92 protein-coding genes and 1 pseudogene (1 of these 93 running past the window's edge) are annotated in these 105821 nt (G+C 66.3%); 56 read left to right on the forward strand and 37 right to left on the reverse strand.

The window, feature by feature from the left end:
• Positions 1 to 284 carry the final stretch of an acyloxyacyl hydrolase gene (locus tag ACM14_RS00755; protein ID WP_065344977.1) on the forward strand. 388 nt of this gene lie to the left of the window's left edge, so the window shows 284 of its 672 coding nt (coding positions 389-672); the start codon falls outside the window, past its left edge; it ends in the stop codon at positions 282 to 284.
• 1559 nt (positions 285 to 1843) lie between these two features.
• Here ACM14_RS00755 and dinG read toward each other — a convergent pair.
• The gene (dinG, locus tag ACM14_RS00760) at positions 1844 to 4018 is read right to left on the reverse strand and encodes an ATP-dependent DNA helicase DinG (protein WP_084027225.1); all 2175 of its coding nucleotides are present in this window, start codon (positions 4016 to 4018) and stop codon (positions 1844 to 1846) included.
• Positions 4019 to 4108: 90 nt separating this feature from the next.
• Between dinG and ACM14_RS31055 the strand changes: the two genes are divergently transcribed.
• The 6 genes from ACM14_RS31055 (at position 4109) to ACM14_RS00785 (ending at position 12871) form a co-directional block, all read left to right on the forward strand.
• Entirely contained in the window at positions 4109 to 4405 is a 297-nt protein-coding gene (locus ACM14_RS31055) for a hypothetical protein (protein WP_139093283.1), read from the forward strand.
• 406 nt (positions 4406 to 4811) lie between these two features.
• Complete coding sequence (locus ACM14_RS00765) at positions 4812 to 5960, forward strand: efflux RND transporter periplasmic adaptor subunit (protein WP_013799937.1); 1149 nt, start codon at positions 4812 to 4814, stop codon at positions 5958 to 5960.
• Positions 5961 to 5981: 21 nt separating this feature from the next.
• Positions 5982 to 9095, forward strand: coding sequence for an efflux RND transporter permease subunit (locus ACM14_RS00770; RefSeq protein ID WP_065344979.1), 3114 nt, complete (start codon positions 5982 to 5984; stop codon positions 9093 to 9095).
• A 298-nt stretch (positions 9096 to 9393) separates the two neighbouring features.
• Complete coding sequence (locus tag ACM14_RS00775; RefSeq protein ID WP_231890602.1) at positions 9394 to 10530, forward strand: TolC family protein; 1137 nt, start codon at positions 9394 to 9396, stop codon at positions 10528 to 10530.
• Positions 10531 to 10761: 231 nt separating this feature from the next.
• Entirely contained in the window at positions 10762 to 11466 is a 705-nt protein-coding gene (locus ACM14_RS00780) for a response regulator transcription factor (RefSeq protein ID WP_017407046.1), read from the forward strand.
• Between the two features lie 4 nt (positions 11467 to 11470).
• Complete coding sequence (locus tag ACM14_RS00785; protein ID WP_065344981.1) at positions 11471 to 12871, forward strand: HAMP domain-containing sensor histidine kinase; 1401 nt, start codon at positions 11471 to 11473, stop codon at positions 12869 to 12871.
• Between the two features lie 7 nt (positions 12872 to 12878).
• Here the strand turns inward: ACM14_RS00785 and ACM14_RS00790 are convergent, their stop codons facing one another.
• The 3 genes from ACM14_RS00790 to ACM14_RS00800 all read right to left on the reverse strand — a co-directional run bounded on the left by ACM14_RS00790 (position 12879) and on the right by ACM14_RS00800 (position 14854).
• Positions 12879 to 13277 carry a YkgJ family cysteine cluster protein gene (locus tag ACM14_RS00790; RefSeq protein ID WP_013799932.1) on the reverse strand — a complete coding sequence of 133 codons (399 nt, stop codon included), beginning with the start codon at positions 13275 to 13277 and terminating at the stop codon, positions 12879 to 12881.
• Positions 13278 to 13406: 129 nt separating this feature from the next.
• A complete protein-coding gene (locus tag ACM14_RS00795; RefSeq protein ID WP_012201953.1) occupies positions 13407 to 13871 on the reverse strand; it encodes a MaoC family dehydratase in 465 nt (154 codons plus the stop codon).
• Positions 13872 to 13882: 11 nt separating this feature from the next.
• Positions 13883 to 14854, reverse strand: coding sequence for a tripartite tricarboxylate transporter substrate binding protein (locus ACM14_RS00800; RefSeq protein ID WP_012201952.1), 972 nt, complete (start codon positions 14852 to 14854; stop codon positions 13883 to 13885).
• Positions 14855 to 14980: 126 nt separating this feature from the next.
• On the opposite strand from ACM14_RS00800, the gene ACM14_RS00805 reads away from it, so the two are divergent.
• Positions 14981 to 15901, forward strand: a complete 921-nt coding sequence (locus ACM14_RS00805) for a LysR family transcriptional regulator (protein ID WP_065345027.1) — start codon at positions 14981 to 14983, stop codon at positions 15899 to 15901.
• Between the two features lie 133 nt (positions 15902 to 16034).
• Complete coding sequence (locus ACM14_RS00810) at positions 16035 to 17159, forward strand: CaiB/BaiF CoA-transferase family protein (RefSeq protein WP_065345028.1); 1125 nt, start codon at positions 16035 to 16037, stop codon at positions 17157 to 17159.
• 119 nt (positions 17160 to 17278) lie between these two features.
• Here ACM14_RS00810 and ACM14_RS00815 read toward each other — a convergent pair whose 3' ends face one another.
• The 5 genes from ACM14_RS00815 to ACM14_RS00835 are packed head-to-tail and all read right to left on the reverse strand — an operon-like array spanning position 17279 to position 21653.
• Positions 17279 to 18256 (reverse strand): biotin-dependent carboxyltransferase family protein, encoded by a 978-nt coding sequence (locus ACM14_RS00815; RefSeq protein WP_065344982.1) that lies wholly within the window; start codon positions 18254 to 18256, stop codon positions 17279 to 17281.
• A complete protein-coding gene (locus tag ACM14_RS00820; RefSeq protein ID WP_065344983.1) occupies positions 18246 to 19157 on the reverse strand; it encodes an allophanate hydrolase subunit 1 in 912 nt (303 codons plus the stop codon). Before ACM14_RS00820 ends, ACM14_RS00815 begins: the two co-directional genes overlap by 11 nt.
• Positions 19154 to 20551 carry an acetyl-CoA carboxylase biotin carboxylase subunit gene (locus ACM14_RS00825; RefSeq protein ID WP_065344984.1) on the reverse strand — a complete coding sequence of 466 codons (1398 nt, stop codon included), beginning with the start codon at positions 20549 to 20551 and terminating at the stop codon, positions 19154 to 19156. Before ACM14_RS00825 ends, ACM14_RS00820 begins: the two co-directional genes overlap by 4 nt.
• A gap of 11 nt (positions 20552 to 20562) precedes the next feature.
• Complete coding sequence (locus ACM14_RS00830) at positions 20563 to 20811, reverse strand: acetyl-CoA carboxylase (RefSeq protein WP_065344985.1); 249 nt, start codon at positions 20809 to 20811, stop codon at positions 20563 to 20565.
• 53 nt (positions 20812 to 20864) lie between these two features.
• Entirely contained in the window at positions 20865 to 21653 is a 789-nt protein-coding gene (locus tag ACM14_RS00835) for a 5-oxoprolinase subunit PxpA (RefSeq protein WP_065344986.1), read from the reverse strand.
• Between the two features lie 240 nt (positions 21654 to 21893).
• On the opposite strand from ACM14_RS00835, the gene ACM14_RS00840 reads away from it, so the two are divergent.
• A complete protein-coding gene (locus tag ACM14_RS00840; protein WP_012201944.1) occupies positions 21894 to 22823 on the forward strand; it encodes a LysR family transcriptional regulator in 930 nt (309 codons plus the stop codon).
• A gap of 621 nt (positions 22824 to 23444) precedes the next feature.
• Here the strand turns inward: ACM14_RS00840 and ACM14_RS32220 are convergent.
• Positions 23445 to 23675 carry a hypothetical protein gene (locus ACM14_RS32220; RefSeq protein ID WP_065344987.1) on the reverse strand — a complete coding sequence of 77 codons (231 nt, stop codon included), beginning with the start codon at positions 23673 to 23675 and terminating at the stop codon, positions 23445 to 23447.
• A 28-nt stretch (positions 23676 to 23703) separates the two neighbouring features.
• On the opposite strand from ACM14_RS32220, the pseudogene ACM14_RS00855 reads away from it, so the two are divergent.
• From ACM14_RS00855 to ACM14_RS30340, 4 genes and pseudogenes are all read left to right on the forward strand, one after another.
• Positions 23704 to 24774: pseudogene (locus tag ACM14_RS00855) on the forward strand (IS3 family transposase); the annotation flags it as partial.
• Positions 24775 to 25008: 234 nt separating this feature from the next.
• Positions 25009 to 25599 carry a hypothetical protein gene (locus tag ACM14_RS00860; RefSeq protein WP_139093284.1) on the forward strand — a complete coding sequence of 197 codons (591 nt, stop codon included), beginning with the start codon at positions 25009 to 25011 and terminating at the stop codon, positions 25597 to 25599.
• A gap of 2 nt (positions 25600 to 25601) precedes the next feature.
• The gene (locus ACM14_RS00865) at positions 25602 to 26582 is read left to right on the forward strand and encodes a hypothetical protein (RefSeq protein ID WP_217491948.1); all 981 of its coding nucleotides are present in this window, start codon (positions 25602 to 25604) and stop codon (positions 26580 to 26582) included.
• Positions 26579 to 27058, forward strand: a complete 480-nt coding sequence (locus ACM14_RS30340; protein WP_084027229.1) for a DUF1643 domain-containing protein — start codon at positions 26579 to 26581, stop codon at positions 27056 to 27058. The genes ACM14_RS00865 and ACM14_RS30340 overlap by 4 nt, the downstream gene beginning before the upstream one ends.
• A 338-nt stretch (positions 27059 to 27396) precedes the next feature.
• Here ACM14_RS30340 and gyrB read toward each other — a convergent pair whose 3' ends face one another.
• The 3 genes from gyrB to dnaA all read right to left on the reverse strand — a co-directional run bounded on the left by gyrB (position 27397) and on the right by dnaA (position 32824).
• Positions 27397 to 29976, reverse strand: a complete 2580-nt coding sequence (gyrB, locus tag ACM14_RS00870; protein WP_065344991.1) for a DNA topoisomerase (ATP-hydrolyzing) subunit B — start codon at positions 29974 to 29976, stop codon at positions 27397 to 27399.
• 202 nt (positions 29977 to 30178) lie between these two features.
• Positions 30179 to 31297 carry a DNA polymerase III subunit beta gene (gene dnaN, locus ACM14_RS00875; RefSeq protein WP_012201942.1) on the reverse strand — a complete coding sequence of 373 codons (1119 nt, stop codon included), beginning with the start codon at positions 31295 to 31297 and terminating at the stop codon, positions 30179 to 30181.
• Between the two features lie 120 nt (positions 31298 to 31417).
• Entirely contained in the window at positions 31418 to 32824 is a 1407-nt protein-coding gene (gene dnaA, locus ACM14_RS00880) for a chromosomal replication initiator protein DnaA (RefSeq protein ID WP_012201941.1), read from the reverse strand.
• 414 nt (positions 32825 to 33238) lie between these two features.
• Here dnaA and rpmH point away from each other — a divergent pair, with 414 nt between their 5' ends.
• The 7 genes from rpmH (at position 33239) to ACM14_RS00910 (ending at position 39084) form a co-directional block, all read left to right on the forward strand.
• Positions 33239 to 33373, forward strand: a complete 135-nt coding sequence (gene rpmH / locus ACM14_RS00885) for a 50S ribosomal protein L34 (RefSeq protein WP_012207856.1) — start codon at positions 33239 to 33241, stop codon at positions 33371 to 33373.
• 58 nt (positions 33374 to 33431) lie between these two features.
• Complete coding sequence (locus ACM14_RS00890; protein WP_065344992.1) at positions 33432 to 33941, forward strand: ribonuclease P protein component; 510 nt, start codon at positions 33432 to 33434, stop codon at positions 33939 to 33941.
• On the forward strand, positions 33938 to 34228 hold the full coding sequence (gene yidD / locus ACM14_RS30345) for a membrane protein insertion efficiency factor YidD (protein WP_012207854.1): 291 nt from the start codon (positions 33938 to 33940) through the stop codon (positions 34226 to 34228). Before ACM14_RS00890 ends, yidD begins: the two co-directional genes overlap by 4 nt.
• Positions 34225 to 35937, forward strand: coding sequence for a membrane protein insertase YidC (yidC, locus tag ACM14_RS00895; protein ID WP_065344993.1), 1713 nt, complete (start codon positions 34225 to 34227; stop codon positions 35935 to 35937). The genes yidD and yidC overlap by 4 nt, the downstream gene beginning before the upstream one ends.
• A gap of 98 nt (positions 35938 to 36035) precedes the next feature.
• A complete protein-coding gene (gene mnmE / locus ACM14_RS00900) occupies positions 36036 to 37457 on the forward strand; it encodes a tRNA uridine-5-carboxymethylaminomethyl(34) synthesis GTPase MnmE (protein WP_065344994.1) in 1422 nt (473 codons plus the stop codon).
• A 218-nt stretch (positions 37458 to 37675) separates the two neighbouring features.
• The gene (locus ACM14_RS00905; protein ID WP_013804809.1) at positions 37676 to 38155 is read left to right on the forward strand and encodes a Crp/Fnr family transcriptional regulator; all 480 of its coding nucleotides are present in this window, start codon (positions 37676 to 37678) and stop codon (positions 38153 to 38155) included.
• A 176-nt stretch (positions 38156 to 38331) separates the two neighbouring features.
• Positions 38332 to 39084, forward strand: a complete 753-nt coding sequence (locus ACM14_RS00910; protein ID WP_065344995.1) for a hypothetical protein — start codon at positions 38332 to 38334, stop codon at positions 39082 to 39084.
• A 17-nt stretch (positions 39085 to 39101) separates the two neighbouring features.
• Here the strand turns inward: ACM14_RS00910 and ACM14_RS00915 are convergent, their stop codons facing one another.
• Positions 39102 to 39659, reverse strand: coding sequence for an adenine phosphoribosyltransferase (locus tag ACM14_RS00915; protein ID WP_012207849.1), 558 nt, complete (start codon positions 39657 to 39659; stop codon positions 39102 to 39104).
• A 97-nt stretch (positions 39660 to 39756) separates the two neighbouring features.
• Here ACM14_RS00915 and ACM14_RS00920 point away from each other — a divergent pair, with 97 nt between their 5' ends.
• The 4 genes from ACM14_RS00920 to ACM14_RS00935 are packed head-to-tail and all read left to right on the forward strand — an operon-like array spanning position 39757 to position 42774.
• On the forward strand, positions 39757 to 40758 hold the full coding sequence (locus ACM14_RS00920; RefSeq protein WP_013804807.1) for an SIS domain-containing protein: 1002 nt from the start codon (positions 39757 to 39759) through the stop codon (positions 40756 to 40758).
• Entirely contained in the window at positions 40758 to 41318 is a 561-nt protein-coding gene (locus ACM14_RS00925) for an HAD family hydrolase (RefSeq protein ID WP_065344996.1), read from the forward strand. The genes ACM14_RS00920 and ACM14_RS00925 overlap by 1 nt, the downstream gene beginning before the upstream one ends.
• Positions 41315 to 41932: an LPS export ABC transporter periplasmic protein LptC gene (gene lptC, locus ACM14_RS00930; RefSeq protein WP_013804806.1), complete on the forward strand. Its 618-nt coding sequence runs from the start codon at positions 41315 to 41317 to the stop codon at positions 41930 to 41932. The genes ACM14_RS00925 and lptC overlap by 4 nt, the downstream gene beginning before the upstream one ends.
• Before the next feature lie 41 nt (positions 41933 to 41973).
• Complete coding sequence (locus ACM14_RS00935; RefSeq protein WP_065344997.1) at positions 41974 to 42774, forward strand: SDR family oxidoreductase; 801 nt, start codon at positions 41974 to 41976, stop codon at positions 42772 to 42774.
• Positions 42775 to 42878: 104 nt separating this feature from the next.
• Here the strand turns inward: ACM14_RS00935 and ACM14_RS00940 are convergent, their stop codons facing one another.
• Positions 42879 to 43415 carry an RNA-binding protein gene (locus tag ACM14_RS00940; protein ID WP_065344998.1) on the reverse strand — a complete coding sequence of 179 codons (537 nt, stop codon included), beginning with the start codon at positions 43413 to 43415 and terminating at the stop codon, positions 42879 to 42881.
• Between the two features lie 255 nt (positions 43416 to 43670).
• Positions 43671 to 44045, reverse strand: coding sequence for an RNA-binding protein (locus tag ACM14_RS00945; protein ID WP_012207843.1), 375 nt, complete (start codon positions 44043 to 44045; stop codon positions 43671 to 43673).
• A gap of 493 nt (positions 44046 to 44538) precedes the next feature.
• On the opposite strand from ACM14_RS00945, the gene ACM14_RS00950 reads away from it, so the two are divergent.
• The 4 genes from ACM14_RS00950 (at position 44539) to ACM14_RS00965 (ending at position 48189) form a co-directional block, all read left to right on the forward strand.
• Entirely contained in the window at positions 44539 to 45117 is a 579-nt protein-coding gene (locus ACM14_RS00950) for a TMEM165/GDT1 family protein (protein ID WP_034397481.1), read from the forward strand.
• A gap of 106 nt (positions 45118 to 45223) precedes the next feature.
• The gene (locus ACM14_RS00955) at positions 45224 to 46372 is read left to right on the forward strand and encodes a homoserine O-acetyltransferase (RefSeq protein ID WP_065345029.1); all 1149 of its coding nucleotides are present in this window, start codon (positions 45224 to 45226) and stop codon (positions 46370 to 46372) included.
• Positions 46369 to 46953 carry a methionine biosynthesis protein MetW gene (metW, locus tag ACM14_RS00960; protein WP_012207840.1) on the forward strand — a complete coding sequence of 195 codons (585 nt, stop codon included), beginning with the start codon at positions 46369 to 46371 and terminating at the stop codon, positions 46951 to 46953. The genes ACM14_RS00955 and metW overlap by 4 nt, the downstream gene beginning before the upstream one ends.
• Positions 46954 to 47025: 72 nt before the next feature.
• The gene (locus ACM14_RS00965; RefSeq protein WP_065344999.1) at positions 47026 to 48189 is read left to right on the forward strand and encodes a glycerophosphodiester phosphodiesterase; all 1164 of its coding nucleotides are present in this window, start codon (positions 47026 to 47028) and stop codon (positions 48187 to 48189) included.
• Here ACM14_RS00965 and ACM14_RS00970 read toward each other — a convergent pair.
• Together ACM14_RS00970 and ACM14_RS00975 are read right to left on the reverse strand one after the other, a co-directional pair.
• Positions 48173 to 48823: an NAD(P)H-dependent oxidoreductase gene (locus ACM14_RS00970; RefSeq protein WP_065345000.1), complete on the reverse strand. Its 651-nt coding sequence runs from the start codon at positions 48821 to 48823 to the stop codon at positions 48173 to 48175. The two genes, ACM14_RS00965 and ACM14_RS00970, sit on opposite strands and share 17 nt — an antisense overlap.
• Before the next feature lie 50 nt (positions 48824 to 48873).
• Entirely contained in the window at positions 48874 to 49371 is a 498-nt protein-coding gene (locus ACM14_RS00975; protein ID WP_254661979.1) for a MerR family transcriptional regulator, read from the reverse strand.
• Positions 49372 to 49382: 11 nt separating this feature from the next.
• On the opposite strand from ACM14_RS00975, the gene ACM14_RS00980 reads away from it, so the two are divergent.
• On the forward strand, positions 49383 to 50891 hold the full coding sequence (locus ACM14_RS00980; protein WP_065345001.1) for a M20 family metallopeptidase: 1509 nt from the start codon (positions 49383 to 49385) through the stop codon (positions 50889 to 50891).
• Positions 50891 to 51775 carry an alpha/beta hydrolase gene (locus ACM14_RS00985; RefSeq protein WP_065345002.1) on the forward strand — a complete coding sequence of 295 codons (885 nt, stop codon included), beginning with the start codon at positions 50891 to 50893 and terminating at the stop codon, positions 51773 to 51775. Before ACM14_RS00980 ends, ACM14_RS00985 begins: the two co-directional genes overlap by 1 nt.
• Here the strand turns inward: ACM14_RS00985 and ACM14_RS00990 are convergent.
• A complete protein-coding gene (locus ACM14_RS00990; protein WP_013804797.1) occupies positions 51762 to 52514 on the reverse strand; it encodes a 16S rRNA (uracil(1498)-N(3))-methyltransferase in 753 nt (250 codons plus the stop codon). The two genes, ACM14_RS00985 and ACM14_RS00990, sit on opposite strands and share 14 nt — an antisense overlap.
• A gap of 13 nt (positions 52515 to 52527) precedes the next feature.
• A complete protein-coding gene (locus ACM14_RS00995; RefSeq protein WP_065345003.1) occupies positions 52528 to 53625 on the reverse strand; it encodes an aminoglycoside phosphotransferase family protein in 1098 nt (365 codons plus the stop codon).
• A gap of 92 nt (positions 53626 to 53717) precedes the next feature.
• Here ACM14_RS00995 and ACM14_RS01000 point away from each other — a divergent pair, with 92 nt between their 5' ends.
• The 3 genes from ACM14_RS01000 to rsmA all read left to right on the forward strand — a co-directional run bounded on the left by ACM14_RS01000 (position 53718) and on the right by rsmA (position 58466).
• Complete coding sequence (locus ACM14_RS01000) at positions 53718 to 56153, forward strand: LPS-assembly protein LptD (RefSeq protein ID WP_099735025.1); 2436 nt, start codon at positions 53718 to 53720, stop codon at positions 56151 to 56153.
• A 41-nt stretch (positions 56154 to 56194) separates the two neighbouring features.
• Positions 56195 to 57622 (forward strand): peptidylprolyl isomerase, encoded by a 1428-nt coding sequence (locus ACM14_RS01005; protein WP_013804794.1) that lies wholly within the window; start codon positions 56195 to 56197, stop codon positions 57620 to 57622.
• A 76-nt stretch (positions 57623 to 57698) separates the two neighbouring features.
• A complete protein-coding gene (gene rsmA / locus ACM14_RS01010; protein WP_043783066.1) occupies positions 57699 to 58466 on the forward strand; it encodes a 16S rRNA (adenine(1518)-N(6)/adenine(1519)-N(6))-dimethyltransferase RsmA in 768 nt (255 codons plus the stop codon).
• Between the two features lie 80 nt (positions 58467 to 58546).
• Here rsmA and ACM14_RS01015 read toward each other — a convergent pair whose 3' ends face one another.
• From ACM14_RS01015 to ACM14_RS01060, 10 genes are all read right to left on the reverse strand, one after another.
• On the reverse strand, positions 58547 to 58972 hold the full coding sequence (locus tag ACM14_RS01015; RefSeq protein WP_013804792.1) for a barstar family protein: 426 nt from the start codon (positions 58970 to 58972) through the stop codon (positions 58547 to 58549).
• A gap of 149 nt (positions 58973 to 59121) precedes the next feature.
• Complete coding sequence (locus tag ACM14_RS01020; RefSeq protein ID WP_065345005.1) at positions 59122 to 59541, reverse strand: ribonuclease domain-containing protein; 420 nt, start codon at positions 59539 to 59541, stop codon at positions 59122 to 59124.
• A 309-nt stretch (positions 59542 to 59850) separates the two neighbouring features.
• Positions 59851 to 62160: an NADP-dependent malic enzyme gene (locus ACM14_RS01025; RefSeq protein ID WP_012207827.1), complete on the reverse strand. Its 2310-nt coding sequence runs from the start codon at positions 62158 to 62160 to the stop codon at positions 59851 to 59853.
• A gap of 194 nt (positions 62161 to 62354) precedes the next feature.
• The gene (locus ACM14_RS01030; RefSeq protein WP_065345006.1) at positions 62355 to 63821 is read right to left on the reverse strand and encodes a M81 family metallopeptidase; all 1467 of its coding nucleotides are present in this window, start codon (positions 63819 to 63821) and stop codon (positions 62355 to 62357) included.
• On the reverse strand, positions 63818 to 65113 hold the full coding sequence (locus ACM14_RS01035; protein ID WP_012207825.1) for a Zn-dependent hydrolase: 1296 nt from the start codon (positions 65111 to 65113) through the stop codon (positions 63818 to 63820). The genes ACM14_RS01030 and ACM14_RS01035 overlap by 4 nt, the downstream gene beginning before the upstream one ends.
• Positions 65114 to 65145: 32 nt before the next feature.
• Positions 65146 to 65856, reverse strand: coding sequence for an ABC transporter ATP-binding protein (locus ACM14_RS01040; RefSeq protein ID WP_013804788.1), 711 nt, complete (start codon positions 65854 to 65856; stop codon positions 65146 to 65148).
• Positions 65853 to 66632: an ABC transporter ATP-binding protein gene (locus ACM14_RS01045; protein WP_012207823.1), complete on the reverse strand. Its 780-nt coding sequence runs from the start codon at positions 66630 to 66632 to the stop codon at positions 65853 to 65855. Before ACM14_RS01045 ends, ACM14_RS01040 begins: the two co-directional genes overlap by 4 nt.
• Positions 66629 to 67621: a branched-chain amino acid ABC transporter permease gene (locus ACM14_RS01050; protein ID WP_170962116.1), complete on the reverse strand. Its 993-nt coding sequence runs from the start codon at positions 67619 to 67621 to the stop codon at positions 66629 to 66631. Before ACM14_RS01050 ends, ACM14_RS01045 begins: the two co-directional genes overlap by 4 nt.
• Before the next feature lie 5 nt (positions 67622 to 67626).
• On the reverse strand, positions 67627 to 68487 hold the full coding sequence (locus ACM14_RS01055; protein WP_012207821.1) for a branched-chain amino acid ABC transporter permease: 861 nt from the start codon (positions 68485 to 68487) through the stop codon (positions 67627 to 67629).
• Positions 68488 to 68686: 199 nt separating this feature from the next.
• Entirely contained in the window at positions 68687 to 69892 is a 1206-nt protein-coding gene (locus tag ACM14_RS01060; RefSeq protein ID WP_065345007.1) for an ABC transporter substrate-binding protein, read from the reverse strand.
• Positions 69893 to 70136: 244 nt separating this feature from the next.
• Between ACM14_RS01060 and ACM14_RS01065 the strand changes: the two genes are divergently transcribed.
• On the forward strand, positions 70137 to 71153 hold the full coding sequence (locus ACM14_RS01065; protein WP_065345008.1) for a FadR/GntR family transcriptional regulator: 1017 nt from the start codon (positions 70137 to 70139) through the stop codon (positions 71151 to 71153).
• 113 nt (positions 71154 to 71266) lie between these two features.
• On the forward strand, positions 71267 to 72283 hold the full coding sequence (locus tag ACM14_RS01070) for a tripartite tricarboxylate transporter substrate binding protein (protein WP_013804784.1): 1017 nt from the start codon (positions 71267 to 71269) through the stop codon (positions 72281 to 72283).
• A 79-nt stretch (positions 72284 to 72362) separates the two neighbouring features.
• Here ACM14_RS01070 and ACM14_RS01075 read toward each other — a convergent pair whose 3' ends face one another.
• Complete coding sequence (locus ACM14_RS01075) at positions 72363 to 73721, reverse strand: aspartate aminotransferase family protein (RefSeq protein ID WP_065345009.1); 1359 nt, start codon at positions 73719 to 73721, stop codon at positions 72363 to 72365.
• A 245-nt stretch (positions 73722 to 73966) separates the two neighbouring features.
• On the opposite strand from ACM14_RS01075, the gene ACM14_RS01080 reads away from it, so the two are divergent.
• Positions 73967 to 74935 carry a LysR family transcriptional regulator gene (locus ACM14_RS01080; RefSeq protein ID WP_065345010.1) on the forward strand — a complete coding sequence of 323 codons (969 nt, stop codon included), beginning with the start codon at positions 73967 to 73969 and terminating at the stop codon, positions 74933 to 74935.
• A gap of 427 nt (positions 74936 to 75362) precedes the next feature.
• On the opposite strand, the gene ACM14_RS01085 is transcribed toward ACM14_RS01080, so the two are convergent.
• Positions 75363 to 75620, reverse strand: coding sequence for a DUF2061 domain-containing protein (locus tag ACM14_RS01085; RefSeq protein WP_043783055.1), 258 nt, complete (start codon positions 75618 to 75620; stop codon positions 75363 to 75365).
• Positions 75621 to 75770: 150 nt separating this feature from the next.
• Here ACM14_RS01085 and ACM14_RS01090 point away from each other — a divergent pair, with 150 nt between their 5' ends.
• The 5 genes from ACM14_RS01090 to sigJ all read left to right on the forward strand — a co-directional run bounded on the left by ACM14_RS01090 (position 75771) and on the right by sigJ (position 82768).
• Complete coding sequence (locus ACM14_RS01090) at positions 75771 to 79541, forward strand: PAS domain S-box protein (RefSeq protein WP_065345011.1); 3771 nt, start codon at positions 75771 to 75773, stop codon at positions 79539 to 79541.
• Positions 79538 to 80539: an HD-GYP domain-containing protein gene (locus tag ACM14_RS01095; protein WP_012207812.1), complete on the forward strand. Its 1002-nt coding sequence runs from the start codon at positions 79538 to 79540 to the stop codon at positions 80537 to 80539. The genes ACM14_RS01090 and ACM14_RS01095 overlap by 4 nt, the downstream gene beginning before the upstream one ends.
• A 94-nt stretch (positions 80540 to 80633) precedes the next feature.
• Positions 80634 to 81158, forward strand: a complete 525-nt coding sequence (locus ACM14_RS01100; RefSeq protein ID WP_013804779.1) for a GNAT family N-acetyltransferase — start codon at positions 80634 to 80636, stop codon at positions 81156 to 81158.
• An 88-nt stretch (positions 81159 to 81246) separates the two neighbouring features.
• Positions 81247 to 81747 (forward strand): NUDIX hydrolase, encoded by a 501-nt coding sequence (locus ACM14_RS01105; RefSeq protein WP_012207810.1) that lies wholly within the window; start codon positions 81247 to 81249, stop codon positions 81745 to 81747.
• A 70-nt stretch (positions 81748 to 81817) separates the two neighbouring features.
• A complete protein-coding gene (gene sigJ, locus ACM14_RS01110; RefSeq protein ID WP_065345012.1) occupies positions 81818 to 82768 on the forward strand; it encodes an RNA polymerase sigma factor SigJ in 951 nt (316 codons plus the stop codon).
• A gap of 8 nt (positions 82769 to 82776) precedes the next feature.
• On the opposite strand, the gene ACM14_RS01115 is transcribed toward sigJ, so the two are convergent.
• The 3 genes from ACM14_RS01115 to fur form a co-directional block, all read right to left on the reverse strand.
• Positions 82777 to 83991 carry a DUF1501 domain-containing protein gene (locus tag ACM14_RS01115; protein WP_065345013.1) on the reverse strand — a complete coding sequence of 405 codons (1215 nt, stop codon included), beginning with the start codon at positions 83989 to 83991 and terminating at the stop codon, positions 82777 to 82779.
• 17 nt (positions 83992 to 84008) lie between these two features.
• Complete coding sequence (locus ACM14_RS01120; protein WP_065345014.1) at positions 84009 to 85586, reverse strand: DUF1800 domain-containing protein; 1578 nt, start codon at positions 85584 to 85586, stop codon at positions 84009 to 84011.
• Between the two features lie 143 nt (positions 85587 to 85729).
• Positions 85730 to 86155, reverse strand: a complete 426-nt coding sequence (gene fur, locus ACM14_RS01125; protein WP_034397437.1) for a ferric iron uptake transcriptional regulator — start codon at positions 86153 to 86155, stop codon at positions 85730 to 85732.
• A 156-nt stretch (positions 86156 to 86311) separates the two neighbouring features.
• Between fur and ACM14_RS01130 the strand changes: the two genes are divergently transcribed.
• The 4 genes from ACM14_RS01130 to ACM14_RS01145 all read left to right on the forward strand — a co-directional run bounded on the left by ACM14_RS01130 (position 86312) and on the right by ACM14_RS01145 (position 89124).
• Entirely contained in the window at positions 86312 to 86860 is a 549-nt protein-coding gene (locus ACM14_RS01130; RefSeq protein WP_065345015.1) for an outer membrane protein assembly factor BamE, read from the forward strand.
• 124 nt (positions 86861 to 86984) lie between these two features.
• On the forward strand, positions 86985 to 87821 hold the full coding sequence (gene dapB, locus ACM14_RS01135; RefSeq protein ID WP_065345016.1) for a 4-hydroxy-tetrahydrodipicolinate reductase: 837 nt from the start codon (positions 86985 to 86987) through the stop codon (positions 87819 to 87821).
• A 64-nt stretch (positions 87822 to 87885) separates the two neighbouring features.
• Entirely contained in the window at positions 87886 to 88620 is a 735-nt protein-coding gene (locus ACM14_RS01140) for a MotA/TolQ/ExbB proton channel family protein (protein WP_065345017.1), read from the forward strand.
• 24 nt (positions 88621 to 88644) lie between these two features.
• The gene (locus ACM14_RS01145) at positions 88645 to 89124 is read left to right on the forward strand and encodes a biopolymer transporter ExbD (protein WP_012207802.1); all 480 of its coding nucleotides are present in this window, start codon (positions 88645 to 88647) and stop codon (positions 89122 to 89124) included.
• 27 nt (positions 89125 to 89151) lie between these two features.
• Here ACM14_RS01145 and ACM14_RS01150 read toward each other — a convergent pair whose 3' ends face one another.
• Positions 89152 to 90366, reverse strand: coding sequence for a mechanosensitive ion channel family protein (locus ACM14_RS01150; protein ID WP_043783749.1), 1215 nt, complete (start codon positions 90364 to 90366; stop codon positions 89152 to 89154).
• A 362-nt stretch (positions 90367 to 90728) separates the two neighbouring features.
• On the opposite strand from ACM14_RS01150, the gene leuS reads away from it, so the two are divergent.
• From leuS to holA, 3 genes are read left to right on the forward strand one after another with little or no spacing between them, the layout of a single operon-like run.
• Positions 90729 to 93464 (forward strand): leucine--tRNA ligase, encoded by a 2736-nt coding sequence (leuS, locus tag ACM14_RS01155; protein ID WP_063328564.1) that lies wholly within the window; start codon positions 90729 to 90731, stop codon positions 93462 to 93464.
• A gap of 43 nt (positions 93465 to 93507) precedes the next feature.
• Positions 93508 to 94014, forward strand: coding sequence for an LPS assembly lipoprotein LptE (gene lptE, locus ACM14_RS01160; RefSeq protein WP_012207799.1), 507 nt, complete (start codon positions 93508 to 93510; stop codon positions 94012 to 94014).
• Positions 94015 to 94019: 5 nt separating this feature from the next.
• Positions 94020 to 95072: a DNA polymerase III subunit delta gene (holA, locus tag ACM14_RS01165; RefSeq protein WP_012207798.1), complete on the forward strand. Its 1053-nt coding sequence runs from the start codon at positions 94020 to 94022 to the stop codon at positions 95070 to 95072.
• Positions 95073 to 95082: 10 nt separating this feature from the next.
• On the opposite strand, the gene ACM14_RS01170 is transcribed toward holA, so the two are convergent.
• Positions 95083 to 95385 carry a hypothetical protein gene (locus tag ACM14_RS01170; protein ID WP_065345018.1) on the reverse strand — a complete coding sequence of 101 codons (303 nt, stop codon included), beginning with the start codon at positions 95383 to 95385 and terminating at the stop codon, positions 95083 to 95085.
• Between the two features lie 189 nt (positions 95386 to 95574).
• Here ACM14_RS01170 and ACM14_RS01175 point away from each other — a divergent pair, with 189 nt between their 5' ends.
• The 7 genes from ACM14_RS01175 (at position 95575) to gshB (ending at position 105485) form a co-directional block, all read left to right on the forward strand.
• The gene (locus tag ACM14_RS01175) at positions 95575 to 96855 is read left to right on the forward strand and encodes a glutamate-5-semialdehyde dehydrogenase (protein ID WP_012207797.1); all 1281 of its coding nucleotides are present in this window, start codon (positions 95575 to 95577) and stop codon (positions 96853 to 96855) included.
• Between the two features lie 89 nt (positions 96856 to 96944).
• Positions 96945 to 98402 carry a Trk system potassium transporter TrkA gene (trkA, locus tag ACM14_RS01180; RefSeq protein ID WP_012207796.1) on the forward strand — a complete coding sequence of 486 codons (1458 nt, stop codon included), beginning with the start codon at positions 96945 to 96947 and terminating at the stop codon, positions 98400 to 98402.
• Between the two features lie 10 nt (positions 98403 to 98412).
• On the forward strand, positions 98413 to 99879 hold the full coding sequence (locus tag ACM14_RS01185) for a TrkH family potassium uptake protein (RefSeq protein ID WP_013804766.1): 1467 nt from the start codon (positions 98413 to 98415) through the stop codon (positions 99877 to 99879).
• Positions 99880 to 99960: 81 nt separating this feature from the next.
• Positions 99961 to 101256 carry a glutamate--cysteine ligase gene (gshA, locus tag ACM14_RS01190; protein ID WP_012207794.1) on the forward strand — a complete coding sequence of 432 codons (1296 nt, stop codon included), beginning with the start codon at positions 99961 to 99963 and terminating at the stop codon, positions 101254 to 101256.
• Between the two features lie 97 nt (positions 101257 to 101353).
• The gene (locus tag ACM14_RS01195; RefSeq protein WP_034397428.1) at positions 101354 to 103222 is read left to right on the forward strand and encodes a potassium transporter Kup; all 1869 of its coding nucleotides are present in this window, start codon (positions 101354 to 101356) and stop codon (positions 103220 to 103222) included.
• Positions 103223 to 103272: 50 nt separating this feature from the next.
• The gene (locus tag ACM14_RS01200; RefSeq protein ID WP_013804763.1) at positions 103273 to 104454 is read left to right on the forward strand and encodes a benzoate/H(+) symporter BenE family transporter; all 1182 of its coding nucleotides are present in this window, start codon (positions 103273 to 103275) and stop codon (positions 104452 to 104454) included.
• An 80-nt stretch (positions 104455 to 104534) separates the two neighbouring features.
• On the forward strand, positions 104535 to 105485 hold the full coding sequence (gene gshB / locus ACM14_RS01205) for a glutathione synthase (protein WP_065345019.1): 951 nt from the start codon (positions 104535 to 104537) through the stop codon (positions 105483 to 105485).
• Positions 105486 to 105821 lie beyond the last annotated feature (336 nt).

The raw sequence follows: 105821 nt of genomic DNA on the forward strand, positions 1-105821 counted from the left end.
GCGTGAATCCCACCGTGCGCTGGCGTCCCAGCAACGGGCAGTCGCCCTGGTTTGCAGAAACCGGCGTGGGCCTGAGCTGGGCGCTGAACCGTCGCTACGTCACGGACGAGAAGGAATTCCCCACGCGCTACAACTTCGCCACCCATATCGGCGTGGGCTACCTGTTTGGCAGCCAGGGCCAGCATGAGCTGGTGTTGCGGCTGGAGCACCATTCCAACGCAGGCATCAAGAAACCCAACCCCGGCGAAAACTTCCTGCAGCTGCGCTACGCCCACCATTTCTGATCACGGTTGCGGATCCCGGCGAGACCACCTTCGAGGTGGTCTTTTTTTGCCCGCAGCTGCCCTGTGGAAAAACCTGGGCATAAAAAACTCGTAAATCCCTGCTTATCCACAAGGAGGATGCGCCATGGAAAGTTGTGCCCAAAACGGGTGCAGCAGCGAAGCAGCATCCACCACAGGGTTTGAAGTGTCTTAAGTTGTTGATTTTTATAAGACAAATTCAGTTATCAACAATTAAGCACTTCACTTACTACTACTACTAATTAAAAAATAAGAGAGATAGGAATAACAGCCAAGGGTGGTTTTTCACAGTGGCAAGACCGTTCTGGATAAAAAAAGGCAGCCGGTCCGTCAGGAAAAACGGCCTGTCAACAGGTCACAGCACTGCCAGACCATGTGCTCATCCATGTCTGGCAAGCCTTCTTTTCATCTGGGTAAACCAAAAAATCCTTATAGATCAACAACTTGAATTGCAATAAAGGAAAAAATACACATCGCACAAAACTGTGGATAGATGAAGACCAACTCAACAGTTATCCACAGAAAAAATCGAAACAGGCAAACTATCCCCGTTCGGGAGACACCGGGAACAGGGCTTTGATCACATGTTTTTCAATCGGGCAAGGCATTGTTTTTTTTGAGGAATAGTGAGTTATCCACAGAGATGTCATGCCTCTACTACTACGACTACTCTTTATAAGAAGATCAAAGAACAACCGAAGGCGAAGTCACGCGGGAAGCGAAGGCCGAACGGTTTTTCAAAAAAACAGACGTGCCAGGTTGTCTGGAGCCTGGGCATGTCCAGACGAGGGACTGCTCCAGCGAAATTGGCGCGCCTGTGTTCAAAAAATTTCGGATCGGTTCGCGCGCCATGGCCGTATGCACGAAGACGCACGAAGACAAGACTTCCTCGCGGCCTCGCAGGAACGCTGTGGAACGGGCGCTTTTCCACAACGGGCTGTGCACTGGACGTGGAAGACTTCAGGAAAACGCGGTTTGCCAGGTGGACGCAAGCGGATGCGCCAGAGGCAGTGTTCGGCCATTCAAAAAAATTCAACCCCTTGTTGCCGGCCTGCAAGAGGACTGCGCATCCAGATCAGGAGCAGCAGATCCAGTCCAGGCAAGGGCAATCACGAAAAGTGATGGCTGCTGGCGCACCAGGGCAAGAGGACGTGAATCAGCCCGAGCGCTTCAGCGGCCTGCAGAGGACCGTGGAGGCTTGGCAGCTGTCAGGCCCTGGGTTGCCCGCGCAAGCGCGTCCTGGGCGTTCCACAGGCCTGTTGGAGGGATCTGTTGGCGGGTATGGCGGGGCCGGGGAGCAGGCACGGTCTGCGAGATCCAGCGGTATCCAGCGGGATCCGGGACCGTGCTGCAGAGGGCATGTAGGGAGATGCGGGAGCCGGGAAATACGGTTGCCCACAGGCTGTGTGCAAGTGGCCTGTGGGCAATCGGCAAGCTCGCTGATTGAAAAAATCAGCCGTGATCAATGACTTGCATATGCAAGGGAATGCAGTGGCGACAGGGCGCGGCCTGTTTTTCGCATGCTTTCCACAGGGTCCGGCTCAGCGTGCCGGGCGGCGCTGCAGGGCAAAGGGCGGCAGGCCCTTGAGCAGCTGCTGGCCATAGCTGGTGTTCACCAGTCGCCGGTCATAGCAATACACATGGGCCTGGTCTTCCTCGGTGCGTATGGCGCGGCCCACCCACTGGGCCAGGCGGATCGCCGTGGCCGGCACCACCAGCTCATTGAAGGGGTTGCGGCCGCTGCTGCGCAGCCATTCGGCCCGGGCCTCGCCCACGGGGTCATCGGGCGGGGCAAAGGGCAGCTTGGTGATGAACAGGGACTCGCACAGCGCGCCGGGCAGGTCCAGGCCCTCGCCGAAGGACTGCATGCCGAAGATGATGGACGGCTCGCCCATCTCCACGGCATCGCGGTGGCGGGCCAGCAGCAGGGCGCGGGGCATGGCCGTCTGCACCAGCACCTGCGAGCGCATGGCCGTGGACAGCGCATCCACCGCCAGGCGCATCTGCTCGCGCGAGGTGAACAGCACCAGGGCGCCGGCCTGCACGTGGGACAGGTCGCCCAGCAGCGCGTCCACCATCTGCTGGGTGAAGCGGGCGGCCTCCTTGGGGTCGGCCACGGTTTCGCGCGCCACCAGGGTGCCCTGGCGCGCGTAGTCGAAGGGGCTGGGCACTTCCAGCGTGGTCACGGCCGCATCGTCGTGCAGGCCTGCCTCGCGCAAAAAGAAGTCGAATTGTCCACAGCTGGTCAGGGTGGCCGATGTGAGCACGGCACCGCGCACCTGGGACCACAGATGGTGGCGCAGCGTGGCACCGGGCAGGATGGGGCTGGCATGGGCCTTGACCACGATGTACTCGCCATCTGTCTCCAACGTGAACCATTTGGCATTGGGAACGCGGCTACTGTCGTCATCCTGCGCTGGCTGTTGCATCAGCAGCTGGGCCGTGTCATAGACGGATTCCAGGCGGGGAGCCAGTGCGCCAACCTGTGCATAAGCTGTAGACAGCCTGCGTGCTTCCTCTGGATTGTCCTTGATGGCGGCGCGCAGTGCCTTGGAGATGGCGCGCAGCGCATCCAGAAAGCTGTTGGCATGGTGGGCGGCCTTGCCCAGAGGCTCCAGCAGGGGCTCGGGCAGCATGCCGCGCGGTGCGCGCACCCGCGCCGGCCCCCAGCTGTCCTTTTGTGACTTGAGCGTATCGCCGTACAGCTCCATCACCAGGCGCGCCAGTTCCTGCAGCTGCTGGCGCAGCTGGCTGGCATGGGCTGGAAGGTCTGCCAGTTCTTCGACCTCGACCATAGTGTTCACGCGCAGGGCGCGGCTGGTCAGCTTGTCTATCCAGCCCAGGCGGCTCAGGTCCATCTCGCCGGCGAATTGGCCCAGCGCCGTGGCGGGCAGATGGTGGGCTTCGTCCAGCACCAGCAGGCAGTTGTCCAGTTCGGGCAGCAGCCGCGCACCCAGGGAGGACAGCAGCAGATCGTGGTTGGCCACGATGACCTGGGCGGCCACCAGGTCCTTGCGGCGCTCGTAGTAGACGCAGTTGCTGAAGGCCGGGCAGTGCTTGCCGGTGCAGGACGAGGATTCGGCCGCCACGGGGCTCCAGGCCTCGGCCTCGGGCGGGGTTTCCAGAGAGTCGCGGTCGCCGTCCCAGGCCTGGGACGCCAGCGCGTTGGCCATGCTTTTGTAGAACTGCATGCGCGCCTCCAGCTCCTGGGCCGGGCGTGCCACGCGGCTTTGGGCCTGCGCCTTTTCTTCGGCGAACAGATCGTCCAGATCCTCGTCCTGGGCCTCGCCGGTGCTGGCCAGCCGCTCCAGCTTGAGCTTGCAGACAAAGCGGCCCCGCCCCTTGGCCAGCGCGAATTTGAAGGGCTGCTCCAGCTGCTGGGCCAGCGCGGGCAGGTCCTTGTTCACCAGCTGTTCCTGCAGGGCGACGGTGGCCGTGGAAATCAGCACCCGGGTGCCGCGCGCCAGCGCCATCGAAATGGCGGGAATGCTGTACGCCAGCGATTTGCCCACCCCCGTTCCGGCCTGCACCACGGCAATGGACCGGGTGGGCTCCGGTGCGCCCTCATCGATTTTTCCCAGCTGGGCCTGGCTGAAGGTCTGCGCGATCTGGGCCGCCATTTTTCGCTGCCCCTCACGATTTCGGAACCCTGGGATGGCCCCGACCACGTCATCAAAGGATTTCAGGGCCTGATCAGCCCATTTTTTTTCATGCATTTCGGCGTGTTTTGACCAAATGGATCATCTTGGTCCATCTGTTTATAAAGATTCGTACAGTGATATGTATTAAATAAGATGCGAAATCTTATGAAATACAGCGCACAAAGCGCGTTTTTCGTATGCCGTACAGCCTACAAGCTGCCCGTCATATGGATCACTGAACCCGCCAATCGCATGTGTGCACAGGTGGGTATCGGTCACCGGGATGGACATCTGTCCACCGGCTGTTCCTGGATTGTTCCCATGGCCGTTGATGACCATGCGCGTGGCTGCATCCACAGTCTTGCCCACAGCGGCCAGGGCGTTCGGCCTGTGATCAATCCTGTGTACATGTTGTTGGCATGCTTGTGGATTGATTGGGTGATTGTCACCATTCACCATTGATTTGCAACGGATTTTTCATGGGTTCAGGTTCCCCGCGATTTCCAGAAGACGGTGGAAGTTGTCACCACTGTGGAAAACAGGGCCTGTGCAGATCTTTGGCTTTGCATAGCACGTTTTTCCCCGGGATATCCACAGGTCTGCGGCCGCTGCGGCTGGGGCCCTGGTGCACCGCAGGCGGCAGGTCCGCGGCGGCGCAGCGGATCGCGCTGGTTCTCGAAAAAGCCCAGGCGATCCCTGCCGGGGAGCAGCCCCGGGCGCCGGCCCAGGTACGCGAATGTCTTACCAAACGGTAATGAAGGCTTCACGCACGCAGGAAGATGCGTTTTCTAGCATCTGTTTCATCTCAGGAGACAAGGGTCGGCTCGCTGCAGTCCCTGCGCTCCAGGCATGGATTGAAGGGGCAAGAATGATCAAGACATTTGCGGGCCTGCCCAAGGCAGCCCGGTTTCCGGCGGCATCGGCATGCGCTGTCATCGCCGTGGCCTGCCTTGTGGCGGGCTGCGATGCATCCAAGGCATCGGCACAGAACGAACCTGCCGTGCAGGCGCCCGCGCCGGCCGGCGTGGTGCGGGTCAAGCCCGAGTCGCTGAAGATGCTGGACATCGCCGTGGTGGCCGATCCGCAGGGCACGCAAATGGCCTGGGCGCCCGCGCGTGTGGCCTTTGCCGAGGACCGCGTGGCCACTGTCTCGGTGCCGCTGGCCGCGCGCGTGGTGTCGGTTCGTGCCCACGTGGGTGACATCGTCAAGGCCGGCGACGAGCTGGCCACCCTGGTCAGCCCCGAGGCACTGCGCGTGCGCTACGAGGTGGAAGCTGCCCGCAGCGCGCATGACGTGGCAACCGTGGAAGTGCGGCGCCAGCAGACCATGGTGGACAAGGGCGTGGGCGTGGAAGTGGATCTGCGTGCGGCCCAGGCCAAGCTGCGCGAGTCGGCCCAGGAGCTGGCACGTGCCCAGGGCACGTCGGCGCTGCTGGGGCAAGGCGGTGGCGACCGGCTGGTGCTGCGTGCGCCGCGCGCCGGCGTGGTGGCCGAGCGCAAGGCCGTGGTCGGCGCCTCGGTCGAGCCCAGCGGCGAGCTGTTCCTGATCGGCGATCCCGCCGCCATGAACGTGGTGGCCGATGTCTTTGAAAGCGATCTGCCCGGCATCCGCCTGGGCAGTGCCGTGCAGGTCGATGTGCCGCAGTTGCCCAAGCCCCTGACCGGCACGGTGCGCCACCTGGGCGCCACGCTGGACAAGGAGTCGCGCCGTGCCTCCGTCATCGTGCAGCTCGATGCGCAGAACCCCGTGCTGCGTTCCGGCATGCAGGCGCGCGTGGGCCTGCAGGTCTCCAACGAGCACGAGATGCTGATCCCCGTGACGGCCGTGCTCATCAAGGATGAAAGCCGCAGCATCGTCTTCGTGCAGACCGGCGAGCAGCAGTTCGAGGCCCGCACCGTGGTGCTGGGTCGGCCCTCGCGCGGCATGGTGCCCGTGGTGTCGGGCCTGAAGTCGGGTGAAAAGATCGTCGTGCGCGGTGGCCTGCTGCTCGACGGCGCAGCCAGCCAGCTGCTCTGATCGCGGCCAGGAGACTCATCAATGCTGCGTTCCCTGATAGCGTTTGTGGTGCACCGGCGGCTCGTCGCCCTGTGTGCCACCCTGATCATCGCCATCTATGGCGTGTACTCATACCTGCACACGGCCATCGAGGCCTATCCCGATGTGACCAATGTGCAGGTCGGCGTGATTGCCCAGGCGCCGGGCCTGGCCCCCGAGGAGGTGGAGCGCCAGATCACCCAGCCGCTGGAGCGCGAGCTCAACGGCACGCCGGGCCTGGTGTCGCTGCGCTCGGAGAGCTACTTCGGCCTGGCCATGATCAACCTCGTCTTCAATGACGATGCCGACAGCTTCCATGCGCGCGCCGAGGTGTCGCAGCGCCTGCCCCAGGCCAATCTGCCCGACGGCGTCACGCCCGAGATGGCGCCCGACTACACGCCGCTGGGCAAGATCTTCTACTATCGCCTGAAGAGCGACCGCCACACGCTGGCACAGCTGCGCACCGAGCAGGAATGGCGCGTGGTGCGCACCCTCAAGCAGGTGCAGGGCGTGGCCGACGTGGTCAGCATCGGCGGCTTCGTCAAGGAGTACCACGTCGAGGTGGATCCCGAGAAGCTGTATGCGCTGGGCCTGTCGCTGGAAGACGTGAGCGATGCCCTGTCCAAGTCCAACCGCAACGTGGGCGGCGGCTTGATGCGCCGGGGCGAGCAGTCGCTGATCATCCGCGGCATCGGCCTGCTGCGCACGCCGCAGGAGATCCAGGGCGTGGTCGTGGCCATGCGCGGCAGCGCGCCCGTGACCATTGGCGACGTGGCGCGCGTGGTGCAGTCGCACACGCCGCGCCAGGGCTCGGTGGGCATGGACGATGCCGACGACGTGGTCCAGGGCATCGTGCTGCTCAAGCGCGGCGAGAACCCCTCTGTGGTGCTGGACCAGATCCATGCCAAGGTGGCCGCGCTCAATGACGGCGGCCTGCCCGAGGGCATGCACATGGAGACCAACTACGACCGCTCCGACCTGGTCGGCCACACGCTGGGCACGGTGCAGCACAACCTGCTGTTCGGCGCCACGCTGATCGTGGGCGTGCTGTGGCTGTTCCTGCGCAGCCTGCGCGGCTCGCTGATCGTGGCCACGGTGATTCCGCTGTCGCTGCTGGTGGCCTTCATCGGCCTGCACCTGCTGGGCATGCCGGCCAACCTGATCTCCATGGGCGCCATCGACTTCGGCATCATGGTGGACGGCGCCGTGGTGCTGGCCGAAAACATCATCCGCAACGCCCGCCTGCGCAAGCCGCAGACGCAGGCGGACATGCGCCACATCATCATCGACTCGGCCGTGGCCGTGGCCAAGCCCACGCTGTTCGCCATGGCCATCGTGATCGCGGCGCTGATCCCCGTGTTCTCGCTGGAAAGCATCGAGGGCCGCATCTTCCGTCCGCTGGCCATGACCTACAGCTTCGCGCTGCTGGGCGCCCTGGTCTTCGCCATGGGCCTGGTGCCGGCGCTGTGCGCGCTGTTCCTCAAGCCCCAGCACGTGATGGTGGAAGAGCCCAAGATCTTCGATCGCGCGCACCACGGCTACCAGCACTGGATCGGCACCCTGCTGGGTGCCGGGCGCCGCCGCGTCATCGTCATCGTCGGCTCGCTCGCCATCCTGGTGGCGGCCGGCCTGTCGGCGGCCTGGCTGGGCACGGAATTCCTGCCCGAGCTCGATGAAGGCGATGCCTATGTGCTGGTGCAGATGCCCGCATCGATCTCGCTGGAAAAGGGCCAGGAAGTGCTGCGCGACGTGCGCCTGCGCCTGAAGACCTTCCCCGAGGTGATCACCGTCACCACCGAGCAGGGCCGGCCCGAGTCCGGCACCGACAACGAGACGCTTAACCTGGCCAAGGTGCTGGTGCGCCTGAAGGGCCACGGCGAATGGCGCAAGGGCCTGACCAAGCCCCAGCTCATCGAGCAGATGCGCGCCACGCTGAGCGAGATTCCGGGCGTGTCGTTCAACTTCGCCCAGCCCATCCGCGACAGCGTGGAGGAATCGACGTCCGGCGCGCGCGGCCAGGTGGTGCTCAAGGTCTTCGGTCCCGACATTCCGCAGCTGCGCGCCATCCTGCAGCAGACCGTGGACCTGGTGAAGGACATCGACGGCGTGGTCGATCTGGGCCTGTACCGCGATGCGCCTGCACCCCAGGTCCACGTGGAGTTCGACCGCCAGTCGCTGGCGCGCCAGGGCATTGCCATGGAGACCGCGCAAAAGACGCTGGAGGCGGCGCTGGCCGGCAACATCTCCACCACGCTGTGGGAGGGCGAGTACCCCGTGCCCGTGCGCGTGCGCCTGCCCTATGTGGACCGCATGGATGAGGAGCGCATCCGCAACATCGCCATCCCCCTGCCCAATGGCGCTGCGGGCGGCTCGGTGCCGCTGCATTCGGTGGGCCAGGTCGCCATCAAGATCGGCAACTCCTCCATCTTCCGCGAAGGCAATGCGCGCTACATGGCGCTCAAGTTCAACGTGGAAGGCCGCGACATCGGCTCCGTGGTCAAGGACACGCTGGCCACGTTCAAGAAGAACGTGAAGATCCCCGAGGGCTACCAGGCCGTCTGGGGCGGCGAGTGGGAGAACCAGCAACGCGCGGCCGCACGCCTGAAGATCGTGGTGCCGCTGTCGCTGATCATCGTCTACGCCCTGCTGTTCGGCGCGCTGGGCCAGGCGCGCAGCGCCGGCATCATCTTGCTGTGCGCGCCCTTCACCATGGTGGGCGGCATCGCGGCCCTGCACTTTGCGGGCATCGAGCTGTCCATCAGCGCGGCCATCGGCTTCATCGCGCTGCTGGGACAGGTGGCGCTGGCCGGCCTGCTGGTGATCTCGGCCGTGGAGGAATTGCGACGGCAGGGCATGCCCATGATGCAGGCCCTGGTCGAGGGCGCTGCCGAACGCATGCGCTCCATCGTGCTCGTGGCGCTGCTGGCGCTGCTGGGCCTGCTGCCCATGGCGCTGTCCACGGGCGTGGGCAGCGAGACGCAAAAGCCCTTCGCCTCCGTGATCGTGGGCGGCATGGTGGTGCTGCCCCTGGTGGCCCTGGTGCTGCTGCCCGTGCTCTATGCGCTGCTGGGCCCCAAGAACATGTTGACGCAGGAAGAACTCGATGAAAAAGAGTGATAGCCCCCTGAGCGGCTTCGCCGCTTCCCCCTCTCGCTTCGCGGGGGGGACGACGCCCTCGCCGCGAGGCGGCTCTTGCTCGGCGTCCCTGGCTTTTGGTCGCGCCGGTTTTGCAGGCAGCGCCCGTTATCGGGCCCTGTTTGTGGCTGTGGCGCTGTGCTGGGGGGCGGGTTCTGCGCTTGCGCAGCAGGCTGTGCCCGCTGTGCCCGCTGTACCGGGCGGGGCGGCTGTGCCGGCCATCACTGCGGCGCCTGCCTCCGAGGTGGCTCCGGCGGCTGCGCCGCAGCAGCCGGTGGGGATGCAGGAGTATCTGCAGATGGTGGTGCGCAACCAGCCCCAGCTGGCGGCGCAGCGGCTGCAGATCGGGATTGCGCAGGCGGACAGCCGCACGGCGGCGGCGTTTCCCAATCCCACGGCGTCGTACAGCAGCAAGCCGGGCGAGAAGCAGTGGGGCATAGAGCAGCCGTTGCCCATCTTCGGCCAGCGGCGTTTGCGCATGGAGAACGCGCGCAAGGGCGAGACGGCGGCGCGTGCCAATGTCGAGGTGGCCGTGGCCACCACGCTCAACGATGCAGCCACGGCCTTCATCGACCTGCTGATGACGCAGCAGCGCCTGAAGGTCTGGGAAGAGGCGCAGGAGTCGCTGAATGGCGCAGGCAATATCGTGCGCGGCCAGATCGAGGCCGGCGCGCGCAGCCGCTATGACGGCGCGCGCCTGAGCCTGCAGCAGGCCCAGATGGCCATGCAGGTCAGCCAGGCCCAGTCGGACTGGCAGGACGCCGCCTCGCACGCCGCCGCCCTGGCCGCCCTGCCCCAATGGGCGCCGCGCGCCACGGGCAGCCTGCAGGCCGTGCCCGTGGGCCAGCTGCTGCACGAGCAGGAGCTTTGGGAGGCCGCGCGCCAGCGCCTGCCGGCCCTGGTGGCCGCCCAGGCCGAGCTGGACCAGTTGCGCCACAAGGTCGAGCTGGAACGCCGCGAAGCCCTGCCCACGCCCAGCGTGAGCGTGGCGCGCGTGCGCAACCGCCTTGACGGCAACTACAACCAGATCGGCGTGTCGGTGGAGCTGCCGCTGTTCGATCGCCGCGAAGGCCCTATCGCGCGTGCCCAGGTCGAGGCCGAACAGGCCCAGCTGCGCTACGACGCCGCGCTGATCGAGGCGCGTACCGAGCTGCAGCGCGCCATCAAGCAGCTGAAGCTGCGCCGCGATGCCGTGCGCGCCTATGAAAAGCAGGGCCTGGCGCAGATCGCGCCGCTCAACCAGATGGCCCAGGACGCCTACAAGCTGGGTCAGGGCTCCATCCTGGAGCTGATCGATTCGCTGGGATCGATCAACGAGCACCGCCTGGAGCACCTGGACCTGGTCAAGGAAATGATGCTGGCCGAGTGGCAGGTGCGCGTGGCCAGCGGCGATCTGCCGATGTGGGCAGCGCCCTGAGGCGCTTGACGCCCTTCCCCTCCTGCTGTGCGGGAGGGGCGGTCGGACCCTGGGTGGCACCCCGCGGTGTGCCTGGTCCGGATCACGCCAGTTTCATGCGGTGCGATGCCGCGCAGCGCAGCCCAAGGCTGAAAAGAGGTGGTAAACATGCCGGCACCCCCACCGATCTCGGCGGAGTCTGGCGCGCCGTATAGTGTCTGCCTCAGTTTCGAGTCAGGCCCTGCCGCCCGCATGTACCGCTATCTCATCATCGAAGACGACGCGCTGAACGCGCGCTACATCGCCGAAGGCCTGCGCCAGCAGGGCGCGCAGGTGGCGGTGTGCAGCGATGGTGTGCAGGGCATCGCCATGGCCGTGGGCGAGAGCTGGGATGTGATCATCCTCGACCGCATGCTGCCCAACGGCTTCGACGGCCTGCAGATCCTGCAGACGTTGCGCTCCATGGGCAAGCAGACGCCGGTGCTGGTGCTCAGCGCCCTGTCGGCCACGGACGAGCGCGTGCGCGGCCTCAAGGCCGGCTGCGACGACTACCTGACCAAGCCCTTTGCCTTCTCCGAACTCTCGGCGCGCCTGGAGGCCCTGGTGCGCCGCGCCCAGATCCCGGCCCCGGCGCGCGAGATGCGCCTGGCCGACCTGCGGCTGAACCTGCTCACGCGCAGCGCCGAGCGCGCAGGCCAGCCGCTGGCCCTGCAGCCGCGCGAGTTCCGCCTGCTGGCCTTTCTGATGCAGCACGCGCACCAGATCGTCACGCGCACCATGCTGCTGGAGTCGGTGTGGGACTACCGGTTCGACCCGCAGACCAATGTCATCGACGTGCACATCAGCCGCCTGCGCGGCAAGGTGGACAAGGGCTTCGAGCCTGCGCTGATCCACACCGTGCGCGGCGTGGGCTACAGCCTGTCGGACCGGCCTCAGGACCTGCCGCAGGTGGCCTGATCCCATGTCGCTGGCCAAGCCCTGGAGCTCCACGGCCTTCCGGCTGGCGCTGACCTACGGCGTGCTGCTGGTGCTGACCATGTCCATCGTGCTGTCGGTGTTCTACGTGCAGACCGTGGGCGTGCTGCGCATGCGCATGGACCGGCAGGCCGAGAACCACATGCGCCGCCTGGTCGAGCACCGCGACAAGTACGGCGAGCCCGCGCTGGAGGCCGAGATCCAGCAGACCCTGCTGGACGGCGTCAACACCGATACCGAAATCCTCATCCTCATGGATGGCGACGGCAATCCCATCATCGGCAACGCCGACGTGGTGCCCGCACGCCGCCTGACGGAGATGGGCGTGCGCGATCTCAAGGTGCGGCGCAACGGCCGCATCATCGCGGGCCGCGTGGCCGTGGCCCAGTTGTCCGACGGCAAGCTGCTGGCCGTCGGCAGCGACATGCAGGTGCAAAGCGATGTGGAGGAGCTGTTCGGCCGCGCCAGCCTGCTGGCCGGCCTGGTGGCCCTGGGCATGGCCGTGCTGGGCGCCGGGGCCTTCCGGCGCGTGGTGGAAGAGCGTGCCGCCGACATCCGCAGCACCATGGCGCGCGTGGCCACGGGCGACCTGCGCCAGCGCATCCCGGTCACGCGCCGCGACGATGAGTTCACGCTGCTCAACCGCGACATCAACACCATGCTGGACCGGCTGGAACTGCTGATGGACGGCATACGCCATGTCTCCAACACCATCGCCCACAACCTGCGCACGCCGCTGACGCGCATCCTGCTGCGCCTGCGCAATGCCCAGCAGGCCACGCCCGAGGAAAATAACGAGACGCTGGCGCTGGTGGCCCAGGAAGTGGCCGAGCTGGGCGTGGTCTTCGACAAGCTGCTGCAGATCGCCGAAGTGGAAAGCGGCGCCAGCCGCAAGAACTTCGCGCCCGTTGACCTGCGTGCCCTGCTGGTCGACGTGGTGGAGTTCTACGAACCGCTGGTCGAGGACGCAGGCGGCGTGCTGCGCCTGGAGGTCGAGGGCACGCCCATGGCGCTGGGCGACGGCGACCTGCTGGCCAGCGCCGTGGCCAACCTCGTGGACAACGCCATCAAGTACGGATCACTGCCCGACAGCGACCACGGCGCCGACATGCTGCTGCGCGCGGGCGTGGCCCACGAGCACGGCATGGACGGCGGCGCCTGGGGCGTGGAAATCATCGTCCAGGATCGGGGGCCGGGCGTGGACGCGCAGACGCGCGAGAAGATGAGCACCCGCTTTTACCGCGCCGAATCGGACCGCGAAGGCTATGGCCTGGGCCTGGCCAGCGTGCTGGCCATCGTGCAGCTGCATGGCGGCAAGCTGGGCTTCGAGAACATGCATCCGGGGCTGCAGGCAAGGATCTGGCTGCCCGGGTTGCCCACGGCCTGAAGCCGTTTCAGCGGTCCTTGTGACCGTAGGCGCAAAAGCCGGGCTTGGGGCCCTTCTTGGGGTGCAAGCGACAGGTTTCGGGTCGCTTGTCGTAGACCGTGCAGCGCCGCGACTTGGCATCCAGGAAATTGCAGTCCCCGCTGGCGCGCCGCGCCATGGTGAAGATGTTGTGCTTGGGGTTGTAGTGGTCGATCAGCCGCATCTTCATCAGCCGCTTGGCGATGAGCTTGGGCTCCACGTTGTCCACCTCGAACGGATCCACCAGTTCCAGCCGCACCAGATCGGGCAGCTGCACCTCCAGCGGCATGGTGCAGCAGTTGGCCGCACAGCTGTCGCACATGCCGGGCTTGTATTTGCTCCAGGAGTCGAGGCGGTCGACGTCGACGATGCTGATGGGGGATCTCATGGTGGGGGATGGGCGTGTGCAGGGCCGCTATTTTTCGCCAGAAAGCCCGGCGGCGGTTGCCGCGCCGGCGTAGCCAAGCGAGGGGGCGGGTCTTTGGGGGACGCTGCCCCTGCATCCATCCCCTGGCCTTCAGGCCGGCCGCTTCCTCAACAGGTATTTCTGAAACCCGTCGGACACCCGCTCGTCGCGCTGGTTCAGCACCTCGGTGGCCAGGGTCAGCACGCCCGTGGTATTGCCGGGCTTGAGCTCGGACACCGTCAGCGTGCAGTACAGCGTGTCGCCCACATAGACAGGGGCCAGGAAGCGGCTGCCCTGCTCCAGGAAGCCCTTGAGCGATTCCTCGACCATGTGCGGGAACAGGCCGGCGCCCGCCGCCGTCTGTATGGCCACCTGGTAGCCGTGGGCCAGCATGTGGGGCATGCCGCGCGCACGGCAGTACTCCACGTCGTAGTGCACGGGATGGTTGTCGCCGCTGGCCAGCTGGAAGGCGGCGAACAGGGCATCGGTCATGGTGCGCGAGGGCAGGGCGAAGACCTCGCCCAGCGCGAAGTCTTCAAAGTAGCGCTGGGCGCACAGGGATGGGTGGCGTGGCATGGCGACTCTCCTCAGTTCGCGCTCATGTGGGCGGCGCGGGCGACCTTGCCCCATTTGTCCAGCTCCTGCTTGAGGAAGGCGGCCAGCGCCTGGGGGCGCGGCTGCTTTTCCAGCACCAGGCCCATGTCGTAGGCCTTTTTCTGCAGCCCGGCATCGTCCACCGTGGCCTGCAGGCTGGACTGCAGGCGGGCAATCAGCGCTGGCGGCGTGCCTGCGGGGGCGAACACGGCGTTCCAGGTATAGGCCTCGTAGCCGGGCACCTGCTCGGCAATGGCAGGCGTGTCGGGTGTCTGCGGCAGGCGCTGGGCCATGGTAGTGGCCAGCAGGCGCACCGTGCCCGCCTTGACCTGGGCCAGGCCCGTGGGAGCGCTGTCCAGCATGAAGGCCAGGTGCCCGCCGATGAGGTCCTGTATGGCCGGCGCACTGCCCCGGTAGGGCACATGCTGGGCCCGGGTTCCCGCCATCAGGTTCAGCAGCTCCGCACCCAGATGCGGAGCGCTGCCCACGCCCGCCGATGCATAGCTGACCTGGCCGGGCCGCGCCCGCAGATAGGCCAGGAAATCCGGCAGGCTCTGCACGGGCAGCCGCTTGTCCACCACCAGCACCAGCGGCGCCCTGGCGAGCAATCCCACGGGCGCGAAGTCTTCCTCCGTGCGGTAGCCCAGCTTGTCGTGGATGTAGGGATTGACGGCATGCGCCACCGTGGTCAGCAGCAGGGTGTAGCCGTCAGGGGCTGCCTTGGCAACCGCCTCCGTGCCCACCAGGGTGCCGGCACCCGTGCGGTTCTCGATCACCACGGGCGTGCCCAGCTTCTGGCTCCAGACATCGGCCATGGCGCGGCCGAAGGTGTCGGTGGGGCCGCCTGCCGCGTAGGGAATCACCAGCTTGATGGGGCGCGCAGGATAGTCCTGCGATGCGGCCGCGCCGGCGGCCAGAAGCAGGGCGGTGAGAAGGGTTTGGCGTCTTGCCGTCTTGAAGTCCATAATTTTCTCCGTTGTCTCCTGGCGCCGACTATAGAAATGCGCGGCCAATGCAGCCAGTCGAATCATTGATAGGGCGGTTAGAAACCGTCTAACACCAAGGAAATGCTCCCGGCGGGCATGCAGCGGATGCGATATGAATTGACGGATCTCAGGGTTTTCCTTGCCATTGCCCAGGCCAAAAGCCTCAGCGCAGGCGCGGCTGAAATGCATTTGACGGCGCCATCGGCCAGCTACCGGCTCAAGAATCTGGAGCAGGCCATGGGTGCATCGCTGTTTGAAAGAACGTCCAAAGGCATGGTGCTGACCCCGGCGGGAATGACGGTCAAGAAATACGCCGATTCCATTTTCGGCAGCGTGGACCGCTTGCACGGAGAAATGCAAAGACACATCAACGGAATATCGGGACATATCCGCGTCTTTGCCAACAGCAGCACGCTGACGGGAATCGCGCCTGTGCTCAGCCGCTATCTGGCCCATTATCCGAACGTCAATGTGGACCTGGAGGAGCGCCTGAGCGAAGACACGGTGCGCGCCGTGCTCGACGGCAGTGCCGATGTGGGCCTGGTGGCCGGCCAGATCGATCTGCATGGCCTGCATGCCATCACCTATGGCCATGATGAACTGGTGTTTGTGGTGCCCGCTGGCCACCCCTTGGCCGCCAGCAGCAGGGTGCCGCTGGAAACCGCGCTGACCTACGACCTGGTCTCGATCGGCCGCAAGACCAGCAACTTCCTCTACCTCCAAGGCATGGCTTCCAGGCTGGGAATGAATCCCAGGGTACGTGTGCACGCACCAACATTCGAGGCCGTGCTGCAGTGCGTGCAGGAAGGCGTGGGCATTGCGCTGGTGCCACGCTCCATTGCCCGGCCGGCGCTGCAGGCGCGCAGGCTGGCCGCCGTGGGCCTGGACGAGGCCTGGGCGCAGCGCGAGCAGAAGGTGGTCACGCGCGAACCCGAAACCCTGCCCGCCTATGCCCGCGATTTCGTGGCCTATGTGGCGGCCCAGCTTTTGCCCGAGGAAGGCGCCGTGCAGGAAACCCTGCCTTAGAAGATTTGAAATTCCGCTTAGAAAATGCCGACTGGCTGGGTGATGGTCGCACTTCTAGAATGCGGCGAATCGAATATTCGCCTCGTTCAAGAAAATGCAGACACGCCCATTGGATGGTTTGACGGTATTGGCCATGGAACACGCCGTGGCAGGGCCTTTTGCCAGCCGGCAGCTGGCGGACCTGGGTGCCAGGGTCATCAAGCTGGAGCGATTGCCCGATGGGGATTTTGCACGGGGCTATGACGACAAGGTCCATGGTGAATCATCCTTTTTTGTATGGGCCAATCGGGGAAAGCAAAGCCTGGCCGCAGATATCAAGACCGCCGAAGGGCAGCATATCGTCGGGAAAATACTGAAAAACGCCGATATCCTGATCCAGAACCTGGCCCCGGGTGCCATGCAGAGAATGGGCATGGATTTCGACAGCCTGCATGAGAAATATCCGCGTCTCATCGTCTGCGATATATCGGGCTATGGCGAGGGCGGCCCGCTCAGCGACAGGAAGGCCTACGACCTGCTGATCCAGGCGGCAGCCGGCCTGATCTCGGTCACGGGCACGCCTGATCAGCCCGCACGCGTGGGCATTTCCATCGCCGACATCGCGGCCGGCATGTATGCCTACTCGGGCATCCTGTCTGCGCTGCTGCAGCGCGCCCGCACCGGCCGGGGCCTGCGCGTGGAGGTGTCCATGCTGGAGGCGCTGGCCGAGTGGATGTCCTACCCGCTGAACTTCGCCCATTACGGCGGCACGGCGCCTGCGCGCAGCGGGCTGACCCATCCTTCCATCGCGCCCTATGGCCAGTACACGGCCGGTGACGGCCAGAGCCTGATCTTCGGCCTGCAGAACGACCGCGAATGGCACAGCTTCTGCACCCATGTGCTGCAGCAGCCCGCGCTGGCGCAGGACGCGCGCTTTGCCACCAACCTGCAGCGCGTGGCGCACCGTGCGGAACTCGATACGGTGATCGCATCCGTGCTGGCCCACCTGAGCCGCGAACAGGCCATGCAGCGCCTGGATGCAGGCGGCATCGCCAACGCGCCGCTCAACGACATGCACGCGGTCTGGAACCATCCGCAATTGCAGGCGCGCGAACGCTGGCGCGAGGTGGCCACGCCCGCCGGCAGCATCCAGGCCCTGCTGCCCCCGGCCACGCTGTCGGATGCCGAAGCCGCCATGGGCGCCGTGCCCGCGCTGGGCGAGCATACGCAGGCGCTGTGGGAGGAGTTTGGCGGGCAGGCTCGAGGCCGGCAAGAGTGATGCCCGATGGGTCCAGGCGGGCGATGGTGGTTGAACGACGCAACCCATTCGAGCGTGGCGAACTCGACCGCTTTCTTGGTTGTCATCGGCTCTCTTGAGAGGGACGAAGAGGGTCGCGCTCAGGCCGAGAGCGCTGCGCGCAAGCGCTCGATGCTTCGCCGCCGCTCGGCGCGTGCTTCGAGCGCCTGCGCCATATCGACTTCGACAAAGCGTGCCTTGTGGTTTGGCTGCATCTGGGCGATGAGATCCATGTCGGCGCTGATGACGGTGCCGACCATCGCGTAGCCGCCGCCCGAGACCGCATCGCGGTGCAGGATGATCGGTTCGCGTCCGCCCGGCACCTGGATGGAACCGTATGGGTAGCCCGCATCGACGATGTTCGACGGGTCGTCGCCCGCGCCGAATGGCGGCGTGCGCTCGTGGAACTTCAGCGGCGTGCCGTTCTTGTAGCGGTAGCCGATGCGGTCGGCCTCGGAACCGACGGTCCAGGTGTCGGCGAAGAAGCTTTGCACCGACACCTCCTGCAGTCGGTGAAAGTAGATGCCCGGCAGCACACGCAGGACCACTTCCTTGTCAAGCACCGGCAGCAATGCGGCCTCCACCGTGCGACCCGCGCGGGCGGTGGCGGACGGTACTCCCACGGGCAGTCTGTCGCCGGCCAGCAGCTTGCGTCCGTTGAAGCCGCCGAATGCGCCCAGGCCATAGGTCGAGCGGCTGCCCAGCACCACCGGCACGTCGATGCCGCCGGCCACGGCGATGCACATGCGCGCGCCGAGCTTCATGAAGTCGAAGCCGAGCCTGTCGCCGGCCTGCACCGCGAATGCGGTATTGCGTGGCACCTCATTGCCGTTGAGCTTGATCTTCGCGTCGGCGCCGGTCACGGCCACCAGCGCGGGCGCGTCGAACTGCAGCTCGGGCCCGAGCAGCGTGCTTTCGATGACGGCCGCACCTTCGTCGTTGCCGACCAGCAGGTTTGCGAGCACCAGGCTTTGCTGGTCGAGCGCACCCGACAGCGGAATGCCCAGGTGGTAGTAGCCGGGGCGGCCGGCGTCCTGCACGCTGGTCGCGAGGCCGGGCTTGAGCACTTCAATCGCCATGGAGCACTTTCAGGAGCTGTTGGTTGTAGCCGCCCGGGTCGGCCAGGAAATCGTTGAGCGAGAACGACACTGGCGCGATGCGCAGCGCGTAGGTGCCGGCCTCGACCCGCGCGATCTGGCGGTCGTACTCGGCGCGGTCAATGGGCTTGTACTTGACGATGTCGCCGGGCTGGAAGAACACCATCAGCTCCTTCAGGTAGGACAGCCGTTGCGCCGGGTCGAAGATGGGCGCGGGCGTGACACCGAACATCTGGTAGCCGCCCGCACCACGCACCGAGTAGATGCAGCTGAAGCAACCGCCGTGGCCCAGCGTGAGCCTGGGCGTGTCGGTGCGCGGGCTCAGGTACTTGGGCACCTGGATCTGGCGCTGGCGCTCGACCATCTGGAACAGAAAGGGCAGGCCGGCCACGAAGCCGACCATCGACACGAACCAGGGCGCCGACGAGTGCGCCTCGATGAAGGCCTCGACCGAGGCGTGGCCGTTGATGCGCGCCGCGTACTCGATGTCGGTGCCCGACGGGTCCTGGTGCCGCTTGCGAAAGCGCATCAGCGTCTCGTGCGTCCACGGGTCGTTGTAGAGCACGGGAATCTCGACGATGCGCGTCTGCATCTGCAGGTCGGCATCGCCCAGGCCCGCTTCGATGTCTTTGAGCGTGGCGAGCAGTGCGTCGGGCGCGATCGCATCGGGATCGAAGCGCACGAGGTAGGCGGCGTTGGCGGGACAGATCTCGGTCACGCCCGTGATCTCGCCCGCCTGTGCGCGGCGGCGCAGCTCATTGCAGATGGCCATGCCCTTGAAGAAGGCGGGCAGCGACATCTCTTCGCTGATCTCGACGAACAGGTGCTCGTCGCCGCCGAAGCTGTAGCGGGCCTGGGTGGGGAGGGTGCTGGCAGCGGTCATGCGGTCACCTCCGCAAGTGGGGCGGGTGCGTCGGCCAGCGGATTCACCGCCAGCCAGGTTTCGAGAAAGCCCGTGTGGAATGCGGCCTGCGCCACGCCCGTGTCCTCGCACAGTGCGCGGTGCAGCGGGATCGTGGTGTGGATGCCTTCGACCTGCAGCTCGTCGAGCGCGCGCCGCATGCGGGCCAGCGCGCCGGCGCGATCGGTGTCGTGCACGATCAGCTTGCCCAGCAGCGAGTCGTAGTACGCCGGCACGGTGCAGCCGGGGAACAGCATGGTGTCGAAGCGCACGCCGGGGCCGCCCGGCACCACGAGCTGCGACACAAGGCCCGGGCTTGGCATGAAGTTCTTCGCGGCGTTCTCGGCGTTGATGCGCACCTCGATGGCCGCGCCGGTCAGCCGGATGTCTTCCTGCTGCAGGCGCAGCGGCTGGCCCAGCGCGATGCGCAGCATCTCCTTCACGAGGTCGATGCCGGTGATCATCTCGGTGACGGGGTGCTCGACCTGGATGCGCGTGTTCATCTCGATGAAGAAGAACTCGCGCGTGTCGTCGTCGTACAGGTATTCGAGCGTGCCCGCGCCGCGGTAGGCCACGGCATGGGCCAGCCGCAGCGCCGATTCGCACAGCGCCGCGCGCGTGGCCTCGCTGATGGCGGCCGAGGGTGCTTCTTCCCACACTTTCTGGCGGCGTCGCTGCAGCGAGCATTCGCGCTCGAAGCAGTGAACCACGCGCTGGCCGTCGCCCAGGATCTGCACCTCGATGTGGCGCGCCTGGCGGATGAAGCGTTCGAGGTACACCTCGCCGTTGCCGAAAGCGGCCTGCGCCTCCGCCGTGGCGGTGGCGAACTGCTGGCGCAGCTCGGCTTCGTCGTGCGCCACGCGAATGCCGCGCCCGCCCCCGCCGGCCGAGGCCTTGATCATGATGGGGTAGCCGATGCCCTTTGCCAGCGCGACGGCGGTGTCGGCGTCTGTCACCACGCCCGCGCTGCCGGGCACGGTGGGCACGCCGGCCTTCATGGCCGCGGCGCGCGCGGCGGCCTTGTCGCCCATGGTGCGGATCGCGTGCGGCGTCGGGCCGACGAACACCAGGCCCGCGGCCTCGATGCGCTCGGCGAACGCGGCGTTCTCCGACAGGAAACCGTAGCCCGGATGCACGGCGCCGGCGCCGCTGTCGGCTGCCGCTTCAAGAATGGCGTCTACGCTCAGATAGCTCTTGGTGGCATGCGCCGGGCCAATGCGCACGGCTTCGTCGGCCATGCGCACCGCGAGGCTTTGCGCGTCAGCGTCGCTGTAGACGGCGACGGTCTTGAGGCCCAGTTCCTTCGCGGCGCGGATGATGCGCACCGCGATCTCGCCACGGTTGGCGATGAGCAGTTTGTCGAATGCGGCGGTCATGGTACGGGGCCTCACGCCGCTTCGATGACGGCCAGCGCTTGGCCAGGATCGACGGGTTCGCCGTTCTCCACGGCAAAGCCCCGCAGCCGTCCGGCCACGTCGGCCGTGACTTCGCTGAACTGCTTCATCACCTCGACCAGGCCGATCACATCGCCCACGGCCACGGTGTCGCCTTCGGCCTTGAATGGCGGCGCGTCAGGCGCCGAACGGCGGTAGAAGGTGCCCGGCAGCGGGCTCAGGACTTCATGGGTAGCGGGCATCGATGCACTCCTGGAAAGCGGGAACAGGAACGAAAGCGGGAAGAACGGAAAACTCAAGGCTGCGCCGGCGCAGCCGCACCGGCAAAACCTGCAACTTCGATGCCGTGCTCGGCCAGTGCGCGGCGCGTGGCCTGCACGAGCGCCAGCGCGCCGGGCGTGTCGCTGTGGATGCACACCGAGTCGAAGCCGATCGCCAGGTCCTGGCCTTCGACCGTGCGCACCACGCCTTCGGTGCAGGCGCGCAGCACCTTGGCGGCCACGGCCTCGGGGTCGAGCGCGCCGACGCGGCGGGTGAAGACGATGGAGCCGCTCAGGTCGTAGTCGCGGTCGGCATAGAACTCGCGCGCCACGGGCTGGCCCAATTCGCACGCCACCTGGAAGGTGACGGACGATTCCATGCAGAACAGGCGCAGCGTCGGTTCGATCTGCTGCAGGGCCGTGACGAGTGCGCGCGACAGCGCCTCGTCGCGCGCCGCATGCATGTAGAGCGCGCCGTGCGGCTTGATGTGCTGCAGCGTCATGCCGGCCAGCCGCGCGAATTCGCGCAGCGCGCCGAGCTGGTAGACCATGTCGTTCACCAGCTCGTCGGCCGGTGCATTGATATGGCGGCGCCCGAAGCCCACGAGGTCGCGAAAGCCCGGGTGCGCGCCGATGCCCACGCCGTTTTCCCGGGCCAACAACACCGTCTTGCGCATGATGTTCGGATCACCCGCATGAAAGCCTGTGGCGATATTGGCCGAGCTGATCAACGGCATCAATTCCTGGTCCACACCATCGCCGATGGCCCATGGACCGAAGCTTTCGCCCATGTCGGAGTTCAGATCAATCAGCGTCTTCTTCACGTTTCACCTTGTGTTGTTGGCGCACGGCCAGATGGCAGCAATGCGGGACAAGGTGAAGATTAGTCAGCTGAAAATCGGCTGAAAAGCATTATTTACAGGCGATGCGATATCTGAAAAACAGATACGCCGACTGCCTGCAATGAACGTTATCCTGCAGATCAGCGAATCCTCGGTATCGGATTTGCGCGCGCTGGCATGTAATTTTTGAGAGATAAGTAAATACCCCAGGAAGACCGCACCATGTCTCTGACCCTTCGCCAGCTCAAATACTTCACGGCGGTGGCCGAAGTGGGTCGCATCTCACATGCGGCACTGCAACTCAACATCTCGCAATCGGCGGTGACCACGGCAGTCCGGGAGCTGGAGGAAATGCTGGGGCAGCAGCTGTTTGAGCGACAGCCTCATGGCGTGGAACTGACCCGGGCCGGACGGCGGTTTCTGAGCCATGCCTATGCCGTGCTCTCTGCTGCCGACGAGGCGATCCGCATGCCGCATGAGGGAGTGAATGTCGAGGGGACGCTGACCATTGCCGCCACCTATACGGTGCTCGGCTACTTCTTGCCCCACCACCTTCAGCGTTTCGAGCAATTGCATCCGCAGATCAAGGTCAAGGTGCACGAGGTAGTGCGTGAAGCCATTGAGGAGGGGCTGATCACGCAGCAATACGACATGGGAGTACTGCTCACCTCCAATGTGGTGCTGCGCGAGCTGTCGCTCGAGACATTCTTTGGCTCGCAACGCCGACTGTGGGTGCCGGCCAAGCATGCGCTGCTCGAAAAAGCGGAAGTCACGCTGGCCGATGTGGCGGCCGAGCCCTACATCCTGCTCACCGTGGACGAGGCTGCGGGCACTGCAATGAAATATTGGAGCAAGACGCCGTACCAGCCTCAGATCAGGCTGCGCACGAGCTCTGTAGAAGCAGTGCGCAGCACCGTGGCGAATGGCCTAGGTGTGACCGTTCTCTCGGATATGGTTTATCGACCTTGGTCGCTGGAGGGAAAGCGCATTGAAACCATCAGTCTGCGCGACGCCGTGCCAACGATGAACATCGGGCTTGGGTGGAAGCAAGGCATCGAATTTTCCCCAGCGATGACGGCGTTTCGCGACTACTTTCGGCAGTTGTTTCTCGAGCCGGTCGTACATCAAGGCAGAAGAAGGCCCGGCGGTTGATGTCGTTGGTTGGACATGCCCATTTCTGCATTCAGAAAAACGGCTTCCAACGAATTTATCGCACATGCGAATGCATCAATTGAGGCATCACTCCATGGCCCGGGTGAAGAATGCCGGCGATTCTCGGATCGATCGATATTCTCTTTCAGCCGTTGTTTTGCACGCTTGATCTGGCGATGCGCTGGTGCCCGGGTATCAGTGGCATGCTGATCCCGGGCTGGCCATTGCTCTTGGCGCCATGCCGTGCACAGGCTTCATGACGCGCAAGGTGTTTGAACGCGCACATTCCCGGGTGGGCATCTGCTGGCCGCACGTGCGGGCAAGCCTCGGCTGGCACAGCAGATCTTGCAGACGGGCGCCACGAAGTATGAGCAGGTGCTTGGCAGCTACCGGGCGCTGATGAATCAGCTGCACCGAGAAGTGGTTGCTGGCGCTTGGGCTCCAGCAGGGAGAGGGCGTTCATGGAAAACAAGCTCAAGCTGTTGGATCTGATGCAGTCACCCGTGAATCAGTTGTTGCTGTTCAGGCAGCCCGCCAGTATTGCCATAGAGTAAATGGCTGCCTGAGTTGCGGGCGTTTTGACCCATCGTGTGTGCGCAAGCGAGGAACGGTCACATGCCACTAGCGCTCTCGCGTCGCCACAATCGGATGCTCTTCATCCGTTTTCATCCGTTTTTGCCCGCGCTCTCCCATCCGATAGAACGCTCCACGCCCTGCACCTTCCAGCCGCAGCAACTCCGATCCCTGCATCCGTTTCAGCAAGTCCTTGGCCTGCCCTTCACTCAGGTGGCACAAGCCCATGATCTCTGCTCGGCGGATTTGCCCATGCTGCTGCACGTAACTCAGCACCATTTGCTCATGCTGTATCGGGGCGAAACCAGCTTGGGCGGCTAAAGACTTGGACGTTCACGAGAACGTGCTGCGCAAGTGGGTGCGTGAGCTGCGGCAGGAGCCTCAGGAGGCGTTCCCTGGCAACGGCAAGCAAAAGGCGCAGGATGCTGAGATAGCACGGCTGCACAAGGAAGTGGCCAAGCTCAAGATGGAGCGCGACATATTGAAAAAAGCTGCGGCCTACTTCGCGAAGGAGTCGATGTGAAGTTCGGCTTCGTGGCGAAACACCGAGGGGCCTGGCCGGTCAATCTGATGTGCGAGGCGCTCGGTGTCTCGCGAGGCGGCTTCTACGCCTGGCTCACACGACCCAGGAGCCGGCGTAGCCTCAGCGACGAGGTGCTCGGTGCGCAAGTGCATCAGAGCTTTGTACGCAGCGACCGCACCTACGGCGCACGCCGTGTGTGGCACGACGTACTGGAGCAAGGCCAGACCTGTGGGCTGCATCGTATTGAGCGGCTCATGCGGGAGCAGGCGCTGCGTGCGAGACCGCGAAGGCGTGGACACTACCCAAGGACCGTGGCGCGCGTGGTGCCGTGGCTGACAACGTGCTGGACCGTCAGTTCCAGGCAGATGGTCCGAGCCAGAAATGGGTGGCCGACTTCACCTACATCTGGACGGCAGAAGGCTGGCTTTACGTAGCTGCGGTCTGGACCTGTACTCCCGTCGAATCGTGGGCTGGTCGATGCAGGAGAGCATGACCTCGCAGCTCGTGGTGGACGCGCTGATGATGGCTGTGTGGCGCCTGGGCAGGCCAGTGGCACTGCTGCACCAATCGGACCAGGGTAGCCAATACACAAGCGAACACTTCCAGAGGCTGCTGGACGAACAGGGCATCACTTGCAGCATGAGCCGGGCTGACGAGGTCTGGGACAACTCGGCCATGGAGAGCTTCTTCAGTTCTCTGAAGACCGAGCGCACGGCCCGTAAGCTGTACAGGACACGAGGCCAGGCCCGCTCAGATGTGTTCGATTACATCGAGTGCTTCTACAACCCGACGCATCGGCATCCGACGCTCGGATATCTCAGTCCCGTACAGTTCGAGCAAGCTCAAGAAGCTTAGGTTGGTGTCAACGAGACCGGCAGCAGCCCAGAGGGGGCTTTCGACGGGCAGCTCGCTTTTGCGCCTGTCGTCGATTTCGCTTCAACGGGAGATCGCGGCGGCCTGCTTGGCATTGCCACCCGAGCTCGCAAGGGCGTCGGGGGCCAAAGCTGCTTAAAATAGTAAAATCTCAGGTTACGCTAAAGGATTTGGGACGTTTTTGTTCTGACTGACATAGGGACTCCGAGGACTGCTATGAAGCATAGTTCAGCAGAGAATATCTTGCTGCCGTTGCAGAAGCTGCAGCAGGCACATGATGAAGTGGCCCACCGGGACATCTTGAGCTTCGACCTCTACAAGCGTTTGAAGCACATGGTTCTGCACTTCTACAAGTACGCAGGTCGAATCGAGACGTCTCGAAGCACAAGTGACTCGCAGCAATTGCGGCGAACACTGATCGATACATTAATCATTTGCATGGCTTCAGCGAATGCCATGAACCTTTCGCTCGGCGAGTCGATCACCGAAGTGGCTGAGGCGAATGATCTTGACTCGTTGGCCTACGAGCTGGGAAAGAAGATCCAAAGCACAGATCTATCTGCTGAGGCTGTGCGAACACTCGTGGTTCTTGGTGGACAGATGGCAAAAGCTATTGAGTCCGCAGATCATATGGAACGAGGTGATCCTCGTGCGACGATGGAAGGGCTTGTTATCCAACTCACTGCTGCGGTCCTGGGTATCCTCGGTCATTTGAACGGTAAGCTAGAGAGTGATGTACGAGCACGGCTGAGTGGAGTCGAGTTGAAGTCGATTTTTCTGCGACCGTTCCCTGCGTCGGAGCGTTAAGAGTGGCGTTCTGGAGTGGAGAAGAGCTCGCTTTGCGCCTTCCCGGGCTGATTGGTGGCTTTAACGTAAAGAATTTGGACTGTGCATCCTATCGCCTATCCGTTGGTGATCAGGTTTTTGCAACCTCTGACAAATTCGCATCTAGTGCCCCCTCGGCTGCACTAGTCAGTGTTCTAAAAGATCCGCCTGACAATCTGCTTCGAATTCGCCCTGGTCAGTTTGCTTTCTTGATGACGCTTGAAAGCGTGCGAGTCCCTAAAGATGCGCTCGCTTTAATTTCCATTAGAGCAGGGTACAAATTCAAAGGTTTGATAAACGTCTCAGGCTTCCATGTCGACCCGGGTTGGGATGGAAAGCTGCTGTTCAGCGTATACAACGCTGGACCGGCTGACGTTGTTGTTGAACGTGGCGAGCCGATGTTCCTTATCGTCTATGCCGACCTTGATAGAGTTTCTGCCAAAACTTACAATGGTGCGTCGCAGGGGCAGGTCGACATAAAGGCGTCGCTGCTTGCAAACATGACTGAACAAGTGTTCTCGCCTCTCATGTTGCAGCGCCACTTGGCTGACCTTGAAAAACGAACCAGTGATTTCGGCACCAGGTTTGACGGGGCGATGTCCACGTTAAAAGCCGCTACAGGAGCTCTGGTCACCGTTGTTACCCTGATCATTGCTGTGTTGGCGTTATTGGCTACCGTAGCGCCTGGATGGTTCGGAGTTACGCTCGCAAAGACGCTCGAATCAGCCGGCTACGAAATAAGGCAGAAGGCGCCAGATTCGAGCTGCGAAGATGCGGCAAAGAAAAAAGGGACTGTTGAGGGGTTGAAGAATGCTGGCTCCGCTCAAATACCAATGGATACCTCAACGAAGGAGGTAGAGCAGCGGAAACTTGCCTTCAAACCTGCAGGCGAGAAGAAGCCAGCTGAGCCAACCCCTGCAAAGGGCAAGAGTCTTCCCGAAGACAGCGGTCATAAGAGTCAATGAATTTTTATCCCCACATACCTGCAGCCGTAATTTCTGACTGCGGCCAATACCGCTATTTGTTGTCACGTCAGATCGGGCTTTCGGATCGGGTTGTCACCTTCATTGGTTTAAATCCTTCGACGGCTGATGCGACCATCGATGATCCAACGATCAGGCGGTGCATTGGATTTGCGAAGCGCCGTGACGCGGGGTTGCTGGTGATGGTCAATCTGTTTGCACTCCGATCGACAGATCCCCGGGCCTTGCAGGCGCATACCGCGCCAGTTGGGCCGGACAATGACTCCTGGATCGACCGCGCAGTGTCGATGGCTGATATTGCAATCGCGGCATGGGGAAACGGTGGGACGCTCATGGGGCGTTCTGACGCTGTCCGAGGGCGCTTTCAGCAGCGATTGGAAGCTCTAGCCATCACGAACACCGGTATGCCGAAACATCCCTTGTACGTTAGAGCAGACGCAGAGACAGTTCCTTACTAGGGTATTAAGTCAACAGTCGGCAGTGACTACTGGAGTGGAGGCAGTCCAACCCTGTGTGTTCGATGAAAGCTCAATGCCACTACGGTGTGAGAAAGCATCATCGAACATGTCCTCGGTACGCTCAAACATTGGATGGACTGGATGCACTTCGTAGCTGAGGTATCCAGAATGTGGCAACTGAAGTAAGCCCGAACGTGTTGGCGTTCAACTTCAAACGTGTCCTCAGCCTCCTGAGTTTCAAGATAACCAGAAAAAAGAGCCCGAAGCAATCCGGGCTCTTTTTCATCACCTTTGTCAAAGTTTTCACCAATGGCGGCATTCGACAATATGCCTAGGCCTTACACGTCAATATTCCCCGCCCGCAGCGCATTCGTCTCGATGAATTCCCGGCGTGGCTCCACTTCATCGCCCATGAGCATGGTGAACACGCGGTCCGCCTCGATGGCGTCGCCGATCTGCACCTGCAGCAGGCTGCGGACGGTGGGGTCCATGGTGGTTTCCCACAGCTGCTCGGGGTTCATTTCGCCCAGGCCCTTGTAGCGCTGGCGGGCCGTGGTGCGTTCGGCTTCGTGCAGCAGCCATTGCATGGCCTGGCGGAAGTCGCCGGCCTTGTCGCTCTTGGCCTTTTCGCCCTCGCCACGCGTGACCTTGGCGCCTTCGCCCAGCAGGCCGTTGAAGTTCTGGGCTTCGTCGGCCAGCGCGGCGTAGTCGTGGCTGCGCACGAACTCCTGGGTGAGGATGGAGCTCTTGATGTTGCCGTGGTGGTGGCGGCTGATGCGCAGCACGGGCTTTTCGGAGACCGGGTCGATTTCGGCCGTGACCTCTGCGGGCACGCCCGTGGTGGTCAACTCGCGCAGCTTGGCTTCCAGGATGGGGGCGCAGGCCTGGGCCGCCTCGATGCTGTCCAGCGTGATCTGCACGCCGTCGGCGATGGCGCGCAGGGCCTCGGCATCCATGAAGTTGGACAGGCGGTCGATGACGGTCTCGGCGGCCAGGTGCATGTTGGCCAGCTTGGCCAGTTCCTCGCCGTCCAGCGTGCGCGGGTTGGCACCGCCGGTGCTGACGCTGGCGTTCATCAGCGCGATGCGCAGCAGGTACTGGTTGAGCGCGGGGCCGTCCTTGATGTACAGCTCTTCCTTGCCGTTCTTGACCTTGTACAGCGGCGGCTGGGCGATGTAGATGTGGCCGCGCTCGACCAGGTCCGGCATCTGGCGGTAGAAGAAGGTCAGCAGCAGGGTGCGGATGTGGGCGCCGTCCACGTCCGCGTCGGTCATGATGATGATGCGGTGGTAGCGCAGCTTGTTGGGGTCGAAGTCGTCGCTGCCGCTCTTGCCCGATTCGGCCGTGGCCTTGCCGATGCCGGTGCCCAGGGCCGTTATCAGGGTGACGATTTCGTTGCTGGTCAGCAGCTTTTCGTAGCGGGCCTTTTCCACGTTCAGGATCTTGCCGCGCAGCGGCAGGATGGCCTGGAACTTGCGGTCGCGACCTTGCTTGGCGGAGCCGCCGGCGGAGTCACCCTCGACGATGTAGATCTCGCACAGCGCCGGGTCCTTTTCCTGGCAGTCGGCCAGCTTGCCGGGCAGGCCCATGCCGTCGAGCACGCCCTTGCGGCGCGTCATCTCGCGGGCCTTGCGCGCGGCCTCGCGGGCACGCGCGGCATCGACGATCTTGCTGCACAGGATCTTGGCGTCGTTGGGCTTTTCTTCCAGGTAGTCGGTCAGCGCCTTGGCGACGATGTCCTCCACGGGCGCGCGCACTTCGCTGGAGACCAGCTTGTCCTTGGTCTGGCTGCTGAACTTGGGTTCGGGCACCTTCACGGACAGCACGCAGCACAGGCCTTCGCGCATGTCGTCGCCGCTGACCTCGACCTTGGCCTTCTTGGCCAGTTCGTTCTGCTCGATGTACTTGCCGATCACGCGCGTCATGGCGGCGCGCAGGCCCGTCAGGTGGGTGCCGCCGTCGCGTTGCGGGATGTTGTTGGTGAAGCACAGCACCTGCTCGGCATAGCTGTCGTTCCACTGCATGGCGACTTCGACGCCGATCTCGGTGCCGGGGATGCCGCCGTAGCTTTCCGCAGGACGCGTGCCGTTGGCGTGGAAGGCCGTGGGATGCAGCACCTTCTTGTTGGCGTTGATGAACTGCACGAAGCCCATGACGCCGCCGGCGCCGGAGAAGTCGTCTTCGCGGCCGTCGCGCTCGTCCTTGAGGCGGATGCGCACGCCGTTGTTCAGGAAGGACAGTTCGCGCAGGCGCTTGGCCAGGATCTCGTAGCGGAACTCATGGTTCTGCGTGAAGATTTCCGTGTCGGGCAGGAAGTGGACCTTGGTGCCGCGCTTGTCGCTCTTGCCGACCACGCGCATGGGCGAGACCTCGACGCCGTCCACGATCTCGATCGGGCGGTTCTGCACTTGGCCGCGCGAGAAGTCGATTTCGTAGACCTCGCCATCGCGGCGCACGTTGAGCTTGAGCCAGATGGACAGCGCGTTCACGCAGGACACGCCCACGCCGTGCAGGCCGCCCGAGACCTTGTAGCTGTTCTGGTTGAACTTGCCGCCCGCGTGCAGTTCGGTGAGGGCGATCTCGGCCGCCGAGCGCTTGGGCTCGTGCTTGTCGTCCATCTTCACGCGCGTGGGGATGCCGCGGCCGTTGTCGATGACGGACAGGGAGCCATCGGCATGGATGGTGACCAGGATGTCGTCGCAGTAGCCGGCCAGGGCTTCGTCGATGGAGTTGTCCACCACTTCGAAGACCAGGTGGTGCAGGCCCGTGCCATCGGAGGTATCGCCGATGTACATGCCGGGGCGCTTGCGCACGGCCTCCAGGCCTTCGAGGATCTGGATCGCACCTTCGCCATAGCCGCTGGAGTCTGAGCCTTCGGGGGCAATGGTCTGGTTTTCTGGCTTGTTCTCGTCGGTCATGGAAGGCCCTGGGGTAGTTCCGTCGGAAGCTGTCGCTTCGCTTGAAAATGTTCGATTCGGCCGCTGGCGCGGTGCGTAGGGACGCGCGCTGCGGGCTACGAGTCGGGTAGGGTGGTTGCGCGCCTTGCACCGGCTTGTGCCACCGGGCGGCGGGTGCAGGGGCTGCGCAATGTGTCAGGCATCGGTGTCGTGTGGCGCGCGGTCAGATGCGCATGGGCATCACGACGTACTTGAAGCTGTCGTTCTCGGGGATGGTCAGCAGGGCCGAGCTGTTGCCGTCCTGCAGGTCGATCCTGATCATGTCCTGGCTCATGTTGGACAGGGCGTCGATCAGGTAGGTGACGTTGAAGCCGATCTCGATGGTGTCGCCACCGTAGTCGATGTCCAGCTCGTCCATGGCCTCTTCCTGCTCGGCGTTGTTGGACGCCACGCGCAAGGTGCCGGGCTCCACCGTCAGGCGCACGCCCTTGAACTTGTCGCTGGTCATGATGGCCGTGCGCTGCAGGCTGGCCAGCAGCGGGGCGCGGCCCAGGGTCACGCTGTTGGTGTGGTTGCGCGGGATGACACGGTTGTAGTCGGGGAACTTGCCCTCGACCAGCTTGGTCACGAACTCCATGCCGCCAAAGGTGAACTTGGCCTGGTTGTTGGCGAACTGCATCTCGATGTGGGGCTGGTTCTCGCCACCGGCATCCGACAGCAGGCGCTGCAGCTCCAGCACGGTCTTGCGCGGCAGGATCACTTCCTGCTTGGGCACTTCCACGTCCAGCTGGCTGCTTGCGAAGGCCAGGCGGTGGCCGTCGGTGGCCACCAGGGACAGCTGCTTGCCCTCGGCCACGAACAGGATGCCGTTGAGGTAGTAGCGGATGTCCTGCACGGCCATGGCGAAGGAGACCTGGCCCAGCAGGTCCTTGAGCACCTTCTGCGGCACGCTGAAGGAAGGGCCGAAGGCCGCAGCCTCCTGCACCAGCGGGAAGTCCTCGGCCGGCAGGGTCTGCAGCGTGAAGCGGCTCTTGCCGCCCTTGAGCACCATCTTGGCCTGCTGTGTCTCCAGGCTCACGGTCTGGTCGCCGGGCATGGTCTTGAGGATGTCGATCAGCTTGCGCGCGCCCACGGTGGTGGTGAAGTCGCCGGTGTCGCCGCCGAGCTCGGCGGTGGTGCGGATCTGGATTTCCAGGTCGCTGGTGGTCAGCTGCAATGCGTTGCCGGTCTTCTTGATCAGCACGTTGGCCAGGATGGGCAACGTGTGGCGGCGTTCGACGATGCCGGACACCGATTGCAGGACCGCGAGAACTTTGTCTTGTGTGGCTTTCAGGACGATCATGTCAACCTCTGATTTAAGGATGCGGGTCTCGGTAGGAGCGGCGGCTCACAAATGAGCCCCTCTTGCCGCTCGAATCCCCCATTTTGCCGCGTACATACGACCAGAACGGGGGAGTTTTCATCAACCTTTGAGAGTTTGCTCCAGCACGTGCAGCTGCTGGTTCAGCTCGGTCAGTTGCTGGCGTTCGCCGGCGATCTTGCGCACCGCATGCAGCACGGTGGTGTGGTCGCGCCCGCCGAACAGCTCGCCGATCTCGGGCAGGCTCTTCTGGGTCAATTCCTTGGCCAGGTACATGGCAATCTGGCGCGGCCGGGCGATGCTGGCCGGGCGCTTCTTGCTGTACATGTCGGCCACCTTGATCTTGTAGTAATCGGCCACCGTCTTCTGGATGTTCTCCACACTGATCTGGCGGTTCTGGATGGACAGCAGATCACGCAGGGCCTCGCGGGCCAGCTGGATGGAGACTTCCTTCTGGTTGAAGCGCGAATAGGCCAGGATCTTGCGCAGCGCGCCTTCGAGCTCGCGCACGTTGGAGCGCACGTTCTTGGCCACGAAGAAGGCGACTTCCTCGGGCATCTCGGCGTTCTCGGCGCGGGCCTTGTTGATCAGGATGGCCACGCGCATCTCCAGCTCGGGCGGCTCGATGGCCACCGTCAGCCCGGAGTCGAAGCGCGATACCAGCCGCTCGTGGATGTTCGCCAGACCCTTGGGATAGGTGTCCGAGGTCATCACGATGTGGCTCTTCTTGGCCAGCAGCGCCTCGAAGGCGTTGAAGAACTCCTCCTGCGTGCGGTCCTTGTTGGCGAAGAACTGCACGTCGTCGATCAGCAGCAGATCCAGCGAGTGGTAACGCTCCTTGAATTCGTCAAAAGTGCGGCGCTGGTAGGCCTTGACCACATCCGAGACGAACTGCTCGGCGTGGATGTAGAGAACTTTGGCGTCGGGCTTGTCGGCCAGCAGCTTGTTGCCCACGGCATGCACCAGGTGGGTCTTGCCCAGGCCCACGCCGCCGTAGATGAACAGCGGGTTGTACAGGTGTCCGGGCGAGCCCGCCACATGCATGGCGGCCGAGCGTGCCATGCGGTTGGCTGTACCTTCCACCAGGGTCTCGAAGGTCAGCGCGGCGTTCAGGCGCGTGCGAAAGACGGGCGCTGCCGCGTCTTCGCTGGTGACCGTGGGCACCGAGGTGACAATGGTTTCCGGCGGGGCCGAGCGCTCGCTGGAGGAGGGGCGGACGTAAGTCCGCACAACGCTTTCCCGCTGAGCGAGTGCCAACTCAAGCGTCACCGGCTGGCCATAGAGCGACTCCAGCATGGCCGAGATGCGGCCTGCATATTGGGCGCGGATCCAGTCGAGCTTGAAGCGGTTGGCCACGTAGACGGTGACTTTGGAGAAGTCTTCGGCGACGTGCGCGGTCAGGGGCTTGATCCAGGTGTTGAACTGCTGTTCGGGCATTTCCTGCCCCAGTTGCTCAACGCAGACTTGCCACAGGCCCTGGCCTGCATCGTTCGTAGGTTCCTCTGTCATTGTCGAAGTCTAGTTGTGGATAGGAGGAACTGTTGCGAGGCTGCCATTGTAGCTTTTGCGGAAGTTATCCACAAAATATCAGGAGCTTGTCCTCCGCCTTGTCGCAAAATGGGCAGGCATCCTTCGGGTTCGAAGGGCATTGCATCAAGTGGACAACGCTGTGATAATCGCGGGTTTCCCTGAATGTGTTCAGGGTGATATGTCCCGCCCGTCTGCATCGGGTCTGCATGCTGCCGCTGGCGGCCTTGGGCGAAACCTCTCGGGGTTGCTCCTTGGGCTGCACATGGCAAGTGCATCGTGCAGATTTTTGGCAGGTGGCCTGGCGGTTTGCCTTTGTGGCGGCTGCTGGCTGCACTGCGTGTAGCGTGCCGGATACGGGACCGGTGCAAAACTGAACCTTCTCTAGGAACCAACATGAAACGTACTTACCAACCCTCCAAGACCCGTCGCGCCCGCACCCACGGCTTTCTGGTCCGCATGAAGACCAAGGGCGGCCGCGCCGTGATCAACGCTCGCCGCGCCAAGGGCCGCAAGCGTCTGGCCGTCTAAGGCCAGCCATTGCTGGGCGGTTTGCTCGCTGCACTGAACCCCTGAACGGGGTGCTGGCATGCAACGGCTGAAAACACGTCCGCAGTTTCAGGCCGCCATGGCTGCCGGTACGGTATCGCGTACCGCGCATTTCGCCCTGCACCGTCTCGTTCTGACGGAGCAGGGCGGCGCTATGGCGCCACCGACAGGGCCCGGGTCGCAAGACCCGCAGGCCCTGTTCGGCGTTGGCGCCGTGCGCCGGGATGCCTGGCTGGGCGCCATGGTGCCCAAGCGCTGGGCGCGCCGCTCGGTGACGCGACACACCATCAAGCGGCAGATCTATGCCGTGGGCAGCGAGCATGAGACCCTGATGCTCCAAGGCGCCCATGTAGTGCGGCTGCGCTCGGGCTTTGACCGGCGCCAGTTCGTGAGCGCCACTTCTGATGTGCTCCGGCAGGCCGTGCGCGCCGAGCTGCAGCAGTTGTTCGCCTATGCGGCGAAACGCCTGTCGCAGCCGGCGCCCGAGCTGCCGCAGCCCGCACAGGAACGCGCCGCAGCCGCTGGCGAGAGCATCGGGATTGCGCCATGATGCAGCGGCTGCTGATGGCGCTGGTGCGCGGCTATCGGCTGATGCTCAGTCCCTGGCTGGGCTCGGCCTGCCGCTTCACGCCCACCTGCTCGGCCTATTCCCTTGAAGCGTTGGAGCAACACGGCGCTGCGGTAGGCTCCTACCTGACGCTGCGCCGCCTGGCGCGCTGTCATCCGTGGTGTGACGGGGGGCATGACCCTGTGCCAGAGCAAAAGCCCAGGCTGTTCACCAGCCTGACGGCTGCGCCCGAAAACACCCAACCTTCCTCACCTAAGAAGTCTTCATGAACGATATTCGCCGCACCATCCTGTGGGTGATATTTGGCTTTTCGCTGGTCTTGCTATGGGACAAATGGCAAGTGCACAGCGGCAAGAAGGCCACTTTCTTCCCCGCGCCTGCCGTCGCCACGGCCCCGGCACCTGAAACGGGCAAGGCGCCCGGCGATGCCAGCGTGCCCTCGGCGGCTGCTGCGGCAACGGCCGGTGCCGGCGAAGTGCCTGGCGGCGCTGCCGCCGCGCCCGAGGCAGCCCCGCGCCAGAACGTCACCATCAGCACCGACGTGCTGCGCCTGACCTTCGACAGCCAGGGCGGCACGCTGCGCCATGCCGAACTGCTCAAGTACGCGGATTCCGTGCACAAGGACAAGCCCGTGGTGCTGTTCGACGAGAGCGTGCACCGCGTGTACCTGGGCCAGTCGGGCCTGATCGGCGGCGGTTTCCCCACGCACAAGACGACCATGACCGCGCTGCCCGGCGCGCGCGAGCTCAAGGACGGCGAGGACCAGATGGAACTGCGCTTCGAGTCGCCCGACATGGGTGGCGTGAAGCTGGTCAAGATCTGGACGCTCAAGCGCGGCGCCTATGACATCGGCGTGCGCCATGAAGTGGTGAACACCGGCACGGCGGCCGTGAGCCCGCAGCTGTACCTGCAACTGGTGCGCGACGGCAACAAGCCCGAAGGCGAACAGTCCACCATGTACTCCACCTTCACGGGCCCGGCCGTCTACACCGACGAGAAGAAGTACCAGAAGGTCGAGTTCAAGGACATCGAGAGCGGCAAGGCCAGCGTCGAGAAGTCGTCCTCGGGCGGCTACGTGGCCATGGTCCAGCATTACTTCGCCAGCGCCTGGCTGCTGGCCGAAGGCATCCAGCGCGACAACTTCCTGCGCAAGGTGGACAACAACCTCTACGCCGTCGGCATGATCACGCCGGTGGGCACCATCGAGCCTGGCCAGAGCAAGAGCGTGGAAGCGCGCCTGTTCGCCGGTCCCCAGATCGAAAAGCGCCTGGAATCGCTGGCGCCCGGGCTGGAGCTGGTCAAGGACTATGGCTGGCTGACCATCCTGGCCAAGCCGCTGTACTGGCTGCTGGACAAGCTGCACGGCTTCCTGGGCAACTGGGGCTGGTCCATCGTGGCCCTGGTGCTGCTGCTGAAGATCGCCTTCTACTGGCTCAATGCCAAGGCCTACTCCTCGATGGCCAAGATGAAGGCCATCAACCCGCGCATCATGGAAATGCGTGAGCGTCTCAAGGACAAGCCCCAGCAGATGCAGCAGGAGATGATGCGCATCTACCGCGAGGAAAAGGTCAACCCCATGGGCGGCTGCCTGCCCATCATCATCCAGATCCCGGTATTCATCGCGCTGTACTGGGTGCTGCTGTCCAGCGTGGAAATCCGCAACGCGCCGTGGATCGGCTGGATCACCGACCTGTCGGCCAAGGATCCTCTGTTCATCCTGCCCGTGCTGATGACCCTGTCCTCGCTGCTGCAGACCGCGCTGAACCCCGCTCCGCCGGATCCGATGCAGGCCAAGATGATGTGGATCATGCCCCTGGTCTTCAGCGTGATGTTCTTCTTCTTCCCGGCCGGCCTGGTGCTGTACTGGCTGACGAACAACATCCTGTCCATCGCCCAGCAGTGGATCATCAACACCCGTATGGGCGTGCCGCCGCAGTTCAACCTGCCCAAATTCGGCAAGTCCACGCCGACCAAGTAAGCCTGCGAAGGCCCTGGCTCCAAAGCCCGCTTCGGCGGGCTTTTTCATGGGCGGCCTATCATCGGCGGCCTGAAATCCCTCCCAAGAAAGCTCCATCCATGCTGCCCCGCCACAACGACCCCATCGCCGCCATCGCCACCGCCCCGGGGCGGGGTGCCGTGGGCATCGTGCGTGTGTCCGGCAAGGGCGTGGCGCCGCTGGTGCGGGCGCTGTGCGGGCGCGACCTCAAGCCGCGCGAGGCCACCTATCTGCCGTTTCGCGATGCCCAGGGCGGCCCCATCGACCACGGCCTGGCCCTGTTCTTCCCGGCGCCGCACAGCTATACCGGCGAGGATGTGCTGGAGTTGCAGGCCCACGGCGGCCCCGTCGTTCTGCAACTGCTGCTGGCGCGCTGCCTGGAGGCTGCACAAGCCTCTGGCGAAGACCATCGCAGCGTGCTGCCGGGCCTGCGCCTGGCCCAGCCCGGTGAATTCACCGAGCGCGCCTTTCTCAACGACAAGATCGACCTGGCCCAGGCCGAGGCCATTGCCGACCTGATCGACGCCAGCACCGAGGCCGCCGCGCGCAGTGCGAGCCGCTCGCTGTCGGGCGCTTTTTCCGAGGAAATCCATGGCCTGCGCGACGCGCTGGTGCACCTGCGCATGCTGGTCGAGGCCACGCTGGATTTTCCCGAGGAAGAGATCGACTTCCTGCAAAAGGCCGATGCCAGCGGCCAGCTCGCGCGGCTGCGTGGCAAGCTGGACCAGGTGCTGTCGCGCGCCCACCAGGGTGCGCTGTTGCGCGAAGGCATCAAGGTCGTGATCGCGGGCCAGCCCAACGCGGGCAAGAGCTCGCTGCTCAACGCGCTGGCCGGTGCGGAGCTGGCCATCGTCACCCCGATTGCCGGCACCACGCGCGACAAGGTGCAGCAGACCATCCAGATCGAGGGCGTGCCCCTGCATGTGATCGACACGGCAGGCCTGCGCGAGAGCAGCGACGAGGTCGAGCGCATCGGCATCGCGCGCGCCTGGGACGAGATCGCCGCGGCCGATGCCGTGCTCTTCCTGCACGACCTCACACGCATGGGCGAGCACGACTACCTCGCGGCCGATGCCGCCATTGCCGAAACCCTGGCCCAGAAGCTGCCGCGCCAGGTGCCCGTCATCGACGTCTGGAACAAGACCGATCGCGCGGAACCCGCCCGGATGCAGGAGCATGGCGGCCGTGAAGGCAGCGTGGCACTGTCGGCACGCACGGGCGACGGCCTGGATGCACTGCGCCGGCGCCTGCTGGACGTGGCCGGCTGGCAGTCGGCCCCAGAAGGCCTGTACCTGGCGCGCGCGCGCCATGTGGAGGCACTGCAGGCCGTGGCCGCCCACCTGCAGGAGGCCGAGCTGCAGCTGGCGGCCCAGGCCGCCCACCTGGACTTGCTGGCCGAGGAACTGCGCCTGGCCCAGGTCTCGCTGAACTCCATCACCGGGGAATTCAGCTCCGACGATCTGCTGGGCGTGATCTTTTCCAGCTTCTGCATCGGCAAGTGACCGGGCTGCCGGATGGCCCCGACCCATTCGCACAGCCGGCAGAGTTGCTGCAATACTTATCTTTTGCTACAAAATTTGCCGACGAAAACCCGCTTGTCGGCATTGGCGTGCCCGCTGCCGTCGCTTAGCATGCGGCGTGCCGCAGCGGCCCTCGTCGCTGCCTGCCGCCGGGCGCAGCCCTGGCGCGGGTGCGCGGCCCACTTCGAACCGGATCCGCCATGTCTTCTTCCTCCCACAATGATTTGCGGCCACTGGCCCAGGCCATGTCGTCGGCCGTGGCTGTCGATGGTGTGCAGAACGCGCTGACCTTGGAGCAATGGGATCTGCTGGCGCCCTACCTGGTGCCGGTCATGCTGGCGGCGGGCGAGCTGCTGTTTGCCGAAGGTTCGCTGGACCGCAATCTGTACTTCGTGGAGTCCGGCAGCCTCAGCGTGCACTACCAGGATGCGAAGGAGCGCATCCGCCTGGCCATCGTCGGCCCGGGCTCCATCCTGGGCGAGGGCGCCTTCTTCGCCCACCGTGCGCGCCATGCCACCGTGCAGGCGGCTGCGCCGGGACGGCTTTGGTGCCTGACGGCCATGCGCTTCGCCGAACTCAGCAATCGCCAGCCCGGTGTGGCGCTGGCCCTGGTCATGGCGGCCGGCCAGGTGCTTGCCCGCCGTGCGGTGGACAGCCGCCGCCGGGTGGCCAGTACCTGAAAGGCTCCCGGGCAGCACCTGGGGCGGGGCGCTCTGCGGGCGCGGGGCGGTGACAGGCCGGCCTTTGCGCTGCGACAAATTGATACAGCGGTTTTGCTGCGCCCGTGCTCGAAATGTCGCAAAGTTGCAGGCACAATGCCGCGAGTTTGTGACTATTCGTGACAATGAGAGCCCCCATGTCTGTGTTCAACTGGTTTTCCCGCAAGCCTGTGCCGGAGCAGGGCCGTGGTTCGCCCGGAGACGATGGCCAGGCCAGTGCCGTGGCGCGTCGTGATGCAGGGCCCGGCGGGCGCCGCAGCGAGCGTTCCGAGCGCCGTGAGCAGCTCTACGGTGTGGTGCGCGATGTCATGGTGCGTGCCGGTGTGTTGTCGGCCAGCTACAAGTTCAAGGTGCTCTCGCTGGACAACGTGGGTCAGCGCTTCGTGGTGATGATGGACCTGGCGCGGGCCTATGCCAGCGAAACCGCGCGGCTCAGCGAGATCGAGGCCATGCTGGCCCAGGCGGCCAAGGCCCGTATGGGTGCGGTCGTGACGGCCGTGTACTGGCGGGTCAGCGACCAGAACGCTGCAGCCCAGGCCCAAGCCCAGGTGCATTCCGCTGCGACGCGCGCCCCGCGTCCCGCTCCGCCCATGGCCGTCCCGTTGGCGGCCGCGATGGAGGCGGCAGCGCCCCAGCGCCGCAGGCAGGACATGGCGCCCTTCGAACCCATAGACGATCAGGAAATGGCGGCCTTCAAGCTCGCCGTGGCAGCCATGCCCGCAGCCGGGCGGGGAGCGGGTTCTGCAGGCTCTGCTGCAGCGGCTCCCGCTGGTGTGCGCCGCTCGGGCCCCTTGCTCGGGCCGGGCGCAGGCGATCGCGGTGCGGACTTTCCCCACAGCACGCTGGACCACCTGGACCTGGGCGTCACCCAGTACGGCGAACTGCGCTGACCGGGCTGCGGCCTGGCTCAGTGGCCGGCGAAATCCACCAGCGTGAACAGCGGCAGTCCACTATCGCGCAGCAAGGTGGAGCCGCCCAGCTCGGGCAGGTCCACGATGGCCGCGCCCTCGATCACGGTGGCGCCGAGTTTTTCCAGCAGCCGCTTGCCGGCCATCATGGTGCCGCCGGTGGCGATCAGATCGTCGATCAGCAGCACGCGGTCGCCCGCCTTGACGGCGTCGGTGTGCAGCTCCACGGTGGCACTGCCGTATTCGAGTTCATAGGTTTCCTCCACCGTGGTGAAGGGCAGCTTGCCCTTTTTGCGGATGGGTACAAATCCCACGCCCAATTCGTGGGCCACCACGGCGCCCAGGATGAAGCCGCGCGCATCGAGCCCGGCCACCACATCGGGGCGCATGCCGCGCTGCATGTAGCGGTGCACGAAGGCGTCGGTCATCACGCGAAAGACCTGCGGGTCCTGCAGCAGCGGCGTGATGTCGCGGAACTGCACGCCGGGCGCCGGCCAGTCGGGAACGGTGCGTATGTGCGTGCGCAGGTAGTCGTTGACGCTGGGGGTGGTATGCATGGCGCTGGATCGGGGGCTGGAGAAGACGGGCCAGTGTACCCAGGCGCCCGATGGCGACCGCCGCCGCCGGATGGCCAGACCGCCTAAAATCATCCAGATGAATTCTGATGCTGCCACCCTGGATGCGCTGGACACGCCCCGTGCCCTGCGCCTGGCCCGCGACACCCTGGGCATCGAGGCCGATGCCCTTCAAGCCATGTCGCAGCGCCTTGATGGCGTGTTCGGCGAAGTGGTGCAGCGCATCCTGCGGCTGTCCGGCCGCGTCGTCGTGATGGGCATGGGCAAGAGCGGCCATGTCGGGCGCAAGGTGGCCGCCACCCTGGCTTCCACGGGCACGCCTGCGTTCTTCGTGCATCCGGCCGAGGCCAGCCATGGCGATCTGGGCATGGTGACCGGCATCGACCTGGTGCTGGCGCTGTCCAACAGCGGCGAGGCCGATGAGCTCGCTGCGCTGCTGCCGGCCATCAAGCGCCAGGGCATTGCGCTGGTGGCCATGACCGGCGGCGCGCAATCCACGCTGGCCCGCCATGCCGACTGGGTGCTGGACACACGTGTCGAGCGCGAGGCCTGCCCCCTGAACCTGGCGCCCACGGCCAGCACCACGGCGCAGATGGCCATGGGCGACGCCCTGGCCGTGGCCCTGCTCGATGCGCGCGGCTTTGGCGCCGAGGACTTTGCGCGCTCCCATCCGGGCGGTGCGCTGGGCCGCAAGCTGCTGACCCATGTGCGTGATGTCATGCGCAGCGGCAATGAGCTGCCGAAGGTCGGGGCCGATGCCAGCTTTGTCGAACTGATGCGCGAGATGAGCGCCAAGGGCCTGGGCTGTTCGGCCATCGTCGATGCGGCAGGCGTGCTGCAGGGCATCTTCACCGACGGAGACCTGCGCCGCCGCGTGGAGGCCGGCACCGACCTGCGCGCGCTGCAGGCCGGCGATGTCATGCACAAGGGGCCCCGCACCATCGCCGAAGACGCGCTGGCCGTGGACGCCGCCAGCATGATGGAGGAGCACGGCATCACCGCGGTGCTGGTGGCCGATGCGCAGCGCCAGCTGCGCGGCGTGGTCCATATCCGCGACCTGATGCGCGCCAAGGTGATCTGATGGCACGCGCTCCTTTGACGCCCGTGCAGAACTGGGACGCACAACTGCTGCTGCTGGCACAGGATGTGCGGGTGGCCTTCTTCGATGTCGATGGCGTGCTCACCGATGGCGGCCTGCTGTTCTCTGGCGAAGGCGAGGTGCTCAAGCGCTTCAACACGCTGGACGGCCATGGCCTGAAACTGCTGCAAAAGGCCGGCATCACGCCCGCCGTGGTGACGGGCCGCGATTCGCCGGCCCTGCGCCTGCGGCTGGGCAACCTGGGCGTCACGCATGCGCGCTTTGGCACGGAAGACAAGGTGCCTGCCGCCGAGGCCATTCTGGGCGAGCTGGGCCTGCAGTGGCACCAGGCGGCAGCCATGGGCGACGACTGGCCGGACCTGCCCGTGATGCGGCGCTCCGCCTTTGCCTGCGCGCCGGCCAACGCCCATGATGAGGTGCTGGCCGTGGCCGACTGGATCACGCCGCGCAGCGGTGGCGAAGGGGCGGTGCGCCAGCTGTGCGACCTGCTGCTGGCCGCGCGTGGCGCCTATGCCGGGCTGCTGGCGGAATACGCATCATGATCCAGGCTTGGCGCCGCGTCGGTGACCGGCTTTCCCTGTACCTGCCCGTGCTGCTGATGGGCCTGCTGGCGCTGGGCACTTGGTGGCTGGTGCGCAATGCACCGCAGCCCGTGGCCAGCGGCACCGAAAAGGCCGTGGCGCATGAGCCCGACTACTTCATGAAGGATTTCTCGATCAAGAGCTTCGACGCCACGGGGCGGCTCAAGAGCCAGATCGAGGGCAGCATGGGCCGCCACTATCCGGATACCGACACCCTCGAAATCGACAACGTGCGCATGTTCGCGGTCTCGCCTGAAGGCCGCATCACGCGCGGCAGCGCCAAGCGGGCGCTGAGCAATGCCGATGGTTCCGAGGTGCAGATGTTTGGCAATGCCGTCGTCACGCGCGAGCCATTTGTGACAGCAGGTAAACAACCGCAGCCGCAGTTGCAATTCCAGGGCGAATTCCTGCACGCCTGGCCCAACGAGGAGCGCGTGAGTTCCAACCAGCCCGTGGTGCTGACCCGTGACAAGGACCGTTTCACGGCCGACAGCATGCAGTACAGCAACCTGGATCTGGTGATGAAGCTGCAGGGCCGCGTGCGCGGCACCCTGCAGCCGTCCAGGACCAAGTAGGGCGCCAGCGCAAGCGCAGGCCTGCCGATGGAGAACAAGCCATGACGACATCCTCGCGCAGCCCGGCACCCCTGGCCTTCATCACCGGCGCATCCAGCGGCATAGGCCAGGCCCTGGCCTGGCATGCCTACCAGCAAGGCTGGTCGCTGGCACTGGTTGCGCGGCGTGGCGACGTGATGGCGCAATGGGCTGCGCAGCAGGGCCTGGAGGCGTCGCGCTTCGCCATCTACGAGGCCGATGTGGCCGTGCCCGACAGCATCATCGCTGCCGCCCGGCGCTGTGAGCAGCAGCAGGGCCTGCCCGATGTCGTGATTGCCAATGCCGGCGTCAGCTGGGGTGTGGACACCTCGATGCGCGAGGATATCGACACCATGCAGCAGGTGCTGGCCGTCAACACCATGGGCGTGGCGGCCAGTTTCCATCCCTTTATCGCGCCCATGGTGCGGCGTGGCAGCGGGCAGTTGGTCGGTATCGCCAGCGTGGCCGGGCTGCGCGGCCTGCCGGGACATGGTGCTTATTGCGCCAGCAAGGCTGCAGTCATTGCCTATTGCGAAAGCCTTCGCGGTGAATTGCGCAGTAGTGGCGTAAAAGTCACTACATTGCTTCCTGGTTATGTAGATACACCCCTCACACGCGGTAACCGCTATGGCATGCCATTCCTATTGCAGCCCCATGAGTTTGCTGCAAGGGCCTGGCGTTCCATTGATGCCGGGCGCAGCCTGGCCATCATCCCCTCGCAAATGGCGTGGGTTGGCCGTTTGATGAAAATTCTGCCAAACCCCTTGTTTGATCGGCTGCTTGTAGGACGAAAGCGCAAACATCGTCATTCGAAAAATCCCTGAAGTTCGTCGTGCTCAGGGAATATGTTCATGCATAAACTTGCACCCGCAAAAAAGGCTCCCTGAAGGAGCCTTTTCTTGTTTGGGAGAACATGGAGACCGGGGTCTCATTCTCCGTTGTTATTGTTGTTTCCCCAGCCGCCGCCACGGCCGCCATTGCGGGGGCCGGAGCCATAGGGGCTGCGGAAACCACCATCGCCACGGCCGCCGTAGCCGCCGCCACCACCGCCGTCACCACGGCCATAGCCACCACCGCCGCCGCCATCGCTGCGTCCGTAGCCACCGCCATCACCGCGGCCACCGCCACCGTAGCCACCGCCGCCGCCATCACCACGGCCATAGCCGCCACCACCGCCGCCGCCGCCACCAAAGCCGCCCGAGCGCGGGGGACGGGGCTCCATGGGGCGCGCTTCGTTCACCACGAGGCTGCGTCCGCCCAATGGCTGGCCATTCATGCCTTGAACGGCTGCCTGTGCCTCGGCATCGCTGCCCATTTCGACAAACCCGAATCCCTTGGAGCGGCCTGTGTCGCGTTCCATCATGACCCGGGCGCTGGTGACAGCGCCGAACTGGCTGAATGCCTGCTCCAAGTCGTTGTCACGCACACCATAGGGAAGGTTGCCGACGTAAAGCTTATTGCCCATCAAAAACTCCTCAACTCCTCAATGCTCACTGGTTTGCGCTCGGCTTCAGGACGCACAGACATCAGGTTCTTTGTATACAAGAGCCTGTCCAACCTTCCTAAACACATAGCGTTCGAACGGGTCTGCCCGAAACCAAATTATGAAGCACAAAAATCAAAAAGATAAATGCTCGAAAACACAAGCTGATAACGTTTGGCAACAAAAAAGGGGCCCGAAGGCCCCATTTTTTTGCTAACGCAAGCTCTAAGCGAGTGCTTAGTAGCTGTTGCGACGGCCGCCGCCACCGCCGTAGCCGCCGTCACGGTTGCCGCCGCCGAAGCCGCCGCCACCGCCGCCACCACCAAAGCCGCCGCCGAAGCCGCCGCTACGGGGAGCGCGGGGCTCCATCGGACGGGCTTCGTTGACCACCAGGTCACGGCCGCCGCGGTTTTGGCCGTGCAGGCCTTGGATAGCAGCTTGTGCTTCGGCATCGCTGCCCATTTCGACGAAGCCGAAACCCTTGGAACGGCCGGTGTCGCGCTCCATCATCACTTTGGCGCTGTTGACGGCGCCGAATTCGCTGAAGGCTTGCTCCAGATCGCTGTCACGGAAGGTGTACGGCAGGTTGCCGACGTAAAGCTTGTTGCCCATGGAGGACTCCTGAAAAAACTGGAAAACGCGATGGAGCCCTAGGGAGTCAACACGGGATGACAACGTTAGAGACGCAAACGCACTCGCCCTCATTGAGCCGAAGCCCGAACGAAAGCCTGCCCATTATGTGGCAGAAGTTTTCGCACGTTATTACTGTTTCGCAAAAATTCGTCGTGCCCGCCACAGAATGCCCCTGGGAGTAACCCTGAAATTGCGGCAGCGCATAAGCAAGTGCCGTGGCGGCAGTGGTGGTCGGCATGCGGATCGGGGGGCTGCTATGATCGCCGCCTCAGTCTTTGGGGAGTAGATCGTTCGGCTCAGTAGCCGGATGCATGCGTCAACAAACTTGGGCCTTCGCTGGCCTATGGCGTATGCGGCGCGCAGTGCAATGCTGCGTGTGACCGATCGAGACCATTGACCGCGCACCGATCCAAAGGCCGGAGTCGGAGCGTGGTCAATGCGTGCTCTATCCGGCCGGATAAATCCCCACACCATGGAAGCCTTCCTGATTTCAACCTCCGTCGTCGCACTTGCCGAGATGGGGGACAAGACCCAGCTGCTGTCGCTGGTGCTCGCCGCGCGTTTTCGCAAACCCTGGCCCATCGTTGCGGGCATTTTCGTGGCCACGCTGGTCAACCATGCGCTGGCCGGTGCCGTGGGTGCCTGGATCACCAGCTACCTGGGCGAAAACGCCATGCGCTGGATCCTGGGCCTGTCCTTCATCGCCATGGCGATCTGGATGCTGATCCCCGACAAGCTCGACGAGGACGAGGTCTCCGGGCATTCGCGCTGGGGCGTCTTCGGCACCACGCTGGTGGCTTTCTTCCTGGCCGAGATGGGCGACAAGACGCAGATTGCCACCGTGATGCTGGCGGCCAAGTACAACGCCTACCTGTGGGTGGTGGCCGGCACCACGCTGGGCATGATGCTGGCCAACGCGCCTGTGGTGTGGCTGGGCGACAAGCTGGTCAAGCGCGTGCCCATACGCCTGGTGCATGTGGTGTCGGCCGTGATCTTCCTGGTGCTGGGCGTGCTGGCTCTGTTCCTTCCGGGGACGGGTGTTTTGGCATAATGAGCCTTCATGCGCCGATTTGCTTCTGCTTGCGGGCGCTTTATAAATCCTGCTAAAGACGACACCAGAGAACCCGGCCTCGTTTTTAGCGATGCCGGGTTTTTTCATGTCCTTCATCGCCACACCACAAACCATGCACTTCGACGAGCCCCTGCCGCTGCAGGGCGGCGGCTCGATCCGGGACTACGACCTCGCCTACGAGACCTACGGACAGCTCAATGCCGATCGCAGCAACGCGGTGCTGGTCTGCCATGCGCTCAATGCCTCCCACCATGTGGCAGGCGTCTACGAGGGCCAGGCCAAGAGCGAGGGCTGGTGGGACAACATGATCGGCCCGGGCAAGCCCGTGGATACGAACCGGTTCTTCGTGATCGGCGTGAACAACCTGGGCTCGTGCTTCGGCTCGACCGGCCCCATGCACGCGCATCCCGACACCGGCAAGATCTATGGCGCCGACTTCCCCGTGGTCACGGTGGAGGACTGGGTGGACGCCCAGGCCCGGCTGCTGGACCGGCTGGGCATTGGCCAGCTGGCCGCCGTGCTGGGCGGCAGCCTGGGCGGCATGCAGGCGCTGTCGTGGTCGCTGCGCCATCCTGACCGCATGCGCCACGCCGTGGTCGTGGCCAGCGCGCCCAACCTCAATGCCGAGAACATCGCCTTCAACGAGGTGGCGCGCCGCGCCATCGTCACCGACCCGGATTTCCACGGCGGGCATTTCTACGAGCACGGCGTGGTGCCGGCGCGGGGCCTGCGCATCGCCCGCATGATCGGCCACATCACCTACCTCAGCGACGATGTGATGAACCAGAAGTTCGGCCGCCAGCTGAGGGAGGGGCTGGACCTGAAGTACAGCACGCAGGACGTGGAGTTCCAGATCGAGAGCTACCTGCGCTACCAGGGCGAGAAGTTCAGCAGCTACTTCGACGCCAACACCTACCTGCTGATCACGCGTGCGCTCGATTATTTCGACCCGGCGCGCGAGCATGGCGGCGACCTGACCCGGGCGCTGTCCGTGGCCAAGGCCGGCTTCCTGCTGGTGAGCTTCACCACCGACTGGCGCTTTGCCCCCGCGCGCAGCCGCGAGCTGGTCAAGTCGCTGCTGGAGAACAACCGCGACGTCAGCTACGCCGAGATCGACGCGCCCCACGGCCATGACGCCTTCCTGCTCGACGACCCCCGTTACATGAAGGTGATGCGCTCCTACTTTGACAACATCGCCCAGGAAACCACGACAGCCGCCAAGGAGGCCGCATGACCGAGCTGAACACCATGCAGGCGATTGCGCGCCTGATCCCCAAGGGCTCGCGCGTGCTCGACCTGGGCTGCGGCGACGGCGCCCTGCTGTCGCACCTGCAGCGCGAGCGCGGCTGCACCGGCTACGGCGTGGAGCTGGACGACGCCAATGTGCTGGCCTGCGTGCGCCGGGGCGTGAACGTGCTGCAGCTGAACCTGGAGGACGGCCTGGCCATCTTCCAGGACAACAGCTTCGACGTGGTGCTGCAGATCGACACGCTGCAGCACCTGCGCAATGCCGAGACCATGCTGCAGGAGACGGCGCGCATAGGGCGCGCGGGCATCGTCGCCTTCCCCAACTTCGCGCACTGGCCCAACCGCCTGTCCGTGCTGCGCGGGCGCATGCCGGTGACGCGACGCCTGCCCTACCAGTGGTATGACACGCCCAATATCCGCGTGGGCACCTACAAGGACTTCGAGGTGCTGGCCACCCGGAACCGGCTGCGCATCCTGGACTCCTTCGGCCTGCAGGATGGCCGCAGCGTGCGCACCCTGCCCAATCTCATGGCGGGCACGGCCGTCTTCCATTTCGAGCACGCCTGAGCGGCGGTCCGGTCCATGCCCGTGTCATGGGTGGCGCGCACAATCGACGGATTGCGAACCCGAAAGGCAGACATGAACCGCTTCCCACGCCGCCGCGCGCTGGCCCTGGCCGGCGCAGCCGCCGGCCTGCTGCTGGCAGGCTGCGCCACGCCGCAGGCCGCCAATTCCCCATCGCAGGCCGCGGACTGGCCTCCCCGGCCCGCGCTGATCGCGCACCGCGGCGCATCGGCACTGCGGCCAGAGCACACGCTGGAGGCCTACCGGGAGGCCATACGCGCGGGCGCCGACTTCATCGAGCCCGACCTGGTCATCACGCGCGATGGCGTGCTGGTGGCGCGGCATGAGAACGCCATCGCCATCCTCGCGGCCGACGGCAGCCTCAAGGAGGCCACCACCAATGTGGCCGACCGCCCCGAGTTCGCGGCGCGCAAGACCACCAAAACCATCGACGGGCAGGCGATCACGGGCTGGTTCGTGGAGGATTTCACGCTGGCCGAGCTGAAGACGCTGCGTGCGCGTGAACGCATCCCGGCGATCCGCCCGGCGAATGTGCAGTTCAACGACCGTTTCGAGGTGCCCACGCTGCAGGAGGTCATCGACCTGGCAAAGGCGGAGAGCGCGCGCACGAACCGCACCATAGGCATCTATCCCGAGACCAAGCACCCGAGCTACTTCCAGTCCATCGGCCTGCCGCTGGAGCCCGTGCTGCTGAAGCTGCTTGCGGACAACGGCTGGAACCATGCGCAGGCGCCGGTGTTCGTGCAGTCCTTCGAGGTCGAGAACCTGCGCTGGATCCGTGCGCGCAGCAGCCTGCGCCTGGTGCAATTGCTGGCGCCCAAGGGCAAGCCCTATGACAGCGTGGCACGCGGCACGGGCCCTGGCTATGCCGACATGGTCACGCCCGCAGGCCTGGCCGAGATTGCGCGCTATGCCAACGGCATCGGGCCGAGCAAGAGCATGGTGATCCCCGTGGTGCAGGGCGCCAATGCGGCGCCCACGGCACTGGTGGCCGATGCCCACCGTGCGGGGCTGCTGGTCCATCCCTGGACGCTGCGGCCCGAGAACGCCTTCCTGCCCCTGAGCCTGAAATCGCCGCCCGCACAGGACGGCACCCGGCGCGGCAATGCGCGCGCCGACATGGACGATTTTCTGCGCACGGGCATCGATGGCATCTTCACCGACGATCCGTCGGTGGGGCGCGCGGCCATCGATGACCTGCTCAAACCGAAGCCTTGAGACGGCGCGCCGCCGCGCGCCGGCCTGCTGCCTGCGCCTGCTCCAGCCACTGCTGCACACGGGCGGCCTCGGCGCCGAGCACGGGGCCGAAGCTGTGTATGCGCACGGGCCGGATGCCGCTGAATTCCAGGATGGCGCGGCGCATCTGGTGGTGGCCCGGCATGTGCGCCACCCAGCGGTAGTACCAGGGCGGTGAATCCATGCTCACCAGCAGGTCGGCCGTGCGGCCGGCCAGCAGCCGGTCCCACAGCATCGAGCCCTTGCGGTACTTGAAGGCGAAGCCCGGCAGAAAGATGCGGTCGATGAAGCCCTTGAGCAAGGCCGGCAGGCCGCCCCACCAGGTGGGATAGGCCCATGCCAGGTGGCTGGCCCACAGGATGTCGGCCTGGGCCCGCTGCAGGTCAGGCTCCAGGGGCTGGTCCTGGCGGTAGCCGGCATGCAGCAGCGGGTCGAAGTCCAGTTCGCCCAGGCGCAGCAGGCGTATCTCGGCGCCGCTGTCGCGTGCGCCCTGTGCGTAGGCGTCGGCCAGGCCTGCGCACAGGCTGCTGGCCGACGGGTGGCCGAGGATGATCAGGATGCGCTGGGGATGCGTATCGGCAGGGGGGTGGGAGGTGCTTGGAGACATGGCGCCCATGTTCGCCTTGCCCCTTGGGGCAGGGTCAAGCCCCGTGCTCAGGCCCGGGCTCAGGCCAATGCGGGTTCGCAGGCGCCGTGGGCACCTGCCGTCTCCAGGCTGCATTCGAGCAGTTCGCGCTCCAGCGCCGCCAACTGGGACTGCTGTGCCTGAAGGCGCCGGATTTCTGCCTGAACCTGGGTGCTGCGCTCGCGCAGCAGCCGGGCCAGGGCTTCCCAGCTTGTGGCCTCATGGATGCGGTGCAGGCCGTGCAGCTCGTCCAGCCGAAAGCCCAGTCCCAGCGCCTGGCGTATGCGCTGCACAAGCACCAGGTCCTGCTCGCCATAGATGCGGTAGCTGCCTGCCCGTGCCACGGCGCCGAGCAGGCCCCGTGATTCATACAGCCGGACGGCCTTGGGCGAGCAGCCGGCGCGTCGGGCGAGTTCTCCGATATACATGGCGCGATCGTAGTCGTTGGCGGCGGGGTGTCCGGGGTCCGTGCCGCCTTGGCGCACAATGACCGGATCGCGGCGCTGGCTTCGCTCGAACGGTGCGCCGACCCATGACACGAGGACCCGCCATGAACGCACGCACCCCTTCGCAGCTGCTGCAGCCCGCAGCCGCGCTTGACCAGATCAGCCGCTCCTGGGACGAGCGCATCGTCCCGGCGCTGACCGAGTACATCGCCATTCCCGCCAAGTCGCCCATGTTCGCGCCCGACTGGGAGCAGCAGGGCCACCTGGAGACCGTGCTGCGCAATGCGGCCGACTGGGTGCTGGCGCAGAAGGTGGCCGGCCTGACGCTGGAGATCGTGCGCCAGCCCGGCCGCACGCCGGTGCTGTTCTTCGAGGTGGAAGGCACGCAGGACAAGGCGGCCTCCAGCCCCACGGTGCTGATGTACGGCCATCTGGACAAGCAGCCAGAGTTCGACGGCTGGCGCAGCGACCTGGGCCCGTGGACGCCCAAGTACGAGAACGGCAAGCTCTATGGCCGTGGCGGCGCCGACGACGGCTATGCGGTCTACGCCAGCATCGCGGCCGTGCAGGAGCTCAAGCGCCAGGGCGTGCCGCACCCGCGCATCCTGGGCCTGATCGAGACCTGCGAGGAAAGCGGCTCGCGCGACCTGTTGCCCTATGTCGATGCCCTGCGTCCGCGCCTGGGCGATGTGGGCCTGGTGATCTGCCTGGACAGCGGCGCCGGCAACTACGACCAGCTGTGGCTGACCACCAGCCTGCGCGGCATGGCCAGCGGCACGCTGAAGGTGGAAATCCTCACCGAGGGCGTGCACTCGGGCGATGCCTCGGGCGTCGTGCCGTCGTCCTTCCGCATCCTGCGCCAGGTGCTGGACCGGCTGGAGGACAGCAAGACCGGGCGCCTGCTGCCTGCCAGCTTCCACTGCGAGGTGCCGGCCGAGCGCATGGCGCAGATGCGCGACACGGCGGCCATCCTGGGCGAGGAGACCTATGCCCGCTTCCCCTGGGCGCACTACGACTGCGGCGGCTCCACGCTGTTCGCCCTGCCCACCACCACCGACCCGGTCCAGGCCCTGGTCAAGCGCACCTGGGAGCCCACGTTGAGCGTGACCGGCGCCGAGGGCCTGCCCGCGCTGCAGGACGCCGGCAACGTGCTGCGCCCCTATACCGCCTTCAAGCTCAGCCTGCGCCTGCCGCCCCTGGTCGATGCCGCTGCCTGCGTGCAGGAAATGAAGGCGCTGCTGGAGGACAACGCGCCCTACCAGGCCCGTGTGACCTGGCAGGGCCTGTCGGGCGCCAGCGGCTGGAATGCGCCGGCCATGGACGGCTGGTTCGAGGACGCGCTCAACGCGGCAAGCCAGGCGCATTTCGGCGCCTCCTGCGGCTATATCGGCCAGGGCGGCACGATTCCGCTGATGAACATGCTCAGCCAGGGCTTTCCCAAGGCCCAGATGATGGTCTGCGGCGTGCTCGGTCCCAAGAGCAATGCCCACGGTCCCAATGAATTCCTGCACGTGCCCTATGCCAAGAAGCTCACGGCCGCCGTGGCCCAGGTGATCGCCGCCATGGCCGGGGCGCAGGCAGCCGCCAAGGCGGGCGCTGCTGGCGTGGCGTGATGGCAGCGCCGGCCCCCGCACCCGTTCCCGCACCTGCCTCGCAAGGCCAGGTCACGCGCCTTGCGTCCAGCGACGGCGCCGAGCTGTCACTGTGCGACTGGCCCGTGGACGGGGGCCAGGCGCGCGCCACCGTGCTGCTGGTGCACGGCCTGGGCGAGCACATCGGCCGCTATGAGGCGCTGGCCCGGCGCCTCAATGCCTGGGGCTATGCGGTGCGCGGCTACGACCAATACGGCCATGGGCGCTCGGCAGGGCCGCGCGGCGGCTTGACGGCCGATGGCCGGCTGCTGGATGACCTTGCGGCCGTGGTCGATGCCACGCGTGCCCAGCAGCCCGCTGGCCAGCCGCTGGTGCTGCTGGGCCACAGCCTGGGCGGCCTGGTGGCTGCGCTGTTCGTGGCGCGTGCCATCCGGCCTGTCGATGCGCTGGTGCTGTCTTCGCCGGCCCTCGACGTGGGTTTGTCGCCCATCCAGAAGCTGCTCGTGGGCACGCTGCCGCGCCTGGTGCCCGACCTGCGCGTGTCCAACGGCCTGCAGATTCCCTATCTCTCGCATGACGCGGCGGTCTGCGATGCCTACCGCGCCGATCCGTTGTGCCATGACCGCATCAGCGCACGGCTGGCGCGGTTTCTGGCGCAGGGCGGTCCGCAGGTGCTGGCCCGCGCGGGGCAGTGGAGCGTTCCCAGCCTGCTGATGTGGGCGGGGGACGACAGGCTGGTGGCGCCGGCCGGCAGCCAGGCCTTTGCCGACCGCGCGCCGCCAGCCGTGGTACAGGCGCAGCGCTTTGACGGCGCCTACCACGAGCTGTTCAACGAGCGCGATGACTTCGCCGCGCCCGTGTTCGCGCGGCTGCGCGACTGGCTGGGCCGCTTCAGGCCAGCGTGAGCGCCGCCAGCGCGGCCAGGGGCGCGGTTTCCGCGCGCAGCACGCGTGGCCCCAGCGTGACGGGCACAAAGCCCTGGGCGCGGGCCAGGGCCTCCTCGGCAGGCGACAGGCCGCCCTCGGGGCCGGAGAGAAAGACCACGGGTGCATCCTCGGCCGTTGCATCCAGGATCTCACCCAGCGGCCGCGTGCCCTCGCCCAGCGACAGCAGCAGGCGCAGCGTGCCGGGCGGCAGCTGTTTCGCACCGCCCTCCAGCCAGTCCTCCAGGTCTGCCGGGGTGTGCAGCGGGGGAACGCGGTTGCGCGTGCACTGCTCGCAGGCCGATACGGCCACGGCCTGCCAGTGGGCGAGTTTTTTCTCGGCGCGCTCGCCCTTGAGCTTGAGCACGCTGCGCTCGGCCACCAGCGGGGTGATGCTGGCGGCGCCCAGCTCGGCGGCCTTCTCCACCAGCCAGTCCATGCGTTCGTTGGCCGTGATGCCGGCCAGCAGGTGCACGGGGCGCAGGGGCTCGCGTTCCACGGCGTGGTGCGCGCCTATGCGCACGGCCACGTCGCTGCGGCCCATGCGCAGCACGGTGGCCTCGAACTCGCCGCCGCTGAAGCCTTCGCCGGCGCGGCCTTCGAAGAGGGTGATGCCGTCGCCGGGCTGCAGGCGCAGCACCTGTACATGGCGCGCCGCGCCGGGCGGCAGGTCGATGTCGGCGCCGCTGCGCAGCGCAATGGGGCAGTGAAAGCGTGGCATGGCGTATCCGTTCTCAGACGCGCCCGTAGGCCCAGCCGACCTGGGGCTGGATGTTTTCGATCTGGTCCACCAGGCGCAGCAGCGGCGTCAGCTCGCGGTAGCGGCTGCAGGTGGAGCGGATGTAGTGGATGAAGCGCGGCGCGTCGGCCAGGTAGCGGGGCTTGCCGTCGCGCAGCGTCAGCCGCGCGAAGATGCCGGCCACCTTGAGGTGGCGCTGCAGGCCCATCCACTCCACGCCCCGGTAGAACTCGCCGAAATCGTCGCCCCAGCCGCTTTGGCTGCGCGCGCCGATCAATCCCGACTTGCGCGCCTTCTCCCAGTAACGCACGGTAATGTCGATGACAAAGTCCTCTTCCCAGCTGATGAAGGCATCGCGCAGCAGGCTGGCGATGTCATAGGTCACCGGGCCATAGACCGCATCCTGAAAGTCCAGCACGCCCAGCGGGCCGCTGGCGGTCACGGGCTGCATGAGATTGCGCGTCATGAAGTCGCGGTGCACGAAGACGCTGGGTGCCGCCAGGTTGTGGGCCACGATCTGGTCGAAGGCCTTGGCCAGCGTGGCCTGCTGCCTGTCGTCGAGCACGGTCTCGCGGTGGCGCGCGATGTACCAGTCGGGGAACAGTTGCAGCTCGCGGCGCAGCAGGGCGTCGTCATAGGCGGGCAGTACGTCGGGGCGCGAGGCGGTTTGCCAGGCCAGCAGCACCTCCAGCGCCGAGCGGTACCAGGCTTCCGCGTCCTGGGGCTTTTCCGGGTCCAGCGCCTCGATGACGGTGTGGCCGCCCAGGTCGGACAGCAGCATGAAGCCGTGCGCCGCATCCCAGTCCAGGATCTGCGGCACGGCCAGCCCGGCCGAGGCCATCAGCGCCTGCACCTTGGCGAAGGGCGCGCAATCTTCCTTGTCCGGCGGGGCATCCATGACGATGAGGCTGGCGCCCGCGCTGGTGTTCAGGCGCAGATAGCGGCGAAAGCTGGCATCGGCCGAGGCAGGGCGCAGGGTTTCGGGGCGCAGCGCGTGGCGGGCGGACAGCGGGGCCAGCCAGGCGTCGAAGGCGGCGTGGCGGGCGGGGTCGGCCCAGACAACGCCGGCCGTGGGGGTGTTTGGATGGCTCATGGATAATCGCGATTCTACAAACCGCCACCCCGGCGAATGCCCGGCGGTGATGCTAGGCTTGCGCCTTTGTCCACCCGCCGCTGTTGACCACCGTGTACCTCCGACCGCCGCTCCCCGATCCGCTGGCTGCCCGCGCGCCCGCGCGCCCCGCTGTACGCCCGCTGGCCTGGCTTGTGGCTCTCGCATGGGCCGGTGGCTCCACCATGGCCCAGGCCCAGCCCGCTGCAGCCGACGAAGGCCGGCTGCAGCAAGTCCGCCCGCTGCGCCCCAGCACGCTGATGCAGGAAACCTATCCCGAGGCGGTGCGCTCCCAGCAGCCCGTCTATGTGCGCGGTGACGCGCTCAGCGGCCAGCCGGACATCAACTCGGTGGTCGAGGGCAATGCCGAACTGCGCCGTGGCGACACCATGATCCGCGCCGACCGGCTCGAATACCAGGTGCCCGACGACCGCGTCAATGCCTCGGGCGCGGTGCACATCAACCAGGCCGGCAATGTCTACGAGGGCTCGCAGCTGGACCTGGAGGTCGATGCCTTCAAGGGCTTTTTCGACAACGCCGGATATCGCTTCCTGGCCAATGGCGCCTACGGCAAATCCTCGCGCGTGGACTTCATCGACCGCGACCATGCCGTGGTCCACGACGCCACCTACACCACCTGCCAGCGCGACGACGAGGCCAGCTGGGAGCCGGCCTGGATGCTGCGCGCCCGGACCCTGCACATCGATATGGCCGAGGAAGTGGGCGTGGCCGAGGGCGCGGCCCTGCAGTTCAAGGGCGTGACCGTGCTGCCCGTGCCGCGCATGAGCTTTCCGCTGTCGGACAAGCGCAAGTCGGGCCTGCTGCCTCCCACCATGGGCCTGGACAAGCTCAGCGGCATCGAATACACGCAGCCCTACTACTGGAACCTTGCGCCCAACCGCGACATGACCCTGTATCCCTCGGTCATGAGCAAGCGCGGCGTCAACCTGGGCGCCCAGTTCCGCTACCTGGAGCCGACCTATTCGGGCGAGGCCTATGCGGCCTACATGCCCGGCGACCGCCAGCGTGACCGGGACCGCTGGGCCTACTCGCTGCAGCACCGGGGCGTCATCGACTCGCCCATCGGTGGCCTGGGGTTGAACATGAACCTCAACCGCGTCAGCGACGACAACTACTGGCGCGACTTCCCGCTGGCCGCCAAAACGCTGCGCGAGCGCCTGCTGCCCAACGATGTGAACCTGTCCTGGGCGCGTGGCGACAATGTGCTGACCCTGCGCACCCTGTACTGGCAGACCATGCAGGATGCATCGGCGCCCATTGCCCCGCCCTACGGCATGAAGCCGCAGCTGCAATGGCGCTACACGCCGCTGGACCTGCCGCACGGCCTGGACTTCAGCTTTGTGGCCGACACCACGCGCTTCGAGATCGACAAGCCCCTGGCCGGCATGACCTACAACAACGGCCAGCGCAGCTACATGCTGGCCCAGGTGAGCCGCCCCTTCCTGTCGCCGGGCGCCTTCATCACGCCCAGGATCCAGTTGCACACCAGCAACTACCAGGTGGACAGCCTGATGAGCAACGGCAGCCGCAATGCCTCGCGCACGCTGCCCACGGTCAGCGTGGACAGCGGCCTGGTGTTCGAGCGCGACACCACGCTGTTCGGCCGCCAGCTGCTGCAGACCTTCGAGCCGCGCGCCTTCTACACCTACACGCCCTACCGCGACCAGAGCTTTCTGCCGCTGTATGACACGGCGCGCAACGACTTCAACTTCGCGAGCATCTACTCCGAGAACGACTACAACGGCCAGGACCGCATTGCCGACAACCACCTGCTGACCCTGGGCGCGACCACGCGCCTGATCGACGGGGCCACGGGTGCGGAAAAGGCGCGCTTCGGCATTGCGCAGCGCGTGCGTTTCTCCGACCAGAAGGTCATCCTGCCCGGCGAGGTGCCGGCCACCAGCCGCCTGTCCGACGTGCTGCTGGGTGCGGCCATCAACTGGACCGATGCCTGGTCCACCGAAGGCACGACCCAGTACAACCGCGACCTCAACCGCTCGGTGCGTACCACCTTTGGCGCGCGCTACAGCCCCAGTTCCTACCGCACGGTGAACGTGGCCTACCGTACCCAGTACGACACCGTGGCGCGTACCGACGCCAGCAAGCTGGTCGACGTGGGCTGGCAATGGCCCATCAACGACCTGTGGGGCGACAAGGGGCGCGACCTGGGTGCCGGCCGTGGCCAGGGCGGCGGGCGCTGGTACACGGTGGGCCGGCTGAACTACAGCCTGAAGGACCGCAAGCTCGTCGATACCGTGGTCGGGCTGGAGTACGACGGCTGCTGCTGGATTGGCCGCGTGGTGCTGGAGCGCCTGCAAAGCTCCATCACCCAGTCCAACACCCGGCTGCTGTTCCAGATTGAGTTCGTCGGCTTCTCGCGGCTGAGCCTGGGTGCAGACCCGCAGCGCAGCCTCAAGCAGAATGTGCCGCGCTACCAGTACCTGCGCGAGTCCGTGACGCCTCCCAGCCGCTTCACCAACTACGATTAGAGCCAACGCTCCAAACACGCTTTTTGCAAGGCATCTCTCCCATGCGTTTTCTTTCCCAGACCCATTGCTGCGCAGCTGCCGCTGTGGCGCTGGCCTTGCTGGCCACCACAGCCCAGGCGCAAGGCCTGCGTGTTCCGGGCCAGTCCAGGGCGCCCCAGGCCGGCGATGCCTCCGTCTCGCGTGCGCTGGACGCCACCAACCTGCCCTCGTCGCGCGATCGCGGCGCCAAGGCAGGCGTGCGCTCGGCCGATTACATCGTCGCCGTGGTCAACTCCGAGCCGGTGACCAACAACGAAGTGCGTGCCCGCATGGCGCGCGTGGCGCAGAACATTGCCGAGCAGGGCGGCCAGATGCCGCCCGAGGCGCTGCTGGCCCGCGAGGTGCTGGAGCGCCTGATCGTCGAAAAGGCCCAGCTGCAGGAAGCCAAGGACACGGGCCTGCGCGTGGATGACTACGCCGTGGACCAGGCGCTGACCAATGTGGCGCGGCAAAACGGCCTGGACAAGGCTGGCCTGCAGTCCCGCCTGCGGGCCGAAGGCGTGAACGAAAAGCAGTTCCGCGAAGAGCTGCGCCGCCAGATCACGCTGCAACGTCTGCGCGAGCGCGATGTGGACGGCCGCGTGCGCGTCACCGATGCCGACATCGATCGCTACCTGGCTGAGCAGCGCAGCGGCGGTGCCGACAAGGCACCGGCCGCCGTGAACCTGGGCCACATCCTGATTTCCGTGCCCGAGAACGCCAGCCCCGCCGAAGTGGCCGAGCGCGAGGCCCGCGCCAAGCAGGCCGCCGAGGCCGCCCGCACGCAAGGCGACTTCCTGGCCGTGGTCAAGGAGTTCTCCGATGTGCCCGACGGCCAGGGCGGCGGCGCCATGGGCATGCGCCCGCTGGACCGCTATCCCGAGCTGTTCACCAAGGCCGTGGGCCAGACGGCGCAGGGCGGCATCGTCGGCCCCTTCCGTTCGGGCGCGGGCTTTCACGTGCTCAAGGTACTGGAGAAGTCGCAGGCCGGCATGCCGTCCGTGGTCACGCAAAACCATGCGCGCCACATCCTGCTGCGCATTGGCGACCAGATGACCGAGGCCGATGCCGCCAAGCGCCTGGCCGACTACAAGCGCCGCGTGGACAGCGGCCAGGCCAGCTTCGAATCGCTGGCCCGCGAGTTCTCGCAGGACGGCAGCGCGCGCAACGGCGGCGACCTGGGCTGGGCCTCGCCCGGCCAGTTCGTGCCCGAGTTCGAGCAGGTGCTCAATGCGCTGCAGCCCGGCCAGGTCAGCGACCCGCTGGTCTCGCGCTTCGGTGTGCACCTGATCCAGCTCATCGAGCGCCGCCAGGCTGCGCTGACGCCCCGCGAGCAGCGCGACATGGTTCGCAACGTGGTGCGCGAGCGCAAGCTCGAAACCGACTACCAGACCTGGCTCCAGGAGCTGCGTGGCCGCGCCTACGTCGAGTACCGCGAGCCTCCGCAATAAGACACCCCCCGAGCAGCTGTGGCTGCGGCAGTCCACAATGGAAGGCGGTGCCATGGCGCACCGCCTTGCTTTTTCTATGAAACACATTCCTCGCAAACGCTTCGGCCAGAACTTCCTGACCGATGACGGCATCATCGACGGCATCGTGAGCGCCATCGACCCCCGGCCGGGCCAGTCCATGGTCGAGATCGGGCCGGGCCTGATGGCCCTGACCCAGCCCCTGGTCGAACGCCTGGGCCGGCTCACCGTGATCGAGCTGGACCGCGACCTGGCCGTGCGCCTGCGCCTGCACGAGCAGCTCGACGTGGTCGAGTCCGACGTGCTCAAGGTGGACTTCCGTGCCATTGCCGCGCGCCTGGGCGTGCCCAAGCTGCGCATTGCGGGCAACCTGCCCTACAACATCTCCAGCCCCATCCTCTTTCATCTGCTCGAGCAGGTGGACGTGGTCGAGGACCAGCATTTCATGCTGCAAAAGGAGGTCATCGACCGCATGGTGGCGTCGCCCTCCACGGCCGCCTATGGGCGGCTGACGGTCATGCTGCAGTGGCGCTATGCGATGGAGAGCGTGCTGTACGTGCCGCCCGAGAGCTTCAATCCGCCGCCCAAGGTGGACAGCGCCGTCGTGCGCATGGTCCCGCGCGAGTCGCCGGCGGCCCTGGACGCGAAGCTGCTGGAGGAGATGGTGCAGGTGGCCTTCAGCCAGCGGCGCAAGATCCTGCGCAACACGCTGGGACGCTGGCTGGAAGCCAAGGGCTTTGACGGGGAATTCGACCTGCAGCGCCGCGCCGAGGAAGTGCCGGTGTCCGAATACGAGGCACTCGCCGCCCGGTTCACGCGCGCCTAGGCACAGGCGGCGCCCAGCGACTGCAGAGCCCACAGCACCCGATTGGGCGCTGTGGGCTCTGGGCCATCAATGTCCTGCGCTTACAGGAACGAGTAGAAGCAGCGGAACGGAATCTTGCGCTCGGCCCAGTACTCGGCCGCGTCGCGGAAGCTGTCCAGCAGCTGCTCGCGCACTTCCTTGTCGAACTTGGGCGTGGTCGGGATCTGGTCGAGCACGAGCACGAAGCCCGGCTGCGGGCCGGCCTTGTGGATGGGGTCGGTCAGGCAGTCGTAGAGCGCGTCGAAGTTCTTGCCGAAATGCGCGGGGAAGAAGAACTGCGTGGCCAGCAGTTCCAGGATATCGGCCTTGGTCTGCGCATGGGCCAGGTTGGCATACAGAAAATGGCACCCCAGCGTCTCGGCCGCCTGTTGCAGATCCTCCACCCTGTAGGCGCGGATCGACTGCACGATGTTGGCGCGCACGTTCCGCAAAGGGGTGTCGGGGATCTTACGAAGTGGTGCATCCATCTCCGTGGCTCTTTCTCTAACGTGGATGTGGCCTGCGGGGACGGGCTCATGGCCTTCGGCATCCCTGGGCTGTGGATGAAATGCAGACCCCTGCCAGCGCACTGCGTCGGACACGGAGGGTCGAACTGGCTGTAGAGACTGGGTCGAGGTCATTCGATGATCTTGCGAAAGCTGCTGTAGTGGTCGCTGGTGTAGTAGCAGGCATCGGGCTGCTGGGGCTCTCCGCCGCAGACGATGCGGCGGGCTCCACGGTCACGCGAACCGGGCGTGCGCACCGTGTACTCACGGTAATAGCCGCGCGACTGGCGCGGCAGGATGCGCTCGCGGTTGCCGAACACCGTGCCGTCCTTGTCGTGGGCAAAAGGCCCGCCGCGCAGGATCAGCGTATACGTGGAACGGCCTTCGCGCGGCAACTCGGATAGGGAGACGGTGGCCACGGCCGCTGTCGTCTCCACGCTCTCGGGCGCCGAGCGGCGCGCATCAGCGAGCGAGGGCGACAGCACAAAGGCGGCCCCGACGATGAGCGCTAGACCGGACTGGTACGCCTTGGCGGCGGCTGCCTTCAGCATCAACTACACCTTTCAGAAATCCAGGGAAGCCCTGAAATCTCGACCCGCTAGTGTGACGGAACACCCCTCAAAATGCAAGTTCTGCCCAAAAAACAGGCAGCTTGACCAAGGAAATGTCTGGGGATTGAACAGTGAGAAGGCAACTCTGCGCCTGAGTTGCCTGCTATTCAATGCAGATGCCGCCCGTTGTCAAAAAAAGCGCGCGCGGCCAAAACGAGGGACACCGAGCAAGGGCCGCCCCGCAGCGAGGGTGTCGTCCCCCTCCCGCGAAGCGAGAGAGGGGGAAGCGGCGAAGCCGCTCAGGGGTGCTTACCGATTAGCGTTAGCGTCCGCCACCGTCAGCGCCGTCATGTTGACGATGCGGCGCACCGTCGTGCTCGGAGTGAGGATGTGCACGGGACGGGCGGCGCCCAGCAGCACGGGGCCGATGGCAATGCCGCCGCCAGCGGCCTGCTTGAGCAGGTTGTAGCTGATGTTGGCCGCGTCGATGTTGGGCATGACCAGCAGGTTGGCGTTGCCCAGCAGCGTGCTGTTGGGCATGAGCTGGGCGCGGGCCTTGCCGTCCAGGGCCACGTCGCCGTGCATCTCGCCGTCCACTTCCAGCCACGGGGCCTGCTCGCGCAGCAGCTCCAGGGTCTGGCGCATCTTGACGGCGCTGGGCTGGTTGCTGGAGCCGTAGTTGGAGTGCGACAGCAGGGCGGCCTTGGGCTTGACGCCGAAACGCATCATTTCCTCGGCGGCCATGATGGTGATCTCGGCCAGCTGCTCGGCCGTGGGGTCGTAGTTGACGTGGGTGTCCACCAGGAAGACCTGGCGGTCGGGCAGCAGCAGGCCGTTCATGCAGGCATAGGTCTGCACGCCGGCGCGGCGGCCGATCACCTGGTCCACATACTGCAGGTGGTGCGATGTCTGGCCCCAGGTGCCGGTGATCAGGCCATCGACTTCGCCCTTGTGCAGCAGCATGGAGCCGATCAGGGTCAGGCGGCGGCGCATCTCGATCCGGGCGATGGGCACGGTGATGCCCTTGCGCTCGGTCATGCGGTGGTAGGTCTGCCAGAAGTCGCGGTAGCGCTCGTCGTGCTCGACGTTGACCACGTCGTAGTCCGTGCCTTCCTTCAGGCGCAGGCCGAATTTCTCGATGCGCTGGGCAATGATGGCCGGGCGGCCGATCAGCGTGGGGCGCGCAATGCGCTCGTCCACCACGATCTGCGTGGCGCGCAGGATGCGCTCTTCCTCGCCCTCGGCGTAGGCCACGCGCTTCTTGGCGGCCTTCTTGGCCGCGGCGAACAGCGGCTTCATCATGGTGCCCGAGGCGTAGACGAAGGTCTGCAGGTGGGCGCGGTAGGCATCCATGTCCTGGATCGGGCGCTGGGCCACGCCGCACTCGGCGGCAGCCTGGGCCACGGCCGATGCGATCTTCATCATCAGGCGCGGATCGAAGGGCTTGGGGATCAGGTACTCAGGGCCGAAAGTCAGCTGCTCGCCCACGTAGGCGGCCGCCACTTCCTCGCTTTGCTCGGCCTGGGCCAGCTCGGCGATGGCGTGGACGGTGGCGATTTCCATCTCGGTGGTGATGGTGGTCGCGCCGCAGTCCAGGGCACCCCGGAAGATGTACGGGAAGCACAGGACGTTGTTGACCTGGTTGGGGTAGTCCGAGCGGCCCGTGGCGATGATGGCGTCGCTGCGCACGGCCTTCACGTCTTCGGGGATGATTTCGGGGTTGGGGTTGGCCAGCGCGAAGATCACCGGACGCGCGGCCATCTTGACCACCATGTCCTGCTTGAGCACGCCGCCAGCCGACAGGCCCAGGAAGACGTCGGCGCCTTCAATGACCTGGCCCAGCGTGCGCAGCTCGGTGGCGCGCGCGAACTGGGCCTTGTCCTCGTCCATCAGCTCGGTGCGGCCCTCGTAGACCACGCCGGCCAGGTCGGTGACGAACACGTTCTCGCGGCGCAGGCCGACCTTGAGCAGCAGGTTCAGGCAGGCCAAGGCAGCGGCGCCCGCGCCCGAGGCCACGAGACGGACCTCCTCGATCTTCTTGCCGGCCACCTTGAGCGCGTTGACCATGGCCGCTGCCACGGTGATGGCCGTGCCGTGCTGGTCATCGTGGAAGACGGGGATCTTCAGGCGGCGGCGCAACTCGCGCTCCACGAAGAAGCACTCGGGTGCCTTGATGTCTTCCAGGTTGATGGCGCCGAAGGTGGGCTCCAGCGCGGCGATCACATCGACCAGCTTTTGCGGGTCCTTCTCGTTGATCTCGATGTCGAAGACGTCCACGCCCGCGAACTTCTTGAACAGGACGGCCTTGCCTTCCATCACCGGCTTGGAGGCCAGGGCGCCGATGTCGCCCAGGCCCAGCACGGCGGTGCCGTTGGAGATCACGGCCACCAGGTTGCCGCGCGCCGTGTACTTGAAGGCGGCGGCCGGGTCCTTGACGATCTCTTCGCAGGGCGCTGCCACGCCGGGCGAGTAGGCCAGGGCCAGGTCATGCTGGTTGGCCATGGGCTTGGTCGGCACGATGGTCAACTTGCCGGGCTTGGGAAACTCGTGGTATTCGAGTGCGGCACGGCGCAGCTGGGCACGTTTATCGGAAGGGGTCGGGGCCGTGTTGTCGGACATCAAGCGTCTCCAGCGAAGGCATGGCCAACGCACGCGCGGATCAGCCCGCGTGCCGTCGGCCGAGGTAGGGGGGAACCGATTGTAGGCCGACAGGCAATAGCCGGGCCCTGCTGTGAAACTGTTGTGATGCCTGGTTGCCCAATGCCCCGCGGCGGCGGCGGTCTTTGCTTGCGCGCCGCCGCAAAGCCGGGCAATCACATGGCGTCCAGCGGAAACACCGGGCGGCTGACCCGGGCGAACGGAAAGCGCGAATAGTCCGAGGTGGTCACGCCGGGGCTGTCGCACTCGACCAGGCCGGCCGACAGCGGCACGAAGACGGGCCGGCAGTACATGCGCGACTTGAGCAGCACGAAGCGAAAGCGCGTCGGGTCCATGCCCACGCAGTGGAACACGCCCAGGTCCCAGGGCTCGTGCGTCTGCTCGGTGATCACGATCTGCGCTGCGCCCGTGTCCAGGCAGACCGTGCGGCCCATGTGGCAGCGCTGGCCCGTGTAGATGGGGCCGCTGACCGTGTAGGCGCCGTCGCTGACGGCGCGCACCGTGCCGCGCAGCCGCAGCGGCTGCTTGTGCAGGCCTATGCCTTCGAGCGATACCTTGTTGCCCAGCGCGATCTCCACTTCGGCGCCTTCGCCCGCCGCCGTGAGCGAGGCCACGGCCTCGGGGTCGCACAGCGGGCCCACGGCAATGCCTGACAGGCCCAGCTCCAGCGCGGTCTGCAGCACGTCCATGGTGTCGCAGGTGCCGCCGGACATGCAGTTGTCGCCATGGTCGAGCAGCAGCACGGGGCGGTGGGCGCCTTCGGCCAGGGCCTGGGCGCGGCGCAGCGAATCGGCCAGCGGCTCGCTGCGGTAGATGAAGTCGGCGCGGCGCTGCCAGATCCGGGCGGCCAGCGCGTCCACGCTCGCCTGGGTGGCCGCACGCTCGTCGGTCCTGCAGGTGGCGACCACGCTCACGCAGGGCGCGGCGATGTCGGCCAGCGAGAAGCCGCCGAACACCGAGACCGCGGGCAGGCCCTCCGCTTCCAGGGCGCGCGCTGCGTTCACGGCGTCCAGCATGGGGCCGTCCAGCGTGGTGCTGCGCAGCGTGTGGCTCATCAGGGGCAGGCGGTGCCAGCACACGGCGTAGCGCGCGCGGCCGGCCAGCATGTCCAGCAGCAGCCGGCCCGCGTGCTCGCCGGTCTCGTACATGTCGATGTGCGGATAGGTCTTGAAGCCCACCATCACATCGGCATTGCCCACCATTTTTTCGGTGATGTTGCCGTGCAGGTCCAGCGCCACGCCAACGGGCACGCCGGGTGCGGCGGCGCGCACGCGTTCGAGCAGGTCGCCTTCGCCGTCGGCGCTGTTCTCGGCCACCATGGCGCCGTGCAGGTCCAGCAAGATGGCATCGCAGCCCGGCGCGGCCGCCACGATGCGGCGCGTGAGTTCGTCGTAGGCGGCCGCATGCACGGGGCCGCTGGGATTGGAGGTGGCCGATACCGGCGTGACCAGGGTGGCGCCCGCCGCCTCGGCCAGGTCGATGAAGGCGGCCATGGCCGTGCGCATGCCCTTGTTGGCCGAATAGGCGGCCTCGCCATAGGTGGGCACAAACGCCTCGATGGGCGTGGGCACGGGCGAGAAGGTATTGGTCTCGTGGTTGAGCCGGGCGATCAGGATCTTCATGCCGGCACCCCGCCGTCCGCTGCCTGCACCACGCCCGCGGCCGCCAGCATGGCGCGCAGCAGCACGTTGCAGCCGGCCTCCAGGTGGGCGGGCTCGGCATCCTCGATCTCGTTGTGGCTGATGCCGTCGGCGCAGGGCACGAAGATCATGGCGGCAGGCGCCACGCGCGCCAGGTAGACGGCATCGTGGCCCGCGCCGCTGACCACGTCCATGGCGCTGTAGCCCAGGTCGGCGGCATTGGTGCGCACGGCCTCCACCAGGTGCGGCGTGAAGGGCTGGGGCGGGAAGTAGACGACCTGCTCCACGCCAATGGTCACGCCACGCGCGGCGGCAATGCGCTCGCAGGCCGCGCGCAGTGCGGCGTCCATGTCCAGCAACTGGCCGTCGTCCGGCGCGCGCAGGTCCACGCTGAGCTTGACCCCGCCCGGGATCACGTTGCGCGAGTTGGGAAACACCTCCAGCGATCCCACGGTGCCGCGCGCATGCGGCAAGCGGTCCAGGGCGATGCGGTTGACCTCGGCCACGATGCAGCTGGCGGCCAGCAGCGCGTCGTGGCGCAGCTCCATGGGCGTGGGGCCGGCATGGGCCTCCATGCCCTGCACGCTGACGTCGTACCAGCGCTGGCCCAGCGCGGCGCTGACCACGCCGATCACGCGTTCATGGTTTTCCAGCACCGGACCCTGCTCGATATGGGCTTCGAAATACGCGCCCACCGCAGGCGCCGGGCCGGCCGGCCCGGCATAGCCGATGGCGCGCAGCGCCTCGTCCACGCTCACGCCCTGGGCATCGCGCTGGGCCAGCGCATGCTCCAGCGTGAAGGCATTGACGAACACGCCCGAGCCCATCATCACGGGCACGAAGCGCGAGCCTTCCTCGTTGGTCCACACGGCCACCTCCACCGGGGCGCGCGTGCGCACGCCGCCATCGTTGAGCGTGCGCAGCACCTCCAGCCCGGCCAGCACGCCGTAGTTGCCGTCGAACTTGCCGCCCGTGGGCTGGGTGTCGATGTGGCTGCCCGTCATCACGGGCGGCAGCGCATCGTCCAGGCCCGCGCGGCGCGCGAAGATGTTGCCGATGGCATCGACGCGGATGCTGCAGCCGGCCTCGCGCGCCCACTGCACGAAGAGATCGCGCCCCTGGCGGTCCAGGTCCGTCAGCGCCAGGCGGCACACGCCGCCCTTGGGTGTGGCGCCTATGCGCGCCAGGTCCATCAGCGATTGCCACAGGCGGGCGCCGTCGGTGCGCAGCCCGGCCGCAACGGCGGTGGCTGCAAGAGGGGTACTGAGATCCATGAATGACTCCTGGGAATGCGAAAGGCGGTGGATCAGGCGATCCCTACACCGAGATACCGGTCCTTGATGGCGTCATCGGCCAGGAAAGCGGCATTGCCTGCCTCGTGCGCAATCGCACCCTGTTCGATGATGTAGTGGCGGTCGGCCAGCTGGGTGCAGACCTCCAGGTTCTGCTCCACCAGCAAGATCGCCACGCCAGCGGCCTTGATGGTCTTGAGCTGGGCCACGATCTCCTCCACGATCACGGGCGCCAGGCCCTCGACGGGCTCGTCCAGCATGAGCAGGCGCGGCGCGTTCATCAGGGCGCGGCCTATGGCCAGCATCTGCTGCTCGCCGCCCGACAGCTGGCCACCGCCGTTGCCGCGCCGCTCCTTGAGGCGCGGGAAGATGCGGTAGATGTCGGCCAGTTGCCAGGGCGAGCGTTTGCGCTGGCCCAGCAGCAGGTTCTCCTCCACCGTGAGCAGCTTGAAGATGCCGCGGTGCTCTGGCACCAGGCAGATGCCGCGCTGGGCCACCTGGTGCGTGGCCAGCCGGTGCACGGGTTCACCGCCGAAGCGGATCTGCCCCTGCGAGGGCTGCATCACCCCCGCGATGGACTTGAGCGTGGTGGTCTTGCCCGCGCCGTTGCGGCCCAGCAGCGTGACCAGCTCGCCGTCCTGCACCTGCAGCGACACGCCCTGCAGCACATGGCTCTTGCCGTAGTGGGCGTGTATGCCCTCGACCGAAAGCAGGGGACCGCTCATGCCTTTCCTCCCGTGATCATGTTGCCCAGATAGGCGCTGCGCACGCGCTCGTCGGCGCGGATCTCGTGGGGCAGTCCTTCGGCCAGCACGCGGCCTTGCTGCATGACGGTGATGGTGTCGGAGATGTCCATGACGATGTTCATGTTGTGCTCGATGAGGACCACGGTGTGCTCGTCCCTGAGGCCCTGGATCAGGCGCTTCATCTCGTCCAGGTCGTCGATGCCCATGCCCGAGGTCGGCTCGTCCAGGAAGATGGCCTTGGGCCGTGCGGCCAGGGCCATGCCCACCTCCAGCCGCCGCTGCTGGCCGTGCGAGAGGTTGCCGGCCGGCGTGTCCGCGTGGCGCTCCAGGCCCAGGCGCGAGAGCACGCTGGCCACGGTATCGGCCAGGGCGCGAGCACCCACGGGCGCGTTCCAGCAGTCAAGGGCCCTGGCGGGGGCCACGCCCTGCGCGGCCAGGCGCAGGTTCTCGCGCACGGGCAGGGTCAGGAACAGGCTGGTGACCTGAAAGGACCGTGCCATGCCACGGCGCACGCGGCGGTGGTCGGGCTCGCGCGTCACGTCGTGGCCGTCGAAGACGATGCGTCCGCCGCTCACGCTCTTGGTGCCCGTGAGCATGTGGAACAGCGTGGTCTTGCCCGCGCCGTTGGGGCCGATCACCGAGTGCACGGTGTGGGCGCGGACCTTGAGGTCCACGCCGCCCAGGGCGACGAACTTGTCATAGCGTTTCTCGACGCCCACGGCTTCGAGCAGGATGGGAGATGCTGCGGCGCTCATGCCTGGCCTCCTTTGGTTTCTGCAGCGGCCGCCTCGGCATCTGCCGGCCCTTTGCGGCGCACCAGGGCCCACAGGCTCTCGCCCAGGCCCCACAGGCCGCGCTGCAGGCCCAGGCTCACGATCATCAGCACCACGCCCAGCAGCAGCAGCCAGCGCGGCCACAGGGTGGACAGCCAGTCGCCCAGCAGCACATAGAAGGCCGCGCCCAGCACCGAGGCCAGCAGGTTGCCCGTGCCGCCGATCACGGTCATCACCAGGATCATTTCGCTGGTGTGGTACTCGGCGTTGGACAGCGGGGCGATGCCCGTCATCATGGCGTGCAGCGCGCCGGCCAGGCCCGTGACCGCGCCCGAGATCACGAAGGCCTGCAGCTTGAGCAGCCTCAGGTCGTAGCCCACGGCGGCGGCGCGCTCCTCGTTGTCGCGCACGGCCAGCAGGGTGCGGCCGAACATGGAGTCGCAGACGCGGCGCAGCAGCCAGAACACCACCAGAAAGAGCACGGCCACAAAGCCGTAGTACTGCCAGGGCGTGGCCAGCGGCCACAGCGTCTGGCCGGCCACCGCGAGTGCGGGGCGGGGCACATCGAGCAGGCCGTTGTCGCCGCCGGTGATGTCCGTGGCCGAGTAGGCCAGAAAATAGAACATCTGCGCAAACGCCAGGGTCAGCATCACGAAGTAGGTGCCGCGCTGGCGTATGGCCACCCAGCCGACGATGGCCGCGCCCACGGCCCCCATGGCCGTGGCGGCCAGCAGGGCCAGCGGCATGGGCAGGGGCCAGCGCGTCAGCAGCAGGGCGATGGTGTAGCTGCCCAGGCCGAAGAAGATGCCCTGCCCGAAGGACAGCAGCCCCGTGTAGCCCAGCAGCAGATTGCAGCCCATGGCCGCGAGGCCGAAGATCAGCACCTCGCTGGCCAGCGAGCCCGACTGCATGCACAGCGGCATGGCGACCACGATGGCCAGCGCGAGAAGGAGATGGGAATGCCTGGTCATGGTCTTCATCCTTTGCGGCCCAGCAGGCCATGGGGTCGCAGCAGCAGCACGGCGGCCATGGCCACGTAGATCATCAGGCGCGCGCCCTCGGGCCACAGCGTGCTCATCACGCTTTGCACGATGCCGATCAGCAGGCCGCCGACCAGGGCGCCGCCGAAGCTGCCCAGCCCGCCCACGACCACGATCACGAACGCCACGCCCAGCGCCTCCACGCCCATGAAGGGCTCGGCGCCGCGTATGGGCGCAGCCAGCACGCCGGCCAGCGCCGCCGTGGCCGCGCCCAGCGCGAACACCAGGCTGAAGATGCGCAGCACGTTCACGCCCAGCAGGGACACCATCTCGGTCGATTCGCTGCCCGCGCGCACCGCGCTGCCCAGCCGCGTGCCCTCCAGCAGCCACCACAGCAGCACGGCCAGCACGGCGGTGAAGCCGATCACGAACAGCCGGTACTTGGGATAGACGAAGCTGCCCCACATCACCACGCCCTGCAGCAGATCGGGCACGGCCACGCTGTCGCCCAGCGGGCCCCATTGCACGATCACCAGCTCCTGCACCACCAGGGCCAGGCCCACGGTGACGATGATGTGGAACTCATGCGCCTTGGCATACACATGGCGCAGCATGAGCTTTTCCACCAGCCAGCCCAGCGCGCCAACGGCCAGCGGCACCACGACCAGGGACAGCCAGAAGCTCATGCCCCAGCGCGTCATCTGGTAGCAGAAATAGGCGCCCAGCAGGTAGAAGGCACCGTGCGCGAAATTCACGAAACGCAGCAGGCCGAAAACGATGGACAGGCCCACGGCCAACAGGAAATACAGCATGCCTATGCCGATCCCGTTGATGGTCTGAAGCAGATAGATGCTCATACAGGGTCCGAAACGATGGACGAAGGAGGCGGCGCGGAATGCGCGATGGTTTGAACCCCGTGCGACACAGGGCTGAGCCCTTGAACCGGCATGGCCCAACTCGGGGACACCGAGCAAGGGCCGCCCCGCCGCGAGGGTGTCGTCCCCCTCCCGAAGGAGAGGGGGAAGGCGCGCAGCGCCTCAGGGGGTGCCTTCCATCTCAAGCCAGCTTGCAGCCGGTCTGATCTACGGGCAGGAAGGACTTGCCGGAGCTGACCACATCCACGTAGTCGTCCTTGTTCTTCATCTTGGACTTGGCCTTGCCCTTGAGCAGGTAGTAGCTCTTGAGCACCTGGTGGTCGGCCTTGCGCACTTCTTCCTCGCCCGTCAGGCCCTGGTACTTCATGCCTTCCAGCGCGGCGACCACGGCCTTGGGGTCGGCCGTGCCGGCCTTGATGATGGCGTCGATCATCAGCTTGGTGCAGATGTAGTGGCCGGCCAGGCTGTAGTTGGGATTGGCCTTGAACTTGTCGTTGCAGCGCTGCACCAGATCGCGGTTGAGCGGCGTGTCCACCGTGTGCCAGTACTGGGCGCCGAAGTACACGCCGTCGCACAGGTCTGCGCCCAGCGATTCGAACTGCTCCAGCCCCGAGGCCCAGGCGATCAGGATGGTCATGTTCTTGTTCATGCCGAAGCTGATGGCCTGGCGCAGCGTGTCCGAGGACTGGGCGCCGAAGTTCAGCAGCAGCAGCACGTCGGGCTTGGCGGCCACGGCATTGGTCAGGTAGCCGCTGAACTCCTTTTCGGTCAGCGAGTGGTAGCTGTTGCCCACATGCTCGATGCCCTTTTCCTTGAAGATGTTCTTGGCCGCCGTCAGCAGGCCGTCGCCGAATACGTACTGCGGCGTGATGGTGTACCAGCGCTTGGCCTTGGGCAGGGATTCGACCAGCGGGCGCACGGTCTGCTCGATGGCGCCGAAGGTGGGCGCCGACCAGCGGAAGGTGGCGCTGTTGCAGTCCTTGCCCGTGATCTCGTCGGCGCCTGCGGTGGTGATGAAGATGCCGCCGGCCTTCTCGGCCTCCTTGCCCATGGCCAGCGCCTCCGACGACAGGATGCCGCCTGCGAAGAAGCGCGTGCCCTGCTGCTGCGAAGACTCCTGCAGCTTGCGCACGGCCGTGGCGGGCTTGCCCTCGGTGTCCAGCACGGTGTAGGCCAGCGGGCGGCCCAGCGCCTTGCCGTACTGCTCGATGGCCAGCTTCATGCCCAGGTCCGCGTACTTGCCGTTGGCCGCGAAGGCGCCCGACATGGGCACGGGGCAGGCGAACTGGATGCTGTCCTTGGACTGCGCCCAGACGCTGCGGCCCAGGCCCAGCGATGCGGGCAATGCGCCCAGTGCCGAGAGTTGCAGGAGGTGACGACGTTGCATGGGATCTCCGTGATGGGGACTGAAGGCGCTGCGGCCCGGGTACGCTTTTCAGAGCAAGTTGCATGCCAGTCGAAATGGGTGCGTGCAGGCTCCTTGATTCATATTTATAGTGATAAATAGAAGAAATAGGGCGCGTGCTAACCCTAGGCGGGCACGGCCACGCGCCATGGCGGTGCATACTGCACCAAACCCGCATTCAGACTGGGCGCGGACACGATCCGGTGCCCTTCCGGAGAACACAACAATGGATACACCCAAGTCGCCCTCCCTGGCAATCCGGCAGCTCAAGCGCCCGGATCTCGTGGCCCAGGAGATCAAGCGCCTGATCACCGAAAAGAACCTCAGCCCCGGCGACCGCCTGCCGCGCGAAAGCGAGCTGCAGGCACAGTTCCAGGTCAGCAAGGGCACGATCCGCGAGGCCCTCAAATCGCTGGAAGTGCAGGGGCTGATCACCATCTCCACCGGCCCTTCGGGCGGTGGCACGGTCGTCGAGGTGCCGCTGGACCGCACGCTGCAGTTCATGCAGAACTACCTGTTCTTCCAGGAGGTGACCATCGACGACATCTACACGGTGCGCCAGATGCTGGAGCCCGAGCTGGCGGCAGGCGCCGTACCGCATCTGACCGAGGCGGATTTCGACGCGCTGGAGCACAGCATCGCCTGCTGCGACCCCACGCAAAGCAGCGAGGACCTGGTCAGCCAGCGGCGCGAGGACGTGAACTTCCACGACATCCTTGCCGCGGCCAACCCCAACCCCTTCCTGCGCTTCACCTGCGAGCTCATCAACGAGATGATTCGCCAGCTCATCGTCTTCGCCAACCGCACGCCCCAGTCCGAGCACCGTCGCTTTGGCGAGGCCAATGCCCGGATCCACCGCGACATCGTGCAGGCCGCACGCGAACGCGATGCCGTGAAGGTGCATGCGCTGATGCAGCAGCACATGCGGGATGCAGCCAGCAGCGTCAAGCGCATGAAGGGCCGCATTCAGGGGCGGCTCATCCTGGATGCCGACAGCCTGCGCAGCCCGCGTCCGCAACGCGCCGTGCAGCCGCTGGAAAAGCCTGCGATGGCAGTGCCGAGGACTGCACCAAAAAAGGCACCGAAACCGGCAGCAAAAGCAGCGCCAACAACAACGGCAAGGCCGGCCGCAAAGACCGCCGCAAAAGCCGTCGCGAAGACCACCGCAAAGGCGGCTCCGAAGGCGCCCGCCAAGTCACCGTCGGCGCGTCCCGCCGCCGCACGCAAGCGCGCGGCCTCCTGAACTGTCCCGCGCCGGTCATTGCCGGCCCAGGCCACGCGTTTCGCGCCGCCCGCTGCTGGTATGCTGCCGCGCGCTCGGCCTTCACGCATTCCACCCCCTCACGAGACAACAGCATGAGACAAACCCCTTTCGCATCTTCCCGTACCCCTGCCCTGTGGCGCGCCCTGGCCGGCGGCCTGGCGCTGGCGGCCACGCTGGCGGCGCCCCTCGCCCATGCCCAGGGCGCAGGCAGCTATCCGTCCAAGACCATTCGCCTGGTCGTGCCCTTTGCGCCTGGCGGCTCCACCGACATCCTGGGCCGCCTGCTGGCGCAAAAGATGGGCGAGAGCATGCACACCACGGTGGTGGTGGACAACAAGCCCGGCGCCAACGGCACCATCGGCTGCGACCTGGTGGCCAAGGCGCCGGCCGATGGCTACACCGTGGTGCTGGGCGATGTGGGCTGCATGGCCATGGCCAAGGGCCTGTACACCAAGCTGCCCTATGACCCGCTGCGCGACTTCGCGCCCATCAGCCTGGTGGCACGCAGCCCGCTGGTGCTCACCGTGGGCGCGCAAAGCCCGTTCCACTCGCTCAAGGAGCTGACGGCGGCGGCCCAGGCCCAGCCCGGCAAGCTCAACTACCCCTCGTCGGGCACGGGCGGCCCCAACCACCTGGGCGCCGAGCTGTATGCCATGCAGGCCAAGGTCAAGATCGGCCACGTGCCCTACAAGGGCAGCGCGCCTTCCGTGGTGTCGCTGGCAGCCGGTGAGACCGACTTCGGCTTTCTCACGGCCGTGACGATTGCCGCGCAGCTCAAGGCCGGCAAGGTGCGCGCGCTGGCCGTGGCCCACAACGAGCGTCTGCAGTCCATGCCCGACGTGCCCACCATGTCCGAGGCCGGCCTCAAGGACTTCACGGCCGATGCCTGGTTCCTCGCGGCCGTGCCCGCAGGCACGCCCAAGCCCATCGTGGACCGGCTCTACGCCGAGATCGCCAAGGCCCTGCCCGCGCCCGAGGTCAAGGAAAAGCTGGACGCCATGGGCGTGCTGCCCTCGGGCCTCAAGCCCGATGCCTCGGCCCAGTTCCTGCGCGTGGAAGTGGACAAGTGGCGCGATGTGATCAAGAACGCGGGCATCACGCTGGACTGATTCCGCAGCCTTGCCATTGCCATGTAAAAAGCCCCTGCGGCCTCACGGCCCAGGGGCTTTTCTCATGTGCCGGAGATGCTCAGTTCGTTTCCGTCAGGGCATCGCCCAGGGCGCTGACCAGCCGCTCGATCTCGGCCTTCTCGCTGATGAAGGGCGGCGCGATCTGGATGGTGTCGCCGCCGTAGCGCACGTAAAAGCCCTTGTCCCAGCACTTCATGGCGATCTCGTAGGGACGGCGGGCCGGCTCGCCGGGCAGCGACTCGATGGTGAAGCCCGCAGCCAGGCCGAAGTTGCGGATGTCGGCCACATGCTTTGCTCCCTTGAGGCTGTGCACGGCCTGCTCGAAGAACGGGGCCAGCGCGCGCACGCGGCCCGGGCCGTCCTCGCGCTGCAGCAGGTCCAGCGCGGCCACGCCTGCTGCGCAGGCAATGGGGTGGGCCGAGTAGGTGTAGCCGTGCGGGAACTCCAGCATGTACTCGGGGCCGCCCGCTGCCATGAAGGTGTCGTAGATCTCCTTGCTGGCCACCACGGCGCCCAGGGGCTGGGCGCCATTGGTCACCTGCTTGGCGATGTTCATGATGTCGGGCGTGACGCCGAAAGCCTCGGCCCCCGTCATGGCGCCGCAGCGGCCAAAGCCCGTGATGACCTCGTCGAAGATCAGCAGGATGTTGTTCTGCGTGCAGATATCGCGCAGGCGCTGCAGGTAGCCGGCCGGCGGAATCACCACGCCGGCCGAGCCCGAGAAGGGCTCGACGATGACGGCCGCAATGTTGCTGGCGTCATGCAGGGCGATCAGGTCCAGCAGCCGGTCGGCCAGCGCGCGGCCATCGGTGGTGGGCATGCCTTTGTGGAAGGACCCCAGCGCCGGCTGCGTGTGCGGCAGGTGGTCGGCCTCCACGCCCTGGCCGAAGGTCTTGCGGTTGCCCACCATGCCGCCGACGGAGATGCCGCCGAAGTTCACGCCATGGTAGCCCTTCTCGCGCCCGATCAGCCGGGTCTTGCCGCCCTGGCCCTTGGCGCGCCAGTAGGCGCGTGCCATCTTCAGTGCCGTGTCGGCCGCCTCCGAGCCCGAGCCCGTGAAGAACACATGGTCCAGGCCTGCAGGCGTCAGCTCCTTGATCTTGTTGGCCAGCGCGAACGAGGCCGGGTGGCCGAACTGGAAGGCCGGCGCATAGTCCAGCTGCTGGGCCGCGCGGCCGATGGCTTCGGCGATCTCGCGGCGGCCATGGCCCAGGCCCGAGCACCACAGGCCCGACAGGCCGTCGAAGATCTTGCGGCCGTCGGCATCGGTGTAGTAGGCGCCCTGGGCGCTGGTGATCATGCGCGGGCGCGCCTTGAACTCGCGGTTGCCGGTGAAGGGCATCCAGTGGGCGTCAAGCCAGGCGGCATCGGTGCGCGTGGCGGCTGCAGCGCCTTGTTCGGTGGGAACCAGGGTCATGGTGATCTCCTCGGGCCGGGAAAGAAATAAAGGAACCGGCCCATTGTGATCGTGCCTTTTGATTTCTCGAAGTGCGTGATATCGAGGTTCACTTGCGGATTTCTGCAAGTGAGCGGGGGCTTGCCGGTCCGGGTCCGGAGAGCGCGCATTGTGGGAATCCATGGCCGTCGCCGCCCTGGTGCTCGCCTATAGTGGCTCCCCTGTAGTGGTGGCCGGTTCAGGCGGGCACCGGGAGGCGAAGGGCGATGGCGGATTTTTCGATGGACAGCACCCCAGGCCGCCCGGCGCGGGACGGGCGCGCGCGCGCCGCGCTGGGCCAGTTGGGCGACATGGACCTGCGCCTGCTGCGCGTGTTCAAGGCCGTGGTCGAGTGCGGCGGCATGTCGGCTGCCGAGCTGGAGCTGAACATCGGCAGCTCCACGCTGAGCCGCCATATGAAGGACCTGGAGGAGCGCCTGGGCCTGACGCTGTGCCGGCGCGGGCGCGCGGGCTTCGCGCTCACGCCCGAAGGCCATCGCATCTACGAGGCCACCTTGCAACTGCTCGGTGGCGTGGAAGGCTTCCTGGGCCAGGTGGACGACATCCATGGCCGGCTGGCCGGCACGCTGGACGTGGCGCTGTTCGACAAGACCGTGGGCAATCCGCAGTCGCGCATTCCCGAGGCGATCGGCGTTTTGCACGACCAGGCCCCGCAGCTGCATCTGCGCCTGCATGTGGCCTCCATCCAGGCCATCGAGCGCGGGCTGATGGAGGGGCGCTGGCAGGTGGGCGTGCTGCCATCGGCACCCAGTTCGGGCGCGCTGGACAGCGCCCGGCTGTTTGGCGAGCGCATGCAGCTGTATTGCGCTCCCGGCCATCCGCTGCATGGCGCCGACCATGGCGGGCTGGACTGGGACAGCCTGGGCGCGCATGCCTTCGCAGGCCTGGGCTACCAGTCGCCCAACATGGCGCTCAGCCACCAGGCCGGCCTGCAGCGCCAGGCCACGGGTTTTGACCAGGAGGCCATTGCCATGCTGGTGCGATCGGGCCGCTACCTGGGCTTTCTGCCCGATCACTATGCACAGGCCATGCAGGACCAGGGCCTGCTGCAGGCCGTGGCACCGCACCGCTTTTTCTATCTGTGCGATTTCTTCGCGGTCTGGCGCAATGCCGTGGCCCCTGGGCGTGCGGCCCGGGTGTTCATTGACGCCCTGCTGGCCGCGCACCATGGATGAACGGGTTCATCACAGCCTTGGAAAGAGGAAATTCACAGGTTTGATATCAGGATGTGCACAGGTTTTTGCACAGCTTGTGCTCAGGTTTTTGCAGCGTATGCGCTTGACAATGTTTGGCATTGTGGCCGGTGCCAGGGCTTCAGTCCGCCCCGATTGCGCCGACATGCATGCATGGATTCCGTGTCGGCCCTGGGCCGTACGAGCAGCGCCTTGATACCAACGATTTCGCATTTCCCGGGTTCTTGCCACCATGCGCCGCCATGTCCACCTCTCTTGCCGCCACGGCAGGGCCGGGCTTCAGCCCGTGCCGCCATCGACCATCCTGGCCAGGGTCTCGGCCAGCCATTTCCCGAATGAGTCTGCGCCAAGGGGCTGCATGGGTGCCGGCATGGGCATGGGCATGTTCATCTCCGCGCTCCCGGCAGGCTCAGGCTGCAGCCGTGGGCGGCGCCATGACGGCGGCATCGGCACGGCGGCGCAGGCCCCGTTCCCAGAGCTTTTCATGGAAGAAGAAGGCCACGGCCTGGACGGTGGGCTCCAGCAGGCTGAGCGTCAGCGCGGCCCAGAGGTTGCGGGTCACGGCATAGGCCACGGCCGCCGCCACCGTGACGTGGATGACGTAGTAGCTGGCGGTTTTCATCAGCGTGTGGCGGTGGTGGTGCAAGGTCTGGCGGATGCGGGTCATGGGGCTTTCCTCGGGGCTTTTCTCGTGATGAGACTCCATGCTAGGTGTGATCAATAGCTGCGGCCAATCGAAAATGATTATCAAAGACATGAAGACTATCGATGGCGGGCAGGCAGGTGCCGTGGCCCTGTGCCATTCAGGGGGGGCGCCATGAATTGGGACGACATCTTCGTGCTCGGATGGGCACCCCATCCGCAGTGGTTCCAGTGGCTGCATCCGGGCCTGGTGGCGCTGTCGGTGGGGGTGGCCGTGGCCACGTCGATGATGGCCATGCAGATCGCGGGGCTGGCGCGCAATGCCGCCTCGCCCCGGATACGCCGCACCGGCGTGCTGACCGGCGCCTTCTGCCTGGGCGCCGGCATCTGGGCCATGCACTTCATCGGCATGCTCGCCTTTGTGCCCTGCACCTTCGGCGACTACGACCCCTGGATCACCGCGCTGTCCATGCTGCCCAGCATGCTGGCGTCCTGGCTGGCGCTGACGCTGATGGTGCGGCCCCGGCTGTCCGCCCAGGCGCTGGTCGGCGGCGGCGTGCTCATGGGGCTGGGCATTGGCTCCATGCACTACATCGGCATGGCGGCGGCCCAGACCTGGAGCCTGATGCTCTACGACCCCTGGGGCGTGCTGCTGTCGGTGATCGTGGCCGCCACCATGGCCATGCTGTCGCTGTGGGTGCGCTTTCGGCTGGGCAACACGGGCCGCCTGTGGCCCACGCTGGTGGCCGGCATAGTCATGGGCCTGGCCATTTCCTGCATGCACTATGCGGGCCTGTACGCACTGCGCCTCAAGCCCGGTATCGAGGCGCTGGCGCAGCAGGAGGCGCCCACGCATGCGCTGCTGGTGTTCTCCATCGTGGGCGTGGTGGTGCTGATCTTCGGCCTGGTGCTCGCGGTCAACATGACGCTGCGCTACCGCCAGATCTACCGGCAGGTCCAGCGCAGCGAGTCGCGCCTGCGCGCCGTGGTGGATACGGCGGTGGACGGCATCGTGATGATCGACGGGCGCGGCAGCATCGTCTCGTTCAATGGCGCGGCCGAGCGGCTGCTGGGCTGGACGGCGCATGAGGTGCTGGGCCGCAGCGCCAGCCTGCTCATGCCTGCGTCGGGCTGCGATGGTGAGGGCGGCTCGCTGGAAAAGCAGCTGGCCGCGGGCTTTGCAGGCCTGCTCGGCTCCAGCCGCGATGTCCATGCCCTGCACAAGGACGGCACGCAGATCGCCGTGCGCCTGGCCGTGGGCCGGGTGGCGATTGCGGGCGATCCGCTGTTCGTGGGCTTTGTGACCGACATCCGCGAGCGCCGCCAGATGCTGCAGTCGCTGCGCCGCAGCGAGGAGCAGTACCGCACCCTGATCAACAACGTGCCGGGCACCACCTTCCGCTGCCTGTACGACGGCAAGTGGACGCCGCTGCTGCTCAGCCGCTCCATCAAGGAGCTGACCGGCTGGACTGAGCAGGACTTCACGGACGGACTCACGGGCTGGGACCGGCTCATCCATGCCGAGGACCGCGACCGGCTGGAGGCTGCGGTCTCGCATTCGCTGTCACGGCGCCAGACCTACAACGCCGACTACCGCCTGCTGCACCGCGACGGCAGCACCCGCTGGGTGTCCGAGACCGGGCGCGGCGTCTTCAACGAGCACGACGAGCTGACCTGGATCGACGGCGTGATCATGGACCAGACGGCGGCGCGCGCGCGCAATGCCGAGTTCGAGGGCACGGTGCGCGCCATCGACCTGTCGCTGGCCACCATCGAGTACGACCTGCTGGGCCAAGTGTTGCGCGCCAACCGCAATTTCCTGGACCTGTTCGGCTACCGGCTCGACGAGGTCGCGGGCCGCCACCACGGCATGTTCTGCGAGCCCGGCTATGCCCACACGCCCGAGCATGTGCAGTTCTGGCGCCGGCTGGCCGAGGGCGAGTTCCAGGCCGGCGAATTCCTGCGCTGCGGGCGCGAGGGGCGGCGCATCTGGGTGCAGGCCACCTACAACCCCATACGCGACGCCGACGGCCGGCCCTACAAGATCGTCAAGCTGCTCACCGACATCAGTGCCCAGCGCAAGCTGGCCCAGGAGCTGGTGCTGGCCAAGGAGCATGCCGAGGCGGCCGCCGCCGCGCGCAGCACCTTCCTGGCCAACATGAGCCACGAAATCCGCACGCCCATGAACGCCATCATCGGCTTCACCGAGGCGCTGCGCGAAACCGCCCTGCAGCCCACGCAGGCGCGCTACCTGGACACGGTGCACTACGCGGCGCGCTCCATGCTGCGCCTGCTCAATGACATCCTGGACACGGCCAAGCTCGACAAGGGTGCGGTGGAGCTGGAGATCGAGGATTTCTCGGTGCGCGAGCTGTGCCAGCAGATCCTGGCGTCGCTGCGCATCACGGCCGACCGCAAGGGCCTGGACCTGCGCCTGGACTACGACCCGCACACGCCGGCGGCCCTGCGCGGCGACGGCATGCGCGTGCAGCAGATCCTGGTGAACCTGCTGGGCAATGCCGTGAAGTTCACCGAGCGTGGCCATGTGCTGCTGCGCGTGCGCTACGAGCAGGGCGTGCTGCAGCTCGATGTGCATGACACGGGCATCGGCATCGCGCCCGAGAAGATCCACCGCATCTTCGACCCCTTCGCCCAGGCCGATGCCTCGACCACGCGGCGCTTTGGCGGCACGGGCCTGGGCACGACCATCTCGCGCCAGCTGGCCGAGCTCATGGGCGGCAGCATCCAGCTGCACAGCACGGTGGGCGTGGGCACGGTGTTCGAGGTGCGCCTGCCCCTGCCCGTGGGCGAGAGCCCGCTGTCCGAGCGCGGGGCGGCCAGCCGCGGCCTGCCGCCGCTGCACATCCTGGCCGTGGACGATGTGCCCGAGAACCTGGAGCTGCTGCAGATCAACTTCTCCAGCCAGAACCACCAGATGGCGCTGGCGCATGACGGCGCCGAGGCGCTGCGCTGCGTGCAGGCGCAGGAGCCGCCCTTCGACGTGGTGCTGATGGACCTGCAGATGCCGGGCATGGATGGCCTGGCGGCGGCGCGCGCCATCCGCGTCTGGGAGCGGCAGCTGCAGCGCCGGCCCGTGCCCATCGTCGCGCTGTCGGCCAGCGTGCTGGAGAAGGACCGCAGCGACGCCAGCGCCGCCGGCATGGACGGCTTTGCTTCCAAACCGCTGGACATGGCGCGGCTGCAGGCCGAGATCGCGCGGCTGCTGTCGCTGCAGGTGGCGCTCAAGGAGGCCAGGCCGCCCGCGCCCGCCAGTGCCCAGGCGGGGCTGCCCGATGTCACGGTGGACTGGGCCTCGGGCATTGCGCTGTGGGGCCGGGTCGATCCGCTGGTGGCCGCCGTACGGCGCTTTCTGAACGAGCAGCTTGATCTGGCCGATCGCCTGCGCCGCGCCCTGCAGCGCCCGGGGACCGAAGCCCTGGTGGGCCTGGCGCACCGCGTGCGCGGCGCGGCAGGCAACCTGGGGCTGCAGGCCGTGTACCGCCTGGCATCGCGCCTGGAAGGCCATGCGCAGGATGGCGCCCCGCAGCCCCAGCTGCTTGCCCTCATCGACCAGTTGCAGCAGGCGCTGGATGCGGTGACGCAGGAGCTGCGCCAGCGCCATCCAGCTGCCATGCCGGTGGCCGAGGTCGCGGGCCAGGCGCTGCCCGGCGGCACGGCACCGGCGCCGCCCGTGGCCGATGCCGGGCCGCAGGGCGGCGCGTCCTGCCTGCCGGCCGATGCCCGGCCCTGGCTGGAGCGCATCGTTGCCGCATTGCAAAGCGGGGAGCTGGACGGGCAGGCCATGCAGGCCCTGGTGCGCATGCTGACGGCCGAACAGCTGCAACCACTGCAGCAGGCACTGGATAATTTCGACTTCGAGCGTGCGCAGGAATGCGCCCAGCAGCTGCAGCAGCAACTGCCCTCGATCGATGGAGACAGAGCATGAATGCGCCCAATCTACTGGCAACGGACAAGCGCCCGCGCCTGCTGCTGGTCGATGACGACCCGACCAACCTGCATGTGCTGCGCCAGATCCTGGGCGAGGACTACCGGCTCTCGTTCGCCACGGACGGGCGCAAGGCACTGCAGCTGGCACAGCACCAGCCGGACCTGATCCTGCTGGACATCATGATGCCCGAGCTGGACGGCTACGCCGTGTGCCGCCAGCTCAAGGCACAGGCCGACACCGCCCGCATCCCGGTGATCTTCATCACGGCCCTGTCGGACGGGCAGGACGAGGCGCTGGGCTTTGCCTCCGGCGCGGTGGACTACATCGTCAAGCCCGTGCGTGCGCCTGTGGTGCGCGCGCGGGTGCGCAACCACCTGTCGCTGGTCAAGCTCGACGAGTTGCGCAGCACCCGCCTGCAGATCGTGCAGCGCCTGGGCCGCGCGGCCGAGTACCGCGACAACGAAACCGGCATGCACGTGATCCGCATGAGCCACTACGCAAAGACGTTGGCGCTGGCGGCCGGCTGCACCGACGAGTGGGCCGACGACCTGCTCAACGCCGCGCCCATGCACGACGTGGGCAAGATCGGCATCCCCGACGCCATCCTGCTCAAGAACGGCCCGCTGACGGCCGAGGAATGGACGGTCATGCGCCGCCATCCGCAGATCGGCGCCGAGATCATCGGCGAGCACGATTCCCAGGTGCTGCAGATGGCCTACAGCATTGCGCTGACCCATCACGAGAAATGGGACGGCACGGGCTACCCGCAGGGCCTGGCGGGCGAGGACATTCCGCTGGCCTCGCGCATCGTGGCCGTGGCCGACGTGTTCGACGCGCTCACCACGGAGCGCCCCTACAAGCACGCCTGGACCGTGGACGACGCCATGGAGCACATAGAGCAGCAGGCCGGCGCCCACTTCGACCCGCGCTTGGTGCCGCTGTTCATCGGCCTGCGCCCGCAGCTGGAAGACATACGCGAGCGCTGGAAGGATTGACTGCACCGGCAGCACCGATTCCGGCAGGGCATGCTGGGGCATGGACCATCGCTTACCCTGGCGGGCCTGCCATCGGCGCTCAAATGACCTGTCCATGTCTTCTCCCCCGCCCCTCGCTGGCCGCTTCCATGTCCGCGCACTGACCGCTGCCGATCTGTCCGATCTGCTGCACATCCAGCTGGCCTGCTATGGCGCGGACTATGCCGAGAGCGGCGAGGTCTTTGCGCGGCGCCTGGCCAGCGCGGCGAACTGCTCGCTGGCGCTGGAGCAGGGCGGCCGGGTGCGCGCCTACCTTGCGGCCTACCGCAGCCGGATGGCCAAGATCACCCCGCTGCACGGTGACTTCGAAGCCGTGGAGCAGGCCGACACCCTCTACCTGCACGACATGGCCGTGCACCCCGACGCTGCAGGCCAGGGCCTGGCGCGCGCGCTGCTGGCGCCGCTGTGGGACAGGGCGCGTGCCGAGGGCCTGCGCCACACGGCCCTGGTGTCGGTGCAGGGCTCACGCGGCTACTGGGAGCGGCATGGCTATGCCGTGCAGGCGCTGGCGAACCCGCTGCAGCAGCAGCGCCTGGACAGCTATGGCGATGGTGCGCTGTACATGGTCCGGCCGCTATAGGCGCGTTGTCGCGCGGGTGGCCGGCAGGGCGTGTTGAGGGTGTGTTGATGGGGTTTTGGCCGGGACGTGGCGGCCGCCTCTGGTCATAATGCGCGCCATGCCCGATCGCTGGAAACCCAATGTCACTGTGGCGGCCATCATTGAGCGCGATGGCCGTTTTCTGCTGGTGGAAGAAGACACGGCCGATGGCGTGCGCTACAACACGCCCGCAGGCCATCTCGACCCGGCCGAGTCGCCCATCGCCGCCTGCGTGCGCGAGGTCGATGAGGAAACCGCGCACGACTTCGTGCCCACGGCCCTGGTCGGCATTTACCTGAACCGCTTCGTGCGTACGCGCACGGGTTCGGACATCACCTATCTGCGCTTTGCATTCACGGGCGAGCTGGGCGACTTCCGGCCCGGCCAGCCGCTGGATGACGGCATCCTGCGCACGGTCTGGATGACGCTGGACGAACTCAAGGCCTGCGCAGCCCAGCACCGCAGCCCGCTGGTGATGCAAAGCATCGAGGACTACCTGGCCGGCCGCCGCTACCCGCTGGAGCTGATCCATACCGATCCCAGCGTGATGCAGGCTCCGCAGCCCCACTGAGTCACCAAGGCACCGAGCACCATGCCGGCCCTGTCTGTCACAAAACGCCACGCTCCCGCGTCTTGATGGCATGCAGACCTCCTCCGCCCCTGACGATCCCCTGGCGCTGTTCGAGCGCCACCGCCCGCGCCTGTTCGGCCTGGCCTACCGCATGCTGGGCCAGCGCGCCGATGCCGAAGACCTGGTCCAGGAAGCCTGGCTGCGCTGGCATGGCGCCGAACGCGCCGGCATAGAGCAGCCCGAGGCCTGGCTGGTCTCCGTGACCACGCGCCTGGCCATAGACCGGCTGCGCCGCCTGCGCGCCGAGCGCGAGCACTACCAGGGCTTCTGGCTGCCCGAGCCCCTGGTCCAGCCCTGGGCCGAGGAGTCCGCGCCCTCGGCCGAAGACCTGCTGGAGCGTGCCCATGACGTGTCCACGGCCCTGATGTTCGTGCTGGAGCAGCTCACCCCCGACGAACGTGCGGCCTTCCTGCTGCGCGAGATCTTCGATGCCGACTATGCCGAGGTGGCCCAGGCCCTGGGCCGCAGCGAGGCCGCGTGCCGCCAGCTGGTGCACCGCGCCCGCAGCCATGTGCAGGCCGGCCGCCCGCGCTTTGCGGCGCCGCCCGAGGCCCATGCCGCGCTGCTGCAGCGCTTTGCGCAGGCCGTGCAGGGTGGAAACTTCGCGCAGATCCAGGCGCTGTTCGCGCCCGATGCCGAGCTCATCAGCGACGGCGGCGGCAAGGTGCCCTCGTTCGGCCGCGTGCTGGAGACGGGCCGGCGCCTGGCCCTGCTGTACTTCGCCACCACGCGCCGCATGCGGCGCAACGGCCAGCAACAGAGCCTGCATCTGGCGCGCGTCAACGGCCTGCCGGGCCTGCTGCGCTGCATCGACGGCGAGCTGGAGTCCGTGCAGACGCTGCTGGTCGAGGACGGCCTGATCCGCTGCATCTACACGCTGCGCAACCCCGACAAGCTGGCCGGCGTGGCCGTGCCAGCGCCATTGCCGTTCCCTGTAGGCCCGGCAGGCCCTGCAGCGTAGTCAGATGGTCAGATGAACTGAAGATCGCGGGGCGTGACGCCCTCGAACACGCGCTGCAGCTGGGCCGGGCTCAATCCATACATGCGCTGGAACAGGCCGCCCAGCACGGCGCGGTACTCGTTGAGCACGGGATGGTCGCGGTTCTGGAACAGGTTTTTCTGGTTGACCTCGACCTGCTCGCCCACGATGCGCCCGCCCGCATGCGAGGACAGCCCGCCGCCCAGCAGCCAGTAGGTCGTGCCGTGGCCGTGGTCCGTGCCCTTGTTGCCGTTCTCGCGGAAGGTGCGGCCGAACTCGCTGATCACCACCACCACCGTATGCCGCCAGGCCTCGGGGCCGATCTCCTGGGCAAAGCCGGCCAGGCCCCGGCCCAGCTCGTCCAGCCGCCCGGCCAGCGCACCCGTGGCACCGCCCTGGGCCACATGCGTGTCCCAGCCGCCCACATCGACGAAGCCCAGGTCGAAGCGCTCGCGCATCAGGGCCGCCATGCGCTGCGCCACCAGGGCAAAGCCGCGTGCGCTGATGGCATTGCGCCCGGCCTGGTCCATTTCCTCCTGCACGCTGCGCTGCACGGCATCACGCACCGCAAAGCCCTCCTGCACGGCCGGGCCCAGGACAGTGCCCGCGTACATGGCGGCAATGGCCTGGCTGCGGCGATCGTCCAGGCCGCCCTTGCCCACGGATGCCAGCGCCATGTTGGCGGCCGGCAGGCTGCCGCGCAGCAGCAGCGGAAGCTGGGGCGTGAAGGCCATGGGCGATACCGCCGTGCGGCCATCCTGTCCCAGCACCTGGGCCAGCCGGTTCAGAAAGCCCGACTGGTAGCTGCGGCGCCCGTCCAGGCCCTGGCCCAGCTCGATGGAGTCCTGCGTCTCGAAATGGCTGCGCGACAGGTCGTGCGTGCCCGCAAAGGGCACAAAGCAGGCCTGGCCTGCCTGGAACAGCGGGTGGATGCTGTCCTGCAGCACCGGGTGCAGGCCCCAGCGGTCGTCCAGCGCCAGGGCGCCCCGGGCCTCGCCGGGCCGGGCAATGGCGATGCTGGGGCGGGCCTCGTAGTAGAAGTCGCTGTGCGTGGGCACGAGCAGATTGCTGCTGTCATAGGCGCCACGCAGGAACACCAGCAGCAGGCGCGGCGAGGCTGGCCGGGGCGTGGCGGCCTGCAGCCGGCCCAGGTGGGCGGCAAAGGGCAGGGTGGAGGCCAGGGACAGAAAGTGGCGTCGCTGCATGGACAGTCTCCCGGGGGTCAGCGGAACATCATTTCGGGGGCGGACAGGAAGTAGGTATTCCAGTCCGCCGGATTGCGGGCCTGGGCCAGTGCGGCCTGCGTGGCCTGGCTCCACTGCGGCAGGCGCTGGCGCACGCTGGCCAATTCCGACAGCGTGGGGTAGGGCGGCTTCTCCAGCGCGTCTGCGGGGTCGGTGCGGAACAGCACGGCGCTGCGCGTGGCGATCTGGCGCGCCACCTCGAAGCGCGCCGCCATCTGGCCCGAGCTGGCCCAGTCGGACTGCATCTGCGGATAGCCGTCCGGCGTCTCATGCGCATAGAGGTTCTGCCCCAGCCGGTTGACCCAGCCCAGCACCGGCGCCACGTCGGCCGCCACGCGCTGGTCCACCGACAGCCGCGTGGCGGCCAGCACGTAGTGAAGCGGATCGCGGAACTTGCGGCCGAAGCGGGCGGCCTCGGGATCGGCCAGCAGCGTGGCCACGGTGGCCGCGATATCGCCCCGGCTGCGCGTGAAGGCCTGGGCCGTGCGCTGCACCAGGGCAGGCGGCGGATCGTCGGCAATGAAGAACACCGCCAGCTTGCGCGCGATGAACTGCGCCGTGGCCGGCGAGGCGACGATGCGGTCCAGCGCCTCCTGGACCTCGGCCATGCCGCGTGCGTGCAGGGGCTGGCCCAGGAAGGACTTGGGGCCGTAGTCGTGCCGGTTGGGGTTGAACTCGAAAAAGCCCGAGCGCAGGTAGTCGCCCTGGCGCTCGGGGCGCATGCGCGGCGGCGGCGTGCCGGCCGGCTGCAGGCTGATGCCCACGCCGGTCAGGATGCGCGCCATCTCCTGCACATCGGCCTGGGTGTAGCCGCTGCCCACGCCCATGGTGTGCAGCTCCAGCAGTTCGCGCGCGTAGTTCTCGTTGATGCGGCCTGCCGCATTGCTGGCGTTGTCCAGGTAGCGCAGCATGGCCGGGTGGCGCAGCGAGGCTTCCAGCAGGCTGCGAAAGCTGCCCAGCGCATGCGGGCGTATGGCCTGCTCCTCGTAGTCGCCCACCCAGGCGCGGATATCGGCCTTGCGCAGGCTGACGCTGAAATGGTTCATCCAGAACCAGGTCATCTGCTCCTGCAGCTGCGCCGGCGAGTACAGCGCGCGGATCACGAAGCGCTTCTGGGCATCGTTGCCCAACTGGTTCAGCGTGCGCTGGTAGGTCTGCTGCAGCGTGGCCTTTTCATCGGCCGATGCCGCCTCCTGCACGGCCTTGCGCTGGGTCTCCAGTTCCAGCAAGACCTCGTTCATGGGGCGCTGGCTGATGCCCAGCTGGTCAATCCGCTGCTGTGCCTGCGGCGGCAGCGGCCGGGGGCCGGGCTGCAACTGCCGGGCCAGCCAGGCTTTGAGGCCCAGGCGCTGCAGCTGTGCATCCTCGCTGTCGGTGGCGCCCCAGGTCACGCGGTCCAGCCATTGCTGGCGCTGCGCGGCGGTGAGGGGCGCATCGGACAGGGCATGGAGTGCAGGCGTTGCGGAGGAGGGCGGCGCCTGCAGGGGCGCGCAGCCCGTGGCCAGGGTGATGGCGCAGAACGTGAGAGCGATGGCGAACGGCGAAGTGCGGCGCATGGTGTCTCGGTGGGTAGGGGGCATCCATTGGACGCCAGCATCCTCCGCCCATGTGCTTCGCCCTGTAAAGCGCGGGTAGCAAAAAGTAAAAGGCAAAAAAAAGCGGAGTGCTTCACACTCCGCTTTTTTTGAGGGACCCGGCCTTACTTGCTTGCCCGGCTTGCGCACTCCGCGCAGTGTCCGTACAGGGCCATCGAATGGTCCTGGATCACCCAGCCCTTGGCCTTGGCGATCAGGTTCTGGCGCTTTTCGATATCGGGATCGTAGAACTCCTCGACCTTGCCGCAGCTGGTGCACACGAAGTGGTCGTGGTGCTGGCCTTCATTGAGTTCGTAGACGGCCTTGCCGCTCTCGAAATTGCTGCGGATGAGGATGCCGGCCTGCTCGAACTGCGTGAGCACGCGGTAGACCGTGGCCAGGCCGATGTCCGAGCGTTCGTCCAGCAGCACGCGGAACACGTCTTCGGCCGTCATGTGGCGTTGCGCACCCGTCTGGAAGATCTCCAGGATCTTCAGGCGGGGAAGCGTGGCCTTCAGGCCGGTACTCTTGAGTTCGTCGATGTTCTTCATGTCTGGGTCTTTGGCAGAGACTGCCCGCTGGACTGCCACCATGGCAGGCGCGGGGCGGCGAACAAAATGGCCCTGGTGCCAGGGGCGTCGCATGATCGCAAGCCCTAGGGACCAGCCGCTACAATGATCCACGATCATATCCCTATGCTGATACCAATGCATGTTCAAGCCCGTTGCCGCACGAGTGCGGCCCTGATGCTGTCGATCGGGGTGGCGCTGGCAGGCTGCAGCAGCCTCGATGGCGCCGCGCACCGAGTCGCCAATGTCGTCACTCCCTACAAGGTCGAGGTCGTCCAAGGCAACTTCGTCTCCCGTGAACAGGTCGAGGCCCTGCAGCCCGGAATGAGCCGCCAGCAGGTGCGCGACATTCTCGGCACGCCGCTGGTCACCAGCGTATTCCACGCCGACCGCTGGGAATATGTGTTCACCATCAAGCGCCCCGGCGTCGATTCTCAGGTGCGCAAGCTGACCGTCTTCTTCAACGGCGACCTGTTTGCCCGCTCCGAAGGCGACGAGATGCCCACCGAGGCCGAATTCGTCGCCAGCCTGGGCTCCAAGAAGAAGCTGGGCAAGATTCCGCAGCTGGAAGCCAGCGAGGAGCAGCTGTCCAAGTTCCCGGCCGCCAAGCCTGTGGAAGAGCCCGTGGCTGCCGAGCCGCCGCCCGCAGCGGCCAGCTACCCGCCACTGGAATCCGGCGCCCGTTGATATCGCCGCCCGCGCGCCGCAAGGCATGCGGGCGTTTTTCCGTGGATGGCGGCCGCCGCGGCGCCTGTCTGGCGCCCCTGTTGCCTGCCGTCCATGCATTGAGCTTGTGCATCCCCTTCCCGACATGAACGCCACGACTGCCACTTCCTCCAGCAACAACCAGCGCCTGCGTGTGGCCGTGGCCGGCGCCTCCGGCCGCATGGGCCGCATGCTGATCGAGGCCATCGCGCAAAGCGATGACCTTGCGCTGGCCGCCGCGCTGGACCGCGCCGACAGCCCTTCGCTGGGCACCGACCCCTCGGCCTTCCTGGGCCAGCCCAGCGGCATCGCCATCGAAAGCGATGTGCGTGCCGCGCTGTCCAAGGCCGATTGCCTGATCGACTTCACGCGCCCCGAAGGCACGATGGACCACCTGGCCATCTGCGCCGAGCTGGGCGTCAAGCTGGTCATCGGCACCACGGGCTTCAGCGACGAGCAAAAGGCCCGCATCGCCGAGTACGCCCAGCGCACGGCCGTGGTGCTGTCGCCCAACATGAGCGTGGGCGTGAACGTCACCTTCAAGCTGCTGGAGATGGCGGCCAAGGCGCTGTCCAGCGGCTATGACATCGAAATCGTCGAGGCCCATCACCGCCACAAGGTCGATGCCCCCTCGGGCACGGCCCTCAAGATGGGCGAGGTCATCGCCGAAGCCCAGGGCACGAAGCTGGCCGACCGCGCCGTCTACGAGCGCTTCGGCCACACCGGCGCGCGCGAGCACAACACCATCGGCTTTGCCACCGTGCGCGGCGGCGACATCATCGGCGACCACACGGTGCTGTTCGCGGGCACGGGCGAGCGCATCGAGATCTCGCACAAGTCCAGCAGCCGTGCCGGCTATGCCCAGGGCAGCCTGCGGGCGGCGCGCTTCCTGGCAGGCAAGGCAACGGGCCAGTACGACATGAACGATGTCCTGGGTCTGTGATGGCACAGACCCTGGGCCGTAGCGCCGCGTACCTCTCTTTGGCCATACGGGCGAGATAAAGACCATGACCGGCCCACTCTGGCTCTGGTGGCAGCAAGGCGACGCAGTGGCGCGCGGCACGGCGCTGCTGCTGCTGGCGCTGTCGGTGGCCAGCTGGGTGGTCATCGTCTGGAAGATCTGGTTCATGGCCGCCAGCCGCCGCCGCGTTCCACAGGCCATTGCGGCCTTCTGGAGTGCGCCGGACCTGGCCACGGGCCAAGCATGCATGGCCGAGGGCGATCGCCAGCAACTGGTGGCGCCCATGGCCGGGGCCGTGTCCCAGGCCCTCGCGCCCACGGGCAGCAGCGGCATGGCGCTCTCGGGGCGCGCAGCGCGCTCCGTGCGCCTCACGCGCGGCCTGCGCCAGGCGCTGCAGTCGGCCAGCCACCAGCTTCAATGGGGCCAGACCCTGCTGGCCACCGTGGGCGCCACGGCGCCGTTCGTCGGCCTGCTGGGCACCGTCTGGGGCATTCACCACGCGCTGGCCACGCTGGCCGGCAGCGGACAGATCGGCATCGAGCAACTGGCCGGCCCTGTGGGCGAGGCCCTGGTGATGACGGCAGCTGGCCTGGCCGTGGCCCTGCCGGCCGTGCTGGCCTATAACCTGCTGGGCCGCGCCGCCGCCCAGATGGAAGCCCTGCTCGAAGGCTTTGCCCATGACCTGCAGGCCATGTTCGGCCTGGAGCAGCCCGGGCAGGCGCAGCAGGATGACGGCATGCCCGTCGCCGGCCTGCCGGCCGGCCCCATGGAAGCGCCCTGACCGGGCGGCCAGGCAGGAGCGCACATGGCCTTCGGACGACTGAGCGGCAAGGAGAGCGCCCCCCAGCCCATGCACGCCATCAACGTCACCCCGCTGGTGGACGTGATGCTGGTGCTGGTGGTCATCTTCATTCTTGCGGCGCCCATGCTGGCCGCCTCCCTGCGAGTGCAATTGCCCCAGGCCCAGGGCACCCAGCCCATGGCGGCTGCGGGCGAGGACGATGCGCTGCTGCTGGAGGTCGATGCCCAGGGCGCGCTCTGGGTGCAGGGCCAGCCCACCACGCCCGAGGCACTGCGCGAGCGCCTGGCCCGGCTTGGCGCCCGCAATCCCCAGGCCGAGCTGCAATTGCGTGCCGACCAGGCCGTGCCCTATGGCCGCGTGGCCGAGCTCATGGGCTGGGCCCACGCGGCGGGCCTGACGCGCATGGGCTTCGTGGCGGAGCCTGCGCGAAGCCAGGAGGGCCGGTCCGCCGCCGTCCTGGGCCCCTCCGGCGCCGGGCGCTGAAACGCCTCCGGGCCTGCGCCCGCGAACCTACTCCTGTCCTTCGGGCCAGCGCTCGCTGCCCGCCAGCCGCAGATGCTGGCCATGGTCCGAGGAACGCTGGTACAGGCTGAGCCCGAACAGGGGCAGCATGCCGATCAGGTGGTCGAAGATCGCGCCCTGTATGGCCTCGTACTCCACCCAGACCGTGGTGCTGGTGTAGCAAAACAGCTCCAGCGGCACCCCCATGGGCGAAGGCTCCATGGTGCGCACGAGCAAAAACATGTTCGGCGTCTTGTGGATGTGCGGATGGCGCAGCAGGTAGGCGTATGCATAGGCCTTGAAAACGGCCAGATTGCTGAGTTGCTGCGCGGCCATCTCGCTGCCTGCAGGCGCGTCGGCCATGCGCAGGTCGCCGCTGCGGGTCCAATGGTCCTTCAGGGGCTCCAGCAGCGCCAGTTTCTGCCGCTGCTCGGGCGTCAGCAGGCGGATGGTGTGGGCGTCTATGTGCAGCGAGCGGCGGATGCGGCGCCCGCCCGACTCGAACATGCCGCGCCAGTTCTTATAGCTGTCGCTCATCAGCCGCCAGGTGGGAATGGTGGTGATGGTCTTGTCCCAGTTCTGCACCTTCACCGTGTGCAGCGCGATGTCGATCACGAAGCCATCGGCGCCGACCTGGGGCATCTCTATCCAGTCGCCCACGCGCAGCATGTCGTTGGAGCCCAGCTGCACGCCGGCCACGAAGGACATGATGGTGTCCTTGAAGATCAGCATCAGCACGGCCGAGGCCGCGCCCAGGCCCGACAGCAGCAGCAACGGAGAGCGGTCCACCAGGGTGGCGACGATGAGCACGATGGCGATCAGGAACACCAGCAGCTTGCCCAGCTGCACATAGCTCTTGATCGAATGGGCCTGCGTGGCCTTGCGCTCCTCCTTGAGCTCGTGCGCCTCGTTCATGGCGTTGAGCAGGGCGCTGATCACGCGGGCCACGTGGTAGATGGTGCAGGCGATGGCCAGGTTCAGGATCAGCGTGGCCCACTGCGGCTGCAGCTGCGGTATGGCCTGCACGCCCGACTGCATGACCAGCGAAGGCACGGCCTTGGCCAGCCGCTGCAGCACGCTGTCGTGCAGCAGCACCTGCGCCCATTCCATCTCCACCAGCGTGCTGCGCATGCGCGGCAGCACACGCAGCAGCAGCCATTGCACGACAAACCCCGCCGAGCGGGCCAGCAGCACCAGCGCGCACAGCGCGGCCAGGGCCTGCATGACGGGATCCCAGCCGGAAATCAAAGACCAGTTCAGCAAGAAAAACTCCAGGGCATTGCAGTGCCGGCCTGCCTGCGGCCGGCACCATGAGGCCGCGCGCAGTGGCGGCATGCCCGGGAGATGCGCATCGGTTCCTGCGCAAGCCCGGGCTGGCGATGGAGGAACGCCTGCGGCATGGCGCCGCAGAGCTGGCAAGCATACGCAGTGCGGCTTTTCCCCGTGCCACAGGCGGGCAAGCGGCCGCCGATGACGCAGTACCGCCTGCGGGCTTGTGGGCGGCTTCGGGCACGGCCGGGCCGGGGGCCTAAAATCGCCGGTTGATTCCGGCAATCCACCTTGTCAGGCCCCTGGGCCGCAGCACCATGCAAGAGAAATACAACCACATCGACGTTGAGCGCGCAGCGCAAGACCACTGGTCCGCCCGCGACGCTTACCGCGTGACCGAAGACCAGGCCAAGCCCAAGTTCTACGCCTGCTCCATGCTGCCCTACCCCAGCGGCAAGCTGCACATGGGCCATGTGCGCAACTACACCATCAACGACATGCTGACGCGCCAGCTGCGCATGAAGGGCTACAACGTCCTCATGCCCATGGGCTGGGACGCCTTCGGCCTGCCGGCCGAGAACGCTGCGCTCAAGAACAAGGTGCCGCCCGCGCAGTGGACCTACGACAACATCGCCTACATGAAAAAGCAGATGCAGGCGATGGGGCTGGCCATCGACTGGAGCCGCGAGATCGCCACCTGCGACCCCGACTACTACAAGTGGAACCAGTGGCTGTTCCTGAAGATGCTGGAAAAGGGCATTGCCTACCGCAAGACCCAGGTCGTGAACTGGGACCCGGTGGACCAGACCGTGCTGGCCAACGAGCAGGTCATCGACGGCCGCGGCTGGCGCACGGGCGCGCCGGTCGAAAAGCGCGAAATCCCCGGCTACTACCTGAAGATCACCGACTACGCCCAGGAGCTGCTGGACCATGTCCAGGTGGGTGGCGACAAGGCCACGCTGACCGGCTGGCCTGAAAAAGTCCGCCTGATGCAGGAAAACTGGATCGGCAAGAGCTCCGGTGTGCGCTTTGCGTTCACCCACGACATCCGTGGCGCCGACGGCCAGCCCATCCAGGACGGCCGCCTGTACGTGTTCACCACGCGTGCCGACACCATCATGGGCGTGACGTTCTGCGCCGTGGCGCCCGAGCATCCGCTGGCCCTGCACGCCGCCGCCACGAGCCCCAAGCTGGCCGCCTTCATCGAAGAGTGCAAGAAGGGCGGCACTACCGAGGCCGAACTCGCGGTCAAGGAAAAGGAAGGCCTGCCCACGGGCCTGTTCGTCACGCATCCGCTGACGGGCGCCCAGGTCGAGGTCTGGGTCGGCAACTACGTGCTCATGAGCTACGGCGACGGCGCCGTCATGGGCGTGCCCGCGCATGACGAGCGCGACTTCGCCTTTGCGAAGAAGTACGGCATCGCCATCCGCCAGGTCATCGCGGTCGAAGGCGAGACCTTCAGCACCGAGGCATGGGCCGACTCGTACGGCGACAAGCAGCGCGCTGTCTGCATCGATTCCGGCGAACTCGACGGCCTGCCCCATGTGGCGGCCGTGGACAAGGTGGCCGAACTGCTGGCCGCCAAGGGTCTTGGCGAGAAGAAAACCACCTGGCGCCTGCGCGACTGGGGCGTGAGCCGCCAGCGCTACTGGGGCACGCCGATTCCCATCATCCACTGCGAGGACTGCGGCGCCCAGCCCGTGCCCGCCAAGGACCTGCCCGTGGTCCTGCCCCAGGACCTGGTGCCCGATGGCTCGGGCAACCCCCTGATCAAGAGCGAAGCCTTCCACGCCGGCGTGGTCTGCCCCTGCTGCGGCAAGAGCGCGCGCCGCGAGACCGACACCATGGACACCTTCGTGGACTCGTCCTGGTACTTCATGCGCTATTGCGACGCCAGGAACAGCGAGCAGATGGTGGCGGAAGGTGCCGAGTACTGGATGCGGGACCAGAATGCCGCCACCGGCGGCAGCGGCATGGACCAGTACATCGGCGGCATCGAGCACGCCATCCTGCACCTGCTGTACGCGCGCTTCTGGACCAAGGTCATGCGTGACCTGGGCCTGGTCAAGGTCGATGAGCCCTTCACCAAGCTGCTGACCCAGGGCATGGTGCTCAACCACATCTACAGCCGCCGCACGGCCAAGGGTGCCAAGGAGTACTTCTGGCCCAAGGATGTCGAGCATGTGTTCGACGAGACCGGCAAGATCGTGGGCGCCAAGCTCAAGGCCGAGGTGGACAGCGCCGATGGCCTGCTGCCCGTGGGCACGGACATCGACTACGAGGGCGTGGGCACCATGTCCAAGTCCAAGAACAACGGCATCGATCCGCAGGAGCTGATCGAGAAGTACGGCGCCGACACCGCGCGCCTGTACACCATGTTCACCGCGCCGCCCGAGCTGACGCTGGAGTGGAACGATGCCGCCGTCGAAGGCAGCTACCGCTTCCTGCGCCGCGTCTACAACTTCGGCGCCAAGCTGTCGCAGATGGACATGGCCGGTGCCGTGCAAAGCGTGGCCGGCGCCAAGTCGCTGGACGACGTGGAGTTCGGCAAGGCCGCCAAGTCCCTGCGCCTGGAGATCCACACCGTGCTCAAGCAGGTGGAATACGACTACCAGCGCATGCAGTACAACACCGTGGTCTCGGGCGCCATGAAGATGATCAACGCGCTGGAGGACTTCAAGTCCTTCGACGACGCGGGCGCCCAGGTGGCGCTGATCGAAGGCTTCGGCATCCTGCTGCGCGTGCTCTACCCGGCCACGCCCCACCTGGCCCATGCGCTGTGGAGCGAGCTGGGCTACGCCGCCCACCTGGGCGACGTGCTGGATGCGCCCTGGCCCCAGGTCGATCCCCAGGCTCTGGTGCAGGACGAGATCTCTCTGGTGCTGCAGGTCAACGGCAAGCTGCGCGGGGCCATCCTGGTGTCCTCGACGGCCGACAAGGCCGAGATCGAGCGCATCGCCCTGGCCAACGAGGAATGCCAGAAGTTCACCAACGGTGCCGTGCCCAAGAAGGTGATCGTGGTACCTGGCCGCCTCGTGAACGTCGTGGTCTGACCCCCTGGGCGCCGGGCCTGCCCGGCGCCCGCAAGGAACAAGCATGCAAAAACGTACCCTGCTCACCGCCCTGGCCCTGGCTCCGCTGCTGGGGGCCTGCGGCTTTCGCCTGCGGGGGGTGCCGACCTTCGTGTTCCGCTCGCTCTACATCCAGGCGGGCCGGGGCTCTCCGGTAGCGCGGGAGCTTTCGCGCAATCTGGCCAGTGCCAGCGACAAGCTGACCGTGCTGCGCGATCCGGCATCGCCCGACGATGCCGAAGCGATCTTCCAGATCGTCAGCGAGCGGCAGGAGCGGGTCATCGTCGGCATGAACGCGCTGGGCCAGGTGCGCGAGTTGCAGCTGCGCCTGCGCGTGCGCTTCAAGCTGCGCACGCCCAATGGCGACGAGCCGATTCCCGAGACCGAAATCCTGCAGCAGCGCGATGTGACGTACAACGAAACCAACGCGCTGTCCAAGGAAGCCGAGGAAGCCATGCTCTACAAGGACATGCGCACCGACATCGTGCAGCAGTTGCTGCGCCGTCTGGCCGCCGTCAAGAGCCTGACCTGAGCCCCATGCAGCTTGCCCTGAACCAGCTTGGCGGCCATCTGGCCAAGGGCCTGCGCCCGCTTTATGTGCTGCACGGCGACGAGCCGCTGCAGCAGCAGGAGGCGGCCGATGCCATCCGCGCCGCGGCGCGCGCGGCCGGCTATACCGAGCGCAGCAGCTATACCGTGGCCGGCGCGCATTTCGACTGGAGCGCCGTGCTGGCGGCCGGTGGCTCGCTGTCGCTGTTCGCCGACCGGCAGATCGTCGAGATCCGCATTCCCTCGGGCAAGCCCGGCAAGGACGGCGGCGCCGCGCTGCAGCAGATCGCCGAGTCCGCGCGGGGCAACGACAGCACGCTCACCCTGGTCCTGCTGCCGCGCCTGGACAAGGCCACCAAGACGGGGGCCTGGTTCAGCGCGCTGGAGGCCCAGGGCATGACGCTGCAGATCGATCCCATTGAGCGCGCCCAGTTGCCGGCCTGGATTGCCCAGCGGCTGGCGGCCCAGGGCCAGCGCGTCGCACCCGGCGAGGAAGGGCAGCGCACGCTGCAGTTCTTTGCCGACCGCGTCGAAGGCAACCTGCTGGCCGCGCACCAGGAAATCCAGAAGCTGGCGCTGTTGCATCCCGAGGGTGAACTGAGCCAGGCCCAGGTCGAGCAGGCCGTGCTCAATGTGGCGCGCTACGACGTTTTCAAGCTGTCGGAGGCCGTGCTGGGCGGGCAGCTGGCGCGCGTCTCGCGCATGCTCGATGGCCTGCAGGCCGAAGGCACGGCCGAGGTGCTGGTGCACTGGACCCTGGCCGAGGACATCCGCGCCATCTGCCGCGTGAGGGACGCCATGGCCGCAGGCCAGCCCCTGCCGATGGCGCTGCGCGCCCAGCGCATCTGGGGCGTCAAGGAACGCTTGTTCGAGCGCCTGCTGCCGCGCATCACCGATGCCCAGGCCGCGCGCCTGCTGCAATCGGCCCACGCGGTGGACGGCATCGTCAAGGGCCTGGCTTTCGAAGGCTGGCCGCGCGACGGCTGGCAGGCCCTGCGCCGCCTGGCCGTGGACCTGGCCCAGGCCGGCGCCAAGGGCTGACGTACCGTTCCTAGCGCGTCTTTTCCAGCTGCGCCTGGGCCTTGGTGGCCCAGGCCTCAAGGTTGTCCAGCAGGTCCTTCTGGCTGAAGGAGCAGCTTTCCTCGCTGAACAGCGCGCTGGACTCCAGTCGGTCCAGCAGATTGAGCAGCACTTCGCCGTAGCGCGGCGGCAGGGCCTGCAGCAACTCCGATGAGGCCCTGGCCTGCTGTCCGAGCACGGCGGCCGACAGCTGCTGCTGTGCCAGTTGGGCGAAGCCGGCATGCAGCTGGGCGAGCTGCTGGGCGGCGAGAAGAGTGTCGTGGCTGGTGGACATGGCGGGAAAACCTCTGCGTACTGGGCAGCAGTGTAGGGTGGCCGCGACATCCTGCCGGCCGCCGCAACGCGGGGTTTGCCCTCTGGCGGCCGTGCGCAGACGCATCCCGGCCGCGTCGCAGCCGCATGTCGGCGCGGGGCATGCCCGGTCCCGGTGCGCAAATGGGCGCAACTCGGCGAGAATCTCGGAATGAACGCGCTCAATATCGTCGAATACACCCACAACCTGGGCGTTCAGGCCAAAGTGGCCTCCGCCCAGATGGCCCGAGCCTCGGCTGCCGTCAAAAGCCGCGCCCTGCTGGCGCTGGCGCGCCTGCTGCGGGAGAACGTGGAGCCGTTGCAGACCGACAACGCCCGTGACCTCGACCGCGCCGTGGCCAACGGCCTGTCCGCACCCATGGTGGACCGCCTGCGCCTGACGCCCAAGGTGCTTGAAACCTGTGCCCAGGGCTGCGAACAGCTGGCATCCATGGCCGACGTGATCGGCGAGATCATCGGCATGAAGCAAATGCCCAGCGGCATCCGCGTGGGCCAGATGCGTGTGCCGATCGGCGTGTTCGGCATGATCTACGAGAGCCGCCCCAACGTGACCATCGAGGCGGCCAGCCTCAGCATCAAGAGCGGCAACGCCTGCATCCTGCGCGGCGGCTCGGAAGCCATCGACTCCAACAAGGCACTGGCCGCCCTCGTGGCCAGGGCGCTGGCCGAGGCCGGCCTGCCCGAGCACGGCGTGCAGCTGGTGCAGACCACGGACCGCGAGGCCGTGGGCCAGCTCATCGCCATGCCCGACTACGTGGACGTCATCATCCCGCGCGGCGGCAAGGGCCTGATCGAGCGCATCAGCCGCGAGGCCAAGGTGCCCGTCATCAAGCACCTGGACGGCAATTGCCACACCTATGTCGATGATCCCTGCGACATCGCCATGGCCGTCAAGGTGGCCGACAACGCCAAGACCAACAAGTACAGCCCCTGCAACGCCAGCGAGAGCCTGCTGGTGGCGCGCGGCGTGGCCGCCGAGTTCCTGCCGCAGATCGGCGCCATCTACGCCGCCAAGGGGGTCGAGATGCGCGGCTGCCCCGAATCGCTGGCCATCCTGAAGTCCGTGGCCGGTGCCCAACTGGCCGAGGCCACCGAGCAGGACTGGAGCGAGGAATACCTGGCGCCCATCATCAGCGTCAAGATCGTCGCGGGTGTGGACGAAGCCATCGCCCACATCAACCGCTACTCCAGCCACCACACGGATGCCATCCTCACGCGCGACCACATGCATGCCCAGCGCTTTCTGCGCGAGGTGGACTCGGCCAGCGTCATGGTCAATGCCAGCACCCGCTTTGCCGATGGCTTCGAGTACGGCCTGGGCGCGGAAATCGGCATCAGCACCGACAAGTTCCATGCGCGCGGTCCTGTGGGCATCGAAGGTCTCACCTCGCTCAAATACGTGGTGCTGGGTGAAGGCGAAGTCCGCACCTGACCGGACCGTGCTGCGCGCCGGCAGGCACCCGGCCGGGACGCCCCGCGCCGGGATGCCCCGCGCCGGCACCGCAGCACCGCAATGAACCCATGAAAATCATCATTCTTGGCGCCGGCCGTGTGGGCTACAGCGTGGCCGAAAGCCTGGTGTCCGAACGCAACGACATCACGGTGATCGACACCGATGCGCGTCGCCTGCGCGAGCTGGAGTCGCGCTTCGACCTGCGCGGCGTCGTGGGCAACGGTATCGATCCCCAGGTGCTGGCCGAGGCCGGAGCCAAGGACACGGACCTGCTGATCGCCTGCGCCGCGCTCGACGAAACCAACCTGGTGTGCTGCAAGCTGGCCCAGGTGCTGTTCGAGATTCCCACCCGCATCGCGCGCGTGCGCTCCTCGGGCTTTGGCGATGACGAGACGCTGCTGGGCAAGGAAGGCTTCGGCGTGGACCGCATCATCTGCCCCGAGGAATCGCTGACCAACTACATCAGCAAGCTCATCGAGTTCCCCGAAGCCATGCAGGTGCGCGCCTTCGCGGGCGGGCGCGCCGCGCTGGCCTCGGTGCGTGCGCGCGACGGCGCCCCCGCCGTCGGCAAGCACATCGGCGAGCTGCGCGACTGCATGCCCGAGCTGGCCATGCGCATCGTGGCCATCTACCGGCGTTTCCTGGAGGAGCCCGACCGCTTCGTGCGCTGCGACGGCAACACCCGCATTGAGCCGGGCGACGAAGTCTTCATCCTGGCCGCGCGCGAGCATGTGGCCGAGGTGCTGCGCGCCATCCACCAGCCCGCGGGCCGGCCGTCGCGCCCTGTCTACCGCATCATGATCGCCGGTGGCGACCAGGTCAGCCTGCGCCTGGCGCTGCAGCTGTCGCGCGTGCCGGGCCGCTTTCACATCAAGATCATCGAGCCCGACGAGCAGCGCTGCCAGGACCTGGCCTCGCTGCTGCCGGCCGAGGTGCTGGTGCTGCACGGCGATGCCACCGACGAAGACCTGCTGGCCGATGAAAGCGTGGAGGACGTGGACCTGTTCCTGGCCCTCACCGACGACGACGAAAACAACATCATGGCCAGCCTGCTGGGCAAGCGCATGGGCGCGCGGCGCGTGCTCTCGCTGATCACGCGGCGCGCCTATGCCGACCTGATGCACGGCACGCAGATCGACATTGCGCTGTCGCCGGCCCAGGCCATGCTCGGCGAGCTGCTGGCCTATGTGCGCCGCGGCGACGTGCAGGCCGTGCACAGCCTGCGCCGGGGCGTGGCCGAGGCGCTGGAGATCGTGGCGCGCGGCGACCGCAAGAGCTCGCGCGTGGTCGGCCGCAAGGTCGAGGACCTGCGCGTGCCCGAGGATGCGCACATCGGCCTTATCGTGCGCGGCATTCCCGAAGGCGTGCCGGCCGACGAGATCGCGGCCGGTGCCGAGCCCGAGGTCATCATCCCGCGCGGCAACACCGTGATCGAGAGCGGCGACCACGTGGTCTTCTTCCTGCCCCACAAGCGGCTGGTGCGGGACGTGGAAAACCTGTTCCGCGTCAGCGCCACCTTCTTCTGAGCCCATACCCATGCGCGACCTGTTCCCCGTCCTGCGCGTGCTTGGCATGCTCATGGTCATGTTCGCGCTGTCCATGCTGCTGCCCTTTGCCGTGTCCTGGTTTGCCGACGACGGCATCTGGCGCATCTACCCCTGGGCCATCGGCATCACGGCGGCGGCGGGGCTGTCGCTGTGGGTAGGCCTGGACCATTTCCGGCGCGAGCTGCAGCCGCGCCACGGCGTCATCCTCGTCACCCTGGTCTGGGTGGTGCTGCCGCTGTGCGCCATGCTGCCGCTGGTGCTGGGCCTGGGCCATGTGGGCCTGAGCATCAGCTTCACCCATGCCTATTTCGAGGCCGTCTCGGGCCTGACGACGACGGGCGCCACCGTGCTCACGGGGCTGGACGCATTGCCCGTGTCCATCAACGTCTGGCGCACCTTCCTGCAATGGTTGGGCGGCATGGGCATCCTGATCCTGGCCGTGGCCATCCTGCCGCTGCTGGGCGTGGGCGGTGCCCAGCTGTTCCGCGCCGAGGCCGCCGGCCCCATCAAGGACACCAAGCTGACGCCGCGCATGACCGAGACCGCCAAGGGCCTGTGGGGCGTCTACGGCGTGTTCTCGCTGGCCTGTGCACTGGCCTTCTGGGCCGCGGGCATGGAGCCGCTGGATGCGCTGATGCACATGTTCGCCACGGTGAGCCTGGGCGGCCTGTCCTCGCACGACGCCAGCTTCGCCTACTTCGACTCGCCGCTGATCGAGCTGATCGCCCTGGTCTTCATGCTGCTGGCCAGCTGCAACTTCGCGCTGTACTTCGTGGCCATGCGCAAGGGCCGCTGGGACGGCTTCTGGCGCGACCCCGAAATGCGCGCCACGCTGGCCGTGCTGCTGGGCGGCGGGCTCATCGTCGCGTTGCTGCTGTGGGCCAAGGGCGTGTACGGGCCTGTCGAGGCGCTGCGCTACGGCATCTTCCACGTGGTCTCGGTGGCCACGACCACGGGCTTCACCACCGTCGACTACCTGAGCTGGCCCGTCTTCGCGCCCGTGCTCATGCTGCTGCTGTCGGGCGTGGCCACCAGCGCGGGCTCCACGGGTGGCGGCATCAAGATGGTGCGCATGCTCATCCTGCTCAAGCAGGCGCGGCGCGAGCTCACGCGGCTCGTGCACCCGCGCGCCATGCAGCCCGTGCGACTGGGCAACGGCGTGGTGGACGACCGCATGATCTTCTCGGTGCTGGCCTTCATGCTGGTCTATGGCGCCACCGTGATCACGCTCAGCATGGTGCTGCTGCTCACCGACCTGGACCCGGTGACCGCCTTTTCCGCCGTGCTGGCCAGCGTGCACTGCATGGGGCCGGGCCTGGGCGCGCTGGGGCCGAGCTCCAACTATGCTGTGCTCACCGACTTCCAGACCTGGATCTGCACCCTGGCCATGCTGCTGGGGCGCCTGGAAATCCTCAGCTTCATGGCGCTGCTTTCCCCGGCTTTCTGGCGCCGATGATGCCGAAGAGACTAGGGAAAACACTTAGACCATGGTCCAATCTCTACAATTGCCCCCCACCGCCGTACCCAGAGGGTCTTTATGGTTCCACATCTCATCACGGCCCTGACAGGCCCGATCAACGAGCTTGAGCAGCGCATCCTCGACTCCATGCCGGCGATCGAGCGCTGGTTCCGGCTCGAATGGATGGAACACACGCCGCCTTTCTATTGCTCGGTGGACATCCGCAACGCCGGCTTCAAGCTCGCGCCCGTGGATACCAACCTGTTTCCTGGCGGCTGGAACAACCTGACCGACGAAATGCTGCCGCTGGCCGTGCAGGCGGCCATGGCGGCGATCGAGAAGATCTGTCCCGAAGCGCGCAACCTGCTCATCATTCCCGAGAACCACACGCGCAACACCCATTACCTGGCCAACGTGGTGCAGCTCAAGCGCATCTTCAACATGGCCGGTCTGAATGTGCGCATCGGCTCCATCAGCCCCGATGTGAAGAAGACCACCACCGTCACCCTGCCGCATGGCGACACGGTGACGCTGGAGCCGGTGATCCGCAGCAAGCGCCGCATCGGCCTCAAGGATTTCGATCCCTGCACCATCTTGCTCAACAACGACCTGTCCTCCGGCGTGCCGGGCATCGTCGAGGAGCTGTACGAGCAATACCTGCTGCCGCCCCTGCATGCAGGCTGGAGCGTGCGCCGCAAGAGCCGCCATTTCCAGAGCTACGAGGAAGTGGCCAAGCGCTTCGGCAAGCTGCTGGGCATCGATCCCTGGTTGATCAACCCGCTGTTCGGGCGCAGCGAAGGCATCGACTTCGCCAATGGCGTGGGCATGGAAGGCCTGGCCGAGCAGGTCGATGTGCTGCTGGCCAAGGTGCGCCGCAAGTACAAGGAATACGGCATCAAGGAAAAGCCGTTTGCCATCGTCAAGGCCGACAACGGCACCTATGGCATGGGCGTGATGACCGTGCGCGACGCCAAGGAACTGGCCGAGCTGCCGCGCAAGAGCCGCAACAAGATGGGCATGATCAAGGACGGCCAGACCGTGCACGACGTGATCATCCAGGAGGGCGTGCTCACCCAGGAGCGCATGAACAACGCCGTGGCCGAGCCCGTGGTCTACATGATGGACCGCTACGTGGTCGGCGGCTTCTACCGCATGCACCCCGAGCGCGATGTGGACGAAAACCTCAACGCGCCCGGTGCCGGCTTCGTGCCGCTGGCCTTCCAGCACAGCACCCAGCTGCCCCAGATCGGCGCCCGCCCGGGTGCCAGCATGCCCAATCGCTTCTACATGTACGGCGTGGTGGCCCGGGTCGCCATGCTGGCGGCCAGCTATGAGCTGGAGGCGACCAACCCCAACGCGGAAATCTACGACTGATCGGGGTGCTGTCCGATGCGCTCGTCATCAGGACAGCGGACAATGCCGGCATTTCAATTGACTGAAGCCATCTCCCCACGGGATGGCGCATAGACCTGTGCAGAAAACCAAATCTTCGTTGGCCGCGCTCACCCTGGGCGCCATCGGCGTGGTCTATGGCGATATCGGCACCAGCGTGCTGTATTCGGTCAAGGAGGTGTTCGGCTCCGGCCATGTGCCGTTCACCCAGGAGAACATCTACGGCGTCCTGTCGCTGCTGTTCTGGACGCTGACGGTCATCGTCTCGCTCAAATACGTGGTCCTGGTGCTGCGCGCCGACAACAACGGCGAAGGCGGCCTGGTCGCCATGCTGGCCCTGGCCTCGCAGACCGTCAAGGACAAGCCGCGCCTGCGCAGCGTGCTGCTGCTCATCGGCATCTTCGGCACCTCGCTGTTCTATGGCGACGGCGTGATCACACCGGCCATCTCCGTGCTTTCGGCCGTCGAGGGCCTGGAGGTGGTGTCCCCGCACTTCACCAAGGCGGTGATCCCGCTGACCCTGGTCATCCTGTTCCTGCTGTTCTGGTTCCAGAAGCACGGCACGGCAGGGATAGGGCGCTTTTTCGGCCCCATCACCCTGGTCTGGTTCGCCACCATCGCCGCGCTGGGCATACACCAGATCGCCGGCCATCCGGAAATCCTGGCGGCCATCAGCCCGCACTTCGCGGTGCGCTTCATCTGGGACAACCCCGGCACCAGCTTCATCATCCTGGGCGCCGTCGTGCTGTGCGTGACCGGGGCGGAGGCGCTCTACGCCGACTTGGGCCACTTCGGCAAGAAGCCCATTCGCCTGGCCTGGTTCTCCGTGGCCATGCCTGCCCTCACGCTCAATTACTTCGGCCAGGGTGCGCTGCTGCTGGCCAACCCGGCCGCCGTGAAGAATCCCTTCTACATGATGGCCCCGGCCTGGGCCCTGCTGCCCCTGGTGCTGATGGCCACCATGGCCACGGTCATCGCTTCGCAGGCCCTGATCACGGGTGCCTTCAGCGTCACGCGCCAGGTCATACAGCTGGGCTATCTGCCGCGCCTGGAAGTGCGCCACACCAGCGTGCGCGAGGCCGGCCAGATCTACATGCCCCTGGTCAACTGGAGCCTGTTCGTGGCGATTGCGCTGGCCGTGGTGCTGTTCCGCTCCAGCGGCAACCTGGCGGCCGCCTACGGCATTGCGGTGACGCTGGACATGCTGATCACCACCACGCTGACCTTCTTCGTGATCCGCTACCGCTGGAACTACCCGCTGGCCCTGTGCATTGCCGCCACCGGCTTCTTCTTCCTGGTGGATCTGGCCTTCTTCTCGTCCAACCTGCTCAAGCTGTTCGATGGCGGCTGGTTCCCGCTGCTGATCGGCGGCACGGTGTTCTCGCTGATGATGACCTGGCGCAAGGGCCGCGAGCTGCTGCACCAAAAGCTGCAGGCCGATGCCATCGACCTCAAGAGCTTCCTCGAATCGGTCTGGCGCCATCCCCCGGCGCGGGTGCCGGGCACGGCCGTCTTCCTGTCCGGCGAGCCTGGCACCGTGCCCAACGCCCTGCTGCACAACCTCAAGCACAACAAGGTGCTGCACAGCCAGAACATCTTCGTCACGGTGCGCAACCACGAAATTCCCTGGGTGGGCCTGGACAAGCGTACCGAGATCGAGGCCCTGGGCAGCGACTGCTGGCAGGTCATCATCAACTACGGCTTCAAGAACGAACCCGACGTGCCGGCGGCGCTGTCCCTGTTGCGCCCCCGGGGCTGCCAGCTCGACGCCATGGAGACCAGCTACTTCCTGTCGCGCGATGTCATCATCCCGCGCATCAGCCACCGCATGGCGCCCTGGCGCGAAAAGCTGTTCGCCCAGATGCACCGCAACGCCAGCCGTGTCTCCGACTTCCTGCACCTGCCCAGCAACTCCGTGGTGGAGCTGGGCTCCAAGATCGAGCTGTAGGCGTCGCCCGCGCATCGCACGATCCGCGACTGTGGTGACAGAATCGCGCGATGCGCTTTCTCCGTGACTTGAGTCCCTCCGCCTTTGCGGCCGGCTTCGTGGCCGTGCTCGTGGGCTTCACCAGCTCGGTGGCCCTGGTCTTCCAGGCCGCCCAGGCCTTCCATGCCACACCCGAGCAGATCACCTCCTGGGTCTGGGCGCTGGGGCTGGGCATGGGCCTGTGCTCCTTGCTGCCCTCGCTGATACTGCGCATGCCCGTCATGGTCGCCTGGTCCACGCCAGGCGCTGCCGTGCTGGCCACGGCGGGGCTTGCCGGAGGCTTTTCCATGGGCGAGGCCGTCGGCGCCTTCATCATCAGCGCAGGGCTGATCATCCTGGTGGGTGCCACAGGCTGGTTCGAGCGCGTCATGAACCGCATCCCCATGGAAATCGCTGCCGCCCTCCTGGCGGGCGTACTTGCCAACTTCGGCATGCAGGCCTTTGCCGCCGCCAGGCACGCGCTGCCCCTGGTGCTGGTCATGCTGCTGACCTATCTGCTGTCGCGCCGCCTGGCACCGCGCTATGCGGTCATCGCCACGCTGGCGGTCTCCATCGCCTGGGTGGCGCTCACCGGCCAGATGCAATGGTCTGCCGTGCATGCAGGCCTTGCCTGGCCGGTCTTCACCATGCCCGAGTTCTCCGTGCCCGCCCTGGTGAGCCTGGCCTTGCCCCTGTTCGTCGTCACCATGGCCTCGCAGAACCTGCCCGGCGTGGCCGTCATCCGCGCCACGGGCTACAACCTGCCCATCTCCCGCATCATCAGCATGACCGGCATCGCCACCCTGGTGCTGGCCCCCTTTGGCGGATATGCGCTCAACCTCAGCGCTATCACCGCCGCCATCTGCATGGGGCCGGAGGCCCATGAGGACAAATCACGCCGCTATACGGCAGCGGCCGTCTGCGGCCTCTTCTATATAGTCATCGGCATCTTCGGCGCCGTGGTCACAGGGCTGCTCACCGCCTTCCCCAGGGAACTGGTGGTCTGCATTGCGGGACTGGCCCTGCTGGGCTCCATCGGCAGCGGCCTGGCCACGGCCCTGCAGGGAGAGGAGCACCGGGAGGCGGCGCTGATCACCTTCCTGGTCACGCTCAGCGGCGTGGTGATAGCCGGAGTCGGCTCGGCGTTTTGGGGCGTGGTCGCAGGCAGCCTGGCGCTATTTGTGCAACATTACCGACGTGCACGGGCCAGCTGACATGCGGCCCAGGCCCGGGCACCCCCTTTTGCTTCCTATATATAGGCGAGGCACGGGCCGCCGCCTTCCGCACACAAGCCATGCAAATCCTCTTCGTTGCCGATCCGCTCGAATCGTTCCAGACCTACAAGGACACCACCTTCGCCATGATGAGGGAGGCACAGCGGCGCGGCCACTCCATCGTGGCCTGTGAACCCAGGCAGCTTTCCTGGCAGCGTGGCGGCAAGGTCGTCGCCCATGTGCGGCACGTTCAGCTCACGGGGGATGCGCAGCAGTGGTTCGAGACAAACCAGGAGGGCCTGGCTGAACTGGCAGGCTTTGACGCCATCCTCATGCGCAAGGACCCGCCCTTCGATTCCGAATACTTCTATTCCACGCACCTGCTCGAACAGGCCGAGCGTGAAGGCGCCAAGGTCTTCAACAAGCCCAGGGCGCTGCGGGACCATCCGGAAAAGCTGGCCATCCTCGAATTCCCGCAATTCATCGGCCCCACCCTGGTCACTCGCAGTGCACAGGACATCCGTGCCTTCCATGAAGAGCACCAGGACATCATCCTCAAGCCGCTGGACGGCATGGGCGGCATGGGCATCTTCCGGGTCGGCGCCGATGGCCGCAACCTGGGCAGCATCATCGAAACCCTGAACCAGGGCGGTGCCAGCAGCGTCATGGTGCAGAAGTTCCTGCCTGAGATCACCCAGGGCGACAAGCGTGTGCTCGTCATCGGAGGCAAGCCGGTTCCCTACTGCCTGGCACGCATTCCCCAGGGCAACGAAGTGCGTGGCAACCTGGCAGCCGGCGGCAAGGGCGTGGCCCAGCCGCTGAGCGAGCACGACAAGGCCATGGCCGAGGAGATCGGTCCCATCCTCATGGAGCGTGGACTGCTGCTGGCGGGCGTCGATGTCATCGGGCAATGCATCACCGAGATCAATGTGACCAGCCCCACGTGCTTCCAGGAGATCTACGACCAGACCGGCTGCGACGTGGCCAGCCTCTTCGTCGATGCCCTGGAACAGGCTCTGGCGACGGCCTGAAAAAATCCTGGCGGATGACGCCAGTCATCCGCCAGGATTGGTGCTAGAATTGCGCCCCTGCACTCGATGACATGCAAATGTCTAAAAAGTGAAGCTTCCAGGGTTTTGCAAGAACGTTAAAAAACGTGCTACAATGCAAGGCTCTGCTGAAGAGAAGCGATGCAGATCGCTGGTGTTGAAAAGATCGAAGAAATTTGATTGCAACGACGCTGAAAACTGTGCTAGAATTCAAGGCTTCGCTGATCGCAGTGAGTCGGAAGTAAAGAAGAAATTCTCTGCTTCGATCCTTAAAAATATACAGCCGATAAGCGTGGGCGTTTGAGGCGAACAGCCAAG

Source organism: Delftia sp. JD2 (genome assembly GCF_001682645.1).
Lineage (GTDB): Bacteria > Pseudomonadota > Gammaproteobacteria > Burkholderiales > Burkholderiaceae_C > Comamonas > Comamonas acidovorans.

What these genes read in the sequence shown, in the direction of transcription:
- dinG (WP_084027225.1), bottom strand. Translation starts at nt 4,018, where the DNA reads ATGCATGAAAAAAAATGGGCTGATCAGGCCCTGAAATCCTTTGATGAC.
- ACM14_RS31055 (WP_139093283.1), top strand. Translation starts at nt 4,109, where the DNA reads ATGAAATACAGCGCACAAAGCGCGTTTTTCGTATGCCGTACAGCCTAC.
- ACM14_RS00765 (WP_013799937.1), top strand. Translation starts at nt 4,812, where the DNA reads ATGATCAAGACATTTGCGGGCCTGCCCAAGGCAGCCCGGTTTCCGGCG.
- ACM14_RS00770 (WP_065344979.1), top strand. Translation starts at nt 5,982, where the DNA reads ATGCTGCGTTCCCTGATAGCGTTTGTGGTGCACCGGCGGCTCGTCGCC.
- ACM14_RS00775 (WP_231890602.1), top strand. Translation starts at nt 9,394, where the DNA reads ATGCAGGAGTATCTGCAGATGGTGGTGCGCAACCAGCCCCAGCTGGCG.
- ACM14_RS00780 (WP_017407046.1), top strand. Translation starts at nt 10,762, where the DNA reads ATGTACCGCTATCTCATCATCGAAGACGACGCGCTGAACGCGCGCTAC.
- ACM14_RS00785 (WP_065344981.1), top strand. Translation starts at nt 11,471, where the DNA reads ATGTCGCTGGCCAAGCCCTGGAGCTCCACGGCCTTCCGGCTGGCGCTG.
- ACM14_RS00790 (WP_013799932.1), bottom strand. Translation starts at nt 13,277, where the DNA reads ATGAGATCCCCCATCAGCATCGTCGACGTCGACCGCCTCGACTCCTGG.
- ACM14_RS00795 (WP_012201953.1), bottom strand. Translation starts at nt 13,871, where the DNA reads ATGCCACGCCACCCATCCCTGTGCGCCCAGCGCTACTTTGAAGACTTC.
- ACM14_RS00800 (WP_012201952.1), bottom strand. Translation starts at nt 14,854, where the DNA reads ATGGACTTCAAGACGGCAAGACGCCAAACCCTTCTCACCGCCCTGCTT.
- ACM14_RS00805 (WP_065345027.1), top strand. Translation starts at nt 14,981, where the DNA reads ATGCGATATGAATTGACGGATCTCAGGGTTTTCCTTGCCATTGCCCAG.
- ACM14_RS00810 (WP_065345028.1), top strand. Translation starts at nt 16,035, where the DNA reads ATGGAACACGCCGTGGCAGGGCCTTTTGCCAGCCGGCAGCTGGCGGAC.
- ACM14_RS00815 (WP_065344982.1), bottom strand. Translation starts at nt 18,256, where the DNA reads ATGGCGATTGAAGTGCTCAAGCCCGGCCTCGCGACCAGCGTGCAGGAC.
- ACM14_RS00820 (WP_065344983.1), bottom strand. Translation starts at nt 19,157, where the DNA reads ATGACCGCTGCCAGCACCCTCCCCACCCAGGCCCGCTACAGCTTCGGC.
- ACM14_RS00825 (WP_065344984.1), bottom strand. Translation starts at nt 20,551, where the DNA reads ATGACCGCCGCATTCGACAAACTGCTCATCGCCAACCGTGGCGAGATC.
- ACM14_RS00830 (WP_065344985.1), bottom strand. Translation starts at nt 20,811, where the DNA reads ATGCCCGCTACCCATGAAGTCCTGAGCCCGCTGCCGGGCACCTTCTAC.
- ACM14_RS00840 (WP_012201944.1), top strand. Translation starts at nt 21,894, where the DNA reads ATGTCTCTGACCCTTCGCCAGCTCAAATACTTCACGGCGGTGGCCGAA.
- ACM14_RS32220 (WP_065344987.1), bottom strand. Translation starts at nt 23,675, where the DNA reads ATGGTGCTGAGTTACGTGCAGCAGCATGGGCAAATCCGCCGAGCAGAG.
- ACM14_RS00860 (WP_139093284.1), top strand. Translation starts at nt 25,009, where the DNA reads ATGAAGCATAGTTCAGCAGAGAATATCTTGCTGCCGTTGCAGAAGCTG.
- ACM14_RS30340 (WP_084027229.1), top strand. Translation starts at nt 26,579, where the DNA reads ATGAATTTTTATCCCCACATACCTGCAGCCGTAATTTCTGACTGCGGC.
- gyrB (WP_065344991.1), bottom strand. Translation starts at nt 29,976, where the DNA reads ATGACCGACGAGAACAAGCCAGAAAACCAGACCATTGCCCCCGAAGGC.
- dnaN (WP_012201942.1), bottom strand. Translation starts at nt 31,297, where the DNA reads ATGATCGTCCTGAAAGCCACACAAGACAAAGTTCTCGCGGTCCTGCAA.
- dnaA (WP_012201941.1), bottom strand. Translation starts at nt 32,824, where the DNA reads ATGACAGAGGAACCTACGAACGATGCAGGCCAGGGCCTGTGGCAAGTC.
- rpmH (WP_012207856.1), top strand. Translation starts at nt 33,239, where the DNA reads ATGAAACGTACTTACCAACCCTCCAAGACCCGTCGCGCCCGCACCCAC.
- ACM14_RS00890 (WP_065344992.1), top strand. Translation starts at nt 33,432, where the DNA reads ATGCAACGGCTGAAAACACGTCCGCAGTTTCAGGCCGCCATGGCTGCC.
- yidD (WP_012207854.1), top strand. Translation starts at nt 33,938, where the DNA reads ATGATGCAGCGGCTGCTGATGGCGCTGGTGCGCGGCTATCGGCTGATG.
- yidC (WP_065344993.1), top strand. Translation starts at nt 34,225, where the DNA reads ATGAACGATATTCGCCGCACCATCCTGTGGGTGATATTTGGCTTTTCG.
- mnmE (WP_065344994.1), top strand. Translation starts at nt 36,036, where the DNA reads ATGCTGCCCCGCCACAACGACCCCATCGCCGCCATCGCCACCGCCCCG.
- ACM14_RS00905 (WP_013804809.1), top strand. Translation starts at nt 37,676, where the DNA reads ATGTCTTCTTCCTCCCACAATGATTTGCGGCCACTGGCCCAGGCCATG.
- ACM14_RS00910 (WP_065344995.1), top strand. Translation starts at nt 38,332, where the DNA reads ATGTCTGTGTTCAACTGGTTTTCCCGCAAGCCTGTGCCGGAGCAGGGC.
- ACM14_RS00915 (WP_012207849.1), bottom strand. Translation starts at nt 39,659, where the DNA reads ATGCATACCACCCCCAGCGTCAACGACTACCTGCGCACGCACATACGC.
- ACM14_RS00920 (WP_013804807.1), top strand. Translation starts at nt 39,757, where the DNA reads ATGAATTCTGATGCTGCCACCCTGGATGCGCTGGACACGCCCCGTGCC.
- ACM14_RS00925 (WP_065344996.1), top strand. Translation starts at nt 40,758, where the DNA reads ATGGCACGCGCTCCTTTGACGCCCGTGCAGAACTGGGACGCACAACTG.
- lptC (WP_013804806.1), top strand. Translation starts at nt 41,315, where the DNA reads ATGATCCAGGCTTGGCGCCGCGTCGGTGACCGGCTTTCCCTGTACCTG.
- ACM14_RS00935 (WP_065344997.1), top strand. Translation starts at nt 41,974, where the DNA reads ATGACGACATCCTCGCGCAGCCCGGCACCCCTGGCCTTCATCACCGGC.
- ACM14_RS00940 (WP_065344998.1), bottom strand. Translation starts at nt 43,415, where the DNA reads ATGGGCAATAAGCTTTACGTCGGCAACCTTCCCTATGGTGTGCGTGAC.
- ACM14_RS00945 (WP_012207843.1), bottom strand. Translation starts at nt 44,045, where the DNA reads ATGGGCAACAAGCTTTACGTCGGCAACCTGCCGTACACCTTCCGTGAC.
- ACM14_RS00950 (WP_034397481.1), top strand. Translation starts at nt 44,539, where the DNA reads ATGGAAGCCTTCCTGATTTCAACCTCCGTCGTCGCACTTGCCGAGATG.
- ACM14_RS00955 (WP_065345029.1), top strand. Translation starts at nt 45,224, where the DNA reads ATGTCCTTCATCGCCACACCACAAACCATGCACTTCGACGAGCCCCTG.
- metW (WP_012207840.1), top strand. Translation starts at nt 46,369, where the DNA reads ATGACCGAGCTGAACACCATGCAGGCGATTGCGCGCCTGATCCCCAAG.
- ACM14_RS00965 (WP_065344999.1), top strand. Translation starts at nt 47,026, where the DNA reads ATGAACCGCTTCCCACGCCGCCGCGCGCTGGCCCTGGCCGGCGCAGCC.
- ACM14_RS00970 (WP_065345000.1), bottom strand. Translation starts at nt 48,823, where the DNA reads ATGGGCGCCATGTCTCCAAGCACCTCCCACCCCCCTGCCGATACGCAT.
- ACM14_RS00980 (WP_065345001.1), top strand. Translation starts at nt 49,383, where the DNA reads ATGAACGCACGCACCCCTTCGCAGCTGCTGCAGCCCGCAGCCGCGCTT.
- ACM14_RS00985 (WP_065345002.1), top strand. Translation starts at nt 50,891, where the DNA reads ATGGCAGCGCCGGCCCCCGCACCCGTTCCCGCACCTGCCTCGCAAGGC.
- ACM14_RS00990 (WP_013804797.1), bottom strand. Translation starts at nt 52,514, where the DNA reads ATGCCACGCTTTCACTGCCCCATTGCGCTGCGCAGCGGCGCCGACATC.
- ACM14_RS00995 (WP_065345003.1), bottom strand. Translation starts at nt 53,625, where the DNA reads ATGAGCCATCCAAACACCCCCACGGCCGGCGTTGTCTGGGCCGACCCC.
- ACM14_RS01005 (WP_013804794.1), top strand. Translation starts at nt 56,195, where the DNA reads ATGCGTTTTCTTTCCCAGACCCATTGCTGCGCAGCTGCCGCTGTGGCG.
- rsmA (WP_043783066.1), top strand. Translation starts at nt 57,699, where the DNA reads ATGAAACACATTCCTCGCAAACGCTTCGGCCAGAACTTCCTGACCGAT.
- ACM14_RS01015 (WP_013804792.1), bottom strand. Translation starts at nt 58,972, where the DNA reads ATGGATGCACCACTTCGTAAGATCCCCGACACCCCTTTGCGGAACGTG.
- ACM14_RS01020 (WP_065345005.1), bottom strand. Translation starts at nt 59,541, where the DNA reads ATGCTGAAGGCAGCCGCCGCCAAGGCGTACCAGTCCGGTCTAGCGCTC.
- ACM14_RS01025 (WP_012207827.1), bottom strand. Translation starts at nt 62,160, where the DNA reads ATGTCCGACAACACGGCCCCGACCCCTTCCGATAAACGTGCCCAGCTG.
- ACM14_RS01030 (WP_065345006.1), bottom strand. Translation starts at nt 63,821, where the DNA reads ATGAAGATCCTGATCGCCCGGCTCAACCACGAGACCAATACCTTCTCG.
- ACM14_RS01035 (WP_012207825.1), bottom strand. Translation starts at nt 65,113, where the DNA reads ATGGATCTCAGTACCCCTCTTGCAGCCACCGCCGTTGCGGCCGGGCTG.
- ACM14_RS01040 (WP_013804788.1), bottom strand. Translation starts at nt 65,856, where the DNA reads ATGAGCGGTCCCCTGCTTTCGGTCGAGGGCATACACGCCCACTACGGC.
- ACM14_RS01045 (WP_012207823.1), bottom strand. Translation starts at nt 66,632, where the DNA reads ATGAGCGCCGCAGCATCTCCCATCCTGCTCGAAGCCGTGGGCGTCGAG.
- ACM14_RS01050 (WP_170962116.1), bottom strand. Translation starts at nt 67,621, where the DNA reads ATGACCAGGCATTCCCATCTCCTTCTCGCGCTGGCCATCGTGGTCGCC.
- ACM14_RS01055 (WP_012207821.1), bottom strand. Translation starts at nt 68,487, where the DNA reads ATGAGCATCTATCTGCTTCAGACCATCAACGGGATCGGCATAGGCATG.
- ACM14_RS01060 (WP_065345007.1), bottom strand. Translation starts at nt 69,892, where the DNA reads ATGCAACGTCGTCACCTCCTGCAACTCTCGGCACTGGGCGCATTGCCC.
- ACM14_RS01065 (WP_065345008.1), top strand. Translation starts at nt 70,137, where the DNA reads ATGGATACACCCAAGTCGCCCTCCCTGGCAATCCGGCAGCTCAAGCGC.
- ACM14_RS01070 (WP_013804784.1), top strand. Translation starts at nt 71,267, where the DNA reads ATGAGACAAACCCCTTTCGCATCTTCCCGTACCCCTGCCCTGTGGCGC.
- ACM14_RS01075 (WP_065345009.1), bottom strand. Translation starts at nt 73,721, where the DNA reads ATGACCCTGGTTCCCACCGAACAAGGCGCTGCAGCCGCCACGCGCACC.
- ACM14_RS01080 (WP_065345010.1), top strand. Translation starts at nt 73,967, where the DNA reads ATGGCGGATTTTTCGATGGACAGCACCCCAGGCCGCCCGGCGCGGGAC.
- ACM14_RS01085 (WP_043783055.1), bottom strand. Translation starts at nt 75,620, where the DNA reads ATGACCCGCATCCGCCAGACCTTGCACCACCACCGCCACACGCTGATG.
- ACM14_RS01090 (WP_065345011.1), top strand. Translation starts at nt 75,771, where the DNA reads ATGAATTGGGACGACATCTTCGTGCTCGGATGGGCACCCCATCCGCAG.
- ACM14_RS01095 (WP_012207812.1), top strand. Translation starts at nt 79,538, where the DNA reads ATGAATGCGCCCAATCTACTGGCAACGGACAAGCGCCCGCGCCTGCTG.
- ACM14_RS01100 (WP_013804779.1), top strand. Translation starts at nt 80,634, where the DNA reads ATGTCTTCTCCCCCGCCCCTCGCTGGCCGCTTCCATGTCCGCGCACTG.
- ACM14_RS01105 (WP_012207810.1), top strand. Translation starts at nt 81,247, where the DNA reads ATGCGCGCCATGCCCGATCGCTGGAAACCCAATGTCACTGTGGCGGCC.
- sigJ (WP_065345012.1), top strand. Translation starts at nt 81,818, where the DNA reads ATGCAGACCTCCTCCGCCCCTGACGATCCCCTGGCGCTGTTCGAGCGC.
- ACM14_RS01115 (WP_065345013.1), bottom strand. Translation starts at nt 83,991, where the DNA reads ATGCAGCGACGCCACTTTCTGTCCCTGGCCTCCACCCTGCCCTTTGCC.
- ACM14_RS01120 (WP_065345014.1), bottom strand. Translation starts at nt 85,586, where the DNA reads ATGCGCCGCACTTCGCCGTTCGCCATCGCTCTCACGTTCTGCGCCATC.
- fur (WP_034397437.1), bottom strand. Translation starts at nt 86,155, where the DNA reads ATGAAGAACATCGACGAACTCAAGAGTACCGGCCTGAAGGCCACGCTT.
- ACM14_RS01130 (WP_065345015.1), top strand. Translation starts at nt 86,312, where the DNA reads ATGCATGTTCAAGCCCGTTGCCGCACGAGTGCGGCCCTGATGCTGTCG.
- dapB (WP_065345016.1), top strand. Translation starts at nt 86,985, where the DNA reads ATGAACGCCACGACTGCCACTTCCTCCAGCAACAACCAGCGCCTGCGT.
- ACM14_RS01140 (WP_065345017.1), top strand. Translation starts at nt 87,886, where the DNA reads ATGACCGGCCCACTCTGGCTCTGGTGGCAGCAAGGCGACGCAGTGGCG.
- ACM14_RS01145 (WP_012207802.1), top strand. Translation starts at nt 88,645, where the DNA reads ATGGCCTTCGGACGACTGAGCGGCAAGGAGAGCGCCCCCCAGCCCATG.
- ACM14_RS01150 (WP_043783749.1), bottom strand. Translation starts at nt 90,366, where the DNA reads ATGCAGGCCCTGGCCGCGCTGTGCGCGCTGGTGCTGCTGGCCCGCTCG.
- leuS (WP_063328564.1), top strand. Translation starts at nt 90,729, where the DNA reads ATGCAAGAGAAATACAACCACATCGACGTTGAGCGCGCAGCGCAAGAC.
- lptE (WP_012207799.1), top strand. Translation starts at nt 93,508, where the DNA reads ATGCAAAAACGTACCCTGCTCACCGCCCTGGCCCTGGCTCCGCTGCTG.
- holA (WP_012207798.1), top strand. Translation starts at nt 94,020, where the DNA reads ATGCAGCTTGCCCTGAACCAGCTTGGCGGCCATCTGGCCAAGGGCCTG.
- ACM14_RS01170 (WP_065345018.1), bottom strand. Translation starts at nt 95,385, where the DNA reads ATGTCCACCAGCCACGACACTCTTCTCGCCGCCCAGCAGCTCGCCCAG.
- ACM14_RS01175 (WP_012207797.1), top strand. Translation starts at nt 95,575, where the DNA reads ATGAACGCGCTCAATATCGTCGAATACACCCACAACCTGGGCGTTCAG.
- trkA (WP_012207796.1), top strand. Translation starts at nt 96,945, where the DNA reads ATGAAAATCATCATTCTTGGCGCCGGCCGTGTGGGCTACAGCGTGGCC.
- ACM14_RS01185 (WP_013804766.1), top strand. Translation starts at nt 98,413, where the DNA reads ATGCGCGACCTGTTCCCCGTCCTGCGCGTGCTTGGCATGCTCATGGTC.
- gshA (WP_012207794.1), top strand. Translation starts at nt 99,961, where the DNA reads ATGGTTCCACATCTCATCACGGCCCTGACAGGCCCGATCAACGAGCTT.
- ACM14_RS01200 (WP_013804763.1), top strand. Translation starts at nt 103,273, where the DNA reads ATGCGCTTTCTCCGTGACTTGAGTCCCTCCGCCTTTGCGGCCGGCTTC.
- gshB (WP_065345019.1), top strand. Translation starts at nt 104,535, where the DNA reads ATGCAAATCCTCTTCGTTGCCGATCCGCTCGAATCGTTCCAGACCTAC.